This window comes from Pseudomonas sp. SJZ077, from assembly GCF_007993905.1.
Lineage (GTDB): Bacteria > Pseudomonadota > Gammaproteobacteria > Pseudomonadales > Pseudomonadaceae > Aquipseudomonas > Aquipseudomonas mandelii.
Map to the genome: position 1 here is coordinate 1 of NZ_VIUJ01000023.1, position 103867 is coordinate 103867.

The following is a 103867-nucleotide window of genomic DNA, read 5'->3' on the forward strand; positions in this document are numbered from 1 at the left end:
TTCAGCACCACTGAGGCGCTGGTGATGCTGGCTCGCAAGCTTGCGCGGGTGGCATTCGCCTTGCTGAAAGGGCAAAGCGAATATCAGTCAAAGGTCAGTTGAGGGTTTCCCCTCAACCATAGAATCTCCCACAGGAATATGTGTAAGGTCAGAGAATCAGCCGCGTTCGCGCGGGATCAGGCTCTGCAACTGCTGCGCCAGGAAGTTCGCGTCGAAGGCAAACGTATCCGGGTCTTTCAAACCATTGGTCTTGCGCCATTGCCAGCTCGTGGAAGGCGGCAGGCACACCAGCGAAATGCTGCCATACCGCGCGGCCGTCAAACCCATCACTGCCAACGAAATCTGACCACCGACGCCCATCACGTCCGGCACGAACTCCACCGGTTTGCCGGCAATGACAATGCTCAGTTTCTCGGTCTTGAACGTCGACGACTCGACCGGAACGCTCGGCCCTGAAGCGACATACACCTCGCGACTCACTTCCAGCAGGTTCGGCACCTGGATCGGCTCCAGCCATTGCTGGATCTGGTCGAACAGTTCACCAATGCGCGTCGCCCACACGGCCGATTGCGACTCAAACACTTGCTTCTTGTGCGCTTCGCTTTCTGCATAGTGGCGAAGCATCTCGCCCAGCTGCTGTACGTCGTCCATTGCGGTGTTCCTTTGGTTGAAGCGGTGCTGCGGACGTTGAGCATGGCAGATGCGCGCTGCCGGCGTACGACTAAAAGCGTGAACGGTATTGGCTGGGGGTCATGCCCAGGTATTTGCGAAACGCGCTGCCCATGTGCGACTGATGGGCGAACCCCGAATCCAGGGCGATATTGGCCAGGCTCAGGTCTGTGCGTTCGATCATGCGGCGTGCCGCTTGAAGGCGAACTTCCACCAGATAAGCATGGGGCGTCAGGCCCATGGCCTGGGTGAAATCGCGCAGGAAACGCAGCGGATTCTGCCCGTAGGTGTCGGCCAGTTGCGCAAGCGTCAGAGGCTGGTGGAACTGCTCGGCGATCTGCTCCAGCACCCGGAAGAAGGACATGGACGTGATCCGCTGTGTGGTGTCGATTTTCTGCCGGGTCAAGTCAACGAGCCCCAGCGCACACTGCTCAAACGCCAGTAGATCGGGCTGCGGCGCGAGCAACAGACGTCGCACCGCTCGTGCCAGGGTCAGCGCACGTCGATTGCCTGAAGACTGCACACGGCGGGTGACACAGGGTAACTGTTCATCGGCAAACGGTTCGTCCAGGCGCATCAGCAGGTATTCACCACCGGTGACGGACTCGGAGAACACCTCGACGCCGATCGGCGTATACGCCAAGACGCCGGGCAAGGTATCGAAATCCACCCGACGGTCGGAATCGATGGCGTGCACACCCTGCTGACGCTCCAGCGTGACCCCAAGCGTTTGCGACTGCGCCGCATCACGCGCGCTGTACGCCGCACGGGGCAAGAGTTGCAGGTAGACTTTGCCGTCGAACAAACGCTGACTCATGACATCAGGCATGTGAAATTTCCTGATAGATCGAAACCGGGGTCCACTGGACACTCTCTCGCAAAGGGTTGCCAACAACAGGAGAACGCCATGCGCACCATCGGCCTTATCGGCGGCATGAGCTGGGAGTCCAGCGCCGAGTATTACCGCCTCATCAACCAACAGGTTCGCGACCGGCTCGGGCCGTTGCGTTCGGCGAAATTGCTAATGTACAGCGTCGACTTCGGCCCTGTCGAACAGGCCCAGCATGCCAGGCGCTGGGACGACGCGGCGGCGATTCTGGTGGATGCGGCGCAGCGACTGCAGGCCGGTGGTGCCGAGTGCGTGGTGCTCTGTACCAACACCATGCACAAGGTGGCCGGGCAGATTCAGGCCGCGATCAGTATTCCGTTCCTGCACATCGCCGACCCGACCGGTCAGGCCGCCGTGGAGGCCGGAACGCTGAAAGTCGGGTTGCTCGGGACAGCATTCGCCATGGAACAGGACTTTCTCAAGGATCGCCTGAGCGCGACGGGGTTGACGGTGCTGGTGCCGGACGCCGAGGAACGCAACGCCGTGCACCGGATCATCTATGACGAGTTGTGCGTCGGGGTGATCAGCGAGGCGTCACGCAAGGTGTATCAGCAGGTCATCGAGTCGCTGACTCGGCGTGGCGCCCAGGCGATCATTCTCGGCTGCACGGAAATCGGCCTGCTGATCAAACCCGAGCACAGCGCCCTGCCCTTGCTCGACACCACCGAACTGCATGCGCAGGCGGCAGTGGCGTTCGCGTTGGGCGACTGAGTCAGTCAGACCGGGGCGTGCGGCGCAGACGCGCCATGCTCAACGTGTCGACCAGCCGGCCGTCCCGCACGGCGTAGTCACGGAACAGGCCTTCGGTCTCGAAGCCGAACTTGCGGTACAGCCCGATGGCCGCTTCGTTGTCGGCGCACACCGAAAGCTCGACCCGTTGCAGGTTCATCCAGTTGTCGGCGACGTCCAGCGCCGCTGCCAGCAGTTTTGAGCCCACGCCTTTACCTTGCCATTGCACCGCGACCGCCATGCCGAGATTGCCGGCATGGCTGCGGCGGATCCGCGACAACTGCTCCAGACCAATGTTGCCGATGACCGCGCCCTGATGCAGCGCCACCAGCTTCACCAGCCGCTCGTTATCCGAAGCCAGGCGTTGGCGCCAGATCTCGGTGGATTGAAACGGCATTTGCAGGACCTGACGGGTAATCGCCGGCTCGTTGTAGAGCGCGGTGACGCCGTCGATGTGGGATTCGCTGAAGCGTTCGAGGGTGATGACAGAATCGGTGGCGGGCATGGTTGACTCATCCTTGATGCAGACATGGCCGCTTACTCTACAACGCCATCTCCTGGAATGGCGAGAATCCCATGTGGGAGCGAGCCTGCTCGCGATAGCGGCGGGTCAGTCACCTTGGATATTGAATGTTACGACGCTATCGCGAGCAGGCTCGCTCCCACAGTTTGGATCGGGGTTAGGCTTCGAACCACTCCCGCCGCTCGTTGAAGGTGTTGTGAATCAGTTCGACGATCATCTGCACCTCGGCCTGCCCCGCAGACTCGGCATTGACCGCCATCCACACCTGGCGCTGCATCGGCTGGTCGAACAACCCCGATAACCCGACCAGCCCCCTGTCAAACTGGCTCATGTAATTGGGCAGCAAACCAATGCAGGCGCTGCAACGAATCATTTCCAGCATCAGCTCATAAGAATGCAACTGCACCACGCCGGCCAGACGCTGATCGACCACGCCATTCCACGGCCGAAAACTCTCGATCTGACGATCAGGCTGCCATTGCACCAACATGAAGTCAGCGAGGTCATCGAGGCTGTCGGGGCGGGCCGCTACCCGTGAATAACGTTTGGCGATATGCGGCAGATAATCCAGTCGCGCCAAAGGCTGAGGCTCGCTGACAGGGAAACTCGGGCCCGGCAGCGGTGACTCGGTGCCTGCCAGCCACAGCACCACATCTGCACTGACCGCTCGCAGCGACAGTTCGCTGTCCAGCGTGATGATGTCCAGGCGCACGCTGGCGTTGCGTCGCAGCAACGAGACCAGATCGCGGCCCAGGATGTCGTGCAGGATCGACTCGGCCACAGCCAACCGAATCAGCGGCTGTTCGATCACCGGCACGTCGTGTTCATGGGCCAGGGCGATCAATTGCGCCTGAAGCTGCAACCCTTCACGGCTCAAGGCCAGGCCGTTGTCCTGGTGATTGAACAGCGAACACTGCAATTGCGTTTCGAGCTGCGCGAGGTGTTTGCGCAACTGAGTTGATTTGATGTTGAGGCTGCGGGCCGCTTGCATGAAACAGCCGCAACGGGCGCTGACCCGGAAAGACTGCGCCAGTACCGGATCGATACCGGCGGCGTGGGTGGATTCCATGAATGACATCAATGACTCCTGTCGATCTATCCTTGAAGCCCTCATCCTGCGCAGCGTTTATGAACCTGACGTGACACCTACGGCGGAAAATCGATTCAGCTGCTGGGGCTTTGCCGAAAACTCACCGCCAGGCGATTCCAGCTGTTGATGGTGGTGACCGCGATGGTCAAGTCGACCATTTCGCTTTCGTTGAACTGCTCACGCGCCACGGCGTAGACGTCATCCGGCACATGGCTTTCGGAAAGCAAGGTCACCGCTTCGGTCCAGGCCAGCGCCGCGCGTTCACGAGGGTTGAAGAAGCCGCTGTCGCGCCACACCACAATCGAATACAAGCGCCGATCCGTCTCGCCAAGGCGCCGCGCGTCCACTGAATGCATGTCGGTGCAGAAGGCGCAGCCATTGAGTTGCGAGGCGCGGATCTTGATCAAATGCAGCAAGGCTGGCTCGATACTGAGGTTGCTGGTCAAGGCCTCCATGGCGATCATCGCTTTCATCGCTTTGGGCGACGCACTGTAGTAATCCAGGCGGGAACTCATGGGGGCGACCCTCTTGGATCAAATGGAGACCCCCAAGGTAGGCGCTGACGCAGCGGCGTTACAGATCCAATTCGGCGGAAAAGCCGTGGACCATTCGGCGGCAGACCAATCCCGGGTTTTTCGCCCACGCAACTTCTGCACGGCGGCTCATGCGGGTAATCTGGCGCGACGCACACGCGCCTCAATCGCTCCAGGAGCCTCGCCGGTATGGAACTTCATGTTGTCATCAACGGCCGCAAGGACCTGGCAGGCCAGTTGTACAACCAACTGCGCAGCGCCATTGAATCCGGCCGCCTGGCAGCCGGAACGCAACTGCCACCCAGCCGTTTGCTGGCCGAACAGCTGGGCATTTCGCGCAAGACCATTTCCGACACCTACGCCCAACTGACCTATGAGAACTTCCTCACCGGGGTGATCGGCAAAGGCACGTTCGTCAACGCCCGGACGGCCAAAGCCGCCCCCAAGCAAAGCCATTCACAGCTGGCGAGCTTCGAGGTGATCGAGTCCTGGCGCAACCTGCCGGTGTTTCTGCGCCACCCGACCCTGGAGGGCTCGTTACGCTACGACTTCATCGGTGGCGCGACCAGCAAAGGCCAGTTTCCGCAGGACGATTGGCGGCGCTGCACCTCTCACGCGTTGCGCCAGATTGCCGGTTCCAAGGGCTTCTACAGCCTGCCCGAAGGCCTGCCGGCGCTGCGCAACGCGATCGCCCGGCACATCGCATTTTCCCGTGGGGTCAATTGCCAGGACGAAGACGTGGTGGTGTGCAATGGCGCGCAACAGGCGCTTGACCTGATCTCCCGGGTGCTGACCCGTCCGGGCAGCATTGTCGCCATGGAAGACCCCGGCTATCCGCCGGCTCGCCTGTTGTTTGGCACCCATGGGGCCACGGTGATCGGGGTGCCGGTGGATGCCGAAGGGATTGAAGTGGACAAGATCCCCTTGGGCACCCGGCTGATTTACGTCACGCCGTCCCACCAGTTTCCGCTGGGCATGCCGATGAGTCAGGCGCGCCGGGTTGCGCTGCTGGAACGGGCTTATGAGTTGGGCGCAATCATCATCGAGGACGATTACGACAGCGAGTTTCGCTACGAAGGCCGCCCGACCGATTCACTGCAAAGCATGGATGAGCGCGGCATCGTCGCCTACGTCGGGACCTTTTCGAAAACCATGCTGCCGGAGCTGCGCCTCGGTTATGCGGTGTTGCCGCCGGCGATTCTTGAAGCCGTCATCCGCGCCAAGCAACTGACCGATCTGCACACCTCCACCCTGCCCCAGTGGGCGCTGGCCAAGTTCATCGCCGAAGGTTGCCTGCTCAAGCACATCCGGCGCTGCCATACGATCTATGCCGGACGTCGCGAGCGGATCCTGTCGCGCATGGCGGGCGACCTTTCGCCCTGGCTTGAACCCGTGCCCACCACGGCCGGGTTTCACATGGTGGTGATGTGCAAAGTGCCTATCGATATTCCGTTGGTGATCGAACTGGCGAAAAAGGTCGAAGTCGGCCTCTACGCTATCGACAGCTTTTTCTACCAGCAAGCGCCACGGGCCGGGCTGTTCCTGGGCTTTGGCGCCATCGAAACCCTGGACATCGACATCGCCCTGGACCGTTTGCGCGACATCTTGCAGCAGGTGGCCTGATCGATTGGTCTGCGGCTTTATCCAGCGATTGGCTATTGGCGGTCCACAGGTGCAGGCCTATCCTGCATAAGCGTTATCCCTCAGTGAGCAGGATTCGTCCGGCCTGATTCAGGAGTGTGAGCAATGTCCAACGAAGTGATCAATACCGTACAGGTGCAGGCCGCCGCCGGCCGCTCGGAAGAACTGGGTAAGCAACTGCAAAAGATTGTCGACACCCTGCGTCAGCAACCGGGCTGTGATTCCTATATGGTCGACCGCTGCCCAGAGGACAGCAACCGCTGGACCGTCAGCGCCCGCTGGCAATCGGAAGCGGCCATGCAATCGCATTTCAACTGCCCTGAAGTACAAGGCTTTATTGGCCTGATCGACAATCGATTGGCGAATTCCGTCGACTTCAACAGCTTCCCGATCCGCTGAACGCCCTGTAGCGGCCCTGTGGCGGAGGGCTTGTCCCCTCGCCACAGGGCCGCTACAGATTGGTCCCCTCACCTTCGCGAATATTGGCTGTTTGATTGGCCCCACCTGCGCACTACTGTTGTTTCTGACAACTAAACCAACCGCAGGTGAATGACCATGAAAGCTTTGCGTATCCTTGCTGCTCCCCTGGCTGCCCTCGCCCTGACCGTTTCTGCGACTGCCATTGCTCACGAAGGCCCTTCAGAAAAGATCACGGTATTGCAGGATGAAGCGCTGAAAAACGTGCCCGGCAAAAAAGCCATGATGATCGAGGTCGACTACAAACCCGGCCAATCGTCGATTGCCCACAAGCATGAAGGCACTGCCATGGCCTACGTGCTGTCAGGTGCGGTTATTTCTCAAGTGAAGGGTGAGAAAGCAATCACTTACAAGGCCGGACAGTATTGGTACGAACCCGCCGGTTCGGAACACTTGGTTTCGAAAAACGCCAGTGCAACCAAGCCTGCCAAACTGTTGGTATTCATGGTGTTGTCCCCCGACGAGAAAGTGTTGATCCCCTTGGAAAACTGATAGCTGAAGGGATAGCCATAAATAAAAAGGCGCGAATTAACATTTCGGGCCTTTTTATTTCCCGGCGTAATTACTGGGCCTCGCTTAAACCCAATTAAACTATCGCCCAGCCAAGAAGTGCAGCGACTGGCTATTTCATTGCGCAGCGACAGGTTTAGTCTGGACCACTCGCCGGATATTCCGACATTACAACTTCCGACTCATGTTGTTTCACTGGAGTAACACCATGAAACTTACCCTTATCAGCACATTAACAATGACCCTCATCCTGGCGGGCTGCTCTGTTCCCACTGCGCCCAAAGCCGGCTCTTCGCTGGAAGGCCTTTTTACTGGACCGGTTGGCCGCAGCAATGCCACGCACGTCCCCAACGGCCACCAGGTTTCGTTGGGTATCGTCTACAGCCGCAACACCCAGGCCAACCGCGACTACCTGCAACACTACCAGGCCAACGCCGGCACCGGCTTCGGCCAGAGCCTGCTGGTGCAATCGATCCACGACGCCTACGTGGCCACCTCCAGACCGGACCATGCCGTGGACTGGGTCAAGGCATCGTTACAACGCCAGTTCGGCTCGGTGACGGTGTATCCGGACATGCAAAGCCTCAGGGCGGCGAAGCCCGACGTGGTCGCCATTGTCGACACCCGCAGCCAATTGATCACATCGCGCAGTTCGGATATCGAAGCGCATGTGAGTGCGCAGTTCTACGACTCAAACTTCAATTACATCGGCACTGCTCAAGGGCATGATGCCAAAGCGTTGAGTCCGTTATGGGCCGATTACAAGCGCAGTGAAGAGATTGTGGCGGATATTAACGAGCAACAGAATGTGCAAATTCGGGCACTGCAAAAGTTTGATCAATCGCTCAACAATTTAGTGATGCAACCCACAGAGACACTATCAGCCATTGAGTCAAAACAACTTCAAGCGTCGTACTAGCGCTCAGCATAATCTTGCCTTTAATCACAATGAAATGAGCACGTCTACCCCCCAAAAAAAACCCGCATCTCTCAATGCGGGTTTTTTTCATTCAACAGCCGATCAGGCAGCCGGTTCCAGCTCCGCAGCTGCTGTGACAGGCGCAGGCACTACCGCTTGCCCGCTCAACGCCAGATCCAGCAACTCACGGTTGGCCACCGCGTACATGGCGTAATCGGTGCCGCTGGCGGCACGGATTTCCACCAGCATGGCGCGCCAGCGTTCGATCATGCCTTCGTGCTCTTCCATCCACAGCGCCAGGCGGGTTTCCACGTCCTGAGTGCCGTCGCCCTGTTGCAGGACGGAGATGGTGATCGCACGTTGCTGCCAGTCGACGTCATCACGGAACGCTTCACGGGCCAGGGCCTGCCAGTTGTTTTCAACCGGCAGAGCGCTGATCTGTTGCAGGTACCAGGTGATGTCCAGCGCGCTGCCCACGGCGAAGTAGGCCTTGGCCACGTCTGCAGGGTTCTGGCCGGTCACGTCGGAGGCCTCGATGATCGGCAGCAGGGTGTACAAGTGCGAAGTGCCAGCCACCATACGTGCGAGCAACTCCGGCACACCGGCTTCGACGTACGCCTGATAGCGGGCCTGCCAGGTGTCGCGGATCTCGCCACTGAGCAGTTCGTCGAGCTTCAGCCCCAGCTCCTTGAGGTGCGGACCGAAGTGCGCAACGTCACGGGCAGCGTTCTGCTCGTTGCGACGGGCACGCAGGAACCAGCGCGTGGCGCGACGGCCCAGGCGCATCAGCTCGTCCATCAGCTCCAGTTGCACGTCGGCGGAAACCTGATAATCCAGGGATTCGATCTGACGGAACCAATGCGGGAGATGGAAGATGTCACGCACGATCACATACGCACCGGCCACGTTCGCCGGGCTCATGCCGGTCGACTCTTTGAGTCGTTGAACGAAGGTAATACCCATGTGGTTGACCAGATCGTTGGCGATCTGGGTGCTGACGATTTCGCGCTTCAGACGGTGACGGCGCATGGCTTGGGAGAACTTGCTCACCAGGCTTGGCGGGAAAGCGGTTTCCATGTCACGCGTCAGGTAATCGTCGTCCGGCACCTGGGAATTGAGCAGCGCTTCCTTGAGGTCGATCTTGCTGTAGGAGATCAGCACCGACAGCTCGGCACGGGTCAGGCCATGGCCTGCAGCGACGCGCTCGTTGATGGCTTCTTCGGCCGGCAGGAACTCGATGGCGCGATCCAGCTTGCCGCGACCTTCCAGATCGTTCATCAGGCGCTTGTATTCAGCGATCCGCGGCAAGGCACGACGCGCCGCCAGGGACAGGGCCTGGGTCTGCTTGTAGTTGTTGCCCAGCACCAGGTTGCCGACTTCGTCGGTCATGCTCGCCAGCAACTGGTTACGTTGCTTGTCGGTCATGTCACCGGCCTGAACCACTTCGTTCAGCAGGATCTTGATGTTCACTTCGTGGTCGGAGCAGTCCACGCCACCGGCGTTATCGATGAAGTCGGTGTTGGAACCGCCGCCATTGAGGCCGAATTCGACACGACCCAGTTGGGTCATACCGAGGTTACCGCCCTCGCCCACCACTTTGCAGCGCAGTTCGTTGCCGTTCACGCGCAGTGCATCGTTGGCCTTGTCGCCGACATCGGCGTGGCTTTCGGTGCTGGCTTTGACGTAGGTGCCGATACCGCCGTTCCACAACAGGTCTACCGGTGCCTTGAGCAAGGCATTCAGCAGTTCGGTCGGGGTCAGTTTGTCCGCCTGGATGTCGAAGCGCTCTTTCATCTGCGGGGAAATCGCGATGCTTTTCGCGCTGCGGGAGAAGATCCCGCCGCCTTCAGACATGATGCTGGTGTCGTAATCCGACCAGGCCGAGCGCGGAAGGTCGAACAGGCGCTGACGCTCGGCGAAGCTGTTGGCAGGCTCCGGGTTCGGGTCAATGAAGATGTGCAAGTGGTTGAAGGCTGCGACCAGTTGCAGCTTGTCGGACATCAACAAGCCGTTACCGAACACGTCACCGGCCATGTCGCCGACGCCCACCACGGTGATGCTGTCTTCCTGGACATTGATACCGCGCTCGCGGAAGTGACGTTGAACGCCCACCCACGCGCCTTTGGCGGTGATGCCCATCTTCTTGTGGTCGTAACCGGCAGAACCGCCCGATGCGAATGCATCGCCGAGCCAGAAGCCGTAGTCGATGGCAATACCGTTGGCGATGTCGGAGAAGGTGGCAGTGCCCTTGTCCGCAGCGACCACCAGGTACGGGTCATCGTCGTCATGACGCACGACGTTGGCCGGCGGAACCAGCGCACCGTCCTTCAGGTTGTCGGTGATGTCCAACAGGCCCGAAATGAAGATGCGGTAGCAGGCGATGCCCTCGGCCGCGATCTCGTCTCGGCTGCCGCCCAGTGGCAGACGACGCGGCAGGAAGCCGCCCTTGGCGCCCACTGGCACGATGACCGAGTTCTTCACTTGCTGGGCTTTTACCAGGCCCAGCACTTCGGTACGGAAGTCTTCTTCACGGTCAGACCAGCGCAAACCACCGCGAGCGACGTTGCCGAAGCGCAGGTGCACGCCTTCGACGCGTGGCGAGTAAACGAAGATTTCGAACTTCGGTACGGGCTTGGGCAGCTCTGGAATCTGGTGCGGGTTGAACTTGAAGCTGAAGTAGGACTTGTTCTTGCCGTTCGCATCGGTCTGGTAGAAGTTGGTCCGCAGCGTGGCCTTGATCAGGTCCAGGTAGCGACGCAGGATACGGTCTTCGTTGAGTACCTGGACTTCGTCCAGCGCGGTAATGATCGCGTGTTCCAGGCGTTGCTGCTTGTCTTCCAGATCATCGCTGGTCAGCTTGCGCGCCAGGTAGAAACGGGTCTTGAACAACCGGGTCAACTCGCGAGCGATGTCGGTGTGGTTGTTCAGGGTGCTGGCGATGTAACCCAGGTCGAAGCCCAGGCGAATCTGCTTCATGTAACGGGCGTAGGCACGCAACAGCGCCACATCGCGCCAAGGCAGGCCGGCGGTCAGCACCAGGCGGTTGAACGCATCGTTCTCGGCATCGCCACGCACGATGTGGACGAAGGCGTCCTGCAAGGTGTCGTTGAGTTGCTGGATGTCGAGTTCCAGGCCTTCAGCGGCGGTGAACGCGAAGTCGTGAATCCAGAACTCGCGGCCACTGTTGTGGCGCAGGCGATACGGGAATTCACCCAACACGCGCAGACCGAGGTTTTCCAGGATCGGCAACACATCGGACAGCGCCAGCGGTGTATCGGCGTGATACAGCTTGCAGTGCAATTCGCGCTGACCAGACACCTGGCCCAGTGGCTGATAGAAGCTCATCACCAGCGGATTTTTTTCGGTCAGGCTCAGCAGGTGCTGCATGTCGACCACGGCCGAATGGGCAGCGAAACGCTCGCGGTAACCGGCTGGAAAGCCTTTCGGGAAGTCAGCCAGCACGTTGGTGCCGTGGGCTTCGCCGAAGCTTTCGACTACCAGACTGGCGTAGTCGTCCTGCCAGCTGCGGCAGGCCTGGACCACTTCTTTTTCCAGCAGGACCGGGTCGATGTCGAGGCGGTTCTTCGGATCGACGCGCAGAATCAGTTGCACGCGTGCCAGCACGGACTCGGAGAAGAAGGTCCAGAACTCGCAGTCCGAGGCTTTCAGGCGATCCATCAGCACTTGCTGGATCTTCTGGCGCACTTCGGTGGAGTAGATGTCGCGCGGCACGTAGGCCAGGCAGTAGCAGAAACGGCCATACGGGTCTTTGCGCAGGAACACGCGAATCTTGTTGCGCTCCTGGATCTGCACGATCGACATCACGGTGCTGAACAGCTCGTCCACCGGCGTCTGGAACAGATCGTCACGCGGCAGCACTTCGACCACCTGCGCCAGTTCCTTGCCCAGGTGAGCCTTGGGCTGGAAGCCGGAACGGCGTTCGATTTCTTCGACCTTGCGGCGGATGTACGGAATGACCCGCACGCTCTCGCCATACACCGAAGAGGTGTACAGGCCCATGAAACGGCATTCCTTGATGACTTTGCCGTCGGCGTCAATTTCGCGGATCGACACGTAGTCCGGGTAAGCCGGACGGTGTACACGGCTTGGGTGCGCAGCCTTGGCGAACGACAGCAGGGTCGGTTCACGCAGGTAGTTCACGGCGTAGTCTTCGATGCGCAGGTCATCGTAGGTCAGGCCGGTGCGCAGCAGTTTGGTCAGGCCCAGGAAGGAATCCTGGTCGTAGACGATGTGACCACCGTCGACTTCATCGCGAACCACGAACTCTTCATAGCCCAGGAATGTGAAGTGGTTGCCCACCAGCCATTCCAGGAAGCTTTTGATTTCGGCTTTTTCTTCTGGATCGACGGCGTACTGGCTGTTGTCCAGGCCGGAGAGAATTTCCTGGACCTTGTCTTTCATCGGTTCGAAATCGGTGACCGCGACGCGGACTTCACCGAGAACCTGCTCCAGCTCTTTGGTCAGGACATTGAGTTCGGCCGCGTTGGCGCAACGGTCGATTTCCAGGTACATCAGCGATTCTTGCAGAATGCCTTCGCCCTGGGTGCCTTTCGGCAGGATTTCCAGCAGCTCGCCCTTGCTGCCGCGACGCACGCTCAGCACAGTGGTTTGCAGGGTGTGAATGCTGTAGCCGCGACGGTTCAGCTCGGTACGCACCGAGTCCACCAGAAATGGCAGGTCGTGGTGCAGCACTTCGACCGCGGTGTGGGTCGACTGCCAGCCGTGGCGTTCGTAATCCGGGTTGTAGACGCGCACTTGCGGTTGCGCGTGATCGAAGCGCTCAAGCAGGCGCCACGCAGAAAGGGTGCAGCCGGCGAGGTCGGACAACCGACGCTGGGTCAGCTCGTCCAGGGAAATGATGCCGAAGAATTGTTCAGCGAACAGCGCCACTTGTGGCAGTGCCTGTTCACTGATGTGCTGGGCCAGTGCCGCTTGCAGTTGGTGCTGGAAGTCGGCTTTGCTGGCTGCGGTGAAGAACGCCATCTGTGGTACTCCGCTTGGGCTTGTTATTGATGGAAGCGTCGCGTGCAAAACCCCTTTCGGGGCGATCCGTCACCCTGTTCCTGATTCTCGGGCAGAGGAAACAGGGTGACAGGTGGGTGAAGCTGGACGAGACACTCAGGTCACATTCACCTTCCATGAAGGGGTATCGGCAAAAACGCCTGTGCGATGAATTGCACACTGTCTTTACGGATATCCATTCGATGCGCAGCTTAACGAGTGCGGCAAGGCCTGTGCTTGCGGCGCTGCGACATATTCGGTCATCGGTACGCAGCTCACGACATGCGCCTCGAACAACACTAGCAGTCGTGCAGGAAAACGGGCGCTTTATCCCCGGTTTTGCGGCACATCCGTACCAGAAATGACCAGTAACACTCCAAGTGTTCACGACACATGATCTGACACTCAGGCGAGCAGAAATTCCCGAGGGCTGGCAGAATTGCCTTTTATTGCGTTCACGATGCTCGCCGAGCCAGGATTTCCCCATGAAAATGACCACCGCACTCTTGATCGTCAACCCGTGCGATGACGAAGAAGACAACATGGCCATGCTCTGCTGCCACAGCGATCAGGGCGACATGTTCCTGATGACTCGTTACCCCGACGAGGACGCGCTGGACATCACCCTTGATGGCGAGCCTTCGACGCTGGATGGCGTGAAGGTGACCTTGAGCGCAACTCGCTTGCTGATTGAAATCGCCGCGGCGGATGCGGATGCGTTGAATGGGGATGATTCGCTGGAGATCACTCACAGCACCGATGCGAGCGATCTGGCTGAAGTGGAAGAAACCTTGCAGAACATCCTTAAGGGCACTGGCACCTATATAAGAGAGATTTGAGGGTGCCTTGACCGGCCCCATCGCGAGCAGGCTCACTCCTACAGTTGATCGTCGTACACCGTCAATGCAGGAGTGAGCCTGCTCGCGGTGGGGCCGGCACAGCCACCCAATCACTCCCCTGCTACAAATCTCCAACAATTTCCCCAACCATTTCCCACACTTTGCACAAAATGCCGTTAGTCGCCGCCCCCCGCGATGGATTAAAGTAACGCCCCCAGCCCTGGCGTTATTCGAACGTCTTCGGTCACCCTTTCCAGGAACAGTCATCGATGGAACATCGTGAAGCGCTGCTAGCGCTGCGAACCTTTCTTTCAACGCAGATTCTCGGCCAGGAAAAACTCATCGAGCGCTTGCTCATCGCCTTGCTCGCCGACGGCCACATGCTGGTCGAGGGCGCCCCGGGGCTGGCCAAGACCAAGGCCATTAAAGAACTCGCCGAAGGCATCGAAGCCCAGTTCCATCGCATCCAGTTCACCCCCGACCTGCTGCCGGCCGACATCACCGGCACGGAAATCTATCGCCCGGAAACCGGCAGCTTCGTGTTCCAGCAGGGCCCGATCTTCCATAACCTGGTGCTGGCGGACGAAATCAACCGCGCCCCGGCCAAGGTTCAATCGGCATTGCTGGAAGCCATGGCCGAGCGCCAGGTCAGTGTCGGGCGCAGCACTTACGAGCTGTCGCCGCTGTTTCTGGTGATGGCCACGCAAAACCCGATCGAGCAGGAGGGCACCTATCCCCTGCCGGAAGCCCAGCTCGACCGCTTCCTGATGCACGTGAAAATCGGTTTCCCGGACGCCGCCGTCGAGCGCCGCATCCTGCAACAGGCCCGTGGCGAAGCCCTGAACGGCGAAACCAAGCCCGAGCGCCGGGTCAGCCAGCAGGCGATTTTTGCCGCACGCAAGGAAATCCTCGGCCTGTACATGGCCGACGCCGTGGAGGAATACCTGGTGCAACTGGTCATGGCCACGCGCACCCCGGCCAAGTTCGACCCGGAGATGGCCGAGTGGATCGCCTATGGCGCCAGTCCTCGCGGTTCGATTGCCCTCGATCGCTGTGCCCGGGCCCATGCCTGGCTGGCCGGTCGCGACTTCGTCAGCCCGGAAGACATCCAGGCCGTGCTGTTCGACGTACTGCGCCACCGCATCATTCTGTCCTTTGAAGCCGAAGCTGCTGGCATCGATCAGGACCGGGTGGTCCAGCGGATTCTCGACGTCGTAGCCGTCGCTTGACCCCCATGAACGCCCTCCTTCCGCCCGAGCCGGGCATCCGCGTCAGCCTCGCCGAGCTGATCGAGATGCGCCATCGCGTGCGCGAAGTGCAGCTGTTTTCCACGCCAAGCCAGCGCAGCCCCCTGATCGGCCTGCACCACTCCAAACTGCGCGGCCGTGGTGTGGACTTCGATCAAGTGCGGGTTTATCAGGCCGGCGACGACGTGCGCACCATCGACTGGCGCGTTACCGCCCGCACCCAGGAGCCCCACACCAAGCTGTTTCACGAAGAACGCGAGCGACCGATTTTCATCATGGTCGAGCAAAGCCGTCGGCTGTTTTTCGGTTCGGGGCTGATGTTCAAATCAGTGCTGGCCGCTCAGGCAGCGAGCCTGATTGGCTGGGCGGCCCTTGGCCATAACGACCGGGTCGGCGGGCTGGTGTTCGGCGACAACGAGCACTACGAAATCAAACCCCGGCGCAGCAAACAAAGCCTGCTGCAACTGCTTAACCGTCTGGTGCGGGTCAATCAGTCGCTGCACACCGAAAGCGAACAGAACCGCGACTCCCTCAACATGGCCCTGCGTCGTGCACGGGAGGTGCTGCGCCCCGGCAGCCTGGTGATTGTGATCTGCGATGAACGCGCCTTGACCGAAGGTTCTGAACAGCAACTGAGCCTGTTGTCGCGTCATTGCGACCTGTTGCTGTTGCCGCTGTCCGATCCGCTGGACCACGCCCTGCCCGCCGCCGGGCTGCTTCGTTTCGTTGAACGTGGCGCACAACTGGAACTCGACACCCTGAATTTCGACCTGCGCCAGACCTACCGCGCCCAGGCCGAAGCGCGCATCGCTCGCTGGGAATTGCTCGCGCAAAAACTGCGGGTATTGCTGATGCCGTTGAGCACCCAGAGCGAGATGGTCGAGCAACTGCGCGAGTACCTCAACCCACAGAAACCGGGGAAAGGTCGATGAGCAGCCTCGATCAACTGCAACCGCTGATTACCCCGCCGCCCATCGAGTTCTGGCCCCCCGCGCCCGGCTGGTGGCTGTTGCTGTTGTTGCTGCCGCTGATCGGTTTCGGCCTGTGGAAGGCGCGGCGATTCATTCCGAACAAGCGCCCGATCGTCCGTGCCGAACAACCGCTGGACCCGGTGCGCATCGCCGCACTCGCCGAATTGGCTCGGATGCCAAAGCCCTACGACGGCGCACCGGCCGGCGCCTGGTTGCAGCAGCTTAACGGCTTGCTCAAGCGCCTGTGCCGCAACCATTACCCCTACAGCCAGAGCCACACCCTCAACGGGCGCAAGTGGCTGGCGTTCCTCGACAACCGCTGCCCGGCCGCCGGTCTGACCCGCTGGATGGTGCTGGTCGAAGGCGCCTACAAACCCGAATGCAAACTCGACGACAAGGCCATCGCCGGCCTCACTCAAGCCGTCGATACCTGGATTCGCAAACATGTTTGAGTTCGCCTGGCCGTGGATCTTTGCCCTGCTGCCGCTGCCGTGGTTGATGCGCGTGCTGCTGCCGGTGGCCGACAGCGGCGAACCCGCGCTCAAGGTCAGCTTCCTCAATGACCTCGAAGGCCTGGCCCGCCGCCGTGCGCGCGCCAACCTGCCGGCCTGGCGCCAGCAAGCACCGTTCATTCTGTTGTGGCTGTTGCTGCTGATAGCGGCGGCGCGTCCGCAATGGCTGGGCGATCCCCTGCCGATTGCCGCCAGTGGTCGCGATCTGCTGGTGGCCGTGGACGTGTCCGGTTCCATGGATTTCCCCGACATGCAGTGGCAGGACGAAGACGTCAGTCGACTGTCGCTGGTTCAGCACTTGCTCGGTGACTTCCTTGAAAGTCGCGACGGTGACCGTGTCGGCCTGATCCTGTTCGGCAGCCAGGCTTACCTGCAAGCGCCCTTGACGTTCGACCGGCACACCGTGCGCGTGTGGCTCGACGAAGCGCGAATCGGCATCGCCGGCAAGAACACGGCGATCGGCGATGCCATCGGCCTGGCGATTAAGCGCCTGCGCATGCGTCCGGCCCAGAGCCGTGTGTTGATCCTTGTCACGGATGGCGCCAACAATGGCGGTGAAATCGACCCGCTCACGGCGGCGCGCCTGGCGGCCAAGGAAGGCGTGAAAATCTACCCGATCGGCATCGGCGCTGACCCGGAGCAAAGCGGCACCTTGGGGTTCCTGGGGGTCAATCCGAGCCTGGATCTGGATGAACCGGCGTTGATGGCCATCGCCCAAGTCACCGGCGGTCAGTACTTCCGCGCCCACGATGGCAAAGAGCTGCAAACGATCAAGGACACCCTCGACACACTTGAGCCCGTGACCCAACAGCCGACCCAGGCCCGCCCGGCGCAGGCGCTGTATCACTGGCCTTTGGCGCTGGCATTGTTGTTGAGCATGTTGTTGGTGGTGCGCGAGCGTTGGCCGGACAACCCGCTGCAACGGCTCTTTACCAAGGACCTGTTTTTGCAAACGCAATTGCCTGACTGGCGCCAGCGGCTCAAACGCCTGCGCCTGCGGAGGCGCCGATGAGTGCGCTGTGGCCGTACTGGTTCCGCCCCTGGTGGTTGCTGTTGTTGCCGCTGTTGGGCTGGCTGCTCTGGCAACTCTGGCATCGACAAAAACGCGCCGGGCGCTGGCAGATGATCCTGCCACCGGCCTTCCACGCTGCTTTGCTGAGCGGTGGAAACGGGCGCGACAGCAAACTGCCGTGGGTCGTCCTCGGCCTGGCGTGGATACTGACCGTCCTGGCCTTGTTGGGGCCGAGTTGGCAGCGCGTCGAGCAAATCAGTCAGAAACCCGCCGACCCGCTGGTGGTCGTGCTTGAGCTGACCCCGGAAATGCTCGCCACCGACGTTGCGCCGAACCGACTCGAACAGGCCCGGCGCAAACTGTTGGACCTGCTGCAAGTGCGCAGCGACGCCCAGACTGCAATCGTCGTTTACGCCGGCAGCGCCCACACCCTGGTGCCTCTGTCGGATGACCTGTCGACCAGCCGTAATCTGCTCGATGCGCTCAAGCCGTCGCTGATGCCCGAAGCCGGCCATCGCGCGGACCTCGCTGTGACCAAGGCCCTGGCACTGCTGAGTCAGGGGGGGTTGGGTGAAGGCCGGATCCTGTTGATCGGTTCCACCCTGACGGACCTGGAACGTGAAGGCATTCGCCAGGCACTGGATCGAAAATCGACGCAGTTCCTGATGCTCGGCATCGGCACCGCCGAAGGCGCACCGGTCGCACAGGAGGACGGCAGTTTTCTCAAGGACGATCAGGGCGCGATCCTTGTGCCGTACCTGGACAGTCCAAGCCTGAAAGCTTTTGCCAACGAGCTTGGCGGACGCTATCGCCCAGCGCGACTGGGCGATACCGACCTGCGCGGGCTCGGCCTGCTTGACGGTCCACGCACCCTGCGCAACGACGGCCAGACCTTGCGCCTGGACACCTGGGCCGATCAGGGTTACTGGCTGCTGCTGCCGCTGTTGCTGCTGGCGGCGTGCGCCGGTCGCCGTGGCTGGTTGTTCTGCCTGCCTTTACTGTTCCTGTTGCCGCAACCGAGCTATGCCTTCGACTTTGAAGACTTGTGGTTGCGCCCCGATCAACGGGGCCTGCATCTGCTCAGGCAAGGCCATCCGGCGAAGGCTTCGCAGCATTTTGAGGATCCGCAGTGGCAAGGCGTCGCGCTGTATGAGGCCGGCGACTACAGCGGCGCCGCCCAGCGGTTCGCCGAGGGCAACGATGCCCACGCCCACTACAATCGTGGCAATGCCCTGGCCAAAAGCGGTGAGCTGGAAGCGGCGCTGGACGCTTACGATCAGGCGCTGGAACGCCAGCCGGATCTGCGCCCCGCGCAGACCAACAAGGCACTGGTAGAAAGTCTGCTCAAACAGAAAAACGCACCGCCACCGGTTGAGCCGCAGAAATCCGCCGATGACGAGACCAAGGACACAGAGCAAGAAACGCCACCGGGTGCCGCCACACAGCCTGCGGACAACAACCCACCGAAGTCCGACGCCGGGCAGACCACGCCGGACGCCGGGCAACAGGCCACAACACCGCCGAAACCGGGCGCCAATGAAGTCCCGGGCAGCGAGCTGGGGGACGAGCAAAGCACCACACCACCGATGCGGCCGGCCAGCGACAATATCGACGGCGAACAGCGTCAGGCGCTGGAGCAATGGCTGCGCAAGATCCCCGATGACCCGGGCGAATTGCTCAGGCGCAAATTCTGGTACGAACAGCAACAACATCAGGATCAGGAAAAAACGCGATGACCCGCTTCACCCTTTTCATGCTCGCCCTGCTGCTCAGCACCGTCCAGGCTCAGGCGGCGACGCTGGTCGCCAGTGTCGATCGCAGTCGCCTGAACTCCGGCGAGACGGTCGAACTGACCCTGGAATCCAACGACGTCACCCAATTCGGCAAGCCTGACCTGGCACCGCTGGAACCGCTGTTCGAAGTGCGTGGCACCCGCCAGGTCAACCAACTGACCACCCTGAACGGCGACAACCGCGCTACCACCCGCTGGATCATCACCTTGCTGCCCAAGGAAAACGGCAGCGTGACGATTCCCCCGCTGCAACTGGGCGAGGTGCAGAGCCAGCCGATTACCGTGCAAGTGGTCGAAAGCGAAACCCAGGACACCGCGAACAAACTGGCCCCGGTGTTTATCGACGCGAGCCTCGACCAGTCCAGTGTTTATGTGCAGGCCCAGGCCATCCTGACTTTACGCATCTATCATTCGGTGTCGCTGTACGACGACAGCAGCCTGACTCCGTTGCAAATTCCTGATGCGCGCATCGAACAATTGGGCGAGTCGCGCACTTACGAGAAAGCCATCAACGGCCTGCGTCATGGCGTGATTGAAATGCGCTATGCGATCTACCCGCAACACAGCGGCGAATTGACCATTCCGGCGCAGATTTTCAGTGCAACGCTCGTCGACACCCAACCCACCCAGGACGCCACCCAGGCGCCGAAGTCCGGGAAACTGATGCGTGTCAGCTCCACTCCGATTCTGCTGACGGTCAAGGCCAAACCCATTACCTACCCTGCCGACCTGCCCTGGTTGCCGGCCCGCAGCCTGAGCCTGAGCGAAAGCTGGAACCCGGAGCCGGACCATGCGCAGGCGGGTGATTCGCTGACTCGTAGCCTCACCTTGAAGGCCGAAGGCTTGGCCAGTTCCCAACTGCCGCCGCTGCCGGCCACCGACGTCAACGGCCTGCGCCGTTACCCGGACCAACCAGTGCTGAGCAACCAAAGCACCGAGCGCGGCCTGATCGGCAGTCGTGAAGAGCGCGAAGCGCTGGTGCCGGGCCGCAGTGGCGCCATCGAGTTGCCTGCGGTGGAAGTGGTCTGGTGGAACACCTTCGAAGATCACCTGGAACACAGCAGCCTGCCGGCCCGAAGCCTGCAAGTGGCGAGTAATCCGAGCCTGGTGGTCGATACTCCGGCTGGCACGCCGTCGGTCATGTCCGCAGCCGACAGCGAAACCCTTTGGCGCTGGAAACTCAGCACCCTGATCCTGGCCTGCACCACCCTGCTCGGTTTCGGTCTCTGGTGGCGTGGCCGCTGGCAACCCGCCGTGCTGCGCGCCGCGCAGACCGGCCCGAGCCCACGCACCGTCCTCGACGAACTCAAGCGCGCCTGCCAGGCCAACGATCCCCACGCCACCCGCCAGGCCCTCGACGCCTGGGCCCGGCAACAACCGGAAACCCTCGCCGACATGGCCGCCCGCTTCGTGCCACTGTCCGACGCACTGGACGGCTTGAACGGCGCGCTCTACAGCGAAACCGGCCAGCACTGGCAAGGCGAAGAACTGTGGCGGGCGATCAAAGCGATCCCGATTGCCGAACGGGTTCAGGATCCGGTGGGAGACAGCGGCCTGCCGCCGCTGTATCCGAAGTAACACCGCATCATCGTTCATCGCGAGCAGGCTCGCTCCCACAAGGGACGGTACTGGACACAACATTGGAGTCAACGCAGGACCAATGTAGGAGTGAGCCTGCTCGCGATGACGGCCTAAAGATCGCCGAATACTTTAAGTCAGGGCAAAAATCCCCCCCTTGCCGCACCCAAACGACGGTTTGCCAGTAAACTCCCACTCTTTTCGCCGCCATCAATTTCCACGCGGCCATCACCTTATTTTCCTACGGAGTACGCCTTGCGTCTGTTTCACACCTCCGACTGGCACCTTGGGCAAAACCTGCACGGCCAGGACCGCGATTTCGAGCACGCCTGCTTTCTTGAATGGCTGTTGCGCCAGCTGAAGCTGGACCAGCCTGATGTGTTGTTGATCGCTGGCGATATCTTCGACACGGTCAACCCGCCAGTCAAAGCCCAGGAACGCCTCTACGAATTCATCGTCAGCGCCCACGAGCAGCAACCGTTGCTGACCATCGTGATCATCGCCGGCAACCACGACTCCGGCTCGCGGATCGAACTGCCCGCGCCGTTGATGCGGCGTTTGCGTACCCATGCGCTTGGCCGCGTGCTGTGGCTCGACGACGGTCAACTGGACGCCGAGCGGCTGTTGTTGCCGTTGCCGGATGCCAGCGGGGAAATCGCCGGTTGGTGCCTGGCGCTGCCGTTTTTGCGCCCGGCCGAAGTGACCGGAGCGCAGTTGGGTGACAACTACTTGCGCGGCATCGGTCAGGTTCATGAATGGCTGATCGAGGCGGCCAATGCCAAGCGCAAGCCTGGCCAGGCGCTGATTGCCATCAGCCATGCGCACATGGCCGGTGGTTCCGTTTCGGAAGACTCCGAGCGCAGCCTGATCATCGGCAATGCCGAAGCCCTGCCCGCCAGCCTGTTCGGGCCGAGCATCAGCTACGTCGCGCTGGGGCATTTGCACAAGCCGCAGAAGGTCAACGGTGAAGAGCGCATCCGCTACAGCGGCTCGCCGATTCCATTGTCGTTCTCGGAAATCGGCTATCAGCATCAGATTCTCGACGTCACGCTCGACGGCGAAACCCTGGTCAGCGTCGAGCCGAAACTGATTCCCCGTGCGGTCAACCTGCAACGCATCGGCCCGGCACCGCTGGCCGAGATTCTCTTGCAACTGGCCGACCTGCCGAACATCGATTTGCTGGCCGACATCCAGCGCCAGCCATGGCTGGAAGTGCGGGTGCGTCTCGACGAACCACAACCCGACTTGCGTCACCAGGTTGAAAGCGCCCTTCAAGGCAAAGCCGTGCGTCTGGTGCGCATCGCCGCCGAATATGCCGGCAACGGCAGTCGCGAGGGTGTCGAAGACGGCACCACGTTGATCGAACTGGACCAGCTCACGCCACAGGAATTGTTCAGTCGTGCCTGGCAGGACAGCTACGGCAGCGAGGTCGATGAGCAAACGCTGAAAGACTTTGCCGAGCTGTTGCAGGACGTGCAGATGGAGAGCGAACAACCATGAAGATCCTCGCGATCCGCCTGAAAAACCTCGCCTCGCTGGCCGGGCCCTTTGAAATCGACTTTACCGCTGAACCGCTGGCGAGTGCCGGCCTGTTCGCGATCACCGGGCCGACTGGCGCGGGTAAAAGCACCTTGCTCGACGCCTTGTGTCTCGCGCTGTTTGGCGCCGTTCCGCGATTGAGCAACGCTCAGGTGTCGGCCAAGGCTCCGGACGCCGATGGCGAAATCAGCACCGGCGACCCGCGCACCTTGCTGCGGCGTGGCACCGGCGAAGGGTATGCCGAGGTGGATTTCGTCGGCATCGATGGCCGTCGTTACCGCGCGCGCTGGGAAGCCAATCGCGCTCGCGAAAAGGCCGGCGGCAAGCTGCAAGCCAGTCGCCAGAGCCTGCGCGACATCGATCAGGATCAGTTGCTGGCCAGTCAGAAAGTCGAGTTCAAAACCCAGCTCGAAGCCGTGCTGGGCCTGAACTTCGAACAGTTCACCCGCGCCGTGCTGCTGGCCCAGAGCGAGTTCAGTGCCTTCCTCAAGGCCAACGACAACGAACGCAGCGAACTGCTGGAAAAGCTCACCGATACCGCGCTGTACACCCGCCTCGGTCGCCGCGCCTTCGACAAAGCCAAAGAGGCGCGTGAAGCGCACAAGCTGTTGCAGGATCAGGCCACGGGTGTGACGCCGCTGGCTCCCGAAGCCCGGGCCGAGCTCGATGCGCGCTTCAACGAAGCGCAGCAGCAACTCAAGACCCAGCAAGCGCAGCTCAAACAACTTGAATTGCAGCACACCTGGCTCAAGGACCTGCGGCAATTGCAGGACGAACAACAGAGCGCCACCGAACAGCTGACCAGCGCCCGGCAGCACTGGGAAAGCCTGGCTGGCGACCGGTTGAAGCTGACGCGCCTGGAACAACTGGCCCCGCAACGGCACCAGTTCGCCCGCAAGACCGAACTCACCGCCCAGCTCACCCCGCTGGCGGCGCAGATTCAGCAGCACACCCAACAGCAGGCCGAGTTGAACGAGCGGCAGGCGCAACTCGAACAGAGCTTGAGCGCTGCGCAGACCGCGCTGGTCGACGCCCAAAGCCAGCACACGAAAAAAGCTCCGTTGCTGCGCCAGGCCTTTGAAGAGCAAAGCACCCTTGCCCGGCTGGTCAAAGACGCCAGTGTGAGTGCAGAGCACAAGCAACAGGCGGAACTGGCCAGCACTCAAGGACAGAACACGATTCAGGGCCTGCTCGAGCAACAAAAACAGGTGGCTGCACGTCTGGAGCGGATTGCCGGGGAGCTTGAGCAAAGCACGCATTTAGCACCGTTGAGCGAGGCGTGGAACGCCTACCGTGATCGCCTGCAACAGCTGATGTTGATCGGTAATCGCTTGAACAAGGGCCAGGCTGAACTGGCGGCTCTGGAGCAAAGCGCCGCCCGCGCCGGCGAAGAACTGGCGGCTCAAAAGCAGCATCTGGAAGTGCTCTACAAAGAAGCCGGTGCCGAGCCGGAAGCCGTGGCCGAACAAATCCAGTTACTGGGCAACTTGTTGCAGGACAACCGCAAACAACTGCGGGCGTTTGAAGAACTGACACGGCTGTGGGCCAGCCAGCAGGAGATCGACAAGCGCAGCGCCGAGCTGACGCAACGCCAGCTCAGCGCCCAGCAAGAACGTGATCGCCTGACCCAGGACGGCGTGAAGACCAAGAACGAGTTGGTCATCGCCGAACAGACCCTGACCGTCACTCGCGAACTGCTGGAGCGTCAGCGTCTGGCCCGCAGCGCCAGCGTCGAAGAACTGCGCGCACAGCTACAGGACGATCAGCCCTGCCCGGTCTGCGGCAGCCCCGACCATCCCTATCATCAACCCGAAGCGTTGCTGCAAAGCCTCGGTCGCCACGATGAAAGCGAGCAGGCCAATGCGCAGAAGGCCGTCGACCTGCTGAAAGAGAAACTCACCGATTTGCGCGGTGAAGTCGGCGGTTTGATTGCTCAGCAAAAAGAACTGCTGCAGCAACAGGAGCAACTCGCCAGCCAGCAACAAGGCCTGACGCCGAGCCTCGAAGCCCATCCGTTGTCGACGCAACTGCTGGCTCAGGACGCGAACAAGCGCGACAGTTGGCTGGCGCAGCAAAACAGCCAGTTGAACCAGAGCATCACCCAGGATGAACAACGGCAGACCGCCCTGCTCACCCTGCAGCAAGACGCGGCTCGCCTTCAGCAGCAACTGCGCAGTGCCGAGGCTACTAGCCAGCAAGCGACGCAGCACTTGAGTAACCAGCAGCGTGAGCTGGGCAGTGATCGCCAGCGTCTCGACGAAGAGCTGAGCGCCTTCAGCACCCTGCTTCCGGCCGAGACACTGGAGGCCTTGCGCAACGAACCGGCCGCGACCTTCATGCAACTCGACCGGCAGATTGCCCAGCGCCTGGAGCAACTCGAACAGCAACGCGATGAGCTCGGCGAACAGCAACAACGCCAGCAGACACTGGAAAAAGAACAGGACCGCCAACTGGCCCGCGCCCAGGCACTGGAAGCGGCGCAGCAGCAATTCACCGTCCTCGCCGAGCAACAACAGGCTTGCCAGGAACGGCTGACGCAATTGCTGGGCGAACACAGCAGCGCCGAACACTGGCAGCAGCAACTGGATCAAGCCGTCGAACAGGCGCGCACTGCCCAGGCAACAGCCCATCAGGAACTGCAAACCGTGCGCACGCGGTTAGTCGAACTGGCCGCTGAACTCAAAGCCAGACAAGAGCGCCTGCTGGCCCTGGAAACCGAAGACCGCGAACTGAGCGCAAAGATCGCCGACTGGCGCGCCTTGCATCCAGAGCTCGACGATGGCGGACTGGAAGCGCTGCTGAGCGTCGACGACCAGCACGTCAGCGAACTGAGGCAGCACTTGCAGCAAAGCGAAAAAGCCATCGAACAGGCCAACGTGCGATTGCAGGAACGGGACCAGCGCCTGCTCAATCATCAGGCGCAACACAACGGCAATCTCGACGCCGAGCAACTCGCCACGGCACTGACAGACCTGCAAAACCTGTTCGCCGCCAGCGAGCACCGTTGCGCCGAACTGCGCGCCGAACAGGCCGAGGATCAGCGTCGGCAGAACGCCAACCAAGCCCTGGCGCAGCAGATCGCCGACGCCTACAGCGAGTACCAGCGCTGGGCTCGCCTGAATGCGTTGATCGGCTCGGCGACCGGCGACACCTTCCGCAAGATCGCCCAAGCCTACAACCTCGACTTGCTGGTGCATCACGCCAACGTACAGCTGCGACAACTGGTGCGGCGCTATCGCCTGAAACGCGGCGGCAGCATGCTCGGGTTGCTGGTGATGGACACCGAGATGGGCGATGAGCTGCGTTCGGTGCATTCGTTGTCGGGCGGCGAGACGTTCCTGGTGTCGTTGGCGCTGGCGCTCGGTTTGGCGTCGATGGCTTCGAGCACACTGAAAATCGAATCGCTGTTCATCGACGAAGGCTTCGGCAGCCTCGATCCGGAATCCCTGCAACTGGCCATGGACGCACTCGACGGCTTGCAAGCCCAGGGCCGCAAGGTCGCGGTGATTTCCCATGTGCAGGAAATGCATGAGCGGATTCCGGTGCAGATTCAGGTCCAACGCCAGGGCAATGGCTTGAGTACCCTGGAGGTCAAATGAATACGCTGTACTCGTTCCGCCGCTGCCCTTACGCCATGCGAGCGCGCATGGCCCTGCGCTATTCGGGCGTAGCGGTGCAGATTGTCGAGGTCAGCCTGAAAGCCAAACCTGCCGAAATGCTTGCGCTGTCGACCAAGGGCACGGTCCCCGTGCTGAGTATCGACGGTCAAGTCATCGATGAAAGCCTGGCGATCATGCACTGGGCCTTGGCGCAGAACGATCCGCAGGATTGGTTGCTCAAGGGTGATCCTGCCGGACAGGCGCACATCGCCGCGCTGATTGAAGAGAACGATCAGACGTTCAAGGTGCATTTGAATCGCTACAAATACGCCGAGCGTTACCCCGAGCAGCCGATGGACACCTATCGTGCTGAGGGTGAGGTGTTCTTGCGCAAGCTGGAGGTGTTGCTGGAGGGACGCGATTATCTGCTGGCGGCGCGTCCGAGCCTGGCGGATGTGGCGTTGATGCCGTTCATACGGCAATTCGCCCATGTCGATCGCGAGTGGTTCGGGCAGACGCCTTATGTGCGGTTGCAGGGGTGGTTGCAGCGGTTTCTGGCGTCAGACCTGTTCACCGCAGTCATGCACAAGTAATCGCCCCTTCTGTGGCCGCTCGCGCTCAGGCAAACACATCACACATCTGCAACACCGAGCAATCCACCTGGAAGGGCCCGAAGAAATCCTCCTGGCGTTTCACAGGTGGATTACCCGCCAACAACCCAAGCGCTTTCGCCGTTTCAATATTACGCGCCAGGTTGTGATTGGCTTCGATGGACCGCGCAACTGAACCCGCCGAGCCCTGCCCTATCCCCAACAGGGAAGCGCCATTGGTCATGAATGCCAGGAAGGCAATGACCCAGAGTTTGCTGCCTTTCATGCCCCTGCCACTCCCGCCGATGCGGCTTGATCGACCACGACGCTTTGAGCACGGTGTTCGAACTGGATGGCGGGATAAGCGACCTGAACCGGCGTTTCAAAGGTGTGCTGCAAATTGGACGAAACGCTGACAATCAGCACCAGGGCCACGTAAAGACCTATGGCCAGGTAGGCGCCGTATTTGGCAGAAGTGAGGATTGAGCTGGCCATGGTGTTCTCCGTGGGCATGTTTAAGTGCCCACAGAATCGATCAAAAAAGCGGTGACAACCACTCAGGGTTTTCCATAGTCACCATCAGCTTCATTGATCATTAAGCCCGTCTATCTCAGTCTTGAATAAAACTCATCAAGCGTTCGCGGGCCGCGTCCGGCTCCTGGGAAACGGGCTGAGCAGCCGAAAGAATGGGGGTTGAATAGAGGAACAGAAGAACCACTGCCAGACGCATCGCCATGCTGTCGATCCTTGTTATTAGATGTTGAGTCAAAAAATCAACGTCAAATCTAAATGCATGGCTATGTGATATCAAGCGATACATTGATGGCAATGTGATGCTGTCGTAAACGCGTTATGCAGGAGCGACATCACTCATCGACGTTCGACGTATTTCGATCGAACGGCGCAAGTGACTTCGCTCCTGCATAAAGGGTGCAGGGCTTGAATTTCAGGCTTGGGTCTTGTGATCCAGTGCCGCGTAGAAGTTGGCGCTCTGTTGCAGGTATTTCTGGGTGTAGCTCTGGGCGTGGGATTTTTTGTCGCTGATCTCAACGTTGGCGCTGGCTGGCAGAGCAACGGTGGCGGAGATGGCAGAAGCGGCAATGATGGAGAAGAGATTGAAGTTCATGGCGGTATTCCTCGGATTCAGTTGGCTTGTTTGCCCGATGGGGCCGTGGAGCAAACTTAACCTTCGAGGGTTGGCGCCTTGAAATCTTTTGTAGCATTAGCAGATATCAGCCTCATTAATACAAGGATGCAGGCCCCATCAACCGGGGCCTGCGGCCTATTGACGCACCAGAAACTTGAGGTCGCTCGGAGCATCCATCGGCAGTTTCTGTACGGTTTTACCCAACAAACCGCTCTTAGCATCGCGTTCGACCACAACAATCTGGTTGCTCTTCTGGTTGGCAATCAGCAAGAACTGGCCACTCGGGTCGAGGCTGAACTCGCGCGGGTGATCACCGTCCACCGAACGACGTTGTAGCTCCTTAAGATGGCCGGACGCAGGATCGATGGCAAACACCAGCACCTGATTGGCGGTGCCACGGTTGCTGACGTAAAGGAACTTGCCATCGGCCGAGGCGTGCAACGCAGCGGCGGCCTTGTCGGAAACAGGCTGGCCCGCCGCCAGATCAACCATCTGGGTCTGCTCAAGTTTGCCGTTCTGGTAATCGAACACCGCGACCTGCGCGCTCATTTCCATGGTCAGCCAGGCGTGTTTGCCATCGGCGCTGAACAGCAAATGACGCGGCCCGCTGCCGGCTGGCAACTGGACCGACGCCGGTGTGGCGGCAGTCAACGGTAGCTCCGGATTGGCCTTGGGATCGAAGCGGTAGACAAAGATCTTGTCGGCGCCCAAGTCATTGGAGAACACGTACTGGCCGTCCGGCGAGGAAACCGTCGAATGCACATGCGCCGACATCTGCCGCTCGGGATTGACCCGGCTCGACGGGTGACTGCTCATCTGCACCACGGGCTGGAGCTTACCGTCGGCGCCCACGGGCAACACCGCCAACGTGCCGCCCGGGTCTTCAACCACTGAATAGTTGCTGACGAACAAATGACTGGCCTCACCGCTGAGGCTCGAATGCGTCGGCTCGTTGCCCAGGCTCTGCACCTGATTGATCAGGCTCAGTGCATGGGTCTTGGGATCGATTGAATAACTGCTGACGCGCCCGACCGGGTCTTTCTGGCCGGGGCCGTTTTCATTGACCACGAACAAACGCTGCTGATCCTTGGAAACGGTCAGCCAGGACGGGTTTTCACTGGTGACCACTTGCAGCGGCTTGGGGTTGATCTGCCCGGTGGCGCTGTCGAAGTTCAGGCGATAAATCCCCTGGCTCTGCCCCGCCGTGTAGGAACCGACCAGCAACTGATAGTCGTCGGCCGACGCGACTTCAATGCCCATCGCGCCGATGCTGCCGGCCATCAACAGCGGCCAGAGCTTATGCATCCTCATTCCCTTCTTCCTCGTCGTCACCACCGCCGAACGCGTCCATAGGCACTAGTCGATGCTCACCGGAATCGCCAGTAATGATCCAGCTCTTCAAATCAGGATCGAAAGTCGCCGCTGTGATCTGCGCAATGCTGAACTCCCAACGTTTGAGTGCTCGGCCGTCCATGCATTCGATGTGCAGGTTTTCGTCTTCATCGAGGGAAAAATCGAAGGCGTGCAGCCCGTCGATTTCCAGCATGTCACAGTGTTCGAGGGCGTTGATCAAGGTGTCGGATACGGCAGTCATGGCAGTCAATCTTTGAATGGGAAAGACGCAATGATAGCTCAATGTGAGGGTGGGTCTGTGTCGCTCATCCAACATGCTGGCGACACAAAATACTGTGGGAGCGAGCCTGCTCGCGAATGCGGAGTGTCAGTCGATATTGTTGTTGACTGATGCACCACTTTCGCGAGCAGGCTCGCTCCCACGGGGATTACGGTGAGCTGTTAAAGGGCGTCGCGGGAAGGTTTGCCGTCCACCAGGCGCTGGATGCGCAGGGGGTTGGCGTTCTTCAGCGGTTCCGGCAACAGGCTGTCGGGATAGTTCTGGAAACACACCGGCCGCAGGAATCGATCAATCGCCAACGTGCCGACCGACGTGCCGCGTGCATCGGAAGTTGCCGGGTACGGCCCGCCGTGGACCATCGAATCGCAGACTTCAACGCCCGTCGGATAGCCATTGAGCAGGATCCGTCCGACCTTTTGCTCCAGCAACGCCGTCAGCTCGCCGAACTGTTCGAAGTCCGCCGGCTCACCAATGATCGTCGCCGTCAGCTGCCCGTGCAGGCCGTTCAACGCGGCACTGAGTTGCGCCTGATCCGCCACTTCGACGAACACAGTGGTCGGGCCGAACACTTCTTCCTGCAGCACTGCATCGCCATTGATCAGCAGGCTGACGTCAGCCTTGAACAACTGCGGTTGCGCCTGATTGCCTTGCTGCGGATTGCCAGCCAGATGCTCAATGCCCGGGTGAGCAAGGAGTTTTTGCAGGCCGTTGCCATAGCTGCTCAACGTCCCGGCATTGAGCATTGTTTGCGCCGCCTGATCGCCGATGAGGCCCGCGACCTGCTGCACAAACGCGGTGAATTGCGGCGAGCGAATACCGATGACCAGACCGGGATTGGTGCAGAACTGACCGCACCCCTGCACGACCGAAGCGGTCAGGTCACGGGCGACGGTGTCGGCCCGAGCAGCCAATGCCTTCGGCAACACGATCACCGGGTTGATGCTCGACATCTCGGCGAACACAGGGATCGGTTGTGGACGTGCGGCAGCCATGTCGCACAGGGCGCGGCCACCCTTCAGCGAACCGGTAAAACCGACCGCCTGAATCGCCGGGTGTTTGACCAGCGCTTCGCCGACTCCGCCGCCGTAGATCATGTTGAACACGCCGGCCGGCATGCCGGTTTTTTCCGCCGCGCGAATCAGCGCATCGGCGACCAGTTCGGCGGTGGCCATGTGCCCGCCGTGAGCCTTGAACACCACCGGGCAACCGGCGGCCAGCGCCGACGCGGTGTCGCCGCCCGCCGTGGAGAACGCCAACGGAAAGTTGCTCGCACCGAACACCGCAACAGGCCCAAGACCGATGCGGTATTGGCGCAGGTCCGGTCGTGGCAGCGGTTGGCGATCCGGCATTGCCAGATCAATTCGCGCGCCGTAGAAATCGCCGCGACGCAGCACTTTGGCGAACAGACGCATCTGCCCGCTGGTGCGCCCGCGCTCACCTTGAATACGTCCGGCCGGCAATGCCGTTTCGCGGCAGACCACCGCGACAAAGTCATCGCCCAAGGTGTCGAGTTCATCGGCAATCGCATCGAGAAATTGCGCGCGACGTTCCGCGCTCAGACTGCGAAAGGCCGGGTAAGCGGCGGCAGCAGCCTTGGCGGCGGCATCGACTTCCTCAGGCGTTGCCTGGAAGAAATCATGAGGCAAGGCTTCGCCGGTGCTGGCATCAACACTTTGCATTTTGACGGTGCCAGTCGCGCTGCGCTGACCGCCAATGTAGTTGTGACCAAGAATCTGAGGCATGCGTATCTCCTTAAAGGGTGCCGACGGTGCCGGGCTCGAACGCGGCTTCAACCGGGGCGATCCCGTTGATCAACGGCGCGCCGAACTCGGCCTGACTGATCTCGAACACATCACCCTCCCGGGTGCGAATGCCGTCGGCAAAGGACAGGGTCGCGGTGCCGAAAAAATGAATATGCACGTCCCCCGGACGCAAGAACTGGCTGTACTTGAAATGGTGGTACTCAAGGTTCTCGAAGCTGTGGCACATGTTGGCCTCGCCGCTGAGGAACTCGTTCTGCCACAGCACTTCACCGTCACGCAGGATGCGGCTGGTGCCAGCCAGATGTGCCGGCAATTCGCCGACCCGCAGTTCCGGGCCATAGCTGCAACTGCGCAATTTCGAATGCGCCAGGTAGAGGTAATTCTTGCGCTCCATCACATGGTCGGAGAACTCGTTGCCCACCGCGAAACCGAGGCGATACGGTTTACCGTCGTGGCCGATAACGTAGAGGCCGCTGAGTTCAGGCTCTTCACCCGCGTCTTCGGCAAAGGGTGGCAGCGGGAACGGCTGGCCCGGACGCACGACGATGCTGCCGTCACCCTTGTAGAACCACTCTGGTTGCACACCGGCCTGCCCGGCCGCCGGTTTACCGCCCTCCACGCCCCATTTGAAAATGCGCATGGTGTCGGTCATTGCCGCTTCGTCGCCGGCCTGCTGGTGCATCTTGTCGCGGGCCGAAGCGCTGCCCAGATGGGTCAGGCCGGTACCGCTGACCAGCATGTGCGCCGGGTCCGGGTGATCCAGCGGAGGGAGGATCCGCAGCTGCGCCAGCAGCTCCGCGTAGTCATGGCCGATGCCCAGGCCCAGGGTTTTCACCTGCTGCTGCAGATTGACGCCCGCCTCGATAGCCGCCAGGGCCAGGTCACGGACCGTGCGCGCGTCCTGCACTTCGCGCACCAGCCCCTCCTCGACCAGGCCTACCCGGCGCTCGCCGTTACTCAGTTCGAACTGCACTAAACGCATGGATTTTCTCCTGTAAACAATCTTGAAGGCGGCATTGCACCCTGTGGGGGCGAGCCTGCTCGCGATGAGGCCGTCAAATCCAAAATCATTACCGACTGACACTCCGCCTTCGCGAGCAGGCTCGCTCCCACAGGGCATTTGTGTGATCTCTCAGGTGCGAGTCGCGCCGCGAGCACTGGCCGCGAACTGGTCGGCCGCCAGCACATGCTTGCGCTCCAGTAACCGATAGACCACGCCGGTCAACACCAGCCCGAACACCATCACCCCCGACAGGAAGTACAGCCCCGACGCCAGGTTGCCGGTGTACTCCTTCAGTGCACCGATCACGAACGGGCCAATGTAGCCGCCCAGGTTGCCCACCGAGTTGATCAACGCGATCCCGGCCGCCGCACTGGCGCCGGCGAAGAAACGACCGGGCAAGGTCCAGAACACTGCGGTGCAGGAAAACAGCGCAAACGCCACCAGGCACAACGCCGCAAGTTGCAGCACAGGCACCGTCAGCCAGGCGCTGAGGAACAGCCCGATGGCGCCCAGCACGTAAAGCACGGCGAGGTGTCCGTAACGATCATTCAGGCGGTCGGAACTGCGCGGAATGATCAGCAGCCCGATGATCCCGAAGATGTAGGGCACCGATGACACGAAACCGGTCACCAGGTCCGTACCACCAAACTGTTTGATCAACGTCGGCAGCCACAGGCCCAGGCCATAAATGCTCAAGGTCACCGGCAGATAAAACAGCGCCAGCAGCAACACGCGTTTGTCTTTCAGGGCGTGCAGCGGATTGCCATGACGGGTCTGGCCGTAGGCCTCCAGGTCCTTTTTCAGCTCGCCGGTCAGCCAGTCTTTCTCGGCCTGATCCATCCATTTCACTTGCTGGGGCCCGTCCGGCAGGTAACGCAGTACCGGCCAGGTCAGCAGGATCGCCGGGGTGCCGATGACGATGAACAGCCACTGCCAGCCATGCAAACCAAGGACGCCGTCCATGCCAAGCAAACCGCCGGACACCGGGCCGGTGATCATCATCGCGATGGGCTGGGAAAGAATGAACAGACCAAGGATCTTGCCGCGATGGCGAACCGGGAACCATTGGGTGATGTAGTAGAGAACGCCCGGGAAGAACCCGGCTTCGGCCGCGCCGAGCAGAAAGCGCATGACATAGAAGCTGTGCGGCCCTTGGACGAACGCCATGCCGATGGTGATGGCGCCCCAGGTGACCATGATTCGAGCGAACCAGCGTCGGGCACCGAAGCGGTCGAGCATCAGGTTGCTGGGGATTTCCAGCAGGAAGTAGCCAATGAAGAACAACCCTGCACCGAGGCCATAGGCTGCGTCACCCAGGCCAATGTCGGCGCCCATGTGCAGCTTGGCGAAACCTACGGCGGAGCGATCCACATAGGCGATCAGGTACAGCAGGATCAGGAAGGGAATCAGTTTCAGCGTAATGCGACGAATAAGCCGCAGTTCCTGGCTCATGAGATCGGTCTCCGATTGTTGTTGTTATAGAACCTCGGGGGACGCCTCTCGCTGAAAACCGCCAGGGCAATCCCTCCGTTGAAAGCGACTATATAGTAATACTAATTCACCAACAACACTTCCAAACCGGCGAAATTGCGCTTATGTTACGCCTTAGCTCGAACAATATAGTCATACAATAAGAGAATCGATCATGTCCGATAAAAAACCCAACCTGCGCTCCGCCCAATGGTTTGGCACCGCTGACAAGAACGGCTTCATGTACCGCAGCTGGATGAAAAATCAGGGCATCGCCGACCACCAGTTCCACGGCAAGCCGATCATCGGCATCTGCAACACCTGGTCGGAACTGACCCCGTGCAACGCGCATTTCCGCCAGATCGCGGAGCATGTCAAACGCGGGGTGATCGAGGCCGGTGGTTTTCCGGTGGAATTCCCGGTGTTCTCCAATGGCGAATCGAACCTGCGCCCTACCGCCATGCTCACCCGCAACCTGGCAAGCATGGACGTTGAAGAAGCGATTCGTGGCAACCCGATTGATGGCGTGGTCCTGCTGACCGGTTGCGACAAAACCACCCCGGCGCTGCTGATGGGCGCGGCCAGTTGCGACGTACCGGCCATCGTCGTTACCGGCGGGCCGATGCTCAACGGCAAGCACAAAGGCCAGGACATTGGCTCCGGCACCGTGGTCTGGCAGCTCAGCGAGCAAGTCAAAGCCGGCACCATCACGATTGACGATTTCCTCGCGGCCGAGGGCGGCATGTCCCGTTCGGCCGGCACCTGCAACACCATGGGCACGGCGTCGACCATGGCCTGCATGGCCGAAGCACTGGGCACGTCCCTGCCCCACAACGCGGCGATTCCCGCGGTGGATGCGCGGCGTTATGTGTTGGCGCACATGTCCGGCATGCGCGCGGTGGAGATGGTCCGTGAAGATCTGCGGCTGTCGAAGATCCTGACCAAGGAAGCCTTCGAAAACGCCATCCGCGTGAACGCCGCCATCGGCGGCTCGACCAACGCCGTGATCCACTTGAAAGCCATCGCCGGTCGTATCGGCGTCGAGCTGGACCTGGATGACTGGACCCGCATCGGTCGCGGCATGCCGACCATTGTCGACCTGCAACCGTCCGGGCGCTTCCTGATGGAAGAGTTCTACTACGCCGGCGGCCTGCCAGCGGTATTGCGTCGCCTCGGTGAAGCTAACCTGATCCCCAACCCGAACGCCTTGACCGTCAACGGCAAAACCCTGGGCGAGAACACCAAGGACGCGCCGATCTACGGCCAGGACGAAGTGATCCGCACCCTTGACAACCCGATCCGCGCCGACGGCGGCATTTGCGTATTGCGCGGTAACCTCGCGCCCCTCGGTGCAGTGCTCAAGCCATCCGCGGCCAGTGCCGAATTGATGCAGCATCGCGGGCGTGCGGTGGTGTTCGAGAACTTCGACATGTACAAGGCGCGGATCAACGATCCGGACCTGGACGTCGATGCCAACTCGATTCTGGTGATGAAGAACTGCGGGCCGAAGGGTTATCCGGGCATGGCCGAAGTCGGCAACATGGGTTTGCCGGCCAAGCTGCTGGCCCAGGGCGTGACGGACATGGTGCGCATTTCCGACGCACGCATGAGCGGCACGGCGTATGGCACCGTGGTTTTGCACGTGGCCCCGGAAGCAGCGGCCGGCGGGCCTCTGGCAACAGTGAAGGAAGGCGACTGGATCGAACTGGATTGCGCCAACGGGCGTTTGCACCTGGACATCCCGGATGCTGAACTGGCGGCGCGCATGGCGGATCTGCAACCGCCGCAAAATCTGATCGTGGGCGGTTATCGTCAGCTGTACATCGACCATGTGCTGCAAGCGGATCAGGGCTGCGATTTCGACTTCCTGGTTGGCTGCCGCGGTTCCGAAGTCCCGCGCCACTCTCACTGATCACATCAATCCCCCTGTAGGAGCGAGCCTGCTCGCGATAGCGGTCGAACATTCAACATTGATGTTGACTGAACGACCGCTATCGCGTGCAGGCTCACTTCCACATTGGCTCTTCATCTGATTCAGGACCGGGTCCGCGCCTGCTATCATGCGCGGCATCTCCATCGCACAGGATCGCGCCGTTCCCCATGGATTACCGCAAACCCTCCGACCGCAAAAGCATGCACTCGCGCATCGTCCAGGAATTGGGCATGCAGATCGTTTCCGGGCGCTTCAAACCGTGCGACAAACTGCCCGCCGAAGCCCTGCTGTGCGAGGAGTACGCGGTCAGCCGCCCGGTGCTGCGCGAAGCCACCCGCGTGCTGGTTGCCAAAGGCCTGGTGTATTCCCGTCCGCGGGTCGGCACCGTGGTCAAGCAGCGCAAGGAATGGCACATGCTCGACCCGGATGTGCTGCACTGGCTAATGCAAAGCAGCCCGCAGAATGAATTTTTCGAGTTGCTGACCAGCGTGCGCAGCATCATCGAACCCGCTGCCGCCGCCCTCGCCGCGCAGTTCGCGACCGACGCAGACATCGCCTCCATCGGTGAAGCCTACCAGCGCATGGAAGCCGCACCGACGCCGGAAGCGCTGTTGCAGCCGGACCTGGATTTTCACAGCCGCATCGCCGATGCGACCCACAACGATCTGCTGGCCAACCTGTGCAACATGCTGTCGGTGGCGATTGCTGAAGCGCTGAAACATTCCAACCAGCGGCCGAACCTGCATGAACTGGCGCTGCCCCGACACAAGGCGATCCTGACGGCGATCGAGAACCGCGATGCGCTGGGTGCGCGGCATGCGACCCTCGTTCAGCTCGACGATGCGCGCAGTGCGCTGAACGTCGTGCTCGGCACTGATCCCTCATAACCAACGCGGTCCTTTTTAGGAGCCAGCAAGCCGGCTCCTGCAAAGGGTTGTGTTAATCCCAAGATGAAAAAAAGCCGCAACCCAGGTTGCGGCTTTTCTATTTCAGCCAGGGATCAGTGAGCGAACAACGAATTGCCCTTCTGCCCCGCCAGTTTCTCCGGCTTGATCAGGAAGCGAGCCAGCGCCGGCAGCAGCCAAAGCGCACCGAACATGTTCCAGAGCAGCATGAAGGTCAGCATCAGGCCCATGTCGGCCTGGAACTTGATGGCCGAGAAGATCCAGGTGCACACACCGATCGCCAGGCACAGGCCGGTGAACAGCACGGCTTTACCAGTGGACTTGAGCGTCTGGTAGTAGGCTTCTTGCAACGGCAGGCCTGCACGCAGGAAGCTTTCCAGACGGCTATAGATGTAGATGCCGTAGTCCACGCCAATCCCCACCCCCAGCGCCACGACCGGCAGGGTCGCGACTTTCACGCCGATGCCCATGAAGGCCATCAGGGCGTTGCCGAGTACCGAGGTCAGCACCAGCGGCAGCACGATGCACAAGGTCGCCGCCCAGGAACGGAAGGTGATCATGCACATGGTCGCGACGCAGATGTAAACGAGGATCAGGATGGTCAGCTCGGATTCCTTGATCACCTCGTTGGTCGCCGCCTCGATACCGGCGTTACCCGCCGCGAGGATGAACTCCAGGCCGTCCTTGTTGTTTTCCTTGGCGAAGTCCTGCACCGCATGCACGGCGCGATCCAGGGTGGCGGCCTTGTGGTCGTTGAGGAACACCAGTACCGGCGCCAGGGAGCAACTGTTGTTGTACAAGCCATCGGCACGGGCAATGGAGTTGTTCAGTACGTCCGGGTTACGCGACAGGGTTTCCCATTTCAGGTTGCCCTCGTTCATGCCCTTGATCATCTGCTTGGACACGGTCACCAGGGAGATCGCCGACTGCACGCCCTCGGTGTTCTGCATCTTCCACATCAGTTCGTCGATCGGCGCCATGGCTTCATAGCGCGAGCAACCTTCGGACTTGGTCTTGACCATCACCACCAATACGTCGGAGCTGGTCGAGTAGTTGCTGATGATGAAGTTGTTGTCCTTGTTGTAACGCGAGTCCGGCCGCAGTTCCGGGGCACCCTGGTCGAGGTCGCCGATTTTCAGGTTCTGGCTGTACCAGAGGCCGCCGCCGAAGGCCAGCAAGGCCAGGACGATCGACACCGGTGCGACTTTCGGGCTGGCAAAGCTCGACAGCAGGCGCCAGAACGGGTGTTCGCGGTGCGCGTCTTTCTTGCTGCGTTCGACAGCGCGCTTGCTGATGCCGACGTAGGAGATGGCGACCGGCAGCAGGATCAGGTTGGTGAACACGATCACTGCGACACCGATGGAGGCACCGATGGCCAGTTCACGAATCACACCGATGTCGATGATCAACAGCGTGATAAAGCCCACCGCGTCCGCAAGGATCGCGATCATCCCTGGCAGGAACAACTGGCGGAACGTGCGGCGTGCGGCGGTCAAGGCGTTGTCGGCTTCGCTGGACTGCAAGGCGATCCCGTTGATCTTCTGTACGCCGTGGGAAATACCGATGGCGAAGATCAGGAACGGCACCAGCATCGAATACGGATCAAGCCCGAAACCGAAGAAGTGCATCAACCCCAACTGCCAGACCACCGCCACCAGCGTCGTACTCAACACCGCCACGGTGCTGCGCATGCAGTTGGTGAACCAGTACAGCAGGATCAGGGTGATGACGAAGGCGACGCCGAAGAACATCACCACCATGACCAGGCCATCGATCAGGTCGCCGACTTTCTTGGCGAAACCGACGATGTGGATCTGCACATTAGGGTTCTGCGCTTCAAATTTGTCGCGGATCTTTTCTTCCAGCTCGTGGGAGAACTTGCGGTAGTCCAGCGCCAGCAACTTGCCCTGATCCTGCGGGTCCGGGTAAGACTCCAGCAGCGGGATGTCGACGATGCTCGACTTGAAGTCGTTGGCCACCAGGCGCCCGACCTGACCGGACTTGAGCACGTTGTTGCGAAGCAGGTCGAGGCTTTGCTGGGAGCCGTTATAGCTCTGCGGGATCACTTCGCCACCGGCAAAGCCCTCCTCCGTCACCTCGGTCCAGCGCACGCTCGGGCTCCACAGCGACTTGAGGCCGGAACGGTCGACGCCGGAAATGTAGAACACTTCGTCGTTGATCTGACGCAGGGTCTCCATGTATTCCTTGGAGAATATGTCACCGTCGGTGGCTTCCACGGAAATGCGCACCGTGTTGCCCAGGTTCGCCAGATCGTTGCGGTGCTCCATCATCTTTTGAATGAAGGGATGATCCAGGGGGATCATTTTTTCGAAACTGGTGGACGGCCGGATCAGCGTCGCCTGCCAGAACAGGAAGATGCTGACCAGCAGGCAGATGACGATCACTGCCGGGCGGTTGTTGAAAATCAGGCGTTCCAGAAACGTCGCCTTGTCTTGGTGATGACTGCTCAAGGATGTCATAGACCCGCCTTCTTATTATTTGCCCGGCTCATTTGGACGACCCGTTTTTGCCATTCTCTGCGCCGGTTGGCGTGGTGACGCGAACGCCACCCTGTCCTGCCAGAATCAGATTGCCGTTGCCTGCTGCGGTCACCGCCGAAACGGAAATGCGATCCGGGCGGTTGAACACGCTGAAGGTTTCACCGTTATCGTTGCTGCGGATCACCGAGCCGCCGTTGCCGACGATGACAATCGAGCCGTCGTCGAGCAGCGTCGCGCCGGACAGACCGAACTCCAGCGCACCGCGGGTAGCCTTGAGTTCGACCGGTTCCCAGGTCGTGCCGAAATCGGTCGAGCGGAACAGATTGCCCCGCAACCCGTAGGCCAGCAGTGTGTTGGCCTGAGCGGTGCCGATCACGCCGAACAGCGAACCTTCGTATGGACCTTCCAGTTTTTCCCAGGTCTGGCCCCAGTCGGCGGAGCGGAACATGCTGCCCTGCTCCCCGACGATGAACAGCCCGGCATCCTTGATCGCCGCAATGCCGTTGAGGTGGTACTGGTCTTCGTTGTCGAGGCGATCACTGGCATCTTCCCAGTGCTTGCCACCGTCGGTGGTGGTCAGCAACGCACCGTAGGCGCCCACGGCAAAGCCGCTGTTGACGTCCTGGAACCAGACGTCGAGCAGCGGCGATTCGCGTTTCAAATCTTCGAATTGCTTGGTCCAGGTGGCGCCACCGTCCTCGCTGGCGAGGATCTGAGCGTCATGGCCGACGGCCCAGCCGTGTTGGTCATCGGCGAAAAACACCGACGTCAACAATTGCCGGGTCGGCACTTTGGCCTGGGTCCAGGTTGCACCCTGGTCATCGGAATACAGAATGTGCCCGCGATCACCCACAGCCACCAGGCGCTTGCCGACTTGCACGACGTCGAGCATCAGGCTCTTGCTGGCTTTGGCAGATTCAACGGCATAAACAGTGTCGGACGCTGGCGCCGCAGCGGCCACCGCAGGTGCCGACAGCACGGCACAACCCAACAGCGAGAGCGCTGTGGCCAGCAACGCGAACTTGCGTAATGCCGGCGGGCGGCAGATACCCACACCCATGACAGGCTCACTCATAGACCTTCCCCCATTATTATTGTTAGGTCGTTCAACCTTTCAGGGCGCCGTAAGGGGTGCTCATCGGGATTGCCTGTTCTGGAGCATAGTCCTGAAATGCGCAATCTAGAGCCCCTTCGGAAGCTGGCTTATCCTATCGGGGTTTGGAAAGGTCTGACAATCGACGCCACGTTATGTTTTGTTAACTGGGGGGATAGCGGGTGTGGATGAATGGGGAGGCATTCGGAGGGGTGATGTTAAGCAAGATCGTGAAGATCGTTCCCACTCTGCGTGGGAAGGCCGCCATGGACGCTCTGCGTCCGCTGTAGAGGCTGTGCGCGGAGCGTCACGGGATGCATTCCCACGCAGAGCGTGGGAACGATCAGGTACTCCGCGGAACAGGGATCAAGCCAGGCTTTTGCTGACCACTTCAAACACATCGCTGGACAGCTGACCCGAAGCACGAATCCGCTCCAGCTCGCCTTTCATCAACGCCTGACGGGCGTCGTCGTATTTGCGCCAGCGAGTCAGCGGCGCCAACTGGCGGGAAGCGATCTGCGGGTTGAAGCCATTCAACTCGATCACCAGATCCGCCAGGAAGCGATACCCGGAACCGTCCGCCGCATGGAAGTTGATCAGGTTCTGTCCGGCAAACGCGCCGACCAGCGCCCGCACCTTGTTCGGGTTCTTGATGTTGAACGCCGGGTGCTCCATCAACTGACGAACGCGCTCCAGACCACCGGGCAACGTGCTGCCCGCCTGGACACTGAACCACTGATCCATGACCAGCGGATTGTCCTTGAAGTGCTCGGCAAAACTCGCCAGCGCCAAGGCCTTCTGCTCTTCAAACGGCGAATTGACCAACACCGCGAGCGCGGTCAGGCGTTCGGTCATGTTGTCGCTGGTCTCGAATTGTTCCAGCGTCGCCGCCAACACTTCCGGCTTGCCGCTGAGCATCAGGTACGACAGCGCGATGTTCTGCAAGGCACGACGGGCGAAATGCTCGGCCTCGGCCACATACGGGGTTTTCTTCGACAGATCGCGGTTGGCCTGATAACGCAACCACAGCGCCTCGAACAAACCTTCAGCCAATTGCTTGCGGGCAAACTCGCGAGCGATATGGATGGCGTCGACGTCAGCCACGTCGCTGATTTCGGTCAGATACGCCTCACCCGGCAGCGAGAGCATTTCCGCAACCATCGCCTGATCCAGCGTCTCGTCGGACAGCACGGTGCGCAGAGCAGAAACCAGACGTTGATCCAGCACCAGTGCTTCGCCCTTTTGCTGCTGAGCGATCAGCTCTTGCAGCACTTGAACCGACAATTGCTGACCGGCATCCCAGCGGTTGAAACCGTCGCTGTCGTGCTGCATCAGGAACATCAGTTGATCGCGGTTGTACGGGAAGCTCAGTTTGACTGGCGCCGAGAAGCCGCGCAGTAATGAAGGCAGTGGCTGTTCAGTGATGTCGACGAAGGTGAAGGTCTGCTCGGCTTCGGTCACCGAAATCACCCGCGAAGCGCCTTGGGCGCGGTCTTCACCGGAAAGACGCAACGCAATGGCCGCCCCTTTCGAGTCAAGCAGGCCCAATTCCACAGGAATCACGAACGGCAGTTTTTCCACCTTGTCCGGGGTCGCCGGGCAGCTTTGGCGGAAAGTCAGGCTGTAGGTTTTCGCGGCGGCGTCGTAGGACTCGCTCACCGCCAGACGCGGGGTACCGGCCTGGCTGTACCAGCGCTTGAACTGGGTCAGGTCGACACCGTTGGCATCTTCCATGGCTTTGATGAAGTCGTCGCAGGTCACGGCCTGGCCGTCATGGCGTTCGAAATACAGGTCGCTGCCTTTGCGGAAGCCTTCGGCACCGAGCAAGGTGTGGATCATGCCGACCACTTCCGAACCCTTTTCGTACACGGTCAGGGTATAGAAATTGGAAATCTCGATGAAGCTGTCCGGGCGTACGGCGTGAGCCATGGGACCTGCGTCTTCAGCGAACTGGTGAGTACGCAGATAAGCCACGTCCTGGATGCGTTTCACGGTGGCCGAGTTCATGTCGGCGGAGAAGCCCGAATCACGGAACACGGTGAAGCCTTCCTTGAGCGACAACTGGAACCAGTCGCGGCAGGTCACGCGGTTGCCCGACCAGTTGTGGAAGTATTCGTGCGCGACGATCGCTTCGACACGCTGGTGCGCGGCATCGGTGGCGGTTTCGGCGCGGGCCAGTACGGCGCTGGAGTTGAAGATGTTGAGGCCCTTGTTCTCCATGGCGCCCATGTTGAAGTCGTTGACCGCGACGATCATGAAGATGTCCAGATCGTACTCGCGACCGTAGACCTCTTCGTCCCAGCGCATCGACTTCTTGAGGCTGTTCATCGCGTGCTGGCACTTGTCGATGTTTTCCGGCTCGACATAAATGCGCAGCGCCACCGAGCGTTCGCTCATGGTGGTGAAGCTGTCTTCGACGCACCACAAGTCACCGGCCACCAGCGCGAACAGGTACGCCGGTTTCTTGAACGGGTCTTCCCAGGTCGCCCAGTGCCGGCCGTCTTCGCCGGGACCTGAGGCAATCGGATTGCCGTTGGACAGCAACACCGGATAGCTATGCTGCTCGGCAATGACCGTGGTGGTGAACGTGCTCATCACGTCCGGGCGGTCGAGGTAATAGGTGATCTTGCGGAAGCCTTCGGCCTCGCACTGGGTGCAGAACATCGTGCCGGATTTGTACAAACCTTCCAGGGCGGTGTTGGTTTCCGGGTGGATCTTGACGCTGGTATCGACCGTGAAGGTGGTGCTGGTCGGGTGCAGGGTCAGGTGGTTTTCCGTCAGCTGATAATCAGCGTCGCTCAGCTCGCGGTCAGCCACGGTGACTGACAGCAGCTCGAGTTGCTGGCCGTCCAGCACCAGCGGCGGCAGGCCCGGGCCGCGCTCGGGATTGCGGCGCATCACCAGTTGCGCATGGACCAGGCTGTGGTCCTCGAACAACTCGAAGGTCAGGTGCGTCTCGTCGATCAGGTACTCGGGCGCCTGATAGTCTTTCAAATAGATCATCTTCGGTTGTTCGGTGCGCATGCTGGAGTCCTTACTGATGCACGGCGAGCTGATAAGCCGTGTATTTACGAATATTGATGACGCCGGTGTCGAAAATCAGGTATTGGCCCTTGATCCCCAACAACGTGCCTTCGGCAATCGGATTCTTGTCCAGGTTGAAGCTGACGATTTTGGCCGGGTATTGCTCGACCGGATAGCGGATTTCGAGGGTTTCTACGTCGGCAATGGTCTGGATTGCTTGTAGGCCGAATCGTTCCTGCAAACCTTGCAACCCTTCGGCGCAGCTGTCGAACAACTGATCGCGAACCTCGGCCAGGTTCACCGACACCGCGTCGCCCTTGAGTAAAGCACGCCAGTTGGTCTTGTCCGCCACCTGACTGCGGAACAGGTCCTCGACAAACCCCGATTGCTGGCGGGTCGAAACGCGCATGATCGGCAACGCCTGACGGGCGCCCTGGTCGATCCAGCGAGTCGGCAGCTGGGTGGCGCGGGTAATCCCGACTTTCACCCCGGACGAATTCGACAGATACACAATGTGATCGGTCATGCAGAACTTCTCGCCCCACTCTGGCTCACGGCAGGTGCCAGCGTCGTAGTGGCAACGCTCCGGGCTCATGATGCAGAGGTCGCACTGCGCCAGTTTGGTCATGCACGGGTAGCAATACCCCTGGCTGAAACTGGTTTTGGTCTTGCGCCCGCAATGGGTGCAATGAATCGCCCCCAGATATTCCAGACGCACCGTGCTGCCGATCAAGGGATTGACCGGCACCTCGACGTCATCCAGACGAAACGCGTACTGCACGTTCGGCCCGTCAAGGCGCGCCGACATTTTGCTGATTGCACCACGGCCAATCTCAATCAATGGATGGCATCCGATTTGAACAGGATGTTCGGCACGCTGATCGACTTCGAGCTGCATTCCTGCGGGCCCATGTAGCCGGTACGCTCTTCCTCGGGCAGGTTCTGGATTTCCCAGGCGATCATCGCTTGCAGCGACAATTCACGTTGTTCGGCGGTGAGTTTGCCACCGTCGGACCATTTGCCGATCTCCACCGCCAGCTTCAGGCTCTGGTAGATATCGGGGGTGATGTTTTGAATCATTTCGTTAAAAGAGGACATCAAGGGCTCCGCTCTTTAATACATAACTGATTAGACGGCCAGTTTACGGCGGTTGTACAAACCGCCCAACAAACCGGTCAAGCATCCGACGAGCAACCCGCTGACATGGGCTGCGTTGGCGATTTCACCGAAACCGATCATCGAGACCAGGCCCGACAGGCACAGCACCAGCCACACCAGCATCATCACCAGCACACCGCGCGGCAGGCGATATGCCGGGTTCGGCGACAATATCTGGAAAATCCAGCAATGCCCGAGCAGGCCGTAAAGCACCCCGGACAACCCGCCGAACAGGGTCGGGCCACTGAAAACAAACTGGGCGTAGTTCGACACAAGGCTGAAAAGCAAGGTCAAGCCGATCAGGTTGATGCTGCCCTGACGCGACTCGATGCGCCGCCCCAGCTCCCAGTACCACATGCCGTTCATGGCCAGGTGCAGGATGCCGAAGTGGATCAGCATCGGCGTCACCAGACGCCACCACTGCCCCGCCGCCAGGCTGTCGGCCAAGGGCACAAAATGGATGTACTCGCCAACGATACGAAAATCGAGGAAGGTCAGCCAACGCAGCGTGTCGAGGTTTTCCCCCAGCAGCGTCACCGCACCGACGATCAGGCTCAGCAGCAACACCAAGCCGGTTGCCTTGGCATGGCGCATCTGCTCGACGAAACCAGGCCGCCTGGTGGTTTGCGCGACCGGAATGTCCAGCTGCTGATCAGGGTCGCCCGCCGGGAAACGTTCATATAAGGAACGGACGTCTTCGCTGATATTGGCCGGCACCCACAGCACCTGTTCACCGGACTCTTCGCTGACCCGATGCGGCACCTGCATGCGTTGCAGCAGTTTGACGAACCCGCTCAAATCCACGGCCAGCGGCAGGCGTAAAACAGCAACGGTAGTCATCGCAACACCTCCGGCCGCTCGACATCGACCCAGACAAACTTGTGCGGGTCGAGGCGGGTTTCCTGATCCAGGCGATAGGCGACCAGTTTGCCGTAGAGCACCGCGCTGTAATCCAGGCAGGCCAGGTTCGGACGGATCGGCGCCGGTTTGCCGCTGCGCCAGTAATGGCCAACGAACAACAGCGGCTCATCGACGCCGTAACGCAGCAAGGTATTTTTTTCGGTGGACGACAGGGGCGTCTGGGCCACGGGTTCGGGCAAGGCGTCGGGCTGGAACACAATGTCTCCGTAGGTTTGCGGGTCGTCTTCCCAGAATTTGGTGCGGAAGAACGAACGCGTCAGGCCATCGCCGCTGGTCATGGTCAGCCCGTGGGGCAGACGCATGTCGGTCCCGCGCAGCAAACGATCGAACACGGTGCAGGCGAAACTGCCCGGCACGGCCGAGGCCTGGAGGAAATGTTCGTCGACGCAGCCATCGGGGAACAGCGCGCGCAGCGGCTCGATCAGGCCGGCATCCCAGCAGGCGTGCACCACGCGGAAACGCCCGGCATCCACAAACAATGGCAGTTCGTAAAACCATTGCTGGAAGTCATGCCAGTCGCCGGGGTGATGTTCAAATTGCGTCAGGGTTTCACCGAGCAGGCGCGCATGGCGTGGCGTGTGTTCGCGCACGAACTGCTTGCCGCTGCCTGGCGGCGCCGGCGTGGCCCAGCCGAGGGCGTTGAATTCATGGTTGCCCATGATGCACAGCGCCTGACCGGCCTCGACCATGTCGTGGACGATATGCAGCGCCTCGCGAATCCGCGGGCCGCGGTCGATGATGTCGCCGACGAACACCGCCATGCGCGATGGATGCCGCCAGACGCCACCTTGTTTGTGATAACCGAGCCGGTCGAGCAAGTGCTCAAGGGTCAGAGCGCAACCGTGCACGTCACCGATCAGGTCGTAGCTACGCGCGGGATCGAGCATCAGTCGCCTCCACCACCCAACCGGCTGCCCCAGCCAAGCTTGGTCCGGCAGACCTCATAGTAGTTGTGGTCGAGCGGGTGGATCAGCCGCAGTTTCTGGGCTTTTTTGCTGATGGTGATGGTGTCGCCCGGCGCGCAGGTGAAATGGTTCTGCCCGTCACAGGAGACTTGCGGGTAAATCTGCATATCTTTGGACACGACGATTTTCAGCTCACTGTTGCCATCGACCACAATTGGCCTGCCCGACAAGGTATGGGGGTACATCGGCACAATCACAATAGCGTCGAGCTTGGGATGCATGATCGGCCCGCCCGCCGACAGCGCATAGGCGGTCGAACCGGTGGGCGTTGCGACGATCAGGCCGTCGGCCTTCTGGCTGCAGACGAACTGGCCGTCGATGTACAACTCGAATTCGATCATCCGCGTCGATTTGCCCGGGTGCAGGACCACGTCGTTCAGCGCATCGCCCTGGCCGATGGCCTCGGCATGGCGCCGGACTTCGGCTTGCAGCAGGAAGCGGTTTTCCACCAGGTAATGGCCATCGAGCACTTCGGCGACTTTGACTTCCAGTTCATCCGGGCGAATGTCGGTCAGGAAACCGAGGCTGCCCCGGTTGATGCCGAGCACTGGAATATTGTGTCGGGCCAAGGCACGCGCGGCGCCAAGCAGGCTGCCGTCACCGCCGACCACAATCACCATGTCACAGACTTCGCCGAGCATCTTGCGAGACGAGGTTTGCAGGCCATGACCGGGCAGGACTTCGGCGATGGTGTCTTCGAGAATCACGTGCAGGTGACGATCTAGCAGAAACCGTTTCAGTCGGCGGACGGTATCCAGCACCTGCGAACTGCCCAGGCGACCGATGATGCCGATATTACGAAATTGCTCCATGGGGTTCCTGCGCGACGGTGAAAAACACGATTATGGGCGAAAGCGCGGGATAGACAAAATCCTTTCAGCCACAAGGGTGTACTCATGTTTAGGGCTATGCTCGCAAGATGATCCTATTTCCCGATTTGCTCCAGTTACCCCACCAGTTGCGCCACCCCGAGGTGCGCGACCTTGCCTGGGTCATCCTCGCGCCGCCGATGCTCGACACCACTCCGTGGCCGCAACGCCATCCGCTGGCCGGCAGCGACTGGGTGCAGGCACCTGAGCAGCTGGAACGCTGGCTGAAGCAACTCGACCGCGACAGTTACGACTTGCTGCACTGGCTGGCGCAGGCCAGGACCCGGCGGCTGGGCCTGTATTACGAACGCTTGTGGCAATACGCCGTGCGCCATGCGCCGGGTATCGAGTTGATTGCCGCCAACATGCCGATCCGCCGCGGAGGCCACACTTTGGGCGAGCTGGACATGCTGTTGCGCGATCGCGACGGCGTGCATCATCTGGAACTGGCGATCAAGCTGTATCTGGGGCCGCAGAATGGTGACGGACAGGACACGGCGCAGTGGCTCGGACCAGGCTGTCATGATCGACTGGACCGCAAACTGGCGCATCTGACGCAACACCAACTGCCGATTTCCGCCCGCCCCGAGAGTCGCGAGGTACTGGCGGCGCTGGATATTCAGCAGTTCAGCGCGCATCTGTGGCTGGGCGGTTATCTGCTGTATCCGTGGCCAGGACAAGCCGAGCCCCCCCACGGTGCCCATCCACAGCATCTGCGCGGCAGCTGGCTGCATCAGAAAGACTGGGCGGACTTTGTCGTGCAGCGCCCGTTCGGCCGCTGGCAACCCCTGCCCCGCCATGCATGGCTGGCGCCGGCGCATTACCCGGCGGAACAGACCTGGAACACCGGGCAGCTGGACGCATGGCTCAGTGACCTGGAGCCATTGGCCCCGGCGCAGTTGATGGTGCGCCTGATCGAGAACGCGGATGGGGATTGGGAGGAAGCGGAGCGATTGTTTCTGGTGGCGGATCTTTGGCCGAACGTGCCGGGCAGTGGTTGAGATTTGTAGTGCCTGGGTTGACCCCTTCGCGGGCAAGCCTCGCTTCTACAGGTTTTGTATCGTTCGCTGAATTTGCATTCGTCATAAATCCTGTAGGGGCGAGGCTTGCCCGCGAAGAAGCCACCCCCGTTCTAAATGGATAACCGCAAAGCCAAAGCCGCCAACGTCACCAACAACACCGGCACCGTCAACACCACCCCGACCTTGAAGTAGTACCCCCAGCCGATCTGAATGTTCTTGCGTTGCAGCACATGCAACCACAACAACGTCGCCAGACTGCCAATCGGCGTGATTTTCGGCCCCAGGTCGCTGCCAATGACGTTGGCATAAATCATCGCTTCCTTGACCACTCCCGTGGCCTGGCTGGCATCGATCGACAGCAGACCAATCAACACCGTTGGCAAGTTGTTCATCATCGACGACAACAGCGCGGTCAGCACGCCCGTGCCCATCGCCGCGCCCCAAACGCCGTACTGCGCGAACCCGTCCAGCCACCCCGCCAGATACCCGGTGAGCCCGGCATTGCGCAGGCCATAGACCACCAGGTACATGCCCAACGAGAAAATCACGATCTGCCACGGCGCTTCTTTCATCACCTTGCGCGTGGAGATCTTGTGGCCACGGGCGGCGATGGCCAGCAGCAACGCGGCACAGACAGCGGAGATGGCGCTGATCGGAATGCCCAGCGGCTCAAGGGCGAAGCAGCCAATCAACAGGATGGCCAGCACTGCCCAACCGGCATAAAACGTCGCCTTGTCATGGATCGCCGTCGACGGATGTTCCAGTTGCTCGGGGTCGTAAGCCTTGGGGATGTCACGACGAAAAAACCACATCAACATCGCCAGCGTGGCGGCGACGCTCACGAAGTTGACCGGAATCATCACCGCCGCATAGCGGTTGAAGGTGATATCGAAGTAGTCCGCCGAAACGATGTTCACCAGGTTCGACACCACCAACGGCAGGCTCGCGGTATCGGCGATGAATCCGGCGCCCATCACGAATGCCAACGTCGCCGCCGGGGAAAAGCGCAGCGCCAGCAGCATGGAAATCACGATCGGGGTGAGAATCAGCGCCGCACCGTCATTGGCGAACAACGCCGACACCAGCGCCCCGAGCAGCACCATATAAGCGAAGAGTTTGCGCCCGCTGCCCTTTCCCCAACGGGCCACATGCAAGGCTGCCCAGGCAAAGAATCCCGCCTCATCCAGCAACAGACTGATGATGATCAGCGCCACGAAGGTGCCGGTGGCGTTCCAGATGATCTGCCACACAATCGGGATATCAGCCAGGTGCACCACCCCGAAAATCAGCGCCAGCACGGCGCCGAATGTCGCACTCCAGCCAACCCCCAGGCCTTTGGGTTGCCAGATCACCAGGGTGATGGTCAGCAGGAAAATCAGCGACGCTATAAGCATGCGGGTAAACGCCTCTGGAAAAACGAGGCGTGAATATATGGAATTCCGAATATGCAGTAAAGCAAAGACTGAACAACCCGGCAGCTGCTACAGGGGATGTGTTGCGTTCAGGTCACTCTTTCTTATGCTGCTCGACCCATTTGCCATACGCATTGATGAAATTCTGCAAGAACGGCCTCACCGATTCGGACAATTGGCCCGACTCATCGAACGCCGATCCTGCGCCCCCCAGATAAGCTTCCGGCTGCTGCATGCACGGCACGTCCAGAAACACCATTGACTGACGCAAGTGATGGTTGGCCCCAAACCCGCCGACAGCCCCCGGCGAAACGCTGATCACCGCTCCTGGCTTGCCGCTCCAGGCGCTCTTGCCATAGGGACGCGATCCCACGTCAATCGCATTCTTCAGCGGTGCCGGCACCGAGCGGTTGTATTCTGGGGTGACGAACAGCACTGCGTCGGATGAACTCACTTGTTGTCGGAAAGTGCTGTAGGCTGCCGGCGGTGAAGTCCCATCGATGTCTTCGTTGTAGAGCGGCAGATCGCCGATTTCGACGATGGTGAGCTTGAGATTGGCAGGCGCCAGGTCGGCCAGGGCCAGCGCAACCTTGCGGTTGATTGATTCCTTTCTCAAGCTGCCGACCAGTACGGCGATCGTGTAGACGTTGCTCATTGAAGACTCTCGACTGTTCGATGGGAAAGACTTGTAGTTATAGATGACGATTCACCCAGTGGGCTGTTGAATTCACCGCCCCTGACTATTTTTTTCCTGTAGGAAAACTTACTTCGCTTAACCACGGTCTACAGAACCGCAAATTGAGTGATTTATCTCCAGAGGTTCTAAGCAGATGGCAGCAGTACTCGTCGATCAGTTCCATGCAAGAGACGCGGAAGGCCGCGTTTATTCCGTGCATGAGTTCCAGGAATCCACCCCGTCGGCAGACGGCCTCGGCGACACGAAGCCTGTCACCACCTATAAGCTGGCCATTGGCGATCGCGTCAAGAAGCTCGATGACAACCAGTTTCTGCTGATTCAGTCGGATGTCACCATCGTTCGCGAACCCGACACTTACGTCGGCATCCGGCCGGAAATCACCACCGCCTCATAACCCCGCGTTATGAGCAGAAGTCATATGCGCGCACTTGAGTTAGGATTCAGTCACTGACTCCCTCACCTGCTGAACATGGACTTCACGCATGCGTTTACGTCATATCGAAGTGATCCACGCGCTCTTGCAGACCGGTCATCTGGGCACCGCCGCCGAATGGCTGCAGTTGCCGGTGGCCGAGGTCGAAGGCATTTTGCGCGATGCCGAGGATCAGTTGGGATTCATGCTGTTTTCCAGCGTGCGTGGACGTTTGCAGGCGACGCGCGAGGCGCGGGAGCTGCAGGTTGAAATCGCCCGCGTGTATGACTCGCTTGAACCGGTCCAGCGCCTGGCCAGCAGCCTCAAGCAGTATCAGGCGCACCCGCTGCGCATCATCTGCACCCCGCCGCTGGCCCAGCAGTTATTGCCCCACAGCATCGCCGCCCTGCGCCGACGCCTTCCCGATGCGGCTTGCACCCTGCTGAGCCAACCCACCCGCGAGATCGTCAGAAGCCTGCTGCTGCGTGAAAGCGATCTGGGGCTGAGCCTGCACGATCCCGACCACGCCGACATCTATTGCCAAGTGATTGCCCAAGGCAAGCTCCAGCTGTTGGCGCCCCATGGCTGGCTGCAACCGAAACAGAAGTACATTTCGTTGCAGGATCTGGCTGGCCAGTCGATGGTTGGCCTGGAAGGTCATGATCCGCTAAGCCCGGCGCTCGATAACAAATTGCATGCCTTGCGCCCTGCCCCGGTCATCCAGACGCGGGTGCAGACTCATCAGATGATGCGCAGCATGGTCGAGGCCGGCGAAGGCCTGGCGATTGTCGACCCCTTCACCGCCCTTGGGGCCAAGTCGAGCGGCCTGGATGCCTGCCCCTTGGCGCCTGCGGTGCCGATCAGCCTCTATGCCCTGACCCTGAAGAACGGCGAGCCCATGCCCGCCGTTCAGGTGCTGCTGGACATCCTCACGGAACAAGCCGTGGCGATGTTGTCGAGCTGAGCGGGTTTTCCAGCGGATTATCGAACAGGCGATACCAGAACAGCGCGACTTCGGCGGTGTTCGGGTCGATGCCGCGATAACGCAGATGATCGATCCCGCCTATCACGAAACCACAGCGCTCATAGAGTCGACAGGCGCCCAGATTGTTGTTCTGGGTTTCGAGCATGATGCCCGGCAACTTCTTCTTGCGACTCCAGAACTGCGCCACATCCAGCAACGCCTTGGCCACACCGTGACGGCGGGCTGGCGCATGCACGGCCAACTCGTCGATATGGGCAAAGCCGTTCCAGTTGGTGCTGACCACCAGATGGCCGACGGGCTCGTCATCGAGATAGGCCATGAACACCGCACTGTCGGCGGCATCGCGAAAACTGCTGAACTCCTCGGGATCAATCCCGTAGCACTTTCGATAAGGGGTGATCGCCGTGACCCGCCACTGCTCCACCGGTTTGCCGATTTCAGCGGCGCCATAGGCCGCGACTTCAAAACTGAAATCGCTGCCCCAGATATAGGGCGCAAACCCCTCATCGGCGACACGCACCGAGAGGCCTGGGTATTTGGGATTCATGATCGGTTGCATGCTGGGAAAGGTCCTCATTCCTTGATGCAATCGACGGTGTAATGCCGTCCATTGCCCTCGTCTTCGTGTTGCAGTCCGTGCACATCAACGACAAACCCGGGGAAGCTGCTGTCAAACGTGCGAGCAAACGACAGGTAATCGATGATCGACCGGGTCGACTCGGTGAACCGCTCCCCCGGCATGATCAGCGGGATGCCGGGTGGGTACGGCACCAGCATCACCGCGGCAATTCGCCCTTCCAGGGCATCAATCGACACTGCCTCCACCTCTCCCCGCACCAAATGATCATAGGCGTCAGCCGGCTTCATGGCGATTTCCGGCAACACGGTGTACATGCGCTTGAGGTGTTTGGCCGTGGCATTGCGGCGATAACAGGCGTGCAGTTGATCGCACAAATCCCGCAAACCCATGCCCTGATAACGCGCGACGTTCTGTTGCGCCACGCATGGCAGGCACGACGCCAGACTGACATTGGCGTCGTAACTGCGCTTGAACTCCAACAATTCGGTCAGCAACGTGCTCCATTTGCCCTTGGTGATGCCCATCGAGAACAGCACCAGGAATGAATACAGGCCAGTCTTCTCGACCACCAGCCCGCGCTCCCAAAGGAACTTGCTGACCACCGCCGCGGGAATCCCGCGCTCGCTCAGTGCGCCGCCCGCCGTCAGGCCAGGCATCACCAAGGTGACTTTAATCGGATCAAGCAACACGTAATCGTCAGTCACCCCACCAAATCCATGCCAGTCGGCGTCGGGTTGCAGCAGCCAGTCTTCGGTAACCACATGCTCGATGCCTTCCACCGACGGTGGCTGCCAGATGGAAAACCACCAGTCGTCCGCAGCGATGTGCTGGCGCAGATTGGCCAGCGCCCGGCGAAAACTCAGGGCTTCGTCGAACATTTCCTGCAACAGCGAACGCCCGGCCGGGCCTTCCATCATCGCCGATGCCACGTCCAGCGAAGCGATGATGCTGTACTGCGGCGACGTCGAGATGTGCATCATGAATGCTTCATTGAAGCGATCGCGATCCAGTTGCCGCGCACCTCCGTCCTGGACATGAATCATCGAGGCCTGGCTGAACGCGGCCAACAGTTTGTGTGTGGAATGCGTGGTGAATACCAGCGGGCTGTCTTCGCTACGGGACGTGCCCATGCCATAACGACCGGCGAAAAACTCGTGGAACGCCGCGTAGGCGTACCAGGCCTCGTCGAAATGCAGGACCTCGACGCTGTTGCCCAGGCTCTGCTTGATCAGTTCGGCGTTGTAGCAAAGGCCATCGTAGGTCGAATTGGTCACCACGGCCAACTTGACCTTGAGCTCACGCCCCTGGGTCAGCGGGCTGGCGTCGATCTTTGCCTGAATCGATTCGCGGCTGAACTCGCTCAGCGGAATCGGCCCGATGATCCCCAGTTCATTGCGCTCCGGGCACAGGTACAACGGAATCGCGCCGGTCATGATGATCGAGTGCAGTACCGACTTGTGGCAGTTACGGTCCACCAGCACCAGGTCATCGCGAGCGACCATCGAATGCCAGACGATCTTGTTGGCGGTCGAGGTGCCATTGATCACGAAAAAGGTGTGATCGGCGCCGAAATTGCGCGCAGCCCTGGCTTCCGCTTCGGCGAGCGGGCCAGTGTGATCGAGCAAGGAACCCAGTTCCGGCACCGACACCGACAAGTCCGAGCGCAGGGTGTTTTCCCCGAAAAACTGGTGAAACGCCTGCCCCACCGGGCTCTTGTGATACGCCACGCCACCGCCATGGCCGGGTGTGTGCCAGGAATAGTTGGAATCGGCGGTGTGTTGCACCAGTGCCTTGAAAAACGGCGGAAGCAAACCATCCAGGTATTTACGGGCCGCCCGGGCCACTTGCCGCGCCAGAAAGGGCACGGTGTCTTCGAACAGATAGAGAATGCCGCGCAGCTGATTGAGTTCGGCCATGGCATCGGCCGGGGCGTTTTCCAGCGTGACCTGTTCGCCCAGCGCAAAGATCGGCAAGTCCGGCGCCCGCACTCGCGCCAGGCCGATCAGCTCGGCCATATTGTGTAACAAATGAGAGTGGGCGCTGGCGTCTTCGGCGGCGATCAACATGCAGGAAAGGCCGTGATGGGTCGAAGCGACCAGCCGCCCTTCGGTGTAGTCCACCGCCGAAACGATGCTGAAGCCTTCCTGCTCCAGTTCCCGGGCGATGCCACGCACGCGATCACCGGCGACGGTGTCGGCCTTGATGTCGCGATGCACGATCAAGACCGGGAATTTCAAATCTTTATACATGAGGCTCAGTGTCCTGAGGCTGCAGACCGTGGCCTGCCAATATGCTCAGGGTAGAGGGTTGAAGCGGATGTGGCGAGCGACGATGCCCTGAAGCGGGTCAATGAGTGCACCATCATGTGGCCATCAACTCTCCAACATTCAGCAGGAGTACTTGTGGCAAGGAAGCACCCTCGCCACAAAAGCCCTGTTACATCTGATTCGCCTCAAGCCTGCGCCTTGGCCTCGACCAACTGCTGCCACAGCGACGGGGCGCCGGCGGACTTGGCGATGGCTTCCAGGCGTGCCACGTGCCGGGCCAGGTCATCTTCGCTGGCGGGGATGATCCGGGTCGGCTGGCGGTCGGCCGGCAAGCGGCGGATTTCGGTGGCGGAGTTGTCAGCGCCTTCGCCGGAACCGTTGCCGTCGGACGCATTACCGGCCAGTGACAGGCTGGTCTGGCCGCCGGTCATGGTCAGGTAAACGTCGGCGAGGATCTCGGAGTCGAGCAAGGCGCCGTGAAGTTCACGACCGGAGTTGTCGACGCCATAACGTTTGCACAACGCATCGAGGCTGTTGCGCTGCCCCGGGTGACGTTCCCGGGCCATCATCAGGGTGTCGAGGATCGAGCAGTGTTGCGTGATGTCCGCACGGTCGTGCTGGCCCATCAGGGCGAATTCGTTGTTGATGAAGCCAACGTCGAACGCCGCGTTATGGATGATCAGCTGCGCGCCTTTGATGAATTCGAAAAACTCATCGGCCACTTCAGTGAACCGCGGTTTGCCCACCAGGAATTCGTTGGTAATGCCGTGGACGCCGATGGCGCCTTCGTCACTCTCGCGATCCGGTTGCAGGTAAACGTGGAAATGCCGGCCCGTCAGGCGCCGACCGATCAACTCGACACAACCGATTTCGATAATCCGGTGGCCGTCGGTCACCGGCATGCCGGTGGTTTCGGTATCGAGTACAACGGATCTGGTGGCCATCAGTGCTCAGCTCTCAACGGGTCAATCTTGCAAAAGCGGCGATGTTAACACGCTCGCGGGATCCGGCGCGCGCACTGCCAGGTGACGGGCGCTCATGCAGTTTTTAACAATCATTAGCAATGTTCATAAAGTCTGGAAGCCGATGGATTGCTAGCGTGCACCCCTTGCTTACCCAGGGTTCGAAATCGTCATGAAGACTGCACGGCTGGTTTTATTGAGTACCTGTTTGCTGGGTTCCGGCGCCCACGCCACCAGTTTTGTCATCAGCACAGACGTCACCGTCAGTCTGACGATGAGCTCCACCAAAGGCACCAGTGGCTCATTCAGCGACGACAAGATCGTACTTGCGGCCAAGGATGATGCGGCGGCGTTTGTGGCGAGCGAGGGGGTGATTCGCGGGGCGCGGATCCAGGCGGCGTTTTTGCGGATTCGCGGGGTGATCAACGAACCGTATTCAGACCAACAACTGGCCACCGCGATCTTGATGCTGTGACACCCCGCAGGAGCGAAGCTTGCTCGCGAAGAACGATAACCCGGTCTCTCAGTTACACCGCGGCGCTTTCTTCGCGGGCAAGCCTCGCTCCTGCATGGATCTCCGGCAGACAGTGCTCGCGAAGGGCGGCACTACCGATCAAGCCTGCTTGTACCCGCGCACTTCATCCACGCCACGGTTGGCCAGTTGGTCTGCCCGTTCGTTGCCATGGTGGCCGATGTGCCCGCGTACCCATTTCCAGGTGACGTTGTGGCGGTTGACCTGCTCATCCAGCAGTTTCCATAGGTCAGCGTTTTTGACCGGTTCCTTCGCCGCCGTTTTCCAGCCACGCTTCTTCCAGTTGTCCATCCACTCGTTGATGCCTTTCATCACGTACTGGGAGTCGGTCACCAGCAGCACGTCGCAGGAGCGCTTGAGTTCTTCCAGGCCACGAATCGCGCCCATCAGCTCCATGCGGTTGTTGGTGGTGTTGGCTTCGCCGCCCCACAGCTCCTTTTCAATGCCTTTGCACACCAGCAACGCGCCCCAGCCGCCAGGGCCAGGGTTGCCTTTGCAGGCGCCGTCGGTGAAGAGTTCTACGCTATCGCTCATGCCAATCTATCCAGAAAATGCGGTGGCTCGCCGATCAGTGACCGACGATGCCCGAGGCCGGGGCGAACCCGGCCGGGAAAATAAAGAGTGTATTACGGCTCGATGTTACGACGGTTGACCTTGGCCATCGGCAATGGAATCAGCTTGCCCATCGGTTCGCGCCGTTCCTGACGGACGGGTCGCAGGCCAACAACGATCTTGCGCGCCACCAATAAATAGAAGCCGCCGCCCGACAGTTGCCAGTCACCGGCCTTGCGCTCCCAACCGGCCAGGCGAGCCTGCCAGGCGGGTGACGCAAGCGGCGGACGATAGCACCCGAAGCGGCGTTTCTCCAGCGCGAAGCCCAGCAGATTCAGCCAGTCGCCGACCCGCGACGGCGAGATGCAGCGCGCCTTGCGCAAACCGTCGTGAGCGAACACATGGCGCAAGCCCCAGCTGCTCCAGGGGTTGATCCCGATGATCAGCAGATGCCCGCCGGGCCGCACGCTGCTCGCGGCTTCACGCAGCAAGCCGTGGGGCGACAGGCAGAAATCCAGGCCGTGCTGCATCACCACCACATCAGCGGCATGCTCGCTCAACGGCCATGCCTGCTCTTCGCAGACGATCTCGACCCCCGGCAACGGCGCGCCAAGTCGCACATTGCGCTGAACCTGGGGTGCCGACGGCGGTGTCTGGGCCGACGGGCCGTAATGCACCAGATAGCCACCGAAGAAGCGGCCCAGCTCGTCTTCGAGCATGCGCCGCTCTTCGTCCAACAGAAATTGCCCGATGGGCCCGGACAGCCATTCACGGGCCGCGCTGATCAAATTCAGCCACTCAGGATCGGCCTGAGCGAACGCTTTATCGGTCATTGCATTCTCCAACGCGCCAGGAAGTTCTAAGATGCGCCATTGTTTTCCGCTTGGCGAATCCGACGATGATACAGATCAGTGCCCTGCCCGCCTTCACCGACAACTACATCTGGTTGTTACAGGACCACAACACCCAGCGCTGCGCCGTGGTCGATCCGGGTGATGCCGCGCCCGTGCAAGCATGGCTGGCGGCGCATAAGGGTTGGGTATTGAGCGATATCCTGATCACTCACCATCATCATGATCATGTCGGCGGTGTCGAGCAGCTGAAAAAAGCGACAGACGCGAAAGTCTATGGCCCGGCCAGCGAAACCATCCCGGCGCGAGACGTGGCGCTCAAGGACAACGACCGTGTCAGCGTGCTGGGCTGGGACTTCGACGTCTATGCGGTTCCCGGACACACCCTGGGGCATATTGCCTATTATCACCACGGCCTGCTGTTCTGCGGCGACACCCTTTTCGCCGCCGGTTGCGGGCGCTTGTTTGAAGGCACGCCCGAGCAGATGCACACCTCGCTGAGCCGCCTCGCTGAGCTGCCGGAAGATACGCTGGTCTATTGCACCCACGAATACACCCTGAGCAATCTGAAATTTGCCGCAGCGGTCGAACCCGGCAATCCTGACACCGCCGCACGTCTGGAAAAAGTTACCGAGCAACGTGCTGCCGGAATCATGACGCTGCCCTCTACTCTGGCGCTTGAAAAACTGACCAACCCCTTTTTGCGTGTCGACGAAACATCCGTTAAAGAAAAAGTGGACGAACGGAATGGAACCCAAAACCGGTCTCCGAGTGCGGTCTTTGCTGCTCTTCGGGCTTGGAAAGATAAGTTCTAAGTCGCCGCCCCGTTGGTACAAAAATTCTGAATGGTTGACCGCAGAGGGTGCGCTTTCTAGAATCGCCCGACATTTTTGCCCGGAACTTACTTCCAGCCAATGTCGTCATCTATTCGTAAAGCCATCAATTCAGACGCATTGACCCGCTTGGCTCAAGCCATAGCGGTGGCTGTGTCCGCCACTCTGGCGGGCTGTTCCAGCCATGTGCCGCAGACCGAAGCGACACACACTCCGAACATCGCCGCTCGCGCCAAGCAGAAACCTATCTGGCTCAGCGAAAAGCCGACTCCGCAAATTCCACAGGATGTCTGGGAGCGCATGCGCCAGGGCTTCCAGTTGCAGGACAACCTGGGCGTCAACCCGCGCATCGAGCAACAGCGCCTGTGGTTCGCCAGCAACCCGTCCTTCCTTGAAAACGCCGGTGAACGCGGCAGCCTCTACATTCACTACATCGTCGAACGCCTTGAAGAACGCAACATGCCGCTGGAACTGGCGCTGCTGCCAGTGATTGAAAGCGCCTACAACCCGATGGCCTACTCCCGGGCCAATGCGGTGGGCCTTTGGCAATTCATTCCTTCCACCGGCCGTTACTTCAACCTGCGTCAGACCCGCTTCTATGATGGTCGTCGCGACATCACCGCCTCGACCACTGCGGCCATGGATTACCTGACCCGCCTGCACGACATGTTCAACGGTGACTGGTTGCTGGCTCTGGCGGCCTACAACGCCGGCGAAGGCACGGTCAGCCGTGCCATCGAGCGCAACGAGAAGCTGGGTCTGCCGACCGATTACTGGAACCTGCCGCTGCCAGCCGAAACCCAGGCTTACGTGCCCAAGCTGCTGGCCTTGTCCCAGGTTGTGCTGGCCCCCGAAGCCTACGGCGTGAACCTCAACCCGATCGCCAACGAACCTTACTTCCAGGTCGTCGAAATCAACCAGCGCATGGACCTGTCCAAGGTTGCCGCGGTGGCCAACATCGACGAAGACGAGTTGTTCCAGCTCAACCCGGCCTTCAAACAGCGCACCACCATCGACGGCCCCCAGCATTTGCTCGTGCCAACGTCCAAGGCGCAGTTGCTGACCGCCAGCCTCTCGACCATGCGTCCTGAAGAGTTGATCAGCAAGAAGTCGCTCAAGCCGGTCTTCGAAGGCGCCGATGAATCCGAAGTCGCCAGCCTTAAACGTGCCTACCGCGTCAAACGCGGCGACAACCTGGCCGCCATCGCCAAGGCGAACAAGGTCGCCGTCAAGGACCTGCAGCGCTGGAACAAGATGACCGGCAAGAACCTCAAGGTCGGCCAGACCCTGGTGATGCAGGACACTGCCAAACGTAGCGGCGGTCGCGTCAACACCGTTGTGGCGGCGAACAGCAAGACCACCAGCAAAGCCGCCAAACAGAAGCCGCAGACCCAATACAAGGTCAAGCGAGGCGATTCGCTATACATGGTCGCCAAACGCTTCAACGTTGAAATGCAGCACCTCAAGCGCTGGAATCCGCGTGTTGGCCAGGCGCTCAAGCCTGGGCAGATGTTGACGGTGTCTTCGCCGCGCTAAAAACGAGCCCCTGAATCCAGGGGCTTTTTTTCGCCTGCAATTTGAGCTCTGCTGGAATCGGGGGATGCATGGGAACTGTGGCGAGGGAGCTTGCTCCCGCCCGGCTGCGAAGCAGCCGTAAACCCTGAACATGCGGTGTGTCAGGAATTATAAAAATTTTCAGGTTTTGGGGCCGCTTCGCAGCCCAGCGGCAGCAAGCTCCCTCGCCACAGGCACAGCACCTGCCGCATCGTCACCTCGGCAATTAACAGCGCATTAACCCCCTGTCTTTTTCCTGTCGATACAAGCTGTTACTGTACGGCCCACAAAGCCCAAGCCGCCTGGATCGGATCTCTGACTTGAAGCGTCCCCTCCTCCTCTTCCTGATCAGCCTGGCCTTGAGCTCCACCGCAAGCGCGACGATCAGCGAAAGCCATGGTTATGCGCAGTTCGGCACGCTCAAGTACCCGGCCAGATTTACCCACTTCGACTGGGTCAACCCGCAAGCGCCCAAGGGCGGTACGTTGCGGGTGATGGCGTTTGGCACCTTCGATACGCTCAACCCCTACACATTCAAGGGCTCAAGCCCGGTTTCCACCGCCAATTTCCTGCAATACGGCATCAACGAGCTTAACGAACCGCTGATGGTCGGCACCGGTCAATACGCGCCGTCCGGCGATGAGCCGACCTCCAGTTATGGCTTGATCGCGCAATCGGTGGAGTACAGCGAGGACCGCAGTTGGGTGGTGTTCAACCTGCGCCCCGAAGCGCGCTTTCACGACGGCACGCCGATTACCGCCTACGACGTGGCGTTTTCCTACCGCTTGCTGCTCAAGGAAGGTCACCCGCAGTACCGCACCAGCCTTCAGGAAGTGTTGCGGGTCGACATCCTTAACCCGCAGCGCATTCGATTCGTCTTCAAGCGTGCCGGTAATCCGTTGCAGATCCTGCGCCTGGGCGAATTGCCGGTGCTGCCGCAGCATTACTGGAAAGGTCGCGACTTCAAGGCTACAACCTTCGAACCGCCGCTGGGCAGCGGGCCTTATCGCATCACCTCGGTGACGCCAGGACGCCAGATCATTTTCGAGCGGGTCAAGGATTACTGGGGCAAGGACCTGCCGGTCAATCGTGGCAAGTACAACGTCGACCGCATGGAAGTCGAGTTCTATCGCGACAGCGATGTGGCGTTCGAAGCCTTCAAGGCCGGCGAATTCGACATTTACATCGAGCACCAGGCGAAGAACTGGGAAAACGGTTACAGCTTCCCGGCCGTGCGCCGTGGAGACGTGATCAAGGCGCAGATCCCGCACCAGATCCCGACCCAGACCCAGGGCCTGTTCATGAACAGCCGGCGCCCGATCTTCTCCGAGACCAAAGTCCGTGAAGCCATGGGGCTGATGTTCGACTTCGAGTGGACCAACCGCACGCTGTTCAGCGGCGCCTACAAGCGCGCCATGAGTTACTACCCCAACAGCGAATTCTCCTCCACGGGCCTGCCGGTCGGTCATGAATGGCTGTTGCTCAAGCCCTATCGCGAGCAATTGCCCGCCAAGCTCCTCACCGAGCCGTTCAGCCTGCCAAAGACCGACGGACGCGGCATCCCTCGGGAAACCATGCGCAAGGCCCTGGCGCTGCTCGCCGAGGCCGGGTGGAAGCTCAATGGACAACGGATCGAGAACGCCAAAGGCCAACCGCTCAAGCTCGAGATCCTGCTGGTCAACCCGAACCTGGAGCGCATCCTTCAGCCTTACGTCGAGAACCTCGCCAACATTGGCATCGATGCGCGGCTGCGCACAGTGGATCGCGCGCAGTACAAACAACGCCTCGATCAGTTCGATTTCGACATGATCCTGATGACGCTCAACCAGACCCTCAGCCCGGGCCTGGAGCAATGGCAGTATTTCCATTCCGGCCAGGTCGGGGTCAAGGGCAGTAAAAACTACGCCGGCATCGCCAACCCGGTGGTCGATCACCTGCTCGAACAATTGCTCGCCGCGCAAACCCGCGACGAACAAGTCGCCGCCGGCAAAGCCCTGGACCGGGTCTTGTTGTGGCAGCACTACATGATTCCCAACTGGTACCTCAATTATCACCGCCTGGCCTACCGCAACCGGTTCGCCTTCGTCACCACACCGCCCTATACCCTGGGCCTCTCCGCGTGGTGGCTGAAATCTTCGGAGAAAGATCGATGAAGCCCCTATGCGCACTGCTGATGCAGGCCAGCGGTCTGCTGTTCGCCGGGCTGGCCTGCGCCGCCCCGCAACACGCCGTGACCCTGTACAACGAGCCGCCGAAATATCCGGCCGACTTCAAGCATTTCGACTACGTGAACCCCGACGCCCCCAAAGGCGGAATCTTTCGCCAGGCCGGGTTCGGCGGCTTCGACAGCCTCAACCCGTTCATCAGCAAAGGCGTACCGGCCGACGACATCGGCATGATCTACGACACCTTGGCCAAACAGGGGCTGGACGAACCGTTCACTGAATACGGGCTGGTCGCCGGCAAGATCGAGAAAGCCCCGGACAACAGTTGGGTGCGCTTCTACCTGCGTCCTGAAGCGCGCTTCCACGACGGCCATCCGATGCGCGCCGAAGACGTGGTGTTCAGTTTCCAGATGCTGACCAAAGAAGGCGCCCCGCTCTATCGCGGTTACTACAGCGATGTCGAGGAAGCGGTCGCCGAAGACCCGCTCACCGTGCTGTTCAAGTTCAAGCACAACAACAACCGCGAGCTGCCGCTGATCCTCGGCCAGTTGCCGGTGCTGCCCAAACACTGGTGGGCCAATCGCGATTTCAACAAAGGCAACCTCGAAATACCGTTGGGCAGCGGCCCCTACAAGGTGACCGAAGTGAAGGCCGGGCGTTCGATCCGCTACGAGCGGGTCAAAGATTACTGGGGCAAGGACCTGCCGGCCAACCGTGGCTTCTACAATTTCGACGTGATGACCACCGATTACTACCGCGACAACACGGTGGCGCTGGAAGCCCTCAAGGCGGGGCAGTTCGATTACTGGCTGGAAATGAGCGCGAAGAACTGGGCCAACGCCTACAACATCCCGGCAGTCACCGAAGGCCGATTGAACAAGGAACAGATCCCGAACGGCAACCCGACCGGCATGCAAGGCTTTGTGTTCAACCTGCGCCGTCCGGTGTTCCAGGACGTGCGCGTGCGCCAGGCATTTACGTTGCTGCTGGACTTTGAATGGACCAACAAGCAACTGTTCAACGGCGCCTACGTGCGTACCCGCAGTTTCTTCGAAAACTCGGAAATGGCCGCGACCGGCCTGCCCGACGCCGATCAGCTTGAAATTTTGAGTCCGTTCCGCGGCAAGATCCCCGAGCAGGTATTCAGCGAAGCGTTCCAGAACCCGATGACCGACGCCAGCGGCATGATCCGCGCCCAGCAGCGCAAAGCCTACCAACTGCTGCAAGAGGCGGGCTGGCGGATCGTCGACGACAAGATGGTCGACGCCAACGGCAAACCGGTGACCATCGAGTTCCTGTTGGCCCAGACCGAATTCGAACGCGTGCTGCTGCCGTTCAAGCGCAACCTCAGCGACCTGGGCATTGACCTGGTGATCCGTCGGGTCGATGTCTCGCAGTACATCAACCGCGTGCGTTCACGGGACTTCGACATGATCGTCGGCAGCTTCCCGCAATCCAACTCGCCGGGCAACGAGCAGCGCGAGTTCTGGATGTCCGCCGCGGCCGACAAACCCGGCAGCCGCAATTCCATGGGCCTCAAGGACCCGGTGGTCGATCAACTGGTCGAACAACTGATCAACGCCGATTCGCGCAAAAGCCTGGTGGCTCATGCCCGGGCACTGGACCGCGTGCTGCAATGGGGCTATTACGTGATCCCCAACTGGCACATCAAAACCTGGCGCGTGGCGTACTGGAACCACATCGGTCGCCCGAAAGTCTCTCCCAAGTACGACATCGGCACCACTACCTGGTGGGTCAAGCCTGATGCGAAACCTGCGGTAGAAGTCGAACCCAAACTGCAAGCCGACCCTGCGGGCACGGAGTAATCAGATGCTGGCGTATATTTTTCGGCGACTGCTGCTGATCATCCCGACCTTGCTCGGCATTCTGCTGATCAACTTCGTGATCATCCAGGCCGCCCCCGGTGGGCCGGTGGAGCAGATGATCGCCAAGCTCGAAGGCTTCGAAGGCGCCACCAGCCGCATTGCCGGCGGCGGTGCCGAAGTCTCGGTGGCCGGCTCGGCCTATCGCGGCGCGCAGGGCCTGGACCCGATGCTGGTCAAGGAAATCGAGCACATGTACGGCTTCGACAAATCGGCGCCGGAACGCTTGTGGATCATGATCAAGAACTACGCCACCCTGGACTTCGGCGACAGTTTCTTCCGCGACGCCAAGGTCATCGACCTGATCAAGGAAAAGATGCCGGTGTCGATCTCGCTCGGGCTGTGGAGCACGCTGATCATGTACCTGGTGTCGATCCCGCTGGGGATCGCCAAGGCAACGCGACACGGCAGCCACTTTGACGTCTGGACCAGTTCGCTGATCATCGTCGGTTACGCGATCCCGGCGTTCCTGTTTGCGATCCTGCTGATCGTGGTGTTTGCCGGCGGCAGCTACCTGGACTGGTTCCCGCTCAGGGGACTGACGTCGAACAACTTTGATGAGCTGAGCACTGGCGGCAAGATTCTCGATTACTTCTGGCACCTGGCATTGCCGGTGACCGCGCTGGTGATCGGCAACTTCGCGACCATGACCCTGCTGACCAAAAACAGCTTCCTCGACGAAATCAACAAGCAGTACGTGGTCACTGCCAAGGCCAAGGGCCTGACCAATCACCGTGTGCTTTACGGTCATGTGTTCCGCAATGCGATGCTGCTGGTGATCGCCGGCTTCCCGTCGGCGTTTATCGGGATCTTCTTCACCGGCTCGCTGCTGGTGGAAGTAATCTTCTCCCTGGACGGTCTCGGTTTGATGAGTTTCGAAGCGGCGATCAACCGCGATTACCCGGTGGTGTTCGGCACGCTGTTTATCTTCACGTTGCTGGGGCTGGTGGTGAAACTGATTGGCGATTTGACGTACACCTTTGTCGATCCGCGCATCGACTTCGAAAGCCGGGAGCATTGAGATGAATCTGTCCCCGCTCAATCGCCGGCGTTTCGAGCTGTTCAAGGCCAACAAGCGTGGCTGGTGGTCGCTGTGGCTGTTTCTGGTGCTGTTCGGCCTGAGCCTCGGCGCAGAACTGATTGCCAACGACAAACCGCTGGTGGTGCATTACGACAACGGCTGGTATTTCCCGGCGCTCAAGCGCTACCCGGAAACCGCGTTCGGCGGCGAATTTCCGCTGGAGGCCAACTACAAGAGCCCGTACATCCGTGAATTGCTCAAGGCCAAGGATGCCTGGGTGCTGTGGGCGCCGATCCCCTACAGCTACCAAAGCATCAATTACGATCTGAAAGTCCCGGCGCCGGCGCCACCTTCGGCCGACAACCTGCTGGGCACCGACGATCAGGGCCGCGATGTGTTGGCGCGGGTGATTTACGGCTTCCGCATTTCGGTACTGTTTGCCCTGACCCTGACCATTCTCAGCTCGATCATCGGCGTGATCGCCGGGGCCTTGCAGGGGTTCTATGGCGGCTGGGTGGATCTGGCCGGGCAGCGTTTCCTGGAAATCTGGTCCGGGCTGCCGGTGTTGTATTTGCTGATCATTCTCGCCAGTTTCGTGCAGCCGAACTTCTGGTGGCTGCTGGGCATCATGCTGCTGTTCTCGTGGATGAGCCTGGTGGACGTGGTGCGCGCCGAGTTCCTGCGCGGGCGTAACCTGGAATATGTGCGCGCGGCCCGTGCGCTGGGGATGCAGAATGGCGCGATCATGTTCCGCCACATCCTGCCCAACGCCATGGTTTCGACCATGACCTTCATGCCGTTCATTTTGACCGGCGCCATCGGCACCCTGACCGCCCTCGACTTCCTGGGCTTCGGTTTGCCGCCGGGTGCGCCGTCCCTGGGTGAACTGGTGGCCCAGGGCAAATCCAACCTGCAAGCACCGTGGCTGGGCATGAGCGCGTTTGCCGTGTTGGCATTGATGTTGAGTTTGCTGGTGTTCATCGGCGAGTCCGCTCGCGATGCCTTCGACCCGAGGAAGTGAAATGAATCAGGACAATCTGATCGAAGTGCGCGACCTGGCCGTCGAATTCGTCGTCGGCGATCACTGCCAGCGGGTGGTGGAAGGCGTCAGCTTCGACATCAAGCGCGGCGAAACCCTGGCCCTGGTTGGCGAAAGCGGCTCAGGCAAATCGGTGACCGCGCATTCGATCCTGCGACTGCTGCCCTACCCGCTCGCCCGGCATCCGTCCGGGACCATCGAGTATGCCGGGCAAGACCTGCTGAGTCTGAAAGAGAAAACCATCCGCCACATCCGCGGCAACCGGATCGCGATGATCTTCCAGGAACCGATGACCTCGCTCAATCCGCTGCACTCGATCGAGAAGCAGATCAACGAGGTGCTGGGCATTCACAAGGGCCTTGTCGGCAAAGTGGCGACCAGGCGCACCCTGGAATTGCTGGAAATGGTCGGCATTCCTGAACCGCACAAGCGCCTCAAGGCTTTACCCCACGAGTTGTCCGGTGGCCAGCGCCAGCGGGTGATGATTGCCATGGCCCTGGCCAACGAGCCGGAACTGCTGATTGCCGACGAGCCAACCACCGCGCTGGACGTGACCGTTCAGCTGAAAATCCTCGAATTGCTCAAGGAATTGCAGGCCCGCCTGGGCATGGCATTGCTACTGATCAGTCATGATTTGAACCTTGTACGAAGAATTGCGCATCGCGTATGTGTCATGCAGCGCGGTTGCATCGTCGAACAGGCATCGTGCGAAGAGTTGTTCCGCGCGCCGCAGCATCCGTACACTCGGGAACTGCTGGCAGCGGAGCCCAGCGGGACGCCTGCGACCAACGTGATTGGCCCGCCGCTGCTGCAGGTCGAGGACCTGAAAGTCTGGTTCCCGATCAAGAAAGGCTTTCTGAAAAAGACCGTTGACCACATCAAAGCGGTGGACGGGATCAATTTCAGCCTGCCTCAGGGCCAGACCCTGGGGATTGTGGGAGAAAGCGGTTCGGGCAAGTCGACACTGGGTTTGGCGATTTTGCGGCTGATCGGCAGCAAAGGCGCCATCCGGTTTGAAGGCAAGCAGCTAGACTGCCTGACGCAGGCCGAGGTTCGGCCGTTGCGCCGGGAGATGCAGGTGGTGTTTCAGGACCCGTTTGGCAGCCTGAGCCCACGGATGTGCGTGAGCCAGATCGTCGGCGAAGGCCTGCGGATCCACAAGATGGGCACCGAGGCGGAACAGGAACAAGCGATTATTGCGGCATTGAAGGAGGTAGGCCTGGACCCGGAAACCCGGAACCGCTACCCCCACGAATTTTCCGGTGGGCAGCGGCAGAGAATCGCCATTGCCCGGGCATTAGTGCTAAAACCGGCGTTGATTTTGCTGGACGAGCCGACATCGGCCCTCGACCGCACCGTGCAACGCCAAGTGGTGGAGCTGCTGCGCTCACTGCAAACCAAGTACAACCTGACGTATCTGTTTATCAGCCATGACCTGGCTGTCGTCAAGGCGCTGAGCCACCAGCTGATGGTGGTCAAGCAGGGCCAAGTGGTCGAACAGGGAGACGCGCAAAGTATCTTTGCCGCCCCCCAACATCCGTATACACAGCAGTTGCTGGAAGCCGCTTTCTTGGCTCCGGCCACTGCGCAATAACCTGAAAGAGAGGAGCAACACATGGGTTTTCTCGCCGGTAAGCGCGTACTGATCGTCGGTGTCGCCAGCAAGCTGTCCATCGCATCCGGCATCGCTGCCGCCATGCATCGCGAGGGCGCTGAGCTTGCCTTCACTTATCAGAACGACAAACTCAAGGGTCGTGTCGAAGAGTTCGCACAAAGCTGGGGTTCCAACCCTGACCTGTGCTTCCCGTGCGACGTGGCCAGCGATGAAGAAATCGCCAAGGTTTTCGTTGAGCTGAGCAAGAAGTGGGACGGACTGGATTGCATCGTGCACTCCGTCGGCTTCGCCCCGGGCGACCAACTGGATGGCGACTTCACCGAAGCCACCACCCGTGAAGGTTTCCGCATCGCTCACGACATCAGCGCCTACAGCTTCGTGGCCCTGGCCAAAGCTGGCCGCGAAATGATGAAAGGCCGCAATGGCAGCCTGCTGACCCTGTCGTACCTGGGTGCCGAGCGCACCATGCCGAACTACAACGTAATGGGCATGGCCAAGGCTTCGCTGGAAGCCGGCGTGCGTTACCTGGCCGGCTCCCTGGGCCCGGACGGCACCCGCGTCAACTGCGTATCGGCTGGCCCGATCCGCACCCTCGCCGCTTCCGGCATCAAGAACTTCCGCAAGATGCTGGCCGCCAACGAAGCGCAAACCCCGCTGCGTCGCAACGTCACCATCGACGAAGTCGGCAACGCCGGCGCCTTCCTGTGCTCGGACCTGGCGTCCGGCATCAGCGGCGAAATCATGTATGTAGACGGTGGCTTCAACACCACTGCGATGGGTAGCCTGGAAGAGTGATCTTCCGCTAGCCAATAAGAAACCCGCCTCGTCTGGCGGGTTTTTTATGCCTGCATTATCAATGCCCGACGCAAATCCCCTGTGGGAGCCTGCTCGCGATTGCGGTCTGACATTCAGTATTGATGTTGACTGACACACTGCAATCGCGAGCAGGCTCGCTCCCACAAGGATTTGTGGCTTGCGTGGTCGTAAAGACGCTATCAGCTCAGGATACCCAAGACTTTCGGACCTTGAGCTTCACTTGAGTCCAGATTAACCGCGAGGATGAGTCGATTGCCGGTGCGCTGGACAATAATGTCATTCACCCGGCCAGCTTGCTGTCGAACCACCCCAGAATCACCGAAAGAAGTGTCTAGCTCACCGCCCTCGGTGGTACGCAGCCAGTACAGGTTTTGCACAGGAAAATTCTCACTCCCTGCGACCACGATTTTTTTATCCGGCTGTACGGTGATGGTCGGGATGTTTATAAAGCCGGAACCCAGATCAACCACCAACGGCGCTCCGTTGTTAAAGGTCTTATCCGAGGTGCCATCACCCAATACTCGTTGCACGGAAACATAACGGTTGCCATCGTTATTAATCGACGTGACAGCGGCGATGATTATCTTGTCATCATCCACCACCATCGAGCCAAAACCAGCGTAGCTTTTGTCTTCCCAAAATCCGTCAATGCCGAAGGTTTTGTTCAACGTGCCGTCTCGGTTGTAGCAAGCCAAGACCGCGTTCGGCACTGATGTGCCTGATGCCGGGCGGTCAACAATCCCAAACACAACGATGCGCCCGTCTGACAGGACGCCGATACTATGAATCGTTGTAATCGGCCCCTTGAATCTGACTTCAAATCCAGTGTCTGGATGACCTTGGTCATCCAGGGTGTATACCCTACCTGCCGAATCGATAGTTGTGCCCTCGCTGTCCGCCAATTGGTAACTTGCGGCCACTAACACATGGTTGTCAGCAGTGAGGCATCCCGTAGGTCCGAATGTCTGCAAACCCTGCTCCGGAGGGACGGGGTCTACGGGTAAAGGCAGCATTTTTGTGCCAAAGACTAAATCAGGACTTCCTCCCTCGTTGAATCGCGTGATCGCAGCCTGCCGGATAAAGGGCTCATTACCCGAGTTACCAATCAACAGGAATTTGCCGTCTCTTCGAGCAAGTAAACGTGTGACACTTTCGAATTGGCCTTTGGCGAAGTCCCACGCGAACGGTTGGAAGGTCGGATCGGAAGTGCCATCAGCCATGGCCCGATAAACCCATGAGACACGGCCTGTTTGAGCCACGTAAAGAAGTTTGCCGGCAGATGTTTCAACGACACACTGAGACGAACCTTGGGGAATATTGATCATACCGTTGTCAGCAAATCCCACATCCAGGTCACCTGGTGCTTGCTGCGTGTTGGCTTGCGCTGTCATGCCGTTATCCTCCTGAAGTAAGGGCTCCATGCAATCAGGGGAATGCCAACAAACATCCATCCCGACAGCCAGATCCGTTTGACAGCGCCACCCTAATGCGAAAGCCGACACGCATATCACTGTCATAAATAACAGTCTTACTGTCTTCAAGAGCCAAAATTCATTCTTTACAGCACATACACTGCACGCCTGCGTTAGCCAGGAGGTTGCGTCAGGCACTTGGCAAACAACAGCTGGATCGGCTGTGTGCGTTGGCTGTAGCGCTGCAACAAGACAATCTCCCGATAAAACGTCAGCTCGCCCAGCGCAATGATCCTGACTTTCGCCCCATGTTCAAGCCATAACCCGGCCTCGGGCAGCAGTGAAACGCCAAACCCGCATTCAACCATTTTCACAATGGCTTCCAGCTCATCCATCTCCATCGCCACGTGCACATCAATCTGCTGTTCACGCAAAAATCGCGTAATCAGGCGCCCTCCGAATGAGTTACGGTCGTACCGCACGTGCGGCTGGCTCGCGAGGATCTGCAGCGGATCATCGCCCTCAAGATCCATCGGCACGATCAATACAAACGGTTCCCGGCGAATCACCTGCGCCGACAGCTCCTTGGGCAGTTCGAAGGGCGGCTTGATCAATATCGCCAGATCCACCTCACCCGTATCGACCTGACTCAGCAGGCTCAACGACACGCCCGGCACCAGTTTCGGTTCCAGCAGCGGTGCCTGCTCCCTCAAGCGCAAAAATGCCTGAGGTAGCAACCCGGTCTGGACCGTGGCCACCGCACCGATTTTCAACTCGCCACGGTACTCGCTGACGTCCTCACTGACGGCCATCCGGCTAAACGTGTCGAGGATCTGCTGTGCCATCGGCAATGCCCGTTGCCCTGCGGCATTCAGAATCGCCTGTCGCCCGGTGCGATCGAACAGGCGGATGCCCAGCGCCTTTTCCAGGTTGCGCATCTGCGCGCTGACCGCCGACTGCGTCAGACCGATGTGCATGCCGGCGGCGGCGAATGTGCCGTAGCGTGTGACGGCGACGAAGGTTTTCAATTCGCGCAGCATTGGACTTCTCGATTGATCGAAATAATTTGAGCTCGACGCAAAAACTATCGTCTTTCAATCAAAAATCATAGCGCTAAACTCAGCCTCATCTCCTGACAATCCGAGGCGAATCCGATGCAACTCTCCCCTTTTCACTTGGCTGTACCGGTTTACGATCTGGCCGCTGCCCGGCGTTTCTATGGCGAAGTCTTCGGTCTTGAAGAAGGCCGCTCCAGCGAGCATTGGGTCGACTTCAACTTTTTCGGCCATCAACTGGTGATACACCTGGCACCGAAAAACGCTTCACAGGAAGCGGCGCACACCAATGCCGTGGACGGTCATGACGTACCGGTACCGCATTTCGGTGTGGTGCTGGGGATAGCGGAATGGGAGGCGCTGGCCGAGCGCTTGAAAGGCCTTGGGACACGCTTCGTGATCGAGCCAGGCATCCGCTTTCAGGGATTGGTGGGCGAGCAGTCCACGATGTTTCTCTTCGACCCTTGCGGCAACGCGTTGGAGTTCAAGGCATTTAAAAACATCAGCCAGTTGTTCGCCAAATGAACCGCCCAGCCCTTGACGCGACCACCCTCAGTGAAGCGGTAGTCAATGGCGATACGACCGCTGCCGCCATCGCCGAATCCTTTCTTGAGTGCATTCAGGCGCGGGAGCCGGAGATTCAGGCGTTCGTCTCGTTCGACGACCGGCAGGTGCGTGCCGATGCTGCGCAGATCACCGGGCGCGGCCTGCTGGCCGGCGTCCCCGTCGGCATCAAGGACATCTTCGACACGGCCGCCTATCCCACGCAATTCTTCTCGCCCATCTACGCCGACCATCAACCGTCCCGGGATGCCCACGTCGTGACGCTGCTGCGCCAGGCCGGGGCGCTGATCATGGGCAAGACCCACACCACCGAATTTGCCTACATGCACACTGGCCCGACCCGAAATCCTCACGATCTCGCTCGCACGCCGGGCAGCTCCAGCGCGGGTTCGGCGGCGGGGATGGCAGCGGGTTTCTTTGCGGTGGCGCTGGGCACCCAAACAGCGGGCTCGTTGCTCAAGCCGGCGTCCTATTGCGGTCTCTTCGCCTACAAACCGTCCCTGGGACTGGTGTCGCTGGAAGGTGTAAAGCCGCTGGCGCCGAGCTTCGACACCGTGGGCTGGTATGGACGATCGGTGCGCGATCTGCACCTTGTGGCGCGGGTGTTGATTCCCGGTTTTGTAGTGCCGGACGTCGAGCGGCGTCCACTGCGGCTGGGTTTCTGCCGCACCTCACGCTGGGATCAGGTGGACGCCGAGGTGGCCTGCGCTCTGGAGCAGGCCACGGATCAGTTGCGCAGCGCCGGCCATTATGTGAGCGAACTGGAACTGCCCGATGAGTTTGCCGCAGTGTTCGACGACCATCAGCTGATCAACGATTGCGAAGGTGCCCGCTCGCTGGCCAAGGAATTCCAACGCCATCGTGCTCAACTGAGCCCATCGACACTGGCCATGTTCGAGCGAGCGGCGGCAACAACCTGGGAGCAGGAATCCGCTGCCAAGGCGCGCCTGGCCACCCTTGCGCCCCGTTTGAATGAGCTTTGCCAACCGTTCGACGCCATGCTCGGCGCCTCCTGCGGGATGGTCGCGCCGATGGGCCTGGAAAGCACCGGACCGTCGGATTTCATCAAGTTCTGGGGGGCGTTTGGCTGGCCGCAGGTGAACGTCCCGCTGGTGCGCGCCCACCCCATGTTGCCGGTCGGGCTACAGATCATCGGGAAGTTCAGGGACGATGGCCGCCTGTTGCGAACGGCCGCCTACGTTGCCGCAGCGTTGCAAGGCGCCGCTCAGCAATGATCCGTGTCGTGCATCGCCTTATCGGCCAGGGTCAACACGTCTTCCGCTGTCGGGTTTAGCCGAGCATCAAACTCGACCTGGCCAATGCTGAAGTGAATGGCAAAACTGCGATTCGCCGTGGCATTGCGCTCGGCGAGTATTTCTTCGAGCCGGGCCTTGATCGCGGACAGCTCAACAACGCTTGCACCCGTCAACAGGGCGACAAACTCATCGTTGCCCAGTCGACCAATCACATCGCTTTCGCGAAAGGCGATACGCAGCACGTCAGCGAAGGTCTTCAGGGCGTGATCACCCTCGGCGCGCCCGTACAGATAGTTGATTCGCTTGAAGTTATCGAGGTCGAAAAACAGCAGCGTCGCCGGCAGCCCCAGTTGCTGGCAGGCGTCCATCCCCTGTTGGGCCAGCGCTGTAAAACCGTGGCGGTTGGGCAGCAGCGTCAACTCGTCCATGCTCGCCATCTGCACGCCCATCAGTTCTTGCTCGGCCTTGCGGGCCAGGTCACGCAGCAGCTCACGCTCCTGCAGTGGCGAACGTAACGGGTCTGTACAAGCACCGCGCTTGACCGGTTTGCCTGGGATCAGCATGACTCACTCCATTGGCGGGTATGTACTTTAGAGTCGTGCATACCCGGTTTGACTCCCTGTTAACGGACCGCCGGTCAACTGCCCTGCACCGGACACGGGCCTCCAGCGGTCGCCCACAGCTTGAATTGGGTGACGAAAATGTCGTGCGGCACCGGTACCGGCGCCCTTCCCTCACCCGGATTCCAGCCCCAGAGCACCAGTTTGTCCTCGGTGACGTGCTTGATCAGGGCCGCGAAATCACGGTCACCATTACTGGAGCGATCCTTGATCATCGCGCACAACTGGTCGGCTGGCAGCCCGATCCAGGCCATCTTGTGCGCCGCGGGCGGCAAGCTCCAGTGCGGCGCCCCCGGTGGTGTATGCGGCCCGTAACTGGCGGGCGGATTGGCCTCGGCGTGACAGGTCGAGCAGGGCAAACCCGCTGCGCCCTTGCCGTCCATCCCGCGCACTACGCTCATGGCATGGGGGATGCCTGCGTCGAACTGCAACGGCGAATCGCCCGGGATATGACAGTTCTGGCAACGCGGACTTTGAAAGACCTTCTGCACCGTATCAAACGCCTTGATGGCTTCCTTATCGTCAGCAAACAGGTGCTCGGCATAGCTGACCAAGCCGATCAACACCACCGTCCCCAGAATCAGATGTCGTCTCATCTCACACCCCCGACAGTTGCAACGGCAGTTCCCGCAAGCGCTGCCCGGTCAGGGTGAACACCGCGTTGGCCACTGCCGGCGCCGTGGGTGGGACGCCGGCTTCGCCAATACCGCCGGACCGTTCAGTGCTCGGCACGATATGCACTTCGACCACCGGCATTTCGTTGAGCCGCAGCACCTGATAGTCGTGGTAATTGGATTGCACCACCTGGCCGTCCTTGAACGTCAGTTTGCTGTGCAAGGTAAAGCCGAGGCCGAAGGTGATGCAGGACTCCATCTGCGCCGCGATGCTCATCGGGTTGACCGCAATCCCGCAGTCCACCGCGCACACCACCCGGTGCACGCGGATTTGCAGGTTGTCCTGGGACACCTCAGCGACCTGCGCGACGTAACTGCCGAAAGACTCATGCACCGCCACACCCAAGGCATGGCCGTCCGGCAGTTCCGCCTTCCAGTTGGCTTTTTCGACGGCGAGGTTCAGCACACCCAAATGTCGCGGATGCGCCTTGAGCAAGGTTCGTCGGTATTCCACCGGATCCTTGCCAGCCGCCTCCGCCAGTTCATCAATCAACGACTCCATGACAAACGCCGTGTGGCTGTGCCCCACCGAACGCAGCCACAACACGCTGATGCCGGTAGTCGGCGAGTGCAGTTCCACCTGGTGATTGGCCAGGTCTTCAAGGTACGGGCTGTCGGCAACGCCTTCGACCGAGGTCTTGTCGATACCGTCCTTGACCATCGTCGCCTCCATCATGGTGCCGGCCATGATCGACTGACCGACCATCACATGCTTCCAGGCCACGGGCATGCCGCCAGCATCCAGGCCGATTCGTGCCTGATGCAGGAACGCCGAGCGGTAATAACCGCCGCGGACGTCATCCTCCCGGGACCAGACGGTTTTCACCGGCCCGCCTGCCGCCTTGGCGACCTGCACGGCTTCAGCGACAAAGTCCGAGGTCGGATTGGCCCGACGACCGAAGCCGCCGCCGAGGAATTCGGTGTGGATTTCAACCTGCTCAGGTTTGAGCCCGGTGATCTTGCCCGCGATCATTTGATCCAGGGTCTGGAACTGCGTGCCGGTCCAGATCTCGCACTTGTCCTTGCTGATTTTCACCGTGCAATTGAGCGGCTCCATCGGCGCATGGGCCAGGTACGGCACGCTGTATTCGACATCGACGGTCTTGGCCGCCTTGCCCAGCGCGGCGGTGGTATCCCCGGCCTTGCTGGCCGAGACGCCAGGCGTGGTCGCGAGTTTGCGGAAGCTTTCCAGCAATTTCTGGCTGTCGAGGCCGGCATTCGGCCCCAGGTCCCACTCGACCTTCAGCGCATCGCGCCCCAGCTTCGCCGCCCAGTAATGGTCGGCAATCACCGCCACGCCGGTGGGCACCTGCACCACTTTATGCACGCCCGGCACGGCCAGCGCTTCGGCGCCTTCGAAAGATTTGACGCTGCCGCCAAACACGGGTGAGCGGGCGACCATGGCGGTCATCAAGCCCTCAAATTGCACGTCCATGCCGAACTTGGCCCGGCCGGTGATTTTCTCCGGGGTGTCCAGGCGCTTGGTGGGTTTGCCGATCAGTTTCCAGTCCTTGGCTTCTTTGAACTTGATCGAGGCCGGATCCGGCACCGGCAGCTTGCCGGCGTCGTCCGCCAGTTCGCCGTAGGTCGCGCGATTGTCGCCGGCAATGACCACGCCTGACTCGGTGTGAATCGCCGAGGGCGCGACGTTGAAACGCTTGGCGGCTGCGTCGACCAGCATCAGACGCGCTGCCGCGCCGGCTTGCCGATAGCGATCGAACTCCATCCAGGTCGAGGTCGAGCCGCCGGTGATCTGCATTCCGCCGAAACCCGCCATGCCGTAGTCAGCCGCCGAGGCGGGTGAATGTTCGACGCGGATTTTCGACCAGTCGGCGTCCAGCTCTTCTGCGATCAGCATGGTGAGGCCGGTCCAGATGCCCTGACCCATTTCCGAGTGGCCGAGCAGTACGGTGACGACGTTGTCGTTGCCGATCCGTAAAAACGCATTGGGCGCAAACACGTTGCCTTCATTCTCCGCCCCCACGGCAAAGCGATGGGCGCCGGGAATGACGAACGCCACCACCAGACCTCCGCCCAACAGCGCGCTGCCCTTGAGAAAACCGCGACGTGACACCGGGTTGATGCTGTTCATGTTCAGACTCCCTTCAACGTGGCATCAACCGATCTCGGCGGCGCGTTTGACCGCGGCGCGGATCCTTGGGTAGGTGCCGCAGCGGCAGATATTGCCGGAGAGCGCCTGATCGATGTCGCTGTCGGTGGGTTTGGGGATTTTCGCCAGCAGCGCGGCGGCGGACATGATTTGCCCGGACTGGCAGTAACCGCACTGCACCACGTCGAGTTCGGCCCAGGCTTGCTGCACTGGGTGCGAACCGTCAGTGGACAGGCCTTCGATGGTGAGGATTTTTTGCCCGTGGGCCACCGCGGTGGCGGGCGTGATGCACGAGCGCAGCGGCGCGCCGTCGACGTGTACGGTGCAGGCGCCACACTGGGCCATGCCGCAACCGAATTTGGTCCCGGTCAGGTGCGCGACATCGCGCAGGACCCAGAGCAGCGGCATGTCCGCGGGGACATCCAACTCCTGATCCTTGCCGTTGATATTCAGGGTCAGCATTGCGAATTTCCTCAGACTCACGGTGTTCTGAAGGGGCGTCGCTGTGACACGGAATGCCTACGCGCGCCTCCGGTTATCCCTACAGCTAAGCGCAAAATGCCGGGCGAGACCGGTTCATCGACCACCGGTCAAAAAAAGGCCACCTTGATGGGTGGCCTTGGAATGAGGTTTTGTAGTGATGGCGCTTGAGCGGCTAGCGGGCTTTTGTGCCTGGTGGGCATTTGTGGCGAGGGCGCTTGCTCCCGCTCGGCGGCGAAGCCTCGCAAAACCAGCTAACACGGTTTTTCTGATGTACCGGGTTTGGAGGGCTTGGGGCCGCTTCGCAGCCCAGCGGGAGCAAGCTCCCTCGCCACAGCAGCTCCCTGGCCACAAAGATTGCGATCAGTAGTCGGTGGACACCGACACCTCGCGCCACGTCTGCAATTCATCAGCGACGAAGGCGTTCTTGGCTTCGATCGCCGCGACGCAATCACTGCCCAGCGGCAAGCGCAGCGGTGCCTTTTTTGCTTCCACCAGGGTGATCATGGCCTGGGCGAGCTTGTCCGGGTCGCCCGGCTGGTTCAGGGTCACGGCCTTGGCAATTTTGCGCACCTCACCCGCCGTGCTGTCGTAGTCGGCAATCGTCGACGGGGATTCGACCAGGGAGTTGCCCTCGAGGAACTCGGTCCGGAAGTATCCAGGCTCAACCACGGTGACTTTGACGCCCACAGGTGCCAACTCGGCGTGCAACGCCTCGCTCAGGCCTTCGACGGCAAACTTGGTCGAGCAATAGACGCCAAACCCCGGCCCCGACGCGTAACCCCCCACCGAAGACAGGTTGATCACATGCCCACTGCGGGCGGCGCGCATGTATGGCAACACGGCCCGAGTGATGTTCAGCAAACCGAAGACGTTGGTTTCGTACACGCGGCGCACTTCATCGGCGCTGGCTTCTTCCACCGCGCCCAGCAAACCAAAGCCGGCGTTGTTGACCAACACATCGATGCGCCCGAAATGCTCGATGGCGGCCTTGGCGACCGCAACGCCTTGCGCTTCGTTGGTGACATCCAGGGACACGGCGAGCAACGCGGGTTGAGTGCCGAAACGTTGGGTGACGCTGCTGGCATCACGGGCGGTGGCCACCACGGCGTCGCCATTGGCCAGTGCAGCGGCCGCGATCTTGGCGCCGATACCGCGGGAAGCGCCAGTGATAAGCCAGACACGTTTGAAGGTGTGGGAAGTGGTCATGAATCGAGTTCCTTGTTCGGGTTGGGGTGAGCACAAGGTACGCAGGAAGATTGGTCTGAAAAATGCCCTCGTGTTACAAGCACTATGAAACTGTCTTTCATAATGGCGCCGATATGAATCACGATCCTTTCGATGGCTTGACCGAGTTTCTGGCGGTGGCCGAGCACAAAAGCTTCACCCTCGCCGCCACCCGGTTGGCGGTGACGCCCACGGCGGTCAGCCACGCGATCAAACTGCTCGAGCGGCGCACCGGCGTGTTGCTGTTCCAGCGCACTACGCGCCGGGTGGCGTTGACCGAGGCTGGCGCCAGCCTGTTCGCTCGCTTGCGTCCGGCGGCCAGTGAAATCGACGAAGCCCTGGCGGTGCTCAGCGGTTTTCGCGACCAACCGATGGGCACGTTGCGCATCACCGCGCCACGCCTGTCCGGCGCCTTGTTGATCGAGCCGCTGATGCCGCTGTTTCGCCAGGCTTATCCGCAGGTCGGCCTCGACATTTCATTGGACGACGCCACAGTCGACTTGATGGAAAGCGGTTTCGATGCCGGGATCCGGCTGGGAGAGTCCATCGAGAAAGACATGATCGCCGTGCGCCTGACACCGGACCTGCAATGGTCGGTGGTAGGTTCGCCAGCGTACTTCGCCAAGGCCGGCAAACCGCTCAGCCCGGAAGAGCTGACCCGGCATGCGTGCATCGGCTTCCGCTTCGCCAGCTCCGGCAGCGCGCATCGCTGGGAATTTCGCCGCGACGGGCGAGACTTCACGGTGGGCGTCGAGAGTGGCGTGCTCGTCAATGATCGCAAGCTACTGATCAGCGCCGCCCGAAACGGGCTCGGATTAGCTTACGCCTGCAACCTGGAGATCATCGACGAGCTGGCGAACGGTCAGCTGGAGCGAGTGCTGCAGCCGTTTGTGCCGCTGAGTTCGGGGTTGTACCTGTACTTCCCCAGCCGTACCCAGACTCAACCGAAACTGCGCGCCTTCATCGACATGGCCACGCAGTGGATCGCTGATCGCGGCGGCCTCGGGCATTAGAGTCTCGGCCTCAACAGGATGGCGGTGTAGTGCATGAGAAACAGGCCGAAAGCGCCGCTCCACAACAGCGCCGAGAGCCCAGCCCCCACCCGGAAAACGGTACCGGAAACACCCGGCTCGCACCGGTGATCGCCAGAAAGAAGGGTCGAAAGCCGAGACTGAAAAGGGGTGCAGCGGCGAGTTTGCGCATCAGGCCAACGCCCTGACCAAACCTTTACTCAACCGATGCTGGGCCAGCAGGCGCATCACATAGCCGATCTTGAGCAAGGTCGGCCCGACGATGGTCATGGCATGCATCATCACCAGCGCCACGATTGGCACATGGCCGCCGTAGAGATACGCGCCGTAGATGCCCGCCAAAAGCAGTGCCAGACCCGCGCCCAGCACGCGACTCGACAGGTTCAGAACGTTCTGAGGATTGTTGAAGAACTCGAACATTTTTCCGTACTCCTGAAGCAGTTCAGTTGTACGTTTTACGTATCAAGTCTCATGCCAGTTTTTTAATCCTTCCAAATCAGCACCCTGAAGCGATATGAGTCATAACGACCACTCTCGTTAATGGTCTATATGACTCACATAAGTGTCATTTTGACTCAATCGCACACCAAGACCTGAGGGTAAATGTCGATCTACGGTCCAGCCAATCGACTACAAGCTGGCTACGCTGATAATCCAGCATGAATCACCCGTAGAGGAGCATCATCATGCAACGCGTGCAAAAACTGACGCCCTGCCTCTGGTTCGACAATCAGGCCGAAGAGGCGGCGAAGTTTTACTGTTCGATCTTCGATCATTCGAAAATCACTGCCATCACTCACTACGGCAAGGCCGGCCAGGAGGTTCATGGCATGCCCGAAGGCTCTGTGATGACGGTCAGCTTCGAACTCGACGGGCAGCCCATGACAGGCCTCAATGGCGGCCCGGTGTTCGCGTTCAGCGAAGCGATTTCGTTTCAGGTCAACTGCCAGACCCAGGAAGAAGTCGACTATTTCTGGGGCTCGCTTTCCGCCCATCCGCAGAACGAGCAGTGCGGTTGGGTCAAGGACAAATTCGGCTTGTCCTGGCAGATCGTGCCGGTCGCCATGATGGACATGCTCAAAGACCCCGACACGAAGAAATCCCAACGCGCCATGCAAGCCATGATGCAGATGAAAAAGCTCGACATTGCCGCGTTGCGACGAGCCTTTGACGGCGAGAGCTAATACACTCCGTTGCTGGCCTGCCGAGGACATTGACGATGAAGCACACCTTTGCCAAAGACGCTGACACAGCACCCCGTTTCTGGCGAGACGATGCCCTGCCCTTCATCGAGGCCCGTTCCATCGCCGACGGCCGCGAGGTCTGCTACACCCGGCATTCCCACGAGCACTTTTCCATCGGTGCGATCACCGCCGGGCGCAGTACTTACCTTCATGAGCAAGCGCAGTTCCAGGTCAGCGCCGGCACCGTGGTGTTGATGAACCCTGATGATGTCCATGCCTGCAATCCGATCGACGACCAGCCGTGGTCATACTTGATGCTGTACGTCGAAACGCCTTGGCTGACCGATTTGCAGCGTCAGCTCGGCTTCAGCCAGGACTCCGCCTTCAGGCGGTTTTCCGTCACCCACACCCGCGATGGCAACCTGTTCGACGGCCTCAACAGTTTGTACGAAATACTGGTTGATCCCTGGCAGGACGTGTTGTGCAAACACAGTGCGGCGGTAGAGTTTTTTACCGATGTGCAACAGCGGCTAAACCCGGTCGGTCAAGCGTTGCGCGAACCCAATTTCAAGCTGGAACGGGCCGCCGACTACATTCGTGACAACTGTACACACCCACTCAAGCTCGAGGATATTTGCGACGCGGCTCAACTGTCTCCGTCCTACCTGATTCGCGCCTTCAAGCACCATTACGGCATGACGCCCCATGCCTTTCTGGTCAACCGGCGTATCCAGTTCGCCCGTGATCAACTGCGCAATGGCAAGTTGATTGCGGAGGTAGCACTGGAAGCGGGATTTGCCGATCAGGCGCATTTCCAGCGGGTATTCAAACAGCATCTGGCAGCGACACCGGGACAGTATCGAGGCTAAGCACGCCGTTGATAAAAAATGAGTTCAGTTTGCTGCACGGTCTCGATTGAGGTGAGTGGCCGGGGCTAGGAAACCAGCAGATACACGGCACTCGCCCCCAGCAATAGCGCCATGACGCGGTTAAACAAGCGCATGCCTGCAGGGTTATTCAGATAACCCTGCAGAAAAGTTCCGGCATACGCCCAGCACCCCACCGACACGTAGCAAATCACCAGATACACCGCTGCAAACTGCCAGACCAACCGCGCCTCGCCGTCCGCGACGAAGGCGCCCATGCCCGCCACACACGCCAGCCAGGCTTTCGGGTTAAGCCATTGCATCACCGCGCCATACAGCATCGACGGTGCCCGGCGCGACTCTTTGGCGTCGATGCAACCATCGTCTGCCGCAAGCTTCCAGGCCATGAACAACAGAAACGCCACGCCCGCCAGTTGCACCACCTGTGTCAGCGCGGGCCAGATGCGCAACACCTCATGCAGCCCCAGGCCCATCAACACCAGCAATAACACAAAGCCCAACGTGGCCCCGGCCACATGCCGCTGACTGGCGCGAAAGCCGAACTGCGCCCCCGAACTCAACGCGACAATGTTGACCGGCCCCGGCGTTATCGACGCCACCAGGGCAAATGTGGCCATGGAGATAATCAGACTCATCGCACACCTTCTTCAATTCAGGAAAACCAGCGCCCAAGGTACTGAGCGCCCTGCCCTGCGTATTGAAGAAAACTGCCTAATCATCCTCATGCAACTTGATGCCCCGAGCGTGCAGTAGATGGGGCACGATCAACACCAACAGGGTCAGCGCGAGGAACGACGCGGCGATAGGTTGCGTCAGAAAGATCATCCAGTCACCTTCGCTGATGGACAACGCGTTGCGCAGCTGTTTTTCGGCCATCGGCCCCAGCAGCATGCCCACGATCACCGGCGCGACAGGGAAATCGAAGCGCCGCATCAGCACCCCGCCCCAACCGATTGCCAGCATCAGCAGCAAGTCGAACGAAGAGTGGCGCATGCCGTATACACCAATGGTGGCGAACACCAGAATGCCGGCGTTCAGGTACGGTCGGGGAATCTGCAACAATTTGACCCACAACCCCACCAACGGCAGGTTCAACACCAGCAGGATGACGTTGCCGATGTACAGCGAGGCGACAAGGGTCCAGACCAGATCACCCGAGGTCTGGAACAGCATCGGCCCCGGTTGCAGGTTGTAGTTCTGGAACGCGGCCAACAGGATTGCAGCCGTGGCGGAAGTCGGAATGCCCAGCGTCAGCAGCGGCACCAGGGAACCGGTCGCGCTGGCATTGTTGGCGGCCTCGGGGCCGGCAACGCCTTCGATGGCACCCTCGCCCTTGCTGCCTGCAAACTCTTTGGGAAACTTGCTCAGTTTGCGTTCGGCCGAATAGGACAAAAAGGTCGGGATTTCAGCGCCACCGGCCGGAATGGAGCCGAAAGGAAAACCGATCAGAGTGCCCCGCAGCCAGGCGGGAATCGAGCGTTTCCAGTCGGCGCGCGTCATCCACAAAGACGTCAGCCGGTGCCGACCGGACGCTTCTTCTTTTTGATACAGCAAGCTGTACAACGCCTCGCCCACGGCAAACAAACCGACTGCCACGAGCACGACTTCAATGCCATCCACCAACTCCGGCACGCCCAGGGTGTAGCGGGCAATGCCCGAGGTCGAATCCAGGCCGATCAAGCCAATCGTCAAGCCAATCCCCAGCGAGACGAAACCCCGCAGCATCGAAGCGCCGAGCACTGCCGACACCGTCGTGAAGGACAGCACCAGAATCGCAAAATACTCCGCCGGACCAAACTTCAGCGCCAACCTGGCAACGATGGGCGCAAACAAGGTGAGCAGGATCGTCGCGATGGTGCCGGCGACAAACGACCCGATAGCCGCCGTCGCCAGGGCCGGCCCTGCCCGTCCGTTTCGGGCCATGAGGTTGCCTTCCAGGGCCGTGACCATGGACGACGATTCCCCGGGGGTATTGAGCAGGATGGACGTGGTCGAGCCGCCGAACTGAGCGCCGTAATAGATCCCGGCGAACATGATCAGCGCCCCCGTGGGGTCGACCTTGGCCGTGATCGGCAACAGCAGCGCAACGGTCAGCGCCGGTCCGATCCCCGGCAACACACCGATGGCCGTGCCGAGCAGGCAGCCGATGAATCCCCACATCAGATTGATCGGCGTCAGCGCGGCGGCGAAACCGATGGCCAGGCTTGAGAGAATATCCACCGTGCTTTACCTCCTCAGATCCAGGCGTTGATCAGGGGCGGAAGGGACACGCCGAGCCCGGCGTTGAACAGCCAGTAAATCGGCAGCGTCAGGGCAATGCCGATGGCGAGGTCGCGCACCGGGCGACGACTGCCAAACCCCCGGGCTGAACAGGCGAACAACAACCCCGCCGACAGCACGAACCCGATGAGGTTGATCAGCACTGCCACGCCCACCAGGCCCGCGGTCACCCAGGCAGCCCCGAGTTTGCCCCCGGGCAGTGCCTTGGCAGACTCGTCTTCGTGATCGGCCAATTCGCGAAAACCACCGGTGACGGCCTGATAACACAGCAACAGACCGACCACACCGAGGAACACCGCTAATGCGTAGGGATAGACGTGAGCGCCAAGGATGACGAAACCCATTTCCTCAGGAAAGCGGTTGGCGCCGAGCGCCAACACTGTACTGATGGCGACCACACCGAGGCCAATCGCCAGTTGCACCGGCAGGATTCTACGAGTCGGGTTCATTTCGCAATCAACCCGACCTCGACCAGCATCGCACGCAACCGCACGTGTTCTTCGTCGACGAATTTGCCGAACTCATCGCCGGTCAGAAGGTTGGGCGCCCATTTATTGGTCTCGACATTGGCTTTCCAGCCGTCGCTGGCGGCGGCGGCCAGCACGGCGTCCGTCACTTCCTTGCGCTGCTCGGGTGTGAGGCCCGCGGCACCGTAAACACCGCGCCAGTTGCCGATAGTCACGTCGTAACCACTCTCTTTGAGCGTTGGCGCGTCGATGCCGGCAATGCGCTCGGGCGCGCCGATGGCGAGCACCCGGAACTGGCCGTTGCGGATGTATTGGCCCAGTTCGGCATAACCTCCGGTGATCACCTTGATCTGGCCTCCGAGTACCTGCGCCACCACTTCGCCCCCACCCGCGAACGCCACGTAGTTCACCTTGTTAACGGGGATTCCCATTTTGCCGGCCAGGTCGGCGATCCCGATGTGATCAATCGACCCCTTGGAACCTCCGCCCCACGTGATGCTGGAGGGTTTGTCCTTGAAGGCTTTGAGCAAGTCCTCCAGGGTTTTGAACTCGGACTCCTTGCGTACGGCAATGACGTTGTATTCGGTGAACAGCCGGGCAATCGGTGTCACGTCCTTCAAGGTGATTTGCGGTTTGTTCTGTTCAATACCTGCGACCATGATCGCCCCGACCACCAGCAGCGCATTCGGGTCGCCCTTGGTGCTGTTGGCAAATTGCGCCAGCCCGAGCGTACCGCCAGCGCCGCCCTTGTTCTCGAAGGTGACGGATTTGGCCGCCTTGGCCTCGACCAGGGCTTTGCCCAGATCCCGTGCGGTCTGGTCATAGCCGCCACCGACCGAGCCAGGGGCCATGAACTTGACGGTGTCCAGCGCAAACGCCGGTGCCGCGAGCGCGGCAGCGGTGACGGCAATTGCCATGAAGCGGCTTGATCGACGGAGCAAGGCAAGCATAGGGACTCTCCCGATATTATTTTTGTGGGGTGCCGATTGAATCGCGCTCAGGAGCAAACCCTGCTCTCTGAACATGTGTCTGTGAACAAGCGTAGGTCATGGTTGTGGTTATGGGTGTGGTTATGGGTGTGTGGCTAGCGAAGTGATCACATCCGGGCAATGACTTCGCTACGTGTACGCCCCGACCACCCGCTTCACTTTCTCCAGTGCCACGGCAAGTGCGCCCAAATCCACCGAACCCAGCGCCAGGCGGATTGCGTGGGGCACATGGACAGAAGTCGCAAACGGTTCGGCGGTCGAGACCGCCACCTGCTCGCGCATCAATGCCATGGCAATCTGGTCGGCCCGTGCGTCTTCCGACAAGGGCAGCCAGATAAAGTAGGAGGATGGATGGCGCACGAAGTGCAGGCCGGCCAGGTGCTGATCGGCCACGGCCTGGCGGGCCTGTGCGTCTGCACGTTTTTGCGCTTCGAGCTGGCTGACGGTGCCGTCATCGATCCACGCACACGCAATCGCCGTCATCACCCCGGGGGTATTCCAGGTAGTCGCCCTGATCGTGCGCTCCAGTGCGGGCACGGTTTGCAGGGGCGCAGCGACGAATCCGACGCGCAGGCCGGTGGCGACGCTCTTGGAAAAGCCTGAAACGTACACCGTTCTTTCGGGGGCCAGTTGCGCGAGCGGTGGCAGCGAGTCTTCGGCCAGGAACGCGTAGGCAGCGTCCTCGATGATGTGCAGGTCATGCTGGCGCGCAATCGCCACCAGGCGTCCACGCTGATCGGCGGCCATCACCCATCCCAGCGGATTGTGCAGCGTCGGCATGGTGTAGACGGCTCGCACCGATCGGCTCCGGCAGAGCTTTTCCAGCGCCTCCAGATCCGGCCCGGTGTCGGTCCCGGGAATGGGCACGACTTCCAGATGCAGCGTTTCAGCCAGCACCTTGAACCCTGGATAGGTCAAGGCGTCGGCCGCGATCACGTCCCCCGGTTGCAGCAGCGCCATCAACGCCACCGTCAAACCATGCTGCGCGCCACTGACGAGCAACACCTGCTCGGCCTGTACCGTCAGCCCGCGCACCTCCAGATGGCGCGCGACCGATGCCCGCTCGTGCAGGCGCCCCGCGTGCGGTTGATAGCGCAGATGGGATTCCAGGTCACCGGACAATGCGAGCTGACGCAAGGCATTGCGCAGCAGATCGGCCTGCCCCGGTACCGAGGGATAGTTGAAGTTGAGGTCGATCATCCCCGCCGCCACGCTGGGCTGATGAATGCCCAGGCTGGGCGGCAGCGAAGTCTCCCGGACGAAAGTCCCGCGCCCCGTTTCGCCACTGACGAGGCCCATGGCCTCCAGCTCTGCATAGACCCGGCTGGCAGTGACCAAGGCCAAGCCATGGCTGGCGGCGAGCAAACGGTGAGTCGGCAAGCGCGTACCGGGGGGCAAACGCCCTGAGCGGATATCGGCTGCGAAGGCGTCCACCAGCGACTTGTACCGGGAGCGAGGCATAGGGAAATGTATCCATGACAATTTTTTGATTGTATCGATAGTCGGTCATACGATGCGCTGAACGCAACCCCGCCCCTTGAGTGGACGCCAAATGGAACGCACATCGAAGCTGCAAAACCAGACCGTGGAAAAGAACACCAGCGGGTTGATCAATGGACTCATCGGCGTCCTGATCTTCAGCGGTTCGCTGCCCGCGACACGGGTGGCCGTCCTGGAATTCGAGCCGGTCTTTCTGACCGTCGCCCGAGCCACCATCGCCGGCGTGCTGGCGCTGTGCATGTTGTGGCTGTTCAAGGAAAAGCGCCCTGCGCGCCACCAGATGCTGCCCTTGGTCATCGTCGCGCTGGGCGTGGTGGTCGGGTTTCCGCTGCTGACGGCGCTCGCGCTTCAATATGTGACGTCCGCGCACTCCATTGTCTTCGTCGGCATGTTGCCGCTCGCGACCGCCGCGTTCGGGGTGTTGCGCGGCGGCGAGCGTCCCCGGCCGGCCTTTTGGTTCTTCTCGGTCCTGGGCAGTTTACTGGTGGTCGGGTTCGCCGTTTCCCAGGGGCTCACCGCTTCGCCGGCCGGCGACATCCTGATGCTACTGGCCATTCTTGCCTGCGGCCTCGGTTATGCCGAAGGGGCGAAGCTTTCCAAAACCCTGGGCGGCTGGCAGGTGATTTCCTGGGCGCTGGTAGTGTCGCTGCCGATCGTGGCGCCACTGACCTGGTGGCTGACGCCCTCTTCGTTCTCGGGCATCAGCGCACCAGCCTGGTTGAGCCTGGCGTATGTGTCGCTCTTCAGCATGCTGATCGGCTTTGTATTCTGGTATCGGGGGCTGGCCCAAGGGGGGATTGCTGCCGTTGGGCAGCTGCAGCTGCTACAGCCGTTTTTTGGATTGGCGCTGGCGGCTACGCTGCTGCACGAGCAGGTTAGTCTCGGCATGCTGGGGGTTACCGTTGCGGTGATTTTGTGTGTGGTGGGTGCGAGGAGGTTTGCGAGGTAGACCGACGGTGCCCGGCGAAACCGGCCGGTCTTGTGGCCAACACCCCCCCAGTGATTGGCAGACCACTGGGGGTTCTTCGCGTTTGAAACGTACGAGTCGCGGCTATGTCACTTCTGGCCCTGATGAACAGCCAAACATCCGTTAGCCACTCACCACAACAAGCGGCACCTACTTGGGCAGATCAATCTTATCCAACACCCGGTTCGCCGTGATCTCCGCCGTCATGATGCTGTTGGATATACCCAGCAACGCGTAACGCGATTCACCCTCCAGATGATCCACCAACTGGTGCACCATCACGTCGACAGAGGCCAGCGTCTCGACCAGATAAACCGCCAGGGTTTCGGCCGAGGCCTCGGGGTCTACGGAAAACAGGGTGCTGCGTATTCGCGGGATAGCTTTGATATCGGCATTCGACGGGAAGTGGAAGTCGAGCGCTCGCTCGGCGGCTTCGTTGAGCTTTTTGGAATCGGCGGATTCGTAGGGGGAAACGTCGTCGGTTCCCGGGGGATTGGGTGTGGCCTTGAACATTGTGATGCTCCTTGATTAGTGGAGCTGCCACCATTCGCGGTCAAACGAATGAAGGTGGCAGCTGTACGCGGGTTGACCGACCGGAAATCAAGGAATCCGGCACACCCGAAGATGTCCCGCGCACAGCCACCGCAAAAAAGCCGGAAACTTTTCTTGGACACTGGTGCGCCTTGATTGAGTCGGACGGTCAAATCCGGACGCTGAATTGGCAGCGACCCGGAAACGATAGAGCCCAGGCCCAAGGCGCACAAGCCGGCGGATTCTGGCGCAGCCGTAGGCAACGGCGCAAGGATTTGTAGCTTTCAGGAAGTAAACCTGACGGGTTTTAAACAAGCACCCGCAAATCATGTTGAATGAACGGGCGCGCACTCACGACAAACAACAAAAGTGTACGGCGACTTGCGTCCACCGCTGTACGGGGAAAGCCCCCCGCCGGCCATGATAAAAATACCGCTCTCGTGCGGTGCGGAAATGGCGCAGTCACATCACTGCATACGTTCGACGCAGAACTAGAGGAGCTGGCCCATTGGGACATCTGACAACTGCGGAACGAGCAAGCATCCAGATCGCGCTGGCAGAGGCTTTTGTAGACAGCTCCGTCGACTACGCCTCTATCGCAGAACGAATCCGGGGCTATGACCCAAAGGTCGTTGAGGACATTTTGTACTCAGAGGTCGCGCCTGTGTGTTTCAGCAACCTTGAAACGCCAGTCCCTCCTGTCTGGACTGGTTTTAAGGATGAATGGTTGCTGGATGAAATAGCCAAAGAACTAAAAGCGCGAAAAAACAGTTGGCTACGACGTAACTTCGACTTGTTAAAAGTTGCATGGCTTCGCTACAGCTACGGTTACATTTGGAAGGAGCTCATGAAATTTCGTGCTTAACGAGAACGAGGCGATACGCAACATGTGACAGGGGGAGCATGACCGGCGATGAAACCGGCCGGTCTTGCGGCCAACAAAAGCCCCCAGTGATTGGCAGACCACTGGGGGTTCTTCGCGTCTGAAACGTACGAGTCGCGGCTATGTCACTTCTGGCCCTGATGAACAGCCAAACATCCGTTAGCCACTCACCACAGCAAGCGGCACCTACTTGGGCAGATCAATCTTATCCAACACCCGGTTCGCCGTGATCTCCGCCGTCATGATGCTGTTGGATATACCCAGCAACGCGTAACGCGATTCACCCTCCAGATGATCCACCAACTGATGGACCATCACATCGACCGAGGCCAGGGTCTCAACCAGATAAACCGCCAGGGTTTCGGCCGAGGCCTCGGGGTCTACGGAAAACAGGGCGCTGCGTATTCGCGGAGTGGCTTTGATATCGGCATTCGACGGGAAGTGGAAGTCGAGCGCCCGTTCCGCAGCCTCGTTGAGCTTCTTTGAGTCAGGTTCGTATGGGGAAACCGGATCGGTGTCCGGCGGGTTTGGTGTGACTTTGAACATGGTGAAACCTCGTTTACTGGTGAGGCTGCCACGTTCGTTTCCAAGCGAAGGGGTGGCAGCTGTACGCGGGTTGGAAAACCAGGGTAAACGAGCCCGGCAGACCTATAAGGTCTCCCACGCACAGCCACCATAACGCAACGCACTTAATGCGAAAAAATACGTTATGAAGAGGTGCCTTCGTGTCGTTTACCCGTCGAGTTTCCAAGCCCGACCGCTGAGTGTTCAGCGGCACGGAAACAATAGAATCAAGGTCTACAGCACACAAGCCGGCGGATTCTGGCGTAGCCGTAGGCAACGGCGCAAGGATTTGTAGCTTTCAGGAAGTAAACCTGACGGGTTTTAAACAAGCACCCGCAAATCATGTTGAATGAGCGGGCGCGCACTCACGACAAACAACAAAAGTGTACGGCGACTTGCGTCCACCGCTGTACGGGGAAAGCCCCTCACCGCCCATGATAAAAATACCGCTCTCGTTACCGGAGACCTGTCATGGACCTCGCCACGCTCACGCTGTTTATCCCCGCCTGCTTCGCCCTGAACATGGCGCCGGGCCCGAACAATCTGCTGTCGGTCAGCAACTCGACCCGCTACGGCTACCGCATCTCCTGTGTGGCGGGGATCGGGCGGTTGCTGGCGTTTGCCGGGATGATTGCCCTGGCGTCGGCCGGGTTGGCGGTGGTGCTGCAAACGTCCGAGTTGCTGTTCTACGGCATCAAGATCGTTGGCGCGGCGTATCTGTTTTACCTCGCATGGCAATTGTGGCGCGCCGATCCTGGGGTCGAAAAAGCCGCGACGGGTGCGTCGGTCGGCGTGTTGGCGCTGGCGCGACAGGAGTTTCTGGTGGCGGCCGGCAACCCCAAGGCGATCCTGATCTTCACCGCGTTCCTGCCGCAGTTCGTCGACCCGACCCGCGCCGTGACGCCACAGTTTGCGTTGCTCGGCGCGTTGTTCCTGATGCTGGAATGGATCGCCATCAGCGCCTACGCCTACATGGGCCTGCACATGCGCCGCTGGTTTGCCGAGCCCCGGGGCAAGCGGCTATTCAACCGTTGCTGCGCGGGGTTGTTGTCGGCGGCGGCTTCGGTGCTGCTGATGGCGCGTCGGGCCTGATTCCAAGGGTTGACGGGATGCAGCGCAGGTTCAAACTGCGCTGCATCACTAATCAATACTCGCCGAGCCTCGAATGAACCTGAACGTTGTCTATGCCCTGAGCGCAGCCGCGCTGTTTGGGGCGAGTACACCGCTGGCCAAGGTGTTGGGCCTGGACCTCTCGCCGATCCTGCTGGCTGGATTGCTGTATCTGGGCAGCGGGCTGGGCTTGACCCTCGTCAGGCTGATCCGCGACCGGGGCTGGCAGCCCAGCGGCCTGAAAGCGTCTGAATGGCCCTGGCTGATCGGTGCCATCGTGTTTGGCGGCGTGCTGGGGCCGGTGGCGCTGATGTTTGGTTTGACCCTGACCTCCGGCGCCACGGCCTCGCTGATGCTCAACCTCGAAGCGGTACTGACTGCCGTGTTGGCGTGGGTCGTGTTCAAGGAAAATGCAGACCGACGCATCGTCGCCGGGATGCTGGCCATTGTCGCGGGAGGATTGCTGCTGGCGTGGCCGCACGATTCGGCTCAGCCACAAGGCTGGATCGGGCCACTGGCGGTCGCACTGGCCTGCGCCTGTTGGGCGATCGATAACAACCTCACGCGCAAGGTGTCGGCCTCGGATGCCGTGTTCATCGCCGGGATCAAGGGGCTGGCCGCAGGGTTGGTGAACTGCTCGCTGGCGTTGCTGCTGGGGGCAAAACTGCCGCACATCACGGTAATCGGGCCGACGTTGATCGTCGGCTTCCTCGGCTACGGCATCAGCCTGGTGTTGTTCGTGCTGGCGTTGCGCGGGCTGGGCACTGCACGCACGGGCGCCTACTTTTCCACGGCGCCTTTTCTCGGCGCCGCCATCGCCCTCCTGCTGTTCGGTGAGACGGTTTCCCTGACGTTCTGGATCGCATCGTTGCTGATGGGCCTGGGCGTCTGGATACATCTCAGGGAGCATCATGCCCATGAGCATCAGCACGTGGCACTCACCCATGGCCATCGGCACGTGCATGACGAGCATCATCAACATGAGCATTCGTTCGAGTGGGACGGGACCGAGCCGCACAGCCACGAACATCAGCACACGCCGATCCGCCACAGCCATCCACACTTTCCGGACATTCATCACCGACACAAGCATTAGCAGGGGGAAAGTGCGTTGGTTTTGGTCGCGAGCCTGTCGATAACAAAGACTCTTCGGAATTCGCCGACACAAAAGCCATTGGGGACTGGCCGGCCCGTCGCGGGTGCATGGCACCGCACGTCGAACCGAAAATCGAATGGGACCGCATCGCCCCCCTGTAACGAGTCAGCAAAATTCCCTGTCGATTTTCCGGTGGAGACGTCGCCCAACGGGCCTTATGCTCAGCCCATGAACCTACAAAACGCTTTGCTTCCGCCCCACGCCGAGATGGTTCGCGCCATGCTCGAACGAGACACCGCCTACGAGGGGGTGTTCTTTACTGCCGTGAAGACCACCGGAATCTTCTGCCGCCCCAGTTGCACGGCGCGCAAGCCCAAGCCGGAGAACGTCGAGTTCTTCGCCCACGCCGATGAGTGCATGTCGGCGGGCTATCGCGCTTGCCTGCGCTGCAAACCGCTGGACGCCGCGGCCATTGCGCCGGACTGGGTGCAGGGGCTGCTCAAATCGGTGGACAACGATCCCGACCTGCGCTGGACCGATGCCCAGTTACTGGCCGAGGGCATCGAGCCGCTGAAACTGCGCCGCTGGTTCAAGCAGCATTTCGGCATGACCTTCCACGCCTGGCTGCGCACCCGACGCCTGGGGATGGCGTTGGGCGGTATCAAACAGGGCGATTCCATCGACAATGTGGCGTTTGACTCGGGCTACGAATCCCTGAGCGGTTTTCGCGATGCGTTTCAAAAATCCTTTCACATCACGCCGGGCCGCGCGGCCAACAGCGAGCCGCTGTTGTTCACACGCCTGACCACACCGCTTGGGCCGATGATCGCCATGGCCGAACGCCGTGGGCTGGTGCTGCTAGAGTTTCTGGATCGACCGGCACTGACCCGGGAAGTCGAAGAACTGCAGAAGCGTTATGGCTATGCCGTGGCGCCGGGACACAACGCCCATTTGCAGCAGATTGAAGCCGAGCTGACCCAGTATTTCGCCGGAAAACTCACTGAATTCACCGTTGCACTGCACTTGCCCGGCAGCGAATTTGCGCGGCAGGTCTGGGCTGAACTGGCGAAGATCCCCTACGGCCAGACCAGCACCTACGGCACCGTCGCCGCAACACTGGGCAAGCCCGGCGCCAGTCGCGCCGTGGGCCTGGCCAACGGGCAGAACCGTCTTTCGATTGTATTGCCCTGCCACCGGGTGATCGGTGCAGACGGCGCGTTGACGGGCTATGGTGGAGGGCAACCGCGCAAGGCGTTTTTGCTCCGGCTGGAAAAAGCCGCGGTGCAGCTGACCGGACAACTCGCATTCTGATCCCCTGATTTTCTGCAAACGTCATATGGAAGGACATTCGATGGACACTCGATTTCATCAACTGCACCGCGACGGCTTACTGATTCTGACTAACGTCGCCGACGCCACCGGGGCGCGCATCGTCGAGCAACTGGGCTGCAAGGCCGTGGCCACCAGCAGCGCGGCGGTGGCCTGGGCGCATGGATATGCGGACGGCAATGCCCTGCCCCTCGAACGCCTGATATCGACCGTCGAGTCCATCTCCCGGGTGATCTCGGTGCCGTTGACCGTCGACATCGAGGCCGGTTATTCCGACGACCTGACGCGGGTGGCCGAAGTCGTTGATGCGGTAATCGCGGCCGGTGCGGTGGGGATCAATATCGAGGACGGTGCCACTGCGCCAGAGCTGCTGGTGCGCAAGATCGAAGTCGCCCGGCAGGTGGCCGGTCGGCGCAAGGTGAAGCTGTTCATCAATGCCCGCACCGACGTGTATTTAAGGGGCCTGGTGCCTGCCGAAGACCGCGTCGCCGAAACGCTCAGGCGCGCCGCGTTGTATCAGGCGGCGGGGGCTGACGGGCTGTTTGCGGCGGGCGTCACGGCGGAGTATGAAATCGCTGCGCTGTGCCAGGGCACACCGCTGCCGGTGAATGTGCTCGGGTTGCCGGGGTTGCCATCGCCTGAAGCGCTGCAAGCACTCGGCGTGCGACGCCTGAGTGCCGGCTCGGGCATCGCCGAATTTCTGTATGGCGCCATGGCGTCCCTGGCCAAAGGTTTTCTGGAAACTGGCAAACTCGACAGCAGCCACCTCAAGGCCTTCACGTATGGGGAAATCAATGCCCTGCTGAAACCTGCCGGGAACGCTTGATCGCCATGCCCGATCCCTATCTGCCCGCGACCGGGTTTCTGTCATCAATCGATGACGACTGGCGGCGCCACATCGCCGCCGTTGGCCCCTGCCTGCATGCGCCCCACGCAGCTCGCGATCCTTATGAATCGCTGGTGCGGGCGATTGCCTATCAGCAACTGCACGCCAAGGCCGGGGATGCGATTATCGGCCGGCTGCTGGCGTTGTTTCCGGCGACGACGTTTCCAAGGCCTGAGCAGATTCTGGCGACAGGCTTTGATCCACTGCGCAGTTGCGGGTTTTCCGCCGGCAAGATCGCGACCATTCAAGGGATTGCGCAGGCGGCTCTGGACGGTGTCGTACCGGATTACGCCACCGCACTGACGATGGACGATGAGGCGCTGATCGAGCGGTTGATTACCTTGCGCGGGGTTGGGCGCTGGACGGTCGAGATGCTGCTGATTTACAGCCTGGAGCGACCGGATATTTTGCCGGCGGATGACTTTGGGGTGCGTGAGGGGTATCGCCGGCTGAAGGGTCTTGAGGTGCAGCCGACGCGCAAGCAGATGGTTGAGATCGGCTTGGCGTGGAGCCCGTATCGGACGGTGGCTTCGTGGTATTTGTGGCGGATGACCGGCAAGTAGACCGCGTCATCGTTCATCGCCAGCAGGCTGGCTCCCACACTGGAGCTCGAGTGTTCACAAAACCCCTGTGGGAGCGAGCCTGCTCGCGATGGCGATTTCACACTCACCCCATCACCCAAAGCCGATCACAACCCGGATTTCAACCGACTGAACGCCCGAATCAGCGCCCGGTTGAACGCCTTGCCATTGTCATTCTTGCTATACAACGAAGCCCTCACCTGCGCCGACGGATACGTCCCTGGATCGTTACGAATCGCCGGATCAATCAACCCGTCCGCCGCCGTAATCGCATTGGCGTAGTGAATGGTGTCCGTGATCGGCGCAATCACTTCGGGTGTCATCAGGTAATCCATCAACGCCAGCCCGGCCTCGGGGTGCGGTGCATCCTTGGGAATGACCATGGCGTCAAACCAGATCAACGTGCCCTCCTTCGGTATCCGGTAACTGAGCTTGAACGGTTTGTTCGCCGCCTCGGCCTGCCCGGCCGCGATGGCCACGTTGCCGTTCCACGACATCGCCACGCAGGTATTGCCGTTGGCCAGGTCGCTGATGTTCAGGTCATTGTCGAAGTAGCGGATGTACGGCCGGATCTTCGCCAATTGTTGTTCGGCCAGTTTCAGGTCATCGAGGTTCTGGCGGTTGATGTCCAGGCCCATGTACTTCATGACCGCGGCAAACACCTCGTTCGGGTCGTTGAGCAGACTGACCCCGCAATCGGCAAATTTCGACACCACGGCCGGGTCGAACAGCATCGCCCAGCTGTCCCGTGGCGCATCGGGCAAACGCTGTTTGATCGCCTCTTCCTGATAGCCGACCCCGGTAGTGCCCCAGGCGTAGATCCCGGCATAACGATTGCCCGGATCGAACGCCGCCATGTGCTGGCGGAATTCTTCGCCGACGCCAGCAAAGTGCGGCAGCCGTTGCAGGTTCAGTGTTTGAATCGCCCCGCTCTGGATCGCCCGGGACAGGTGCTGCCCCGCCGTCAGCACCAGGTCATAACCGCTGCGGCCGGTCAGCAGTTTGGTCTCGGCAGTTTCAAGGGAGTCGAAGTGATCGACCACCACATGGATGCCGGTTTTCTTCTCGAAATTGGCCAGGGTATCCGGGGCCAGGTATTCGCCCCAGATGTACAGGTTCACCACCGGTTTCGCGGTGTCGGCGGCCTGCACACACATGGGTGCAAGCACCAGCAATAACGCTTGAGTCAGTTTGTGCAGGCCCATGATTAAACTCCCTTCCTGTTATTGGCGGGGGCGGCGTATTGCGGCATGGTGATGCACGCGACGTTGCCGCCACCGAGGAGGATTTCCCGGGAGTTTTCGATGCCGACAATTGTGTGCTGCGGGAACAATTCGGCCAGCGTCGCCTGCGCCGCCTGATCGTTGCGATCACCAAACAGCGGCACCACGATCGAGCTGTTGCCGGCGTAGTAGTTGATGTACGACGCGCAGATTCGGGTTCCGGCCTGACGGGTATGGGTGCTGTCTTGCTGGTCCAGGCCTTCGGCTTCTTCAGCGGTCCACTCCAGCACATCCGGTTGCGGCAGCTTGTGCACGATCAACTCGCGGCCACGGCTGTCGCGAGTGCTGCGCAAAATGTCGTAGGCCTCTTGATAGATTTCCCACTGCGGGTCATCGCGATTATCGGTCCATTGCAGCACCACTTCGCCGGGGCGCACGAAGCAGGCGAGATCGTCGACGTGGCCGTCGGTTTCGTCGAACTTGCAACCCCGTGGCAGCCAGATGATTTGCTCGGCACCGAGGTAATCGGTCAGGCGACGGGTCACTTCTTCCTTGCCCAGATGTTGGTTGCGATTGCGGTTGAGCAGGCATTGCTCGGTGGTGAGGATGCTGCCCTGGCCGTCACTCTGGATCCCGCCCATCTCGGCAATCAACGGCGCGCGATAACGGTCGAAACGCTCGATTTCGAGGATCTTGCTGGCGATCTGATCGTCCTTGTCCCACGGGTAGTACAACCCGCCGTCGAGACCGCCATAGGCGTTGAACTCGAAGTCGACGCCGCGCACTTCACCGCTGTCGTCGTTGACCACAAAGCACGGGCCACTGTCGCGGAACCAGGTGTCGTTGCAGGTCATTTCCACCACGCGAACCTCAGGCGGCAACTGGCGGCGAGCAGTGGCGAACTGGGCGGCGGAAGCACACACCGTCACGGGTTCGCTCTGGGCAATGGCGGTGACGATCTGCACCCAGACTTTCTGCGCAGGCTTGGCACCGTTGCGCCAGACGTCGGTACGTTCCGGCCAGCCGAGCCAGCAACCGGCTTTGGTTTCGAATTCGCCGGGCAGGCGGAAGCCGTCGAGTTTCGGGGTGGAATCGAGCAAACGTGCCATGGTCAGACCTCATCAGCGGGGATTGGAATGACCACAGGCTAAGGTCGTCGGCGCCCTCCTCGCCAACGAGGATTATTTCGGAATACTTGAATTCAACTCATCAATCGATCAGCTGATCGTTGAACCACTCCAACATCTGCGCCACGGCCGGACGCTCCAGACGCACCCGCTCACACACCAATGCATATTGCCCGAGCGCGGTCATGCTGGCGGTGAATGGCCGGACCAGACGACCGCTGAGCAAGTCTTCCTGAGCCGTCAGATTGTCGCCCATGGCCACGCCCTGCCCTTGCGCCGCCGCTTCCAGCGCCAGGCCCGCGTGGGCGAAATACAGTTGGCGTTCGGGACGCTGATCGCCGGCATGACTGGTGAGCCAGGCGGTCCAGGTCTTGCCGTCCTGATCGTCGTGCAGCAGGCAATGGCGCGCCAGGTCCTTCGGGGTTTTCAGGGTGCCTTGGTTGAAGAGGCCGGGGCTGCACACCGGGAAAAATTGCAACGCCGGCAAGGGACGGACGAAGTACGCGCTGCTGTCGACCGGGCCCGTTCCATACGTGATCGCCAGGTCGATGTCCTCCCCCGGCGCCGTGGCGTCGATCGGTTGTTCGTAGAGGTGCAGCGTGATGTGCGGATAGCGCGCGTAGAAGTCCGTGAGCCGACTCATCAGCCACTTTTGCGCCAGCTCGGCGGTGACCGCCAGGCGCAACACCGCCAATGACGACGGGTCGCGCAATTCATCGCAGGCCTCGCCGATCAGTTCGAAGGCGTGCTGCAGGCTTTGCATCAATCGCCCCGCGGCCATGGTCGGGCGGATTTGCCGACCTTCGCGGATGAACAAAGAGACGCCCAAGTGCTCTTCGAGCTGACGGATCTGATGGCTGACGGCGCTGTCGGTGACGCACAGCTCGGCGGCGGCCCGGCCGAAATGCGCGTGGCGGGCGGCGCATTCGAAGGTTCTGAGTGCTGCTAAGGAAGGCAGTCGTCGCATGAATTCAGCCCCGGTGATGAAGGTGACCATGCTGCCTTGGGCATGGGTGGGCGTCCAGCGGGACCGCGCTATCGTTCTTCGCGAGCAGGCTCACTCCTACAGGGGAATGCATTTCAACTGTAGGAGCGAGCCTGCTCGCGAAGGCGGCACATTCAACACAAATCCTGCGGCCCATCACCCTCCCTTATCCACCATGACATCCCCCAAAACCCGGCGCATGTTGGTGTCTCAACCGGAGGGATTCGACATGCTCGACGCACTCAAACACATCAATTCAACCTCAGCCTTCAACCGCTGGGCAGGCTTCGAAGTGACCGCAGCCGCGAGCGGTGAAGCCGAGCTGACCCTGGCTTTTCGCGAGGCCGACATGGCGCAATACGCAAGCTTTCTGCACGCCGGCCTGATCGGCGCGCTGCTCGACACGGCCTGCGGATTCGCCGCCGGGACGGTTGCCGGCAACGTGCTGGCTTCACATTTTTCGGTCAACTGCCTGGCACCCGCCATTGGCGAAGTGTTCATCGCGAGGGGCCGGGTGGTGAAGGCCGGCAAAAAGCAGGTGTTTGCCCGCGCCGAGCTGTTCGCGCAAACCGGCGACCAGCTGAAGCTGGTGGCGACCGGTGATGCGATTCTGGTGCCGGTCGACGTCCGCTGACGGTCTAGGCTGTCTGGGGTAAACCCAACCCTTGTCGGAGGTTCCCATGCAGCTCGAAGGTTCCTGCCACTGCAGCGCTGTGTCGTTCAGTTTGACCAGCGCCCACCCCTACCCTTATCAGCGTTGCTACTGCTCGATCTGCCGCAAGACTCAGGGCGGTGGCGGTTACTCGATCAATATTGCCGGTGATGCCGCCAGCCTGAAAGTCCGCGGCCGCAAGCACATCGCGATTTATCATGCACGACTCAAGGACGAAGGCGACAAACGCGCCCACAGCAGCAGCGCCGAACGGCATTTCTGCAGCCTTTGCGGGTCAGGTTTGTGGCTGTTCAGCCCTGAGTGGCCGGAGCTGATCCACCCGTTTGCCTCGGCCATCGACACGCCATTGCCGGTGCCACCGGAACACACGCACTTGATGCTCGGCTCCAAGGCGCCGTGGGTGGAAGTCGAGGCGCATCCTGCAGACCAGCAATTCGACGTCTACCCCGAGGAGTCCATCGCCCAATGGCATGAACGCCTGGGTTTGAGCCGCTAAAGCCGCTTCACAGTCTTTGACAGTTTCCCGACAAAGCTCTCAAAGATTGCCGCCCGGCGGCCGCCTAGCATGGGCGCATCCAACCTCCCCTCGGGTGCTCCCATGTTACGTTCGATGTGTCTGTCGTTGACTTCGTTTTGCCTGCTGCTTCCCACCGACTCATTACGCGCTGAAGACTGGCAATACACCTTGCGCGCCGGTGCCGCCAGCGTGCCGCGGTACAGCGGCAGCGACGAGCGCGTAGTGGCGCCGCTGCTGGGCGCCAAGCTTATCAGCCCCTATGGCCTCTTTCTGGACACGGAAAAGGGTTTGGGCTGGGCTTTTGATGAAGACGACTTCGGCCTGAGCGTGTACATCGGCGCGAGCGATGTGCGCAAGGATCGCAAGAGCGGGTTCAAAGGCTCGGACGAGCTCAACGGCATGGGCTCGATCAAGTCGCGGCCGGCGTTGGGTCTGGACGGGACTTACCACATGGGCCCGATCATTCTCGGGGCCCGTTTCGAGCATGCGCTGGAAAAGGACGATGACGATCACGACACCGGTTCATCCTGGAATCGCCTGAAGCTGAGCATCAGCGCGCCGTTTTATGAGGGCGACTATGGCAAGGTCGTGGGCAGCCTGAACAGTCAGTTTGGCGACAGCCATTACGTGCGCACCTGGTATGGCGTCAGTGTGGCGCAGGCTTCGCGCAGCCAGTTCAGGACGCATGACACTCGCGGAGGGTTGGTGAGTCGAGGGGCGGAGTTGAGCTGGTCGATGCCGATTGATGATCAGTGGAGTGTGTCGACGGTGCTGGCCGCGCAGTATCTGGCAGGTGATGCGGCCGACAGTCCGATTGTCGAGCGGCGAATGCAGACCTCTTTGGCTGGGCAGGTCGTGTACACCTTTTAGCTCTTCGGTGGTGCGGATGGCCCCATCGCGAGCAGGCTCGCTTGTATGTTTAGACTTGAAGGGGTGGGTGGGACTAAAGCTCGTCATCTGACTCTGACCAGTACAGACCGTGGGAGACTTCGGTGGCTGGGCAGGTGGTGTAAGCCTTTTAGCTCTTCGGTGGTGCGGATGGAGCCATCGCGAGCAGGCTCACTCCTACACTTGGAATGCATTCTCCTGTGGGAGACTTCGGTGGGTGGGCAGGTGGTGTACGCTTTTTAGCGATCCGGTGGTGCGGATGGCCTCATCGCGAGCAGGCTCACTCCTACACTTGGAATGCATTCCCCTGTGGGAGGCTTCGGTGGGTGGGCAGGTGGTGTACACCTTTTAGCGATCCGGTGTTGCGGATGGCCTCATCGCGAGCAGGCTCACTCCTACACTTGGAATGCATTCTCCTGTGGAAGACTTCGGTGGATGGGCAGGTGGTGTACGCTTTTTAGCTCTTCGGTGTTGCTGATGGCCCCATCGCGAGCAGGCTCACTCCTACACTTGGAATGCATTCCCCTGTGGGAGTGAGCCTGCTCGCGATGGGGGCGGTGAGATCAACGCAATCAATCCAGATGCGCCCACGTCATGCGAAACGACGCCCCACCCCAAGGCGAATCCCCCACTTCCACCTGCCCGCCATGGGATTGCGACACCCGCCGCACCAACGCCAACCCCAAACCAAACCCACCTGTGCGGCGATCACGGCTGGCGTCCAGGCGCGAGAACGGTTCGAAAATTTTCTCGCGCCCGTCCACCGGCACACCTGGCCCATCATCGTTGACCCGCACTTCGTAGTGATCACCGGTACGGACCAACGACACCTCCACCCGCTCATCGGCATAACGAATGGCATTGCGCAGCAGGTTGATCACCGCCCGGGCCATAAAGCGTGGCTCAATGCGAACCTCATCGACCTGACACTCGACAATCAACAACTGCACCCCGGCAGCCTCGGCCTCCAGGGCCACGCTGCCGACCACGCTGTCCAGCCAACTGTTGGCCTGGATGTTTTCCCGGCTGATGACCGTAGCGCCGCGCTCAAGGCTGGCGTAGGTCAGCAGCTCGGAAACCATTTCTTCCAGCTCGCCCAGGTCGGCGTACATGTCGGCAATCAGTTCGCGGTTCTGGGTCGGATCGGGTTGTTGCTTGAGCTGATCGAGTTCGAATGACAGCCGGGCAATCGGCGTGCGCAACTCGTGGGACACCGCGTTGGTCAGTTCGCGCTGATTGGCAATCAAGCCTTCGATGCGCGCCGCCATCAGGTTGAAGTGCTCGGCCAGGTCACGAATGTTCGAGCGTTTGGACAGCTGGATCCGCGACGACAGGTCGTTATCGCCAAAACGTTCGGCCGCCAGGCGCAGTTTCTCCAGATCTCGCCAATGCGGGCGTACCCAGAACATCAACACAAAACCGATCATCACCGCGATCATCAGATACGCCGCGGCAATGTAGAACGGCATCAGACTGGGCTCGGCCGGCAGCTTGATGCTGAGCAACTGCGAACCCTCGTCAATGCGCGAGATGAACTGCGTGTACTTGTCACGGATCACCAGCAGCCCTTGGGCCAACTCGGCTTTCTCCTGATCGGTCAGGGACAGTTGACGGCTCTCGACCAGCGTCAGGCCCAAGCCATAGTGAGGGCGCACCGCTTCCAGTTCGCGCTCCCGATCCGACCCGTCCAGATCGCGCAACTGCTCGGCCAGCGACCAGGCCTGGCCACGCACCGCCTCGCGGTTGTAGCTCTGCATCTGATCATCGAGAAGTGCATCGAACGTGCGCTCGACCGTTTGCAACCCCAGTACCAGGCCGACCGTCATCACCAGAAACAGCCCAAGAAATAACCGCAGCATTTACAGCTCCCACGCAAACGGATTGAACAGGTAACCCTTGCCCCAGATGGTCTTGATGCACACCGGTTCGCGCGGGTTGTCCTTGAGCTTGCCGCGCAACTTGCTGATGTAGACGTCGACACTGCGGTTGAGGCCGTCAAACGCAATACCGCGCATGCGGTTGAGGATGTCGTCACGGGACAGAACCTTGCCGGCAGCGCTGGCCAGCAACCACAGCAGTTCGAATTCCATGGTGGTCATTTCGATGACCTCCCCCGCCAACCGCACTTCGCGACAGCTGCGGTCGATGCTCAGGTTGCCGAACTCCAGGGCACTGCACACGCCGCTGTCCGGCGCCTGACGCCGTTGCAACGCACGCAGGCGGGCCAGCAATACAGGCGGCTTGATTGGTTTGATCACGTAGTCGTCGGCACCGGACTCCAGGCCGAGGATGTGATCGAGGTCATCTTCCTTGGCCGTCAGGATGACGATCGGCGTGTCGGACACGCTGCGGATCTCGCGGCACACGTGCAGGCCGCTCTGCCCCGGCAGCATCAGGTCGAGCACGACGATTTTCGGTTTGAATTCGAGGAACGCGGCCAACGCGAGGTCGCCGCGGTGAACCTGGCGGACCTCAAAGCCATGTTGGGACAGGAAATGCGCGATCAGCCCGGCGAGCTTCTCGTCGTCTTCCACCAGCAATACTTTGCCAAAACCCAGGTTATCCATAACGACCGTCTGCCAACCCTTGTGAAAAGTGGGCGGCATTATGGCGCCAATCGGTGACGGGACGGTGATGACGGGCAGCAAAAACCGGCCTCGAGGGCCGGTTTTCAGTGATCTTTCATACTCTTAAGAGTTTTTAACAATTCAGTCGCAAAAGATTGCAACGTGCGGAGGGCGAATCACGCCGATGCCGGGACACCGCTGTGAAAACGGAACTCCACGTCCGGCGACTCGATCAGTTCCTGCTCGGCGGCACGGACCCGGTCAATGACTTGCGCAACATCCTTGGCATCACCGTACTGGTAAGCCAGTTTCAGGTAACCCTGGAAATGCCGCGCTTCGCTTTTCAGCAAGCCGAAATAGAACTTGCCCAGTTCTTCGTCCAGATGCGGTACCAGCGCCTCGAAACGCTCGCAGCTGCGGGCTTCGATAAATGCGCCGACCACCAGCGTGTCCACCAGCTTGACCGGCTCGTGGCTGCGCACCACTTTGCGCAGGCCCGAGGCATAACGCCCGGCGGACAGCTGACGCAGCTCAATCTTGCGCTTTTTCATCAGGCGCATGACCTGCTCGTGGTGCACCAGCTCTTCCCGGGCCAGGCGCGACATCAGGTTGATCAGGTCGACATGGGAGTGATACTTGGCGATCAGGCTCAACGCCGTGCTGGCCGCCTTGAACTCACAGTTCTTGTGGTCGATCAGCAAGGTGTCCTGATCGGCAAGCGCGGCCTGGACCCAGCCATCGGGGGTTCGGCAGCCGAGGAACTCGTGAATTTCGGGAAGGATCATGGGGCTCACGGAATAAAAGGTCTGAATCGAAGGGCGCCGATTATACCGGCCTGCCGCCAGACCACCAGTCGCCGCCGTTGATATGCATCAAGTACCGGGTTGGCGGTGACCAACTATAGTTGTCCAACGCAGTATTTTTTACCTTCCTGGAGATCCCGATCATGCAAGCCATTCGCAGCATCCTGGTGGTCATCGAACCCGAACACTCGGAAAGCCTGGCGCTCAAACGGGCCAAACTGATTGCAGGCGTGACCCAGGCGCATCTGCATCTGCTGGTGTGCGATCGCAAGCATGACCACAGCGGCATGTTGGGCGTGCTCAAGGCGGCACTGTTGCAGGACGGCTACAGCGTCACCACCGAGCAGGCCTGGAATGAGAGCCTGCACGAAACCATCGTCGATGTGCAGCAGGCGGAAGGCTGCGGGCTGGTGATCAAACAGCATTACCCCGACAGCCCGTTGAAAAAAGCCCTGCTGACCCCGGCGGACTGGAAACTGCTGCGTTATTGCCCGACGCCGGTGCTGCTGGTGAAAACCTCTAAACCGTGGACCGGCGGGGTCATTCTCGCGGCCATTGACGTCGGCAATGCCGATGGCGAACACCGCACGTTGCACGCCACCATCGTCGATCACGGTTACGACATCGCCAGCCTGGCCAAGGCCAAACTGCACGTGGTCAGTGCCCATCCGTCACCGATGCTGTCGGCGGCGGACCCTACGCTGCAGCTCAGCGAAACCATCGAGGAGCGCTATCGCGAGCAGTGCAAGGCCTTTCAGGCCGAGTTCGATATCGATGATGATCACCTGCACATCGAGGAAGGTCCGGCGGATGTGTTGATTCCGTTCATGGTGCACAAGCTGCAGGCGGCGGTGACGGTGATTGGCACTGTTGCGCGGTCCGGGTTGTCCGGAGCGTTGATCGGGAATACGGCGGAGGTGGTGCTGGATGCGGTGGAGAGCGATGTGCTGGTGCTGAAGCCAGATACGATCATGGATCATCTGGAGGAGATTGTGACTCAGCATTGAGATTTGCGGCGTCGGGTAGTACGCCTTCGCGGGCAAGCCTGATCTGGTCAAGTAATCCCGGACACCAGTTACGGTGTTTATGCCGCTTTTAGCTCCATAGCTATTGGCGACAGGTAGTTGTTGTAGCTGT

At 60.5% G+C, this 103867-nt stretch carries 96 protein-coding genes and 1 pseudogene; 46 read left to right on the forward strand and 51 right to left on the reverse strand.

Annotation, left to right across the window (positions count from 1 at the left end; translation table 11 throughout):
- Positions 1 to 102, forward strand: a pseudogene (locus tag FBY01_RS31975) (IS110 family transposase); the annotation flags it as partial.
- Positions 103 to 156: 54 nt separating this feature from the next.
- On the opposite strand, the gene FBY01_RS26405 reads toward FBY01_RS31975, so the two are convergent.
- Positions 157 to 651, reverse strand: coding sequence for a hypothetical protein (locus tag FBY01_RS26405; protein WP_010459894.1), 495 nt, complete (start codon positions 649 to 651; stop codon positions 157 to 159).
- 70 nt (positions 652 to 721) lie between these two features.
- Positions 722 to 1498 carry an AraC family transcriptional regulator gene (locus FBY01_RS26410; RefSeq protein ID WP_145310112.1) on the reverse strand — a complete coding sequence of 259 codons (777 nt, stop codon included), beginning with the start codon at positions 1496 to 1498 and terminating at the stop codon, positions 722 to 724.
- A 78-nt stretch (positions 1499 to 1576) separates the two neighbouring features.
- On the opposite strand from FBY01_RS26410, the gene FBY01_RS26415 reads away from it, so the two are divergent.
- Positions 1577 to 2269: an aspartate/glutamate racemase family protein gene (locus FBY01_RS26415; protein ID WP_145310114.1), complete on the forward strand. Its 693-nt coding sequence runs from the start codon at positions 1577 to 1579 to the stop codon at positions 2267 to 2269.
- A 1-nt stretch (position 2270) separates the two neighbouring features.
- On the opposite strand, the gene FBY01_RS26420 is transcribed toward FBY01_RS26415, so the two are convergent.
- The 3 genes from FBY01_RS26420 to FBY01_RS26435 all read right to left on the reverse strand — a co-directional run bounded on the left by FBY01_RS26420 (position 2271) and on the right by FBY01_RS26435 (position 4415).
- Positions 2271 to 2792 (reverse strand): GNAT family N-acetyltransferase, encoded by a 522-nt coding sequence (locus FBY01_RS26420; RefSeq protein ID WP_145310116.1) that lies wholly within the window; start codon positions 2790 to 2792, stop codon positions 2271 to 2273.
- A gap of 175 nt (positions 2793 to 2967) precedes the next feature.
- On the reverse strand, positions 2968 to 3888 hold the full coding sequence (locus FBY01_RS26430) for a LysR family transcriptional regulator (protein ID WP_010459890.1): 921 nt from the start codon (positions 3886 to 3888) through the stop codon (positions 2968 to 2970).
- An 86-nt stretch (positions 3889 to 3974) separates the two neighbouring features.
- Positions 3975 to 4415, reverse strand: a complete 441-nt coding sequence (locus FBY01_RS26435) for a carboxymuconolactone decarboxylase family protein (RefSeq protein ID WP_010459889.1) — start codon at positions 4413 to 4415, stop codon at positions 3975 to 3977.
- A 207-nt stretch (positions 4416 to 4622) separates the two neighbouring features.
- Here FBY01_RS26435 and FBY01_RS26440 point away from each other — a divergent pair, with 207 nt between their 5' ends.
- The 4 genes from FBY01_RS26440 (at position 4623) to FBY01_RS26455 (ending at position 7980) form a co-directional block, all read left to right on the forward strand.
- The gene (locus tag FBY01_RS26440; protein ID WP_010459888.1) at positions 4623 to 6056 is read left to right on the forward strand and encodes a PLP-dependent aminotransferase family protein; all 1434 of its coding nucleotides are present in this window, start codon (positions 4623 to 4625) and stop codon (positions 6054 to 6056) included.
- Positions 6057 to 6179: 123 nt separating this feature from the next.
- On the forward strand, positions 6180 to 6473 hold the full coding sequence (locus FBY01_RS26445) for an antibiotic biosynthesis monooxygenase family protein (protein ID WP_010459887.1): 294 nt from the start codon (positions 6180 to 6182) through the stop codon (positions 6471 to 6473).
- 156 nt (positions 6474 to 6629) lie between these two features.
- Positions 6630 to 7043: a cupin domain-containing protein gene (locus tag FBY01_RS26450; protein WP_010459886.1), complete on the forward strand. Its 414-nt coding sequence runs from the start codon at positions 6630 to 6632 to the stop codon at positions 7041 to 7043.
- 226 nt (positions 7044 to 7269) lie between these two features.
- Positions 7270 to 7980 (forward strand): ATPase, encoded by a 711-nt coding sequence (locus tag FBY01_RS26455; protein WP_145310118.1) that lies wholly within the window; start codon positions 7270 to 7272, stop codon positions 7978 to 7980.
- Positions 7981 to 8082: 102 nt separating this feature from the next.
- Here FBY01_RS26455 and FBY01_RS26460 read toward each other — a convergent pair whose 3' ends face one another.
- Entirely contained in the window at positions 8083 to 12984 is a 4902-nt protein-coding gene (locus FBY01_RS26460) for an NAD-glutamate dehydrogenase (RefSeq protein ID WP_010459882.1), read from the reverse strand.
- A 503-nt stretch (positions 12985 to 13487) separates the two neighbouring features.
- Between FBY01_RS26460 and FBY01_RS26465 the strand changes: the two genes are divergently transcribed.
- From FBY01_RS26465 to FBY01_RS26510, 10 genes are all read left to right on the forward strand, one after another.
- On the forward strand, positions 13488 to 13841 hold the full coding sequence (locus FBY01_RS26465) for a hypothetical protein (RefSeq protein ID WP_145310120.1): 354 nt from the start codon (positions 13488 to 13490) through the stop codon (positions 13839 to 13841).
- 269 nt (positions 13842 to 14110) lie between these two features.
- Positions 14111 to 15070: a MoxR family ATPase gene (locus tag FBY01_RS26470; RefSeq protein WP_003218556.1), complete on the forward strand. Its 960-nt coding sequence runs from the start codon at positions 14111 to 14113 to the stop codon at positions 15068 to 15070.
- 5 nt (positions 15071 to 15075) lie between these two features.
- Positions 15076 to 16020 (forward strand): DUF58 domain-containing protein, encoded by a 945-nt coding sequence (locus FBY01_RS26475; protein WP_010459867.1) that lies wholly within the window; start codon positions 15076 to 15078, stop codon positions 16018 to 16020.
- Entirely contained in the window at positions 16017 to 16511 is a 495-nt protein-coding gene (locus tag FBY01_RS26480) for a DUF4381 domain-containing protein (protein ID WP_010459865.1), read from the forward strand. The genes FBY01_RS26475 and FBY01_RS26480 overlap by 4 nt, the downstream gene beginning before the upstream one ends.
- Positions 16504 to 17583, forward strand: a complete 1080-nt coding sequence (locus FBY01_RS26485) for a VWA domain-containing protein (RefSeq protein WP_010459863.1) — start codon at positions 16504 to 16506, stop codon at positions 17581 to 17583. Before FBY01_RS26480 ends, FBY01_RS26485 begins: the two co-directional genes overlap by 8 nt.
- Positions 17580 to 19319, forward strand: a complete 1740-nt coding sequence (locus FBY01_RS26490; protein ID WP_010459861.1) for a tetratricopeptide repeat protein — start codon at positions 17580 to 17582, stop codon at positions 19317 to 19319. The genes FBY01_RS26485 and FBY01_RS26490 overlap by 4 nt, the downstream gene beginning before the upstream one ends.
- A complete protein-coding gene (locus tag FBY01_RS26495) occupies positions 19316 to 20953 on the forward strand; it encodes a BatD family protein (protein WP_145310122.1) in 1638 nt (545 codons plus the stop codon). Before FBY01_RS26490 ends, FBY01_RS26495 begins: the two co-directional genes overlap by 4 nt.
- 255 nt (positions 20954 to 21208) lie before the next feature.
- Positions 21209 to 22453: an exonuclease SbcCD subunit D C-terminal domain-containing protein gene (locus FBY01_RS26500; RefSeq protein WP_010459857.1), complete on the forward strand. Its 1245-nt coding sequence runs from the start codon at positions 21209 to 21211 to the stop codon at positions 22451 to 22453.
- A complete protein-coding gene (locus tag FBY01_RS26505; RefSeq protein ID WP_145310124.1) occupies positions 22450 to 26091 on the forward strand; it encodes an SbcC/MukB-like Walker B domain-containing protein in 3642 nt (1213 codons plus the stop codon). Before FBY01_RS26500 ends, FBY01_RS26505 begins: the two co-directional genes overlap by 4 nt.
- Positions 26088 to 26684 (forward strand): glutathione S-transferase, encoded by a 597-nt coding sequence (locus FBY01_RS26510; RefSeq protein WP_145310126.1) that lies wholly within the window; start codon positions 26088 to 26090, stop codon positions 26682 to 26684. The genes FBY01_RS26505 and FBY01_RS26510 overlap by 4 nt, the downstream gene beginning before the upstream one ends.
- Positions 26685 to 26709: 25 nt before the next feature.
- On the opposite strand, the gene FBY01_RS26515 is transcribed toward FBY01_RS26510, so the two are convergent.
- The 9 genes from FBY01_RS26515 to FBY01_RS26555 form a co-directional block, all read right to left on the reverse strand.
- Complete coding sequence (locus FBY01_RS26515; RefSeq protein WP_010459851.1) at positions 26710 to 26967, reverse strand: hypothetical protein; 258 nt, start codon at positions 26965 to 26967, stop codon at positions 26710 to 26712.
- Positions 26964 to 27176 carry a hypothetical protein gene (locus FBY01_RS26520; RefSeq protein ID WP_145310128.1) on the reverse strand — a complete coding sequence of 71 codons (213 nt, stop codon included), beginning with the start codon at positions 27174 to 27176 and terminating at the stop codon, positions 26964 to 26966. The genes FBY01_RS26515 and FBY01_RS26520 overlap by 4 nt, the downstream gene beginning before the upstream one ends.
- Before the next feature lie 115 nt (positions 27177 to 27291).
- Positions 27292 to 27417: a hypothetical protein gene (locus FBY01_RS31980; protein ID WP_255311789.1), complete on the reverse strand. Its 126-nt coding sequence runs from the start codon at positions 27415 to 27417 to the stop codon at positions 27292 to 27294.
- Between the two features lie 210 nt (positions 27418 to 27627).
- Entirely contained in the window at positions 27628 to 27807 is a 180-nt protein-coding gene (locus FBY01_RS26525) for a hypothetical protein (RefSeq protein WP_010459844.1), read from the reverse strand.
- Positions 27808 to 27963: 156 nt separating this feature from the next.
- Positions 27964 to 29139: a lactonase family protein gene (locus FBY01_RS26530; protein WP_145310131.1), complete on the reverse strand. Its 1176-nt coding sequence runs from the start codon at positions 29137 to 29139 to the stop codon at positions 27964 to 27966.
- Positions 29126 to 29422 (reverse strand): DUF5629 family protein, encoded by a 297-nt coding sequence (locus FBY01_RS26535; protein WP_145310133.1) that lies wholly within the window; start codon positions 29420 to 29422, stop codon positions 29126 to 29128. Before FBY01_RS26535 ends, FBY01_RS26530 begins: the two co-directional genes overlap by 14 nt.
- Positions 29423 to 29622: 200 nt before the next feature.
- Entirely contained in the window at positions 29623 to 31203 is a 1581-nt protein-coding gene (locus FBY01_RS26540) for an aldehyde dehydrogenase (NADP(+)) (RefSeq protein ID WP_145310135.1), read from the reverse strand.
- Positions 31204 to 31213: 10 nt separating this feature from the next.
- Positions 31214 to 32206: an AraD1 family protein gene (gene araD1 / locus FBY01_RS26545; RefSeq protein ID WP_145310137.1), complete on the reverse strand. Its 993-nt coding sequence runs from the start codon at positions 32204 to 32206 to the stop codon at positions 31214 to 31216.
- A gap of 150 nt (positions 32207 to 32356) precedes the next feature.
- Complete coding sequence (locus FBY01_RS26555; protein ID WP_083376877.1) at positions 32357 to 33679, reverse strand: MFS transporter; 1323 nt, start codon at positions 33677 to 33679, stop codon at positions 32357 to 32359.
- Positions 33680 to 33872: 193 nt separating this feature from the next.
- Between FBY01_RS26555 and FBY01_RS26560 the strand changes: the two genes are divergently transcribed.
- Together FBY01_RS26560 and FBY01_RS26565 are read left to right on the forward strand one after the other, a co-directional pair.
- Positions 33873 to 35609, forward strand: a complete 1737-nt coding sequence (locus FBY01_RS26560) for an IlvD/Edd family dehydratase (RefSeq protein WP_010459835.1) — start codon at positions 33873 to 33875, stop codon at positions 35607 to 35609.
- 188 nt (positions 35610 to 35797) lie between these two features.
- Positions 35798 to 36517, forward strand: coding sequence for a FadR/GntR family transcriptional regulator (locus tag FBY01_RS26565; protein ID WP_010459832.1), 720 nt, complete (start codon positions 35798 to 35800; stop codon positions 36515 to 36517).
- Between the two features lie 113 nt (positions 36518 to 36630).
- Here FBY01_RS26565 and FBY01_RS26570 read toward each other — a convergent pair whose 3' ends face one another.
- The 8 genes from FBY01_RS26570 to FBY01_RS26605 form a co-directional block, all read right to left on the reverse strand.
- A complete protein-coding gene (locus tag FBY01_RS26570; RefSeq protein WP_042932105.1) occupies positions 36631 to 39015 on the reverse strand; it encodes an RND family transporter in 2385 nt (794 codons plus the stop codon).
- A gap of 28 nt (positions 39016 to 39043) precedes the next feature.
- Complete coding sequence (locus tag FBY01_RS26575) at positions 39044 to 40111, reverse strand: YCF48-related protein (RefSeq protein ID WP_145310140.1); 1068 nt, start codon at positions 40109 to 40111, stop codon at positions 39044 to 39046.
- 384 nt (positions 40112 to 40495) lie between these two features.
- Positions 40496 to 43153, reverse strand: coding sequence for an aminopeptidase N (gene pepN, locus FBY01_RS26580; protein ID WP_145310142.1), 2658 nt, complete (start codon positions 43151 to 43153; stop codon positions 40496 to 40498).
- Between the two features lie 10 nt (positions 43154 to 43163).
- On the reverse strand, positions 43164 to 43994 hold the full coding sequence (locus tag FBY01_RS26585) for a DUF2797 domain-containing protein (RefSeq protein ID WP_042932108.1): 831 nt from the start codon (positions 43992 to 43994) through the stop codon (positions 43164 to 43166).
- Positions 43991 to 44251, reverse strand: a complete 261-nt coding sequence (locus tag FBY01_RS26590) for a YeaC family protein (RefSeq protein WP_010459822.1) — start codon at positions 44249 to 44251, stop codon at positions 43991 to 43993. Before FBY01_RS26590 ends, FBY01_RS26585 begins: the two co-directional genes overlap by 4 nt.
- Before the next feature lie 30 nt (positions 44252 to 44281).
- Positions 44282 to 45151: a rhomboid family intramembrane serine protease gene (locus FBY01_RS26595; protein ID WP_145310144.1), complete on the reverse strand. Its 870-nt coding sequence runs from the start codon at positions 45149 to 45151 to the stop codon at positions 44282 to 44284.
- Positions 45148 to 46122: a metallophosphoesterase gene (locus tag FBY01_RS26600; RefSeq protein ID WP_370654424.1), complete on the reverse strand. Its 975-nt coding sequence runs from the start codon at positions 46120 to 46122 to the stop codon at positions 45148 to 45150. Before FBY01_RS26600 ends, FBY01_RS26595 begins: the two co-directional genes overlap by 4 nt.
- Complete coding sequence (locus FBY01_RS26605) at positions 46119 to 47009, reverse strand: NAD(+) kinase (RefSeq protein ID WP_010459816.1); 891 nt, start codon at positions 47007 to 47009, stop codon at positions 46119 to 46121. Before FBY01_RS26605 ends, FBY01_RS26600 begins: the two co-directional genes overlap by 4 nt.
- 107 nt (positions 47010 to 47116) lie before the next feature.
- Here FBY01_RS26605 and FBY01_RS26610 point away from each other — a divergent pair, with 107 nt between their 5' ends.
- Positions 47117 to 48067, forward strand: a complete 951-nt coding sequence (locus FBY01_RS26610; protein ID WP_145310146.1) for a DUF1853 family protein — start codon at positions 47117 to 47119, stop codon at positions 48065 to 48067.
- 131 nt (positions 48068 to 48198) lie between these two features.
- On the opposite strand, the gene FBY01_RS26615 is transcribed toward FBY01_RS26610, so the two are convergent.
- Positions 48199 to 49482, reverse strand: coding sequence for an arsenic transporter (locus FBY01_RS26615; protein WP_010459813.1), 1284 nt, complete (start codon positions 49480 to 49482; stop codon positions 48199 to 48201).
- A 112-nt stretch (positions 49483 to 49594) separates the two neighbouring features.
- Positions 49595 to 50155: an NADPH-dependent FMN reductase gene (locus FBY01_RS26620; protein WP_145310148.1), complete on the reverse strand. Its 561-nt coding sequence runs from the start codon at positions 50153 to 50155 to the stop codon at positions 49595 to 49597.
- Positions 50156 to 50330: 175 nt separating this feature from the next.
- Between FBY01_RS26620 and FBY01_RS26625 the strand changes: the two genes are divergently transcribed.
- Positions 50331 to 50591 carry a hypothetical protein gene (locus FBY01_RS26625; protein ID WP_010459809.1) on the forward strand — a complete coding sequence of 87 codons (261 nt, stop codon included), beginning with the start codon at positions 50331 to 50333 and terminating at the stop codon, positions 50589 to 50591.
- Between the two features lie 88 nt (positions 50592 to 50679).
- Positions 50680 to 51573, forward strand: coding sequence for a LysR substrate-binding domain-containing protein (locus FBY01_RS26630; protein WP_145310150.1), 894 nt, complete (start codon positions 50680 to 50682; stop codon positions 51571 to 51573).
- On the opposite strand, the gene FBY01_RS26635 is transcribed toward FBY01_RS26630, so the two are convergent.
- From FBY01_RS26635 to dnaQ, 3 genes are all read right to left on the reverse strand, one after another.
- Positions 51539 to 52153: a GNAT family N-acetyltransferase gene (locus tag FBY01_RS26635; RefSeq protein ID WP_145310152.1), complete on the reverse strand. Its 615-nt coding sequence runs from the start codon at positions 52151 to 52153 to the stop codon at positions 51539 to 51541. The two genes, FBY01_RS26630 and FBY01_RS26635, sit on opposite strands and share 35 nt — an antisense overlap.
- A gap of 14 nt (positions 52154 to 52167) precedes the next feature.
- Positions 52168 to 54423, reverse strand: a complete 2256-nt coding sequence (locus FBY01_RS26640) for an Orn/Lys/Arg decarboxylase N-terminal domain-containing protein (protein ID WP_145310154.1) — start codon at positions 54421 to 54423, stop codon at positions 52168 to 52170.
- 203 nt (positions 54424 to 54626) lie between these two features.
- Positions 54627 to 55385 carry a DNA polymerase III subunit epsilon gene (gene dnaQ, locus FBY01_RS26645; RefSeq protein WP_010459800.1) on the reverse strand — a complete coding sequence of 253 codons (759 nt, stop codon included), beginning with the start codon at positions 55383 to 55385 and terminating at the stop codon, positions 54627 to 54629.
- 190 nt (positions 55386 to 55575) lie between these two features.
- Here dnaQ and FBY01_RS26650 point away from each other — a divergent pair, with 190 nt between their 5' ends.
- The gene (locus tag FBY01_RS26650; RefSeq protein ID WP_145310157.1) at positions 55576 to 55878 is read left to right on the forward strand and encodes a DUF2388 domain-containing protein; all 303 of its coding nucleotides are present in this window, start codon (positions 55576 to 55578) and stop codon (positions 55876 to 55878) included.
- A gap of 138 nt (positions 55879 to 56016) precedes the next feature.
- Here the strand turns inward: FBY01_RS26650 and rnhA are convergent, their stop codons facing one another.
- The gene (rnhA, locus tag FBY01_RS26655; protein ID WP_008152099.1) at positions 56017 to 56469 is read right to left on the reverse strand and encodes a ribonuclease HI; all 453 of its coding nucleotides are present in this window, start codon (positions 56467 to 56469) and stop codon (positions 56017 to 56019) included.
- A 92-nt stretch (positions 56470 to 56561) separates the two neighbouring features.
- A complete protein-coding gene (locus FBY01_RS26660) occupies positions 56562 to 57320 on the reverse strand; it encodes a class I SAM-dependent methyltransferase (RefSeq protein WP_010459795.1) in 759 nt (252 codons plus the stop codon).
- Positions 57321 to 57385: 65 nt separating this feature from the next.
- Between FBY01_RS26660 and gloB the strand changes: the two genes are divergently transcribed.
- The 8 genes from gloB to fabI all read left to right on the forward strand — a co-directional run bounded on the left by gloB (position 57386) and on the right by fabI (position 68243).
- Positions 57386 to 58153: a hydroxyacylglutathione hydrolase gene (gene gloB / locus FBY01_RS26665; protein WP_145310159.1), complete on the forward strand. Its 768-nt coding sequence runs from the start codon at positions 57386 to 57388 to the stop codon at positions 58151 to 58153.
- Between the two features lie 99 nt (positions 58154 to 58252).
- The gene (locus FBY01_RS26670; RefSeq protein WP_145310161.1) at positions 58253 to 59707 is read left to right on the forward strand and encodes a transglycosylase SLT domain-containing protein; all 1455 of its coding nucleotides are present in this window, start codon (positions 58253 to 58255) and stop codon (positions 59705 to 59707) included.
- Positions 59708 to 60069: 362 nt separating this feature from the next.
- Positions 60070 to 61878: an extracellular solute-binding protein gene (locus FBY01_RS26675; RefSeq protein WP_372241899.1), complete on the forward strand. Its 1809-nt coding sequence runs from the start codon at positions 60070 to 60072 to the stop codon at positions 61876 to 61878.
- Complete coding sequence (locus FBY01_RS26680) at positions 61875 to 63716, forward strand: extracellular solute-binding protein (RefSeq protein WP_145310165.1); 1842 nt, start codon at positions 61875 to 61877, stop codon at positions 63714 to 63716. Before FBY01_RS26675 ends, FBY01_RS26680 begins: the two co-directional genes overlap by 4 nt.
- Positions 63717 to 63720: 4 nt before the next feature.
- Complete coding sequence (locus FBY01_RS26685) at positions 63721 to 64794, forward strand: microcin C ABC transporter permease YejB (protein ID WP_010459785.1); 1074 nt, start codon at positions 63721 to 63723, stop codon at positions 64792 to 64794.
- Between the two features lies 1 nt (position 64795).
- A complete protein-coding gene (locus tag FBY01_RS26690; RefSeq protein ID WP_010459784.1) occupies positions 64796 to 65815 on the forward strand; it encodes an ABC transporter permease in 1020 nt (339 codons plus the stop codon).
- Position 65816: 1 nt separating this feature from the next.
- Positions 65817 to 67427, forward strand: a complete 1611-nt coding sequence (locus FBY01_RS26695) for an ABC transporter ATP-binding protein (RefSeq protein ID WP_145310167.1) — start codon at positions 65817 to 65819, stop codon at positions 67425 to 67427.
- A gap of 21 nt (positions 67428 to 67448) precedes the next feature.
- Positions 67449 to 68243, forward strand: a complete 795-nt coding sequence (gene fabI, locus FBY01_RS26700) for an enoyl-ACP reductase FabI (RefSeq protein ID WP_077749640.1) — start codon at positions 67449 to 67451, stop codon at positions 68241 to 68243.
- 200 nt (positions 68244 to 68443) lie between these two features.
- On the opposite strand, the gene FBY01_RS26705 is transcribed toward fabI, so the two are convergent.
- Together FBY01_RS26705 and FBY01_RS26710 are read right to left on the reverse strand one after the other, a co-directional pair.
- On the reverse strand, positions 68444 to 69655 hold the full coding sequence (locus tag FBY01_RS26705) for a hypothetical protein (RefSeq protein ID WP_083377315.1): 1212 nt from the start codon (positions 69653 to 69655) through the stop codon (positions 68444 to 68446).
- 194 nt (positions 69656 to 69849) lie between these two features.
- Entirely contained in the window at positions 69850 to 70716 is an 867-nt protein-coding gene (locus FBY01_RS26710; RefSeq protein ID WP_145310169.1) for a LysR family transcriptional regulator, read from the reverse strand.
- 114 nt (positions 70717 to 70830) lie between these two features.
- Here FBY01_RS26710 and FBY01_RS26715 point away from each other — a divergent pair, with 114 nt between their 5' ends.
- Complete coding sequence (locus FBY01_RS26715; protein ID WP_145310171.1) at positions 70831 to 71256, forward strand: VOC family protein; 426 nt, start codon at positions 70831 to 70833, stop codon at positions 71254 to 71256.
- Complete coding sequence (locus tag FBY01_RS26720) at positions 71253 to 72530, forward strand: amidase (protein WP_145310173.1); 1278 nt, start codon at positions 71253 to 71255, stop codon at positions 72528 to 72530. The genes FBY01_RS26715 and FBY01_RS26720 overlap by 4 nt, the downstream gene beginning before the upstream one ends.
- Here the strand turns inward: FBY01_RS26720 and FBY01_RS26725 are convergent.
- From FBY01_RS26725 to FBY01_RS26745, 5 genes are all read right to left on the reverse strand, one after another.
- Positions 72521 to 73114, reverse strand: a complete 594-nt coding sequence (locus FBY01_RS26725; RefSeq protein WP_010459770.1) for a GGDEF domain-containing protein — start codon at positions 73112 to 73114, stop codon at positions 72521 to 72523. The genes FBY01_RS26720 and FBY01_RS26725 overlap by 10 nt on opposite strands.
- Positions 73115 to 73188: 74 nt before the next feature.
- Positions 73189 to 73767, reverse strand: coding sequence for a hypothetical protein (locus FBY01_RS26730; protein WP_145310175.1), 579 nt, complete (start codon positions 73765 to 73767; stop codon positions 73189 to 73191).
- Between the two features lies 1 nt (position 73768).
- Complete coding sequence (locus FBY01_RS26735) at positions 73769 to 75937, reverse strand: xanthine dehydrogenase family protein molybdopterin-binding subunit (RefSeq protein WP_145310176.1); 2169 nt, start codon at positions 75935 to 75937, stop codon at positions 73769 to 73771.
- Positions 75938 to 75961: 24 nt separating this feature from the next.
- Positions 75962 to 76417, reverse strand: a complete 456-nt coding sequence (locus FBY01_RS26740; protein WP_010459764.1) for a (2Fe-2S)-binding protein — start codon at positions 76415 to 76417, stop codon at positions 75962 to 75964.
- A gap of 381 nt (positions 76418 to 76798) precedes the next feature.
- Entirely contained in the window at positions 76799 to 77644 is an 846-nt protein-coding gene (locus tag FBY01_RS26745) for an oxidoreductase (protein WP_145310178.1), read from the reverse strand.
- Positions 77645 to 77757: 113 nt separating this feature from the next.
- On the opposite strand from FBY01_RS26745, the gene FBY01_RS26750 reads away from it, so the two are divergent.
- Positions 77758 to 78675 carry a LysR family transcriptional regulator gene (locus FBY01_RS26750; protein WP_083376909.1) on the forward strand — a complete coding sequence of 306 codons (918 nt, stop codon included), beginning with the start codon at positions 77758 to 77760 and terminating at the stop codon, positions 78673 to 78675.
- A 189-nt stretch (positions 78676 to 78864) separates the two neighbouring features.
- Here the strand turns inward: FBY01_RS26750 and FBY01_RS26760 are convergent, their stop codons facing one another.
- Positions 78865 to 79113 carry a transmembrane sensor/regulator PpyR gene (locus FBY01_RS26760; RefSeq protein ID WP_077750507.1) on the reverse strand — a complete coding sequence of 83 codons (249 nt, stop codon included), beginning with the start codon at positions 79111 to 79113 and terminating at the stop codon, positions 78865 to 78867.
- 266 nt (positions 79114 to 79379) lie between these two features.
- Between FBY01_RS26760 and FBY01_RS26765 the strand changes: the two genes are divergently transcribed.
- Together FBY01_RS26765 and FBY01_RS26770 are read left to right on the forward strand one after the other, a co-directional pair.
- The gene (locus FBY01_RS26765; RefSeq protein WP_145310181.1) at positions 79380 to 79877 is read left to right on the forward strand and encodes a VOC family protein; all 498 of its coding nucleotides are present in this window, start codon (positions 79380 to 79382) and stop codon (positions 79875 to 79877) included.
- A gap of 35 nt (positions 79878 to 79912) precedes the next feature.
- Positions 79913 to 80746 carry an AraC family transcriptional regulator gene (locus FBY01_RS26770; protein WP_145310183.1) on the forward strand — a complete coding sequence of 278 codons (834 nt, stop codon included), beginning with the start codon at positions 79913 to 79915 and terminating at the stop codon, positions 80744 to 80746.
- A gap of 65 nt (positions 80747 to 80811) precedes the next feature.
- Here FBY01_RS26770 and FBY01_RS26775 read toward each other — a convergent pair whose 3' ends face one another.
- The 5 genes from FBY01_RS26775 to FBY01_RS26795 form a co-directional block, all read right to left on the reverse strand.
- Positions 80812 to 81399 (reverse strand): LysE family translocator, encoded by a 588-nt coding sequence (locus tag FBY01_RS26775; RefSeq protein ID WP_145310185.1) that lies wholly within the window; start codon positions 81397 to 81399, stop codon positions 80812 to 80814.
- 76 nt (positions 81400 to 81475) lie between these two features.
- Positions 81476 to 82984, reverse strand: a complete 1509-nt coding sequence (locus tag FBY01_RS26780) for a tripartite tricarboxylate transporter permease (protein ID WP_145310187.1) — start codon at positions 82982 to 82984, stop codon at positions 81476 to 81478.
- Positions 82985 to 82998: 14 nt separating this feature from the next.
- The gene (locus FBY01_RS26785) at positions 82999 to 83493 is read right to left on the reverse strand and encodes a tripartite tricarboxylate transporter TctB family protein (protein ID WP_077750510.1); all 495 of its coding nucleotides are present in this window, start codon (positions 83491 to 83493) and stop codon (positions 82999 to 83001) included.
- On the reverse strand, positions 83490 to 84461 hold the full coding sequence (locus FBY01_RS26790) for a tripartite tricarboxylate transporter substrate binding protein (protein WP_145310189.1): 972 nt from the start codon (positions 84459 to 84461) through the stop codon (positions 83490 to 83492). The genes FBY01_RS26785 and FBY01_RS26790 overlap by 4 nt, the downstream gene beginning before the upstream one ends.
- 168 nt (positions 84462 to 84629) lie before the next feature.
- The gene (locus tag FBY01_RS26795; RefSeq protein ID WP_145310191.1) at positions 84630 to 85961 is read right to left on the reverse strand and encodes a PLP-dependent aminotransferase family protein; all 1332 of its coding nucleotides are present in this window, start codon (positions 85959 to 85961) and stop codon (positions 84630 to 84632) included.
- Positions 85962 to 86052: 91 nt separating this feature from the next.
- Here FBY01_RS26795 and FBY01_RS26800 point away from each other — a divergent pair, with 91 nt between their 5' ends.
- On the forward strand, positions 86053 to 86949 hold the full coding sequence (locus FBY01_RS26800; protein ID WP_145310194.1) for a DMT family transporter: 897 nt from the start codon (positions 86053 to 86055) through the stop codon (positions 86947 to 86949).
- A gap of 168 nt (positions 86950 to 87117) precedes the next feature.
- Here FBY01_RS26800 and FBY01_RS26805 read toward each other — a convergent pair whose 3' ends face one another.
- Positions 87118 to 87480 carry a DUF6124 family protein gene (locus FBY01_RS26805; protein WP_010459737.1) on the reverse strand — a complete coding sequence of 121 codons (363 nt, stop codon included), beginning with the start codon at positions 87478 to 87480 and terminating at the stop codon, positions 87118 to 87120.
- A 526-nt stretch (positions 87481 to 88006) separates the two neighbouring features.
- On the opposite strand from FBY01_RS26805, the gene FBY01_RS26810 reads away from it, so the two are divergent.
- Positions 88007 to 88363, forward strand: a complete 357-nt coding sequence (locus tag FBY01_RS26810; RefSeq protein ID WP_077750545.1) for a hypothetical protein — start codon at positions 88007 to 88009, stop codon at positions 88361 to 88363.
- Between the two features lie 204 nt (positions 88364 to 88567).
- Here the strand turns inward: FBY01_RS26810 and FBY01_RS26815 are convergent, their stop codons facing one another.
- Positions 88568 to 88927: a DUF6124 family protein gene (locus FBY01_RS26815; RefSeq protein ID WP_077750487.1), complete on the reverse strand. Its 360-nt coding sequence runs from the start codon at positions 88925 to 88927 to the stop codon at positions 88568 to 88570.
- A gap of 489 nt (positions 88928 to 89416) precedes the next feature.
- On the opposite strand from FBY01_RS26815, the gene FBY01_RS26820 reads away from it, so the two are divergent.
- The 5 genes from FBY01_RS26820 (at position 89417) to FBY01_RS26840 (ending at position 93929) form a co-directional block, all read left to right on the forward strand.
- Positions 89417 to 90037 carry a LysE family translocator gene (locus FBY01_RS26820; RefSeq protein WP_010459735.1) on the forward strand — a complete coding sequence of 207 codons (621 nt, stop codon included), beginning with the start codon at positions 89417 to 89419 and terminating at the stop codon, positions 90035 to 90037.
- 73 nt (positions 90038 to 90110) lie between these two features.
- Positions 90111 to 91151, forward strand: coding sequence for a DMT family transporter (locus FBY01_RS26825; protein WP_083376917.1), 1041 nt, complete (start codon positions 90111 to 90113; stop codon positions 91149 to 91151).
- Positions 91152 to 91379: 228 nt separating this feature from the next.
- Positions 91380 to 92462: a bifunctional transcriptional activator/DNA repair enzyme AdaA gene (locus FBY01_RS26830; RefSeq protein WP_145310196.1), complete on the forward strand. Its 1083-nt coding sequence runs from the start codon at positions 91380 to 91382 to the stop codon at positions 92460 to 92462.
- A gap of 40 nt (positions 92463 to 92502) precedes the next feature.
- Positions 92503 to 93306, forward strand: a complete 804-nt coding sequence (locus FBY01_RS26835; protein ID WP_145310198.1) for an isocitrate lyase/phosphoenolpyruvate mutase family protein — start codon at positions 92503 to 92505, stop codon at positions 93304 to 93306.
- Positions 93307 to 93311: 5 nt separating this feature from the next.
- Positions 93312 to 93929 carry a DNA-3-methyladenine glycosylase gene (locus tag FBY01_RS26840; RefSeq protein WP_145310199.1) on the forward strand — a complete coding sequence of 206 codons (618 nt, stop codon included), beginning with the start codon at positions 93312 to 93314 and terminating at the stop codon, positions 93927 to 93929.
- Positions 93930 to 94054: 125 nt separating this feature from the next.
- Here FBY01_RS26840 and FBY01_RS26845 read toward each other — a convergent pair whose 3' ends face one another.
- The 3 genes from FBY01_RS26845 to FBY01_RS26855 all read right to left on the reverse strand — a co-directional run bounded on the left by FBY01_RS26845 (position 94055) and on the right by FBY01_RS26855 (position 97264).
- A complete protein-coding gene (locus FBY01_RS26845; protein ID WP_010459725.1) occupies positions 94055 to 95152 on the reverse strand; it encodes an extracellular solute-binding protein in 1098 nt (365 codons plus the stop codon).
- 2 nt (positions 95153 to 95154) lie between these two features.
- Positions 95155 to 96279 (reverse strand): agmatine deiminase, encoded by a 1125-nt coding sequence (aguA, locus tag FBY01_RS26850; protein ID WP_145310201.1) that lies wholly within the window; start codon positions 96277 to 96279, stop codon positions 95155 to 95157.
- Positions 96280 to 96379: 100 nt separating this feature from the next.
- Positions 96380 to 97264 (reverse strand): LysR substrate-binding domain-containing protein, encoded by an 885-nt coding sequence (locus tag FBY01_RS26855; protein ID WP_077750496.1) that lies wholly within the window; start codon positions 97262 to 97264, stop codon positions 96380 to 96382.
- Between FBY01_RS26855 and FBY01_RS31985 the strand changes: the two genes are divergently transcribed.
- The 3 genes from FBY01_RS31985 to FBY01_RS26870 all read left to right on the forward strand — a co-directional run bounded on the left by FBY01_RS31985 (position 97263) and on the right by FBY01_RS26870 (position 99342).
- Positions 97263 to 97916, forward strand: a complete 654-nt coding sequence (locus FBY01_RS31985) for a PaaI family thioesterase (RefSeq protein ID WP_256664526.1) — start codon at positions 97263 to 97265, stop codon at positions 97914 to 97916. The genes FBY01_RS26855 and FBY01_RS31985 overlap by 2 nt on opposite strands.
- Before the next feature lie 46 nt (positions 97917 to 97962).
- Positions 97963 to 98451 carry a GFA family protein gene (locus FBY01_RS26865; protein ID WP_010459717.1) on the forward strand — a complete coding sequence of 163 codons (489 nt, stop codon included), beginning with the start codon at positions 97963 to 97965 and terminating at the stop codon, positions 98449 to 98451.
- Positions 98452 to 98553: 102 nt separating this feature from the next.
- Positions 98554 to 99342, forward strand: coding sequence for a MipA/OmpV family protein (locus tag FBY01_RS26870; protein ID WP_145310203.1), 789 nt, complete (start codon positions 98554 to 98556; stop codon positions 99340 to 99342).
- Between the two features lie 590 nt (positions 99343 to 99932).
- Here FBY01_RS26870 and FBY01_RS26880 read toward each other — a convergent pair.
- From FBY01_RS26880 to FBY01_RS26890, 3 genes are all read right to left on the reverse strand, one after another.
- Positions 99933 to 101219: an ATP-binding protein gene (locus tag FBY01_RS26880; protein WP_010459713.1), complete on the reverse strand. Its 1287-nt coding sequence runs from the start codon at positions 101217 to 101219 to the stop codon at positions 99933 to 99935.
- Positions 101220 to 101927 (reverse strand): winged helix-turn-helix domain-containing protein, encoded by a 708-nt coding sequence (locus FBY01_RS26885; protein WP_010459711.1) that lies wholly within the window; start codon positions 101925 to 101927, stop codon positions 101220 to 101222.
- Positions 101928 to 102103: 176 nt separating this feature from the next.
- On the reverse strand, positions 102104 to 102712 hold the full coding sequence (locus FBY01_RS26890) for a tRNA-(ms[2]io[6]A)-hydroxylase (protein WP_010459709.1): 609 nt from the start codon (positions 102710 to 102712) through the stop codon (positions 102104 to 102106).
- Positions 102713 to 102873: 161 nt separating this feature from the next.
- Between FBY01_RS26890 and FBY01_RS26895 the strand changes: the two genes are divergently transcribed.
- A complete protein-coding gene (locus FBY01_RS26895) occupies positions 102874 to 103737 on the forward strand; it encodes a universal stress protein (RefSeq protein WP_010459707.1) in 864 nt (287 codons plus the stop codon).
- Positions 103738 to 103867 lie beyond the last annotated feature (130 nt).

Coding starts and splice junctions, on each gene's coding strand:
- FBY01_RS26405 (WP_010459894.1), bottom strand. CDS start 651: ATGGACGACGTACAGCAGCTGGGCGAGATGCTTCGCCACTATGCAGAA.
- FBY01_RS26410 (WP_145310112.1), bottom strand. CDS start 1,498: ATGCCTGATGTCATGAGTCAGCGTTTGTTCGACGGCAAAGTCTACCTG.
- FBY01_RS26415 (WP_145310114.1), top strand. CDS start 1,577: ATGCGCACCATCGGCCTTATCGGCGGCATGAGCTGGGAGTCCAGCGCC.
- FBY01_RS26420 (WP_145310116.1), bottom strand. CDS start 2,792: ATGCCCGCCACCGATTCTGTCATCACCCTCGAACGCTTCAGCGAATCC.
- FBY01_RS26430 (WP_010459890.1), bottom strand. CDS start 3,888: ATGTCATTCATGGAATCCACCCACGCCGCCGGTATCGATCCGGTACTG.
- FBY01_RS26435 (WP_010459889.1), bottom strand. CDS start 4,415: ATGAGTTCCCGCCTGGATTACTACAGTGCGTCGCCCAAAGCGATGAAA.
- FBY01_RS26440 (WP_010459888.1), top strand. CDS start 4,623: ATGGAACTTCATGTTGTCATCAACGGCCGCAAGGACCTGGCAGGCCAG.
- FBY01_RS26445 (WP_010459887.1), top strand. CDS start 6,180: ATGTCCAACGAAGTGATCAATACCGTACAGGTGCAGGCCGCCGCCGGC.
- FBY01_RS26450 (WP_010459886.1), top strand. CDS start 6,630: ATGAAAGCTTTGCGTATCCTTGCTGCTCCCCTGGCTGCCCTCGCCCTG.
- FBY01_RS26455 (WP_145310118.1), top strand. CDS start 7,270: ATGAAACTTACCCTTATCAGCACATTAACAATGACCCTCATCCTGGCG.
- FBY01_RS26460 (WP_010459882.1), bottom strand. CDS start 12,984: ATGGCGTTCTTCACCGCAGCCAGCAAAGCCGACTTCCAGCACCAACTG.
- FBY01_RS26465 (WP_145310120.1), top strand. CDS start 13,488: ATGAAAATGACCACCGCACTCTTGATCGTCAACCCGTGCGATGACGAA.
- FBY01_RS26470 (WP_003218556.1), top strand. CDS start 14,111: ATGGAACATCGTGAAGCGCTGCTAGCGCTGCGAACCTTTCTTTCAACG.
- FBY01_RS26475 (WP_010459867.1), top strand. CDS start 15,076: ATGAACGCCCTCCTTCCGCCCGAGCCGGGCATCCGCGTCAGCCTCGCC.
- FBY01_RS26480 (WP_010459865.1), top strand. CDS start 16,017: ATGAGCAGCCTCGATCAACTGCAACCGCTGATTACCCCGCCGCCCATC.
- FBY01_RS26485 (WP_010459863.1), top strand. CDS start 16,504: ATGTTTGAGTTCGCCTGGCCGTGGATCTTTGCCCTGCTGCCGCTGCCG.
- FBY01_RS26490 (WP_010459861.1), top strand. CDS start 17,580: ATGAGTGCGCTGTGGCCGTACTGGTTCCGCCCCTGGTGGTTGCTGTTG.
- FBY01_RS26495 (WP_145310122.1), top strand. CDS start 19,316: ATGACCCGCTTCACCCTTTTCATGCTCGCCCTGCTGCTCAGCACCGTC.
- FBY01_RS26505 (WP_145310124.1), top strand. CDS start 22,450: ATGAAGATCCTCGCGATCCGCCTGAAAAACCTCGCCTCGCTGGCCGGG.
- FBY01_RS26510 (WP_145310126.1), top strand. CDS start 26,088: ATGAATACGCTGTACTCGTTCCGCCGCTGCCCTTACGCCATGCGAGCG.
- FBY01_RS26515 (WP_010459851.1), bottom strand. CDS start 26,967: ATGAAAGGCAGCAAACTCTGGGTCATTGCCTTCCTGGCATTCATGACC.
- FBY01_RS26520 (WP_145310128.1), bottom strand. CDS start 27,176: ATGGCCAGCTCAATCCTCACTTCTGCCAAATACGGCGCCTACCTGGCC.
- FBY01_RS31980 (WP_255311789.1), bottom strand. CDS start 27,417: ATGGCGATGCGTCTGGCAGTGGTTCTTCTGTTCCTCTATTCAACCCCC.
- FBY01_RS26525 (WP_010459844.1), bottom strand. CDS start 27,807: ATGAACTTCAATCTCTTCTCCATCATTGCCGCTTCTGCCATCTCCGCC.
- FBY01_RS26530 (WP_145310131.1), bottom strand. CDS start 29,139: ATGAGGATGCATAAGCTCTGGCCGCTGTTGATGGCCGGCAGCATCGGC.
- FBY01_RS26535 (WP_145310133.1), bottom strand. CDS start 29,422: ATGACTGCCGTATCCGACACCTTGATCAACGCCCTCGAACACTGTGAC.
- FBY01_RS26540 (WP_145310135.1), bottom strand. CDS start 31,203: ATGCCTCAGATTCTTGGTCACAACTACATTGGCGGTCAGCGCAGCGCG.
- araD1 (WP_145310137.1), bottom strand. CDS start 32,206: ATGCGTTTAGTGCAGTTCGAACTGAGTAACGGCGAGCGCCGGGTAGGC.
- FBY01_RS26555 (WP_083376877.1), bottom strand. CDS start 33,679: ATGAGCCAGGAACTGCGGCTTATTCGTCGCATTACGCTGAAACTGATT.
- FBY01_RS26560 (WP_010459835.1), top strand. CDS start 33,873: ATGTCCGATAAAAAACCCAACCTGCGCTCCGCCCAATGGTTTGGCACC.
- FBY01_RS26565 (WP_010459832.1), top strand. CDS start 35,798: ATGGATTACCGCAAACCCTCCGACCGCAAAAGCATGCACTCGCGCATC.
- FBY01_RS26570 (WP_042932105.1), bottom strand. CDS start 39,015: ATGACATCCTTGAGCAGTCATCACCAAGACAAGGCGACGTTTCTGGAA.
- FBY01_RS26575 (WP_145310140.1), bottom strand. CDS start 40,111: ATGAGTGAGCCTGTCATGGGTGTGGGTATCTGCCGCCCGCCGGCATTA.
- pepN (WP_145310142.1), bottom strand. CDS start 43,153: ATGCGCACCGAACAACCGAAGATGATCTATTTGAAAGACTATCAGGCG.
- FBY01_RS26590 (WP_010459822.1), bottom strand. CDS start 44,251: ATGTCCTCTTTTAACGAAATGATTCAAAACATCACCCCCGATATCTAC.
- FBY01_RS26595 (WP_145310144.1), bottom strand. CDS start 45,151: ATGACTACCGTTGCTGTTTTACGCCTGCCGCTGGCCGTGGATTTGAGC.
- FBY01_RS26605 (WP_010459816.1), bottom strand. CDS start 47,009: ATGGAGCAATTTCGTAATATCGGCATCATCGGTCGCCTGGGCAGTTCG.
- FBY01_RS26610 (WP_145310146.1), top strand. CDS start 47,117: ATGATCCTATTTCCCGATTTGCTCCAGTTACCCCACCAGTTGCGCCAC.
- FBY01_RS26615 (WP_010459813.1), bottom strand. CDS start 49,482: ATGCTTATAGCGTCGCTGATTTTCCTGCTGACCATCACCCTGGTGATC.
- FBY01_RS26620 (WP_145310148.1), bottom strand. CDS start 50,155: ATGAGCAACGTCTACACGATCGCCGTACTGGTCGGCAGCTTGAGAAAG.
- FBY01_RS26625 (WP_010459809.1), top strand. CDS start 50,331: ATGGCAGCAGTACTCGTCGATCAGTTCCATGCAAGAGACGCGGAAGGC.
- FBY01_RS26630 (WP_145310150.1), top strand. CDS start 50,680: ATGCGTTTACGTCATATCGAAGTGATCCACGCGCTCTTGCAGACCGGT.
- FBY01_RS26635 (WP_145310152.1), bottom strand. CDS start 52,153: ATGCAACCGATCATGAATCCCAAATACCCAGGCCTCTCGGTGCGTGTC.
- FBY01_RS26640 (WP_145310154.1), bottom strand. CDS start 54,423: ATGTATAAAGATTTGAAATTCCCGGTCTTGATCGTGCATCGCGACATC.
- dnaQ (WP_010459800.1), bottom strand. CDS start 55,385: ATGGCCACCAGATCCGTTGTACTCGATACCGAAACCACCGGCATGCCG.
- FBY01_RS26650 (WP_145310157.1), top strand. CDS start 55,576: ATGAAGACTGCACGGCTGGTTTTATTGAGTACCTGTTTGCTGGGTTCC.
- rnhA (WP_008152099.1), bottom strand. CDS start 56,469: ATGAGCGATAGCGTAGAACTCTTCACCGACGGCGCCTGCAAAGGCAAC.
- FBY01_RS26660 (WP_010459795.1), bottom strand. CDS start 57,320: ATGACCGATAAAGCGTTCGCTCAGGCCGATCCTGAGTGGCTGAATTTG.
- gloB (WP_145310159.1), top strand. CDS start 57,386: ATGATACAGATCAGTGCCCTGCCCGCCTTCACCGACAACTACATCTGG.
- FBY01_RS26670 (WP_145310161.1), top strand. CDS start 58,253: ATGTCGTCATCTATTCGTAAAGCCATCAATTCAGACGCATTGACCCGC.
- FBY01_RS26680 (WP_145310165.1), top strand. CDS start 61,875: ATGAAGCCCCTATGCGCACTGCTGATGCAGGCCAGCGGTCTGCTGTTC.
- FBY01_RS26685 (WP_010459785.1), top strand. CDS start 63,721: ATGCTGGCGTATATTTTTCGGCGACTGCTGCTGATCATCCCGACCTTG.
- FBY01_RS26690 (WP_010459784.1), top strand. CDS start 64,796: ATGAATCTGTCCCCGCTCAATCGCCGGCGTTTCGAGCTGTTCAAGGCC.
- FBY01_RS26695 (WP_145310167.1), top strand. CDS start 65,817: ATGAATCAGGACAATCTGATCGAAGTGCGCGACCTGGCCGTCGAATTC.
- fabI (WP_077749640.1), top strand. CDS start 67,449: ATGGGTTTTCTCGCCGGTAAGCGCGTACTGATCGTCGGTGTCGCCAGC.
- FBY01_RS26705 (WP_083377315.1), bottom strand. CDS start 69,655: ATGACAGCGCAAGCCAACACGCAGCAAGCACCAGGTGACCTGGATGTG.
- FBY01_RS26710 (WP_145310169.1), bottom strand. CDS start 70,716: ATGCTGCGCGAATTGAAAACCTTCGTCGCCGTCACACGCTACGGCACA.
- FBY01_RS26715 (WP_145310171.1), top strand. CDS start 70,831: ATGCAACTCTCCCCTTTTCACTTGGCTGTACCGGTTTACGATCTGGCC.
- FBY01_RS26720 (WP_145310173.1), top strand. CDS start 71,253: ATGAACCGCCCAGCCCTTGACGCGACCACCCTCAGTGAAGCGGTAGTC.
- FBY01_RS26725 (WP_010459770.1), bottom strand. CDS start 73,114: ATGCTGATCCCAGGCAAACCGGTCAAGCGCGGTGCTTGTACAGACCCG.
- FBY01_RS26730 (WP_145310175.1), bottom strand. CDS start 73,767: ATGAGACGACATCTGATTCTGGGGACGGTGGTGTTGATCGGCTTGGTC.
- FBY01_RS26735 (WP_145310176.1), bottom strand. CDS start 75,937: ATGAACAGCATCAACCCGGTGTCACGTCGCGGTTTTCTCAAGGGCAGC.
- FBY01_RS26740 (WP_010459764.1), bottom strand. CDS start 76,417: ATGCTGACCCTGAATATCAACGGCAAGGATCAGGAGTTGGATGTCCCC.
- FBY01_RS26745 (WP_145310178.1), bottom strand. CDS start 77,644: ATGACCACTTCCCACACCTTCAAACGTGTCTGGCTTATCACTGGCGCT.
- FBY01_RS26750 (WP_083376909.1), top strand. CDS start 77,758: ATGAATCACGATCCTTTCGATGGCTTGACCGAGTTTCTGGCGGTGGCC.
- FBY01_RS26760 (WP_077750507.1), bottom strand. CDS start 79,113: ATGTTCGAGTTCTTCAACAATCCTCAGAACGTTCTGAACCTGTCGAGT.
- FBY01_RS26765 (WP_145310181.1), top strand. CDS start 79,380: ATGCAACGCGTGCAAAAACTGACGCCCTGCCTCTGGTTCGACAATCAG.
- FBY01_RS26770 (WP_145310183.1), top strand. CDS start 79,913: ATGAAGCACACCTTTGCCAAAGACGCTGACACAGCACCCCGTTTCTGG.
- FBY01_RS26775 (WP_145310185.1), bottom strand. CDS start 81,399: ATGAGTCTGATTATCTCCATGGCCACATTTGCCCTGGTGGCGTCGATA.
- FBY01_RS26785 (WP_077750510.1), bottom strand. CDS start 83,493: ATGAACCCGACTCGTAGAATCCTGCCGGTGCAACTGGCGATTGGCCTC.
- FBY01_RS26790 (WP_145310189.1), bottom strand. CDS start 84,461: ATGCTTGCCTTGCTCCGTCGATCAAGCCGCTTCATGGCAATTGCCGTC.
- FBY01_RS26795 (WP_145310191.1), bottom strand. CDS start 85,961: ATGCCTCGCTCCCGGTACAAGTCGCTGGTGGACGCCTTCGCAGCCGAT.
- FBY01_RS26800 (WP_145310194.1), top strand. CDS start 86,053: ATGGAACGCACATCGAAGCTGCAAAACCAGACCGTGGAAAAGAACACC.
- FBY01_RS26805 (WP_010459737.1), bottom strand. CDS start 87,480: ATGTTCAAGGCCACACCCAATCCCCCGGGAACCGACGACGTTTCCCCC.
- FBY01_RS26815 (WP_077750487.1), bottom strand. CDS start 88,927: ATGTTCAAAGTCACACCAAACCCGCCGGACACCGATCCGGTTTCCCCA.
- FBY01_RS26820 (WP_010459735.1), top strand. CDS start 89,417: ATGGACCTCGCCACGCTCACGCTGTTTATCCCCGCCTGCTTCGCCCTG.
- FBY01_RS26825 (WP_083376917.1), top strand. CDS start 90,111: ATGAACCTGAACGTTGTCTATGCCCTGAGCGCAGCCGCGCTGTTTGGG.
- FBY01_RS26830 (WP_145310196.1), top strand. CDS start 91,380: ATGAACCTACAAAACGCTTTGCTTCCGCCCCACGCCGAGATGGTTCGC.
- FBY01_RS26835 (WP_145310198.1), top strand. CDS start 92,503: ATGGACACTCGATTTCATCAACTGCACCGCGACGGCTTACTGATTCTG.
- FBY01_RS26840 (WP_145310199.1), top strand. CDS start 93,312: ATGCCCGATCCCTATCTGCCCGCGACCGGGTTTCTGTCATCAATCGAT.
- FBY01_RS26845 (WP_010459725.1), bottom strand. CDS start 95,152: ATGGGCCTGCACAAACTGACTCAAGCGTTATTGCTGGTGCTTGCACCC.
- aguA (WP_145310201.1), bottom strand. CDS start 96,279: ATGGCACGTTTGCTCGATTCCACCCCGAAACTCGACGGCTTCCGCCTG.
- FBY01_RS31985 (WP_256664526.1), top strand. CDS start 97,263: ATGAATTCAGCCCCGGTGATGAAGGTGACCATGCTGCCTTGGGCATGG.
- FBY01_RS26855 (WP_077750496.1), bottom strand. CDS start 97,264: ATGCGACGACTGCCTTCCTTAGCAGCACTCAGAACCTTCGAATGCGCC.
- FBY01_RS26865 (WP_010459717.1), top strand. CDS start 97,963: ATGCAGCTCGAAGGTTCCTGCCACTGCAGCGCTGTGTCGTTCAGTTTG.
- FBY01_RS26870 (WP_145310203.1), top strand. CDS start 98,554: ATGTTACGTTCGATGTGTCTGTCGTTGACTTCGTTTTGCCTGCTGCTT.
- FBY01_RS26880 (WP_010459713.1), bottom strand. CDS start 101,219: ATGCTGCGGTTATTTCTTGGGCTGTTTCTGGTGATGACGGTCGGCCTG.
- FBY01_RS26885 (WP_010459711.1), bottom strand. CDS start 101,927: ATGGATAACCTGGGTTTTGGCAAAGTATTGCTGGTGGAAGACGACGAG.
- FBY01_RS26890 (WP_010459709.1), bottom strand. CDS start 102,712: ATGATCCTTCCCGAAATTCACGAGTTCCTCGGCTGCCGAACCCCCGAT.
- FBY01_RS26895 (WP_010459707.1), top strand. CDS start 102,874: ATGCAAGCCATTCGCAGCATCCTGGTGGTCATCGAACCCGAACACTCG.